The sequence below is a fragment of the Catenulispora sp. GAS73 genome (assembly GCF_041262085.1).
Lineage (GTDB): Bacteria > Actinomycetota > Actinomycetes > Streptomycetales > Catenulisporaceae > Catenulispora.
On record NZ_JBGCCM010000038.1, the window covers coordinates 1 to 111,832 of the forward strand.

General features: G+C 70.8%; 107 protein-coding genes and 1 pseudogene (1 of these 108 cut by a window edge). 43 read left to right on the forward strand and 65 right to left on the reverse strand.

Annotated features, from left to right (window positions below; translation table 11 throughout):
• Positions 1–159: 159 nt before the first annotated feature.
• Positions 160–684 carry a GNAT family N-acetyltransferase gene (locus ABH935_RS40635; RefSeq protein ID WP_370383311.1) on the forward strand — a complete coding sequence of 175 codons (525 nt, stop codon included), beginning with the start codon at positions 160–162 and terminating at the stop codon, positions 682–684.
• On the opposite strand, the gene ABH935_RS40640 is transcribed toward ABH935_RS40635, so the two are convergent.
• The 4 genes from ABH935_RS40640 to ABH935_RS40655 form a co-directional block, all read right to left on the reverse strand.
• Complete coding sequence (locus tag ABH935_RS40640; protein ID WP_370383312.1) at positions 659–1,129, reverse strand: hypothetical protein; 471 nt, start codon at positions 1,127–1,129, stop codon at positions 659–661. The genes ABH935_RS40635 and ABH935_RS40640 overlap by 26 nt on opposite strands.
• Positions 1,130–1,208: 79 nt before the next feature.
• Positions 1,209–2,396 (reverse strand): PP2C family protein-serine/threonine phosphatase, encoded by a 1,188-nt coding sequence (locus ABH935_RS40645; RefSeq protein WP_370383313.1) that lies wholly within the window; start codon positions 2,394–2,396, stop codon positions 1,209–1,211.
• Between the two features lie 229 nt (positions 2,397–2,625).
• Positions 2,626–3,405 carry an exodeoxyribonuclease III gene (locus ABH935_RS40650; protein ID WP_370383413.1) on the reverse strand — a complete coding sequence of 260 codons (780 nt, stop codon included), beginning with the start codon at positions 3,403–3,405 and terminating at the stop codon, positions 2,626–2,628.
• A 23-nt stretch (positions 3,406–3,428) separates the two neighbouring features.
• The gene (locus ABH935_RS40655; RefSeq protein WP_370383314.1) at positions 3,429–4,064 is read right to left on the reverse strand and encodes a TIGR03085 family metal-binding protein; all 636 of its coding nucleotides are present in this window, start codon (positions 4,062–4,064) and stop codon (positions 3,429–3,431) included.
• Between the two features lie 243 nt (positions 4,065–4,307).
• Between ABH935_RS40655 and ABH935_RS40660 the strand changes: the two genes are divergently transcribed.
• The gene (locus ABH935_RS40660; protein WP_370383315.1) at positions 4,308–5,621 is read left to right on the forward strand and encodes a class I SAM-dependent methyltransferase; all 1,314 of its coding nucleotides are present in this window, start codon (positions 4,308–4,310) and stop codon (positions 5,619–5,621) included.
• A gap of 52 nt (positions 5,622–5,673) precedes the next feature.
• Positions 5,674–6,207: a pyridoxamine 5'-phosphate oxidase family protein gene (locus ABH935_RS40665; RefSeq protein WP_370383316.1), complete on the forward strand. Its 534-nt coding sequence runs from the start codon at positions 5,674–5,676 to the stop codon at positions 6,205–6,207.
• A gap of 93 nt (positions 6,208–6,300) precedes the next feature.
• Here the strand turns inward: ABH935_RS40665 and ABH935_RS40670 are convergent, their stop codons facing one another.
• Together ABH935_RS40670 and ABH935_RS40675 are read right to left on the reverse strand one after the other, a co-directional pair.
• Positions 6,301–7,296 carry a pirin family protein gene (locus tag ABH935_RS40670; protein ID WP_370383317.1) on the reverse strand — a complete coding sequence of 332 codons (996 nt, stop codon included), beginning with the start codon at positions 7,294–7,296 and terminating at the stop codon, positions 6,301–6,303.
• Between the two features lie 407 nt (positions 7,297–7,703).
• Entirely contained in the window at positions 7,704–8,423 is a 720-nt protein-coding gene (locus ABH935_RS40675; RefSeq protein WP_370383318.1) for a TetR/AcrR family transcriptional regulator, read from the reverse strand.
• Between the two features lie 111 nt (positions 8,424–8,534).
• Between ABH935_RS40675 and ABH935_RS40680 the strand changes: the two genes are divergently transcribed.
• The 3 genes from ABH935_RS40680 to ABH935_RS40690 all read left to right on the forward strand — a co-directional run bounded on the left by ABH935_RS40680 (position 8,535) and on the right by ABH935_RS40690 (position 11,695).
• Entirely contained in the window at positions 8,535–9,698 is a 1,164-nt protein-coding gene (locus ABH935_RS40680; protein ID WP_370383319.1) for an FAD-dependent oxidoreductase, read from the forward strand.
• 67 nt (positions 9,699–9,765) lie between these two features.
• Complete coding sequence (locus ABH935_RS40685; RefSeq protein ID WP_370383320.1) at positions 9,766–10,689, forward strand: phosphotransferase family protein; 924 nt, start codon at positions 9,766–9,768, stop codon at positions 10,687–10,689.
• Positions 10,690–10,711: 22 nt separating this feature from the next.
• Positions 10,712–11,695, forward strand: a complete 984-nt coding sequence (locus ABH935_RS40690) for a phosphotransferase family protein (protein ID WP_370383321.1) — start codon at positions 10,712–10,714, stop codon at positions 11,693–11,695.
• A gap of 657 nt (positions 11,696–12,352) precedes the next feature.
• Here the strand turns inward: ABH935_RS40690 and ABH935_RS40695 are convergent.
• The 6 genes from ABH935_RS40695 to ABH935_RS40720 form a co-directional block, all read right to left on the reverse strand.
• Positions 12,353–13,741, reverse strand: coding sequence for a M1 family metallopeptidase (locus ABH935_RS40695; protein ID WP_370383322.1), 1,389 nt, complete (start codon positions 13,739–13,741; stop codon positions 12,353–12,355).
• Positions 13,738–17,688, reverse strand: a complete 3,951-nt coding sequence (locus ABH935_RS40700; protein ID WP_370383323.1) for a Pls/PosA family non-ribosomal peptide synthetase — start codon at positions 17,686–17,688, stop codon at positions 13,738–13,740. Before ABH935_RS40700 ends, ABH935_RS40695 begins: the two co-directional genes overlap by 4 nt.
• Positions 17,689–18,178: 490 nt before the next feature.
• Complete coding sequence (locus ABH935_RS40705) at positions 18,179–19,045, reverse strand: LLM class F420-dependent oxidoreductase (protein ID WP_370383324.1); 867 nt, start codon at positions 19,043–19,045, stop codon at positions 18,179–18,181.
• A 146-nt stretch (positions 19,046–19,191) separates the two neighbouring features.
• On the reverse strand, positions 19,192–19,422 hold the full coding sequence (locus ABH935_RS40710) for a hypothetical protein (protein WP_370383325.1): 231 nt from the start codon (positions 19,420–19,422) through the stop codon (positions 19,192–19,194).
• Between the two features lie 85 nt (positions 19,423–19,507).
• The gene (gene bioB / locus ABH935_RS40715) at positions 19,508–20,686 is read right to left on the reverse strand and encodes a biotin synthase BioB (protein ID WP_370383326.1); all 1,179 of its coding nucleotides are present in this window, start codon (positions 20,684–20,686) and stop codon (positions 19,508–19,510) included.
• A gap of 56 nt (positions 20,687–20,742) precedes the next feature.
• Positions 20,743–21,108, reverse strand: a complete 366-nt coding sequence (locus ABH935_RS40720) for a hypothetical protein (RefSeq protein ID WP_370383327.1) — start codon at positions 21,106–21,108, stop codon at positions 20,743–20,745.
• Here ABH935_RS40720 and ABH935_RS40725 point away from each other — a divergent pair.
• From ABH935_RS40725 to ABH935_RS40735, 3 genes are all read left to right on the forward strand, one after another.
• Entirely contained in the window at positions 21,107–21,514 is a 408-nt protein-coding gene (locus ABH935_RS40725) for a DUF4232 domain-containing protein (RefSeq protein ID WP_370383328.1), read from the forward strand. The genes ABH935_RS40720 and ABH935_RS40725 overlap by 2 nt on opposite strands.
• Before the next feature lie 109 nt (positions 21,515–21,623).
• Positions 21,624–22,697 (forward strand): Dyp-type peroxidase, encoded by a 1,074-nt coding sequence (locus ABH935_RS40730; protein ID WP_370383329.1) that lies wholly within the window; start codon positions 21,624–21,626, stop codon positions 22,695–22,697.
• A gap of 5 nt (positions 22,698–22,702) precedes the next feature.
• Complete coding sequence (locus ABH935_RS40735) at positions 22,703–23,542, forward strand: family 1 encapsulin nanocompartment shell protein (protein ID WP_370383330.1); 840 nt, start codon at positions 22,703–22,705, stop codon at positions 23,540–23,542.
• On the opposite strand, the gene ABH935_RS40740 is transcribed toward ABH935_RS40735, so the two are convergent.
• The 3 genes from ABH935_RS40740 to ABH935_RS40750 form a co-directional block, all read right to left on the reverse strand.
• A complete protein-coding gene (locus tag ABH935_RS40740; protein ID WP_370383331.1) occupies positions 23,539–24,339 on the reverse strand; it encodes a class I SAM-dependent methyltransferase in 801 nt (266 codons plus the stop codon). The genes ABH935_RS40735 and ABH935_RS40740 overlap by 4 nt on opposite strands.
• 106 nt (positions 24,340–24,445) lie before the next feature.
• Positions 24,446–25,222, reverse strand: coding sequence for a C40 family peptidase (locus ABH935_RS40745; protein WP_370383332.1), 777 nt, complete (start codon positions 25,220–25,222; stop codon positions 24,446–24,448).
• A gap of 724 nt (positions 25,223–25,946) precedes the next feature.
• The gene (locus ABH935_RS40750) at positions 25,947–26,069 is read right to left on the reverse strand and encodes a hypothetical protein (RefSeq protein ID WP_370383333.1); all 123 of its coding nucleotides are present in this window, start codon (positions 26,067–26,069) and stop codon (positions 25,947–25,949) included.
• Positions 26,070–26,228: 159 nt separating this feature from the next.
• Here ABH935_RS40750 and ABH935_RS40755 point away from each other — a divergent pair, with 159 nt between their 5' ends.
• Positions 26,229–27,029, forward strand: coding sequence for an FHA domain-containing protein (locus ABH935_RS40755; RefSeq protein ID WP_370383334.1), 801 nt, complete (start codon positions 26,229–26,231; stop codon positions 27,027–27,029).
• Between the two features lie 69 nt (positions 27,030–27,098).
• Here the strand turns inward: ABH935_RS40755 and ABH935_RS40760 are convergent, their stop codons facing one another.
• From ABH935_RS40760 to ABH935_RS40780, 5 genes are all read right to left on the reverse strand, one after another.
• Positions 27,099–28,169 (reverse strand): mannose-1-phosphate guanylyltransferase, encoded by a 1,071-nt coding sequence (locus ABH935_RS40760; RefSeq protein ID WP_370383414.1) that lies wholly within the window; start codon positions 28,167–28,169, stop codon positions 27,099–27,101.
• Positions 28,170–28,333: 164 nt separating this feature from the next.
• The gene (locus tag ABH935_RS40765) at positions 28,334–28,678 is read right to left on the reverse strand and encodes a DUF952 domain-containing protein (RefSeq protein ID WP_370383335.1); all 345 of its coding nucleotides are present in this window, start codon (positions 28,676–28,678) and stop codon (positions 28,334–28,336) included.
• A gap of 30 nt (positions 28,679–28,708) precedes the next feature.
• Entirely contained in the window at positions 28,709–29,533 is an 825-nt protein-coding gene (locus ABH935_RS40770; protein ID WP_370383336.1) for a hypothetical protein, read from the reverse strand.
• On the reverse strand, positions 29,530–30,372 hold the full coding sequence (locus ABH935_RS40775; protein WP_370383337.1) for a hypothetical protein: 843 nt from the start codon (positions 30,370–30,372) through the stop codon (positions 29,530–29,532). Before ABH935_RS40775 ends, ABH935_RS40770 begins: the two co-directional genes overlap by 4 nt.
• Positions 30,369–31,097, reverse strand: a complete 729-nt coding sequence (locus tag ABH935_RS40780) for an ABC transporter ATP-binding protein (RefSeq protein WP_370383338.1) — start codon at positions 31,095–31,097, stop codon at positions 30,369–30,371. Before ABH935_RS40780 ends, ABH935_RS40775 begins: the two co-directional genes overlap by 4 nt.
• A gap of 133 nt (positions 31,098–31,230) precedes the next feature.
• Between ABH935_RS40780 and ABH935_RS40785 the strand changes: the two genes are divergently transcribed.
• The 5 genes and pseudogenes from ABH935_RS40785 (at position 31,231) to ABH935_RS40805 (ending at position 36,697) form a co-directional block, all read left to right on the forward strand.
• Positions 31,231–32,418, forward strand: a complete 1,188-nt coding sequence (locus ABH935_RS40785; protein ID WP_370383339.1) for a sensor histidine kinase — start codon at positions 31,231–31,233, stop codon at positions 32,416–32,418.
• Positions 32,415–33,179: a response regulator gene (locus ABH935_RS40790; protein ID WP_370383340.1), complete on the forward strand. Its 765-nt coding sequence runs from the start codon at positions 32,415–32,417 to the stop codon at positions 33,177–33,179. The genes ABH935_RS40785 and ABH935_RS40790 overlap by 4 nt, the downstream gene beginning before the upstream one ends.
• 89 nt (positions 33,180–33,268) lie before the next feature.
• Positions 33,269–34,159 (forward strand): YwqG family protein, encoded by an 891-nt coding sequence (locus tag ABH935_RS40795; protein ID WP_370383341.1) that lies wholly within the window; start codon positions 33,269–33,271, stop codon positions 34,157–34,159.
• 488 nt (positions 34,160–34,647) lie between these two features.
• A pseudogene (locus tag ABH935_RS40800) lies at positions 34,648–35,274 on the forward strand (arabinofuranosidase catalytic domain-containing protein); the annotation flags it as partial.
• A 115-nt stretch (positions 35,275–35,389) separates the two neighbouring features.
• A complete protein-coding gene (locus ABH935_RS40805; RefSeq protein WP_370383342.1) occupies positions 35,390–36,697 on the forward strand; it encodes an arabinofuranosidase catalytic domain-containing protein in 1,308 nt (435 codons plus the stop codon).
• Positions 36,698–37,095: 398 nt separating this feature from the next.
• Here the strand turns inward: ABH935_RS40805 and ABH935_RS40810 are convergent, their stop codons facing one another.
• The gene (locus ABH935_RS40810; RefSeq protein ID WP_370383343.1) at positions 37,096–38,439 is read right to left on the reverse strand and encodes a DUF2254 domain-containing protein; all 1,344 of its coding nucleotides are present in this window, start codon (positions 38,437–38,439) and stop codon (positions 37,096–37,098) included.
• A 155-nt stretch (positions 38,440–38,594) separates the two neighbouring features.
• Here ABH935_RS40810 and ABH935_RS40815 point away from each other — a divergent pair, with 155 nt between their 5' ends.
• Together ABH935_RS40815 and ABH935_RS40820 are read left to right on the forward strand one after the other, a co-directional pair.
• Entirely contained in the window at positions 38,595–41,024 is a 2,430-nt protein-coding gene (locus ABH935_RS40815) for an FdhF/YdeP family oxidoreductase (protein WP_370383344.1), read from the forward strand.
• A 99-nt stretch (positions 41,025–41,123) separates the two neighbouring features.
• Complete coding sequence (locus tag ABH935_RS40820) at positions 41,124–42,299, forward strand: hypothetical protein (RefSeq protein ID WP_370383345.1); 1,176 nt, start codon at positions 41,124–41,126, stop codon at positions 42,297–42,299.
• A 31-nt stretch (positions 42,300–42,330) separates the two neighbouring features.
• Here ABH935_RS40820 and ABH935_RS40825 read toward each other — a convergent pair whose 3' ends face one another.
• The 3 genes from ABH935_RS40825 to ABH935_RS40835 all read right to left on the reverse strand — a co-directional run bounded on the left by ABH935_RS40825 (position 42,331) and on the right by ABH935_RS40835 (position 44,601).
• Positions 42,331–42,774 carry a pentapeptide repeat-containing protein gene (locus ABH935_RS40825; protein WP_370383346.1) on the reverse strand — a complete coding sequence of 148 codons (444 nt, stop codon included), beginning with the start codon at positions 42,772–42,774 and terminating at the stop codon, positions 42,331–42,333.
• 32 nt (positions 42,775–42,806) lie between these two features.
• Positions 42,807–43,502, reverse strand: a complete 696-nt coding sequence (locus tag ABH935_RS40830) for a type 1 glutamine amidotransferase domain-containing protein (protein WP_370351434.1) — start codon at positions 43,500–43,502, stop codon at positions 42,807–42,809.
• Between the two features lie 67 nt (positions 43,503–43,569).
• On the reverse strand, positions 43,570–44,601 hold the full coding sequence (locus tag ABH935_RS40835) for a glycosyl hydrolase family 18 protein (protein ID WP_370383347.1): 1,032 nt from the start codon (positions 44,599–44,601) through the stop codon (positions 43,570–43,572).
• A 255-nt stretch (positions 44,602–44,856) separates the two neighbouring features.
• On the opposite strand from ABH935_RS40835, the gene ABH935_RS40840 reads away from it, so the two are divergent.
• A complete protein-coding gene (locus tag ABH935_RS40840; protein WP_370351436.1) occupies positions 44,857–45,102 on the forward strand; it encodes a Smr/MutS family protein in 246 nt (81 codons plus the stop codon).
• 58 nt (positions 45,103–45,160) lie between these two features.
• Positions 45,161–45,844: a class I SAM-dependent methyltransferase gene (locus ABH935_RS40845; RefSeq protein WP_370383348.1), complete on the forward strand. Its 684-nt coding sequence runs from the start codon at positions 45,161–45,163 to the stop codon at positions 45,842–45,844.
• Here the strand turns inward: ABH935_RS40845 and ABH935_RS40850 are convergent.
• On the reverse strand, positions 45,841–46,368 hold the full coding sequence (locus ABH935_RS40850; RefSeq protein WP_370383349.1) for a hypothetical protein: 528 nt from the start codon (positions 46,366–46,368) through the stop codon (positions 45,841–45,843). The genes ABH935_RS40845 and ABH935_RS40850 overlap by 4 nt on opposite strands.
• Positions 46,369–46,728: 360 nt before the next feature.
• Between ABH935_RS40850 and ABH935_RS40855 the strand changes: the two genes are divergently transcribed.
• Positions 46,729–46,860 carry a hypothetical protein gene (locus tag ABH935_RS40855; protein WP_370383350.1) on the forward strand — a complete coding sequence of 44 codons (132 nt, stop codon included), beginning with the start codon at positions 46,729–46,731 and terminating at the stop codon, positions 46,858–46,860.
• A gap of 11 nt (positions 46,861–46,871) precedes the next feature.
• The gene (locus ABH935_RS40860) at positions 46,872–48,203 is read left to right on the forward strand and encodes an MFS transporter (RefSeq protein WP_370383351.1); all 1,332 of its coding nucleotides are present in this window, start codon (positions 46,872–46,874) and stop codon (positions 48,201–48,203) included.
• Positions 48,204–48,233: 30 nt separating this feature from the next.
• On the opposite strand, the gene ABH935_RS40865 is transcribed toward ABH935_RS40860, so the two are convergent.
• The 4 genes from ABH935_RS40865 to ABH935_RS40880 form a co-directional block, all read right to left on the reverse strand.
• A complete protein-coding gene (locus tag ABH935_RS40865) occupies positions 48,234–49,847 on the reverse strand; it encodes an MFS transporter (RefSeq protein WP_370383352.1) in 1,614 nt (537 codons plus the stop codon).
• A gap of 108 nt (positions 49,848–49,955) precedes the next feature.
• Positions 49,956–51,257: an RNA polymerase sigma factor gene (locus tag ABH935_RS40870; protein WP_370383353.1), complete on the reverse strand. Its 1,302-nt coding sequence runs from the start codon at positions 51,255–51,257 to the stop codon at positions 49,956–49,958.
• 1 nt (position 51,258) lies between these two features.
• The gene (locus ABH935_RS40875; RefSeq protein WP_370383354.1) at positions 51,259–51,600 is read right to left on the reverse strand and encodes a YciI family protein; all 342 of its coding nucleotides are present in this window, start codon (positions 51,598–51,600) and stop codon (positions 51,259–51,261) included.
• A 10-nt stretch (positions 51,601–51,610) separates the two neighbouring features.
• Positions 51,611–52,207: a dihydrofolate reductase family protein gene (locus ABH935_RS40880; protein WP_370383355.1), complete on the reverse strand. Its 597-nt coding sequence runs from the start codon at positions 52,205–52,207 to the stop codon at positions 51,611–51,613.
• Between the two features lie 110 nt (positions 52,208–52,317).
• On the opposite strand from ABH935_RS40880, the gene ABH935_RS40885 reads away from it, so the two are divergent.
• Positions 52,318–52,788: an N-acetyltransferase family protein gene (locus tag ABH935_RS40885; RefSeq protein ID WP_370383357.1), complete on the forward strand. Its 471-nt coding sequence runs from the start codon at positions 52,318–52,320 to the stop codon at positions 52,786–52,788.
• Positions 52,789–52,791: 3 nt separating this feature from the next.
• On the opposite strand, the gene ABH935_RS40890 is transcribed toward ABH935_RS40885, so the two are convergent.
• Both ABH935_RS40890 and ABH935_RS40895 read right to left on the reverse strand, forming a co-directional pair.
• Entirely contained in the window at positions 52,792–53,289 is a 498-nt protein-coding gene (locus ABH935_RS40890) for a GNAT family N-acetyltransferase (protein ID WP_370383358.1), read from the reverse strand.
• Between the two features lie 12 nt (positions 53,290–53,301).
• Complete coding sequence (locus tag ABH935_RS40895) at positions 53,302–54,276, reverse strand: helix-turn-helix domain-containing protein (protein WP_370383359.1); 975 nt, start codon at positions 54,274–54,276, stop codon at positions 53,302–53,304.
• 119 nt (positions 54,277–54,395) lie between these two features.
• On the opposite strand from ABH935_RS40895, the gene ABH935_RS40900 reads away from it, so the two are divergent.
• Positions 54,396–58,385, forward strand: coding sequence for a peptidase S8 (locus ABH935_RS40900; protein WP_370383360.1), 3,990 nt, complete (start codon positions 54,396–54,398; stop codon positions 58,383–58,385).
• Between the two features lie 130 nt (positions 58,386–58,515).
• Here the strand turns inward: ABH935_RS40900 and ABH935_RS40905 are convergent, their stop codons facing one another.
• Positions 58,516–59,448 carry an NADP-dependent oxidoreductase gene (locus tag ABH935_RS40905; RefSeq protein ID WP_370383361.1) on the reverse strand — a complete coding sequence of 311 codons (933 nt, stop codon included), beginning with the start codon at positions 59,446–59,448 and terminating at the stop codon, positions 58,516–58,518.
• An 82-nt stretch (positions 59,449–59,530) separates the two neighbouring features.
• On the opposite strand from ABH935_RS40905, the gene ABH935_RS40910 reads away from it, so the two are divergent.
• A complete protein-coding gene (locus ABH935_RS40910) occupies positions 59,531–60,142 on the forward strand; it encodes a TetR/AcrR family transcriptional regulator (RefSeq protein WP_370383362.1) in 612 nt (203 codons plus the stop codon).
• A gap of 33 nt (positions 60,143–60,175) precedes the next feature.
• On the opposite strand, the gene ABH935_RS40915 is transcribed toward ABH935_RS40910, so the two are convergent.
• Positions 60,176–60,385, reverse strand: a complete 210-nt coding sequence (locus ABH935_RS40915; RefSeq protein WP_370383363.1) for an alpha/beta fold hydrolase — start codon at positions 60,383–60,385, stop codon at positions 60,176–60,178.
• The gene (locus ABH935_RS40920) at positions 60,324–60,458 is read right to left on the reverse strand and encodes a hypothetical protein (protein WP_370383416.1); all 135 of its coding nucleotides are present in this window, start codon (positions 60,456–60,458) and stop codon (positions 60,324–60,326) included. Before ABH935_RS40920 ends, ABH935_RS40915 begins: the two co-directional genes overlap by 62 nt.
• A gap of 251 nt (positions 60,459–60,709) precedes the next feature.
• On the opposite strand from ABH935_RS40920, the gene ABH935_RS40925 reads away from it, so the two are divergent.
• Positions 60,710–61,414 carry a DUF4272 domain-containing protein gene (locus ABH935_RS40925; RefSeq protein WP_370383364.1) on the forward strand — a complete coding sequence of 235 codons (705 nt, stop codon included), beginning with the start codon at positions 60,710–60,712 and terminating at the stop codon, positions 61,412–61,414.
• A 118-nt stretch (positions 61,415–61,532) separates the two neighbouring features.
• Here the strand turns inward: ABH935_RS40925 and ABH935_RS40930 are convergent, their stop codons facing one another.
• The 9 genes from ABH935_RS40930 to ABH935_RS40970 form a co-directional block, all read right to left on the reverse strand.
• Entirely contained in the window at positions 61,533–65,831 is a 4,299-nt protein-coding gene (locus tag ABH935_RS40930) for a GH92 family glycosyl hydrolase (protein ID WP_370383365.1), read from the reverse strand.
• 335 nt (positions 65,832–66,166) lie between these two features.
• Positions 66,167–67,720, reverse strand: a complete 1,554-nt coding sequence (locus tag ABH935_RS40935) for an NAD(P)/FAD-dependent oxidoreductase (protein WP_370383366.1) — start codon at positions 67,718–67,720, stop codon at positions 66,167–66,169.
• 145 nt (positions 67,721–67,865) lie between these two features.
• A complete protein-coding gene (locus ABH935_RS40940; protein WP_370383367.1) occupies positions 67,866–68,594 on the reverse strand; it encodes a DUF1269 domain-containing protein in 729 nt (242 codons plus the stop codon).
• A gap of 78 nt (positions 68,595–68,672) precedes the next feature.
• Positions 68,673–69,530 carry an ABC transporter permease gene (locus ABH935_RS40945; protein ID WP_370383368.1) on the reverse strand — a complete coding sequence of 286 codons (858 nt, stop codon included), beginning with the start codon at positions 69,528–69,530 and terminating at the stop codon, positions 68,673–68,675.
• The gene (locus tag ABH935_RS40950) at positions 69,490–70,347 is read right to left on the reverse strand and encodes an ABC transporter ATP-binding protein (protein ID WP_370383369.1); all 858 of its coding nucleotides are present in this window, start codon (positions 70,345–70,347) and stop codon (positions 69,490–69,492) included. Before ABH935_RS40950 ends, ABH935_RS40945 begins: the two co-directional genes overlap by 41 nt.
• The gene (locus tag ABH935_RS40955; protein ID WP_370383370.1) at positions 70,344–70,844 is read right to left on the reverse strand and encodes a MarR family winged helix-turn-helix transcriptional regulator; all 501 of its coding nucleotides are present in this window, start codon (positions 70,842–70,844) and stop codon (positions 70,344–70,346) included. Before ABH935_RS40955 ends, ABH935_RS40950 begins: the two co-directional genes overlap by 4 nt.
• Before the next feature lie 110 nt (positions 70,845–70,954).
• On the reverse strand, positions 70,955–71,920 hold the full coding sequence (locus tag ABH935_RS40960) for an SDR family oxidoreductase (protein ID WP_370383415.1): 966 nt from the start codon (positions 71,918–71,920) through the stop codon (positions 70,955–70,957).
• Between the two features lie 5 nt (positions 71,921–71,925).
• Entirely contained in the window at positions 71,926–72,363 is a 438-nt protein-coding gene (locus ABH935_RS40965) for a MerR family transcriptional regulator (protein ID WP_370383371.1), read from the reverse strand.
• Positions 72,364–72,465: 102 nt separating this feature from the next.
• A complete protein-coding gene (locus ABH935_RS40970) occupies positions 72,466–72,927 on the reverse strand; it encodes a cupin domain-containing protein (protein ID WP_370383372.1) in 462 nt (153 codons plus the stop codon).
• A 76-nt stretch (positions 72,928–73,003) separates the two neighbouring features.
• Between ABH935_RS40970 and ABH935_RS40975 the strand changes: the two genes are divergently transcribed.
• Positions 73,004–73,627 (forward strand): TetR/AcrR family transcriptional regulator, encoded by a 624-nt coding sequence (locus tag ABH935_RS40975; RefSeq protein WP_370383373.1) that lies wholly within the window; start codon positions 73,004–73,006, stop codon positions 73,625–73,627.
• 73 nt (positions 73,628–73,700) lie between these two features.
• Here ABH935_RS40975 and ABH935_RS40980 read toward each other — a convergent pair whose 3' ends face one another.
• Positions 73,701–74,426, reverse strand: coding sequence for an SDR family oxidoreductase (locus tag ABH935_RS40980; RefSeq protein WP_370383374.1), 726 nt, complete (start codon positions 74,424–74,426; stop codon positions 73,701–73,703).
• A gap of 131 nt (positions 74,427–74,557) precedes the next feature.
• Between ABH935_RS40980 and ABH935_RS40985 the strand changes: the two genes are divergently transcribed.
• Entirely contained in the window at positions 74,558–75,139 is a 582-nt protein-coding gene (locus tag ABH935_RS40985; RefSeq protein WP_370383375.1) for a TetR family transcriptional regulator, read from the forward strand.
• On the opposite strand, the gene ABH935_RS40990 is transcribed toward ABH935_RS40985, so the two are convergent.
• Positions 75,127–75,459: a branched-chain amino acid transporter permease gene (locus ABH935_RS40990; protein WP_370383376.1), complete on the reverse strand. Its 333-nt coding sequence runs from the start codon at positions 75,457–75,459 to the stop codon at positions 75,127–75,129. The two genes, ABH935_RS40985 and ABH935_RS40990, sit on opposite strands and share 13 nt — an antisense overlap.
• Positions 75,452–76,219 carry an AzlC family ABC transporter permease gene (locus tag ABH935_RS40995; RefSeq protein ID WP_370383377.1) on the reverse strand — a complete coding sequence of 256 codons (768 nt, stop codon included), beginning with the start codon at positions 76,217–76,219 and terminating at the stop codon, positions 75,452–75,454. The genes ABH935_RS40990 and ABH935_RS40995 overlap by 8 nt, the downstream gene beginning before the upstream one ends.
• 62 nt (positions 76,220–76,281) lie before the next feature.
• Between ABH935_RS40995 and ABH935_RS41000 the strand changes: the two genes are divergently transcribed.
• On the forward strand, positions 76,282–76,740 hold the full coding sequence (locus ABH935_RS41000) for an Lrp/AsnC family transcriptional regulator (RefSeq protein WP_370383378.1): 459 nt from the start codon (positions 76,282–76,284) through the stop codon (positions 76,738–76,740).
• A 17-nt stretch (positions 76,741–76,757) separates the two neighbouring features.
• Here the strand turns inward: ABH935_RS41000 and ABH935_RS41005 are convergent, their stop codons facing one another.
• Positions 76,758–77,255, reverse strand: a complete 498-nt coding sequence (locus ABH935_RS41005; RefSeq protein WP_370383379.1) for a MarR family winged helix-turn-helix transcriptional regulator — start codon at positions 77,253–77,255, stop codon at positions 76,758–76,760.
• A gap of 51 nt (positions 77,256–77,306) precedes the next feature.
• The gene (locus ABH935_RS41010) at positions 77,307–79,439 is read right to left on the reverse strand and encodes a BTAD domain-containing putative transcriptional regulator (protein WP_370383380.1); all 2,133 of its coding nucleotides are present in this window, start codon (positions 79,437–79,439) and stop codon (positions 77,307–77,309) included.
• Between the two features lie 537 nt (positions 79,440–79,976).
• Between ABH935_RS41010 and ABH935_RS41015 the strand changes: the two genes are divergently transcribed.
• The 6 genes from ABH935_RS41015 (at position 79,977) to ABH935_RS41040 (ending at position 86,679) form a co-directional block, all read left to right on the forward strand.
• Positions 79,977–80,072, forward strand: coding sequence for an Ms4533A family Cys-rich leader peptide (locus ABH935_RS41015; protein WP_323747997.1), 96 nt, complete (start codon positions 79,977–79,979; stop codon positions 80,070–80,072).
• A 135-nt stretch (positions 80,073–80,207) separates the two neighbouring features.
• Positions 80,208–81,920, forward strand: a complete 1,713-nt coding sequence (locus ABH935_RS41020) for an ABC transporter substrate-binding protein (protein WP_370383381.1) — start codon at positions 80,208–80,210, stop codon at positions 81,918–81,920.
• A gap of 10 nt (positions 81,921–81,930) precedes the next feature.
• The gene (locus ABH935_RS41025) at positions 81,931–82,899 is read left to right on the forward strand and encodes an ABC transporter permease (RefSeq protein WP_370383382.1); all 969 of its coding nucleotides are present in this window, start codon (positions 81,931–81,933) and stop codon (positions 82,897–82,899) included.
• Positions 82,896–83,885: an ABC transporter permease gene (locus ABH935_RS41030; RefSeq protein ID WP_370383383.1), complete on the forward strand. Its 990-nt coding sequence runs from the start codon at positions 82,896–82,898 to the stop codon at positions 83,883–83,885. The genes ABH935_RS41025 and ABH935_RS41030 overlap by 4 nt, the downstream gene beginning before the upstream one ends.
• On the forward strand, positions 83,882–85,618 hold the full coding sequence (locus ABH935_RS41035) for an ABC transporter ATP-binding protein (protein ID WP_370383384.1): 1,737 nt from the start codon (positions 83,882–83,884) through the stop codon (positions 85,616–85,618). The genes ABH935_RS41030 and ABH935_RS41035 overlap by 4 nt, the downstream gene beginning before the upstream one ends.
• 812 nt (positions 85,619–86,430) lie before the next feature.
• Positions 86,431–86,679: an SCO4226 family nickel-binding protein gene (locus tag ABH935_RS41040; protein ID WP_370383385.1), complete on the forward strand. Its 249-nt coding sequence runs from the start codon at positions 86,431–86,433 to the stop codon at positions 86,677–86,679.
• A 24-nt stretch (positions 86,680–86,703) separates the two neighbouring features.
• On the opposite strand, the gene ABH935_RS41045 is transcribed toward ABH935_RS41040, so the two are convergent.
• A complete protein-coding gene (locus tag ABH935_RS41045) occupies positions 86,704–87,798 on the reverse strand; it encodes a YbhN family protein (RefSeq protein ID WP_370383386.1) in 1,095 nt (364 codons plus the stop codon).
• A gap of 137 nt (positions 87,799–87,935) precedes the next feature.
• Entirely contained in the window at positions 87,936–88,859 is a 924-nt protein-coding gene (locus ABH935_RS41050; RefSeq protein WP_370383387.1) for a ketopantoate reductase family protein, read from the reverse strand.
• Positions 88,860–89,015: 156 nt separating this feature from the next.
• Here ABH935_RS41050 and ABH935_RS41055 point away from each other — a divergent pair, with 156 nt between their 5' ends.
• On the forward strand, positions 89,016–89,267 hold the full coding sequence (locus tag ABH935_RS41055; protein ID WP_370383388.1) for a hypothetical protein: 252 nt from the start codon (positions 89,016–89,018) through the stop codon (positions 89,265–89,267).
• On the opposite strand, the gene ABH935_RS41060 is transcribed toward ABH935_RS41055, so the two are convergent.
• On the reverse strand, positions 89,208–90,581 hold the full coding sequence (locus ABH935_RS41060; RefSeq protein ID WP_370383389.1) for a hypothetical protein: 1,374 nt from the start codon (positions 90,579–90,581) through the stop codon (positions 89,208–89,210). The two genes, ABH935_RS41055 and ABH935_RS41060, sit on opposite strands and share 60 nt — an antisense overlap.
• A gap of 146 nt (positions 90,582–90,727) precedes the next feature.
• On the opposite strand from ABH935_RS41060, the gene ABH935_RS41065 reads away from it, so the two are divergent.
• The gene (locus ABH935_RS41065) at positions 90,728–91,504 is read left to right on the forward strand and encodes a VOC family protein (RefSeq protein ID WP_370383390.1); all 777 of its coding nucleotides are present in this window, start codon (positions 90,728–90,730) and stop codon (positions 91,502–91,504) included.
• A gap of 7 nt (positions 91,505–91,511) precedes the next feature.
• Here the strand turns inward: ABH935_RS41065 and ABH935_RS41070 are convergent, their stop codons facing one another.
• The 9 genes from ABH935_RS41070 to ABH935_RS41110 all read right to left on the reverse strand — a co-directional run bounded on the left by ABH935_RS41070 (position 91,512) and on the right by ABH935_RS41110 (position 97,446).
• Entirely contained in the window at positions 91,512–92,072 is a 561-nt protein-coding gene (locus ABH935_RS41070) for a phosphonate degradation HD-domain oxygenase (RefSeq protein ID WP_370383391.1), read from the reverse strand.
• Entirely contained in the window at positions 92,069–93,163 is a 1,095-nt protein-coding gene (locus ABH935_RS41075) for a TauD/TfdA family dioxygenase (protein WP_370383392.1), read from the reverse strand. The genes ABH935_RS41070 and ABH935_RS41075 overlap by 4 nt, the downstream gene beginning before the upstream one ends.
• Positions 93,160–93,912, reverse strand: coding sequence for a GntR family transcriptional regulator (locus ABH935_RS41080; protein WP_370383393.1), 753 nt, complete (start codon positions 93,910–93,912; stop codon positions 93,160–93,162). Before ABH935_RS41080 ends, ABH935_RS41075 begins: the two co-directional genes overlap by 4 nt.
• Positions 93,913–94,075: 163 nt before the next feature.
• Positions 94,076–94,840 (reverse strand): ABC transporter permease, encoded by a 765-nt coding sequence (locus tag ABH935_RS41085; protein ID WP_370383394.1) that lies wholly within the window; start codon positions 94,838–94,840, stop codon positions 94,076–94,078.
• A complete protein-coding gene (locus tag ABH935_RS41090) occupies positions 94,837–95,655 on the reverse strand; it encodes an ABC transporter ATP-binding protein (RefSeq protein WP_370383395.1) in 819 nt (272 codons plus the stop codon). Before ABH935_RS41090 ends, ABH935_RS41085 begins: the two co-directional genes overlap by 4 nt.
• 35 nt (positions 95,656–95,690) lie before the next feature.
• The gene (locus ABH935_RS41095; protein WP_370383396.1) at positions 95,691–95,999 is read right to left on the reverse strand and encodes a DUF1048 domain-containing protein; all 309 of its coding nucleotides are present in this window, start codon (positions 95,997–95,999) and stop codon (positions 95,691–95,693) included.
• 1 nt (position 96,000) lies between these two features.
• Positions 96,001–96,357 (reverse strand): DUF1048 domain-containing protein, encoded by a 357-nt coding sequence (locus tag ABH935_RS41100; RefSeq protein WP_370383397.1) that lies wholly within the window; start codon positions 96,355–96,357, stop codon positions 96,001–96,003.
• Positions 96,354–96,680, reverse strand: coding sequence for a PadR family transcriptional regulator (locus ABH935_RS41105; protein WP_370383398.1), 327 nt, complete (start codon positions 96,678–96,680; stop codon positions 96,354–96,356). Before ABH935_RS41105 ends, ABH935_RS41100 begins: the two co-directional genes overlap by 4 nt.
• 115 nt (positions 96,681–96,795) lie before the next feature.
• Positions 96,796–97,446: a 4'-phosphopantetheinyl transferase gene (locus ABH935_RS41110; RefSeq protein ID WP_370383399.1), complete on the reverse strand. Its 651-nt coding sequence runs from the start codon at positions 97,444–97,446 to the stop codon at positions 96,796–96,798.
• Positions 97,447–97,593: 147 nt separating this feature from the next.
• Between ABH935_RS41110 and ABH935_RS41115 the strand changes: the two genes are divergently transcribed.
• Genes ABH935_RS41115 through ABH935_RS41125 form a run of 3 tightly spaced genes read left to right on the forward strand, consistent with a single transcriptional unit; the run spans position 97,594 to position 100,821 of the window.
• On the forward strand, positions 97,594–99,102 hold the full coding sequence (locus ABH935_RS41115; RefSeq protein WP_370383400.1) for an FAD-dependent oxidoreductase: 1,509 nt from the start codon (positions 97,594–97,596) through the stop codon (positions 99,100–99,102).
• Between the two features lie 18 nt (positions 99,103–99,120).
• The gene (locus ABH935_RS41120; RefSeq protein WP_370383401.1) at positions 99,121–100,200 is read left to right on the forward strand and encodes a hypothetical protein; all 1,080 of its coding nucleotides are present in this window, start codon (positions 99,121–99,123) and stop codon (positions 100,198–100,200) included.
• 12 nt (positions 100,201–100,212) lie between these two features.
• On the forward strand, positions 100,213–100,821 hold the full coding sequence (locus tag ABH935_RS41125) for a TetR/AcrR family transcriptional regulator (protein ID WP_370383402.1): 609 nt from the start codon (positions 100,213–100,215) through the stop codon (positions 100,819–100,821).
• Positions 100,822–100,973: 152 nt separating this feature from the next.
• Here ABH935_RS41125 and ABH935_RS41130 read toward each other — a convergent pair whose 3' ends face one another.
• Positions 100,974–101,414, reverse strand: coding sequence for a hypothetical protein (locus ABH935_RS41130; protein ID WP_370383403.1), 441 nt, complete (start codon positions 101,412–101,414; stop codon positions 100,974–100,976).
• On the opposite strand from ABH935_RS41130, the gene ABH935_RS41135 reads away from it, so the two are divergent.
• Positions 101,413–102,210: a hypothetical protein gene (locus ABH935_RS41135; protein WP_370383404.1), complete on the forward strand. Its 798-nt coding sequence runs from the start codon at positions 101,413–101,415 to the stop codon at positions 102,208–102,210. The genes ABH935_RS41130 and ABH935_RS41135 overlap by 2 nt on opposite strands.
• A gap of 12 nt (positions 102,211–102,222) precedes the next feature.
• Here ABH935_RS41135 and ABH935_RS41140 read toward each other — a convergent pair whose 3' ends face one another.
• Both ABH935_RS41140 and ABH935_RS41145 read right to left on the reverse strand, forming a co-directional pair.
• On the reverse strand, positions 102,223–103,242 hold the full coding sequence (locus ABH935_RS41140; RefSeq protein ID WP_370383405.1) for a hypothetical protein: 1,020 nt from the start codon (positions 103,240–103,242) through the stop codon (positions 102,223–102,225).
• Positions 103,243–103,348: 106 nt separating this feature from the next.
• Positions 103,349–104,590: an FAD-dependent oxidoreductase gene (locus ABH935_RS41145; protein WP_370383406.1), complete on the reverse strand. Its 1,242-nt coding sequence runs from the start codon at positions 104,588–104,590 to the stop codon at positions 103,349–103,351.
• 134 nt (positions 104,591–104,724) lie between these two features.
• On the opposite strand from ABH935_RS41145, the gene ABH935_RS41150 reads away from it, so the two are divergent.
• The gene (locus ABH935_RS41150) at positions 104,725–105,642 is read left to right on the forward strand and encodes a LysR family transcriptional regulator (RefSeq protein WP_370383407.1); all 918 of its coding nucleotides are present in this window, start codon (positions 104,725–104,727) and stop codon (positions 105,640–105,642) included.
• 24 nt (positions 105,643–105,666) lie between these two features.
• On the opposite strand, the gene ABH935_RS41155 is transcribed toward ABH935_RS41150, so the two are convergent.
• A complete protein-coding gene (locus ABH935_RS41155) occupies positions 105,667–108,093 on the reverse strand; it encodes a protein kinase (RefSeq protein ID WP_370383408.1) in 2,427 nt (808 codons plus the stop codon).
• Between the two features lie 250 nt (positions 108,094–108,343).
• On the opposite strand from ABH935_RS41155, the gene ABH935_RS41160 reads away from it, so the two are divergent.
• Positions 108,344–108,829, forward strand: coding sequence for a hypothetical protein (locus ABH935_RS41160; protein ID WP_370383409.1), 486 nt, complete (start codon positions 108,344–108,346; stop codon positions 108,827–108,829).
• 41 nt (positions 108,830–108,870) lie between these two features.
• Entirely contained in the window at positions 108,871–110,763 is a 1,893-nt protein-coding gene (locus tag ABH935_RS41165) for a glycosyl hydrolase (protein ID WP_370383410.1), read from the forward strand.
• Between the two features lie 131 nt (positions 110,764–110,894).
• On the opposite strand, the gene ABH935_RS41170 is transcribed toward ABH935_RS41165, so the two are convergent.
• A protein-coding gene (locus tag ABH935_RS41170; protein ID WP_370383411.1) for an acyl-CoA dehydrogenase crosses the window boundary here: on the reverse strand, positions 110,895–111,832 show its 3' portion. It continues 229 nt past the right edge of the window; the window shows 938 of its 1,167 coding nt (coding positions 230–1,167); the start codon falls outside the window, past its right edge; the stop codon is at positions 110,895–110,897.

A 111,832-nucleotide genomic window follows, 5' to 3' on the forward strand; every position in this document is an offset into this window, starting at 1 on the left:
GCTGGGCCACCAGATTTCGCGGGGTAACACGGCGGCGGGGGCCCCCCCCGCGGGCCGGGCGGGCGGCGGCCGGGCCGGCCCGGGGGGGGGGGGCCGGGGGGCCCCCCCCCCCCCCCACACCCCCGCTTTTTCGCTTGGCGAGGTGCTTAGGCTCGGTGCGTGAACGGTTTCGCGGACGACGACTTCTCGGTGCGGGCGGCGCGCGCCGAGGATGTGGCGGCGCTGCCCGCACTGGAGGAAGCCGCTGACGCGGTGTTCGAGCAGCATGGCGTCTGGCCGCTGCCGCAGGCGCCCGATGACCCGGCCGCGGTGGTTTTCGCCGACGCCGCCGCGGTGCTGGTGGTGGGTCGGCCGCCGGTGGGGTTCGCGCGGCTGGAACTGGTCGGCGGGGTGCCGCATCTGGAGCAGTTGTCGGTGGATCCTGCGTTCGGGCGGCGCGGGTTGGGGACGGCGCTGGTGCGCGCCTGCTGTGATTGGGCGGCGCGCGCCGGGTTCGCGGAGCTCACGTTGACGACGTTCGCGCAGGTGCCGTTCAACGCGCCGTTCTACGCGCGGCTGGGCTTCACCGTCATCGACGATGCCGCGTTACCTGCGGGGTTGGCGCAGCTACGGCGGCGCGAGGCGGAGATCGGGCTGGACGCGCTGGGGCCAAGGGTCGCTATGCGCTGGGCCACTGGTTCGTGACGTACAGCCGGATCAGTGCGGCGTGCGACAGGGCGCTGGTGGTGTCGGTGACGTCGCCGTTGACGGTGTAGTCCAGCAGTAGGAAGATGCGGCGCCGCGCTTCCTCATACGGCAGCAGCTCCTCACCACCGAGTCCGGCGCGGTGGCCCAGTACGGGCCCGTACTTGCGGACGGTCCGCTTCAACCCGGTCATGGAGACCACCTCCAGTTTCCGGGTGTCGACGTCGTGGTCCCCGAACACCTTCAATGCCTGCCAGATCCCCTCCACCGACTGTGCGACCGCGTCGCCGCTGAGCGGCACGGGGATGTGGCCGTGCGGGTAGAACGGGCTCATCCGCACCCACGGCTGCGGCCCTTTCGAGGTGACGTCGATGATGCGGGCGCCCGGGTGGGCCGTGGCCAGGGATGCGGCGGAGCGGCGGCGGCTGGCGATGTGGATGGGCATGTGCCCCAGCCTCGCCGAGGCCACTGACAACCAGTCCCCCGCCGCTGGCTGCTACGGCGAGAACCGCCTCGCCGCGCCTCTACAGTTCCGCGGCCGGCCCCGGCACGTATGGCTTGCGCCGCACCACCAGCAGCGCCACGTCGTCGTCGAGGCGCGCGCCGGCGTGGGCGGCCAGGCCGGTGAGGATCTGCCGGGTCAGCTCCGCCGGGCTGGTGGCGGGGCGGCCGGTGAGGAAGGCGGGCAGGTCGAAGAAGGTGCCGTTGCGGTCGCGGGCTTCGGTGGTGCCGTCGGTGTACAGCAGCAGCGTGTCGCCGGGGGCGAAGCGGGCCCAGGCCGGCGCGGAGGCGCTGCCGGGCGGGGAGGCCAGGTCGAACAGGCCCAGGGGCGGGCCGGGTTCGGCCGGGGCCAGGGCGGCGACGTGGCCGTCGCGCATCAGCAGCGGCGGCGGGTGGCCGCAGTTCACCACTTCCACGGTGGGCCGCTCGGGGTCCACCGACAGCAGCACGGCGGTGACGAACTCCTCGGTGCCTGCGGGGCGGCGCGCCAGCATGGCGTGCATGCGGTCGGCGACCCGCGACAGGTCCGCCTCGGTGTAGGCGGCTTCGCGGAACACGCCGAGCACGTCGGCGGCGGCCTCCACGGCGGGTAGGCCTTTGCCGCGGACGTCGCCGATGAGCAGCCGGTCGCCGAAGCGGGTGGACAGCGCCTCGTACAGGTCGCCGCCGATGCGGGCCTCCGCCGCGGCGGCCCGGTAGGCCACGGCGGTGCGGACCTGCGCCAGCTCCGGCGGCACTTCCCGCAGTACGACGTGCTGCGCGGTTTCGGCGACGCTGCGCACGTTCGCCAGCATCCGCGACTGCCGGCCCACCAGGCCCAGGCTGACGCAGCTGACGACGGTCACCGCGACGATCGCGCCGCACGCGGCGACCTCGACCTCGCCGGCGACGTGCAGCGAGTACCCGTACAGCACCGCCGAGACCACGGTGGCGGTGACGGCCGCGGCGATGGTCTGCCACAGCGAGCGGGTCAGCAGCGCCGACAGCGCCGGGGCGACCGACAGCGTGGAGGAGAAGGTGACGTCTTTGGGGGTGGCGATGTCGGCCATGACGATGACGGCGATGAGCAGGTACGGCAGCAGCCGCTGCGGCCAGGTGGAGTGCGAGGGCGTGACCGTCACCGGGATGGCGTCGGCGGCCGGGTCTCCGGACAGGCTGCCCGGCGCCACGGCGATGTCACGCCGGGCAGGCGGGCGGCGGAGCCAAACCATCGTCAGGTGTCCAAGGTGGGTCGGCGGCACGGCGTCGGGCGCGGGTGCCGCGGTGGGGTCGGCGTTCGGATCGGGGGTGCGGTCGGCGGTGCAGTCGGGGGTGCGGTCGGTGCGATCAGCGGATCACGGCCCGGGCCGGCGCGGTCTGCTGAGCTGCGCCGAACGCGCGACCCGGGCAGCCGTGCCGGCCTCACGTGTCGGCCTCACGAGCCGGTCTCACAGGTCGGCCTCACAGGTCGAGGTCCACCACCACCGGCGCGTGGTCCGAGGCCCCTTTGCCTTTGCGTTCCTCCCGGTCGACGAAGGAGTCGGTGACTTTCCCGACGAACGCCGGGTTGCCGAACACCAGGTCGATGCGCATGCCGTTGTTCTTCGGGAACGCCAGCTGCCGGTAGTCCCAGTACGTGTACGGCTTGTCGTACTTCAACGCCCGCGGCAGCACCTCGGCCAGGCCCTGCGCTTCCAAGTCCGCGAGTTTCGCCCGCTCGGCGGGGGTGACGTGGGTGGACTCGGTGAACAGCGACATGTCCCACACGTCGGCATCGGTCGGGGCGATGTTGAAGTCGCCCAGGACCGCGTAGGGCTGCTCGGCGCGCGCCGGCTCGGCCACGGCGGCGGTGAGGGAGTCCAGCCAGGCGAGTTTGTAGTCGAAGTGCGGGTGGCCCAACTCGCGGCCGTTGGGCACGTAGACGCTGGTGACGCGGACACCGCCGCACGTCGCGGTCAGCGCCCGGGGCTCGATGTCGCCTTCGTAGTCCGGCAGGCCGGGCCAGCCGCGCCGCACGTCGGTGATCTCGGCCTTCGACAGGATCGCCACGCCGTTCCAGCGGCCGGTGCCCCAGGTCGCGGCGTGGTAGCCGAGTTCGGCGAGCTGCGCGGTGGGAAAGGCTTCGTCGGTGGTTTTCAGCTCCTGCAGGCACAGCACGTCCGGTTTGGCCGTGCTCAGCCAGCCGGTCAGCCGGTCCCCCCGAGCCGTCACCGAGTTCACGTTCCATGTCGCCACCCGCAGCACCATGCCGGACAGCTTATGGGTCACAGGCCGAACTTCGCGCTCCGCACTGCCGTCACGGCTTGTTCGTCGCCGTCCATCTCCACCACCGCGTGCCCCTGCCGCCCCGACATGAACATCACCAGCTCGCCGGGCTCCCCGGTGACCGTGACCACCGGCGCGCCTTTGTGCGCGACCGCGGTCTGCCCGTCGGGGCGGCGCAGCACCAGCCCGGCCGGCGCGCGCCGCCCGGACAGCCGCGCCATGCCGGCGGCACGTTTCCACAGCACTTCGGTGAGCTCCGGGCTCACCGGCCGCGGCTCCCAGCCGGGTTTGGCGCGCCGCACGTCTTCGCAGTGCACGAAGAACTCCACGACGTTCGCGGCCTCGTCGACCGGCGCCAGCCCGAACAGCGAGCGCCGCGACGGCCCTTCGGCCACCATCCGCAGCAGCTCGGTCCAGGGCCGCGCGGCGAACTCGGCCTGCACCCGCGCCAGCCGCGGCGCGAGCGCCTTGACCACGATCCCGCCGGCGGCGTCGACGCGTCGCTCCCGCACCACGACGTGCGCCGCCAGGTCCCGCGTGGTCCAGCCTTCGCACAGCGTGGGGGCGTCGGGGCCGGCTTCGGTGAGGGCTTGGGCGAGGTGGGCGCGTTCGGCACGTGCGTGGGTAGTAGCCATGAGGCCAGGGTAGGCGGGTTCGGGGTGTGGGCGGAGGGCCGCGGCGCACGGGTGGACGGTGCGGGCGCCGCGTTGACAGCTCTCGGCGCGTGCCGTTTTCTCACGCGCCGGCCGTCTGTTTCGTCACACGCCGGTCCCTCACGCCGCGCTCACAGCGCTGATGTCGGCGAGTAGTCGACGAGAATCGGCAAAGGGTGGCGCGGCTGTAGCGCTTTGCCGGGTATGACGATGCAAAATAGTTGCATGGGTACCAAGACCACTGTCGCATCCGTGTTCAGGCCCCTGTTGAGCGTCGTGTTCGGGACGGCGCCGCCGCCGGTGCGGTTCGAGTTCTGGGACGGCAGTTCGTTGGCTCCGCGTGATGGGCGCGTTGTCGGTTCTGTCCTCGTGCGGTCGAAGGACGCGCTGGGTCATCTGGTGTGGGCGCCGGGTGAGCTGGGGTTGGTGCGGGCGTTCGTGTCCGGGGAGTTGGATTTCACCGGGGATCTGTTCACGGTGCTGCGTTCGCTGCAGCAGTCGGCGCCGCATGACGCGGCCCTGGGTGCTGAGGCGGCGGCCAAGGCGCTGAGTGTGGCCGCCCGGGTGGGTGCTTTGCGGTCCCGGCCGGCGCCGCCGGAGCAGGAGGCGCACCCGCACGGCCGGCTGCACAGCAAACGTCGTGACTCCCAGGCGATCACCCACCACTACGACGTCGGCAACGAGTTCTACGAGCTGGTGCTCGGGGAGTCGATGACGTACTCCTGCGCGCGGTTCGTCTCCCCCGGCGACGACGGCCACCAGGGCCCGGACGCCACGATGGCGCTGGCCGACGCCCAGGCCGCCAAGCACGACCTGATCTGCCGCAAACTCGGCCTGGACCGGGGCCCGGGCATGCGGCTGCTGGATGTGGGCTGCGGCTGGGGTTCGATGGCGATCCACGCCGCCACCCACTACGGCGCCCGCGTCGCCGGCATCACCATCAGCTCCGCGCAGGCCGACCTGGCGCGCAAACGCGTCGCCGCGGCCGGTGTCAGCGACCAGGTGGAGATCCGGCTGCAGGACTACCGCGACCTCGGCGGCGAGCAGTTCGACGCCATCTCCTCCATCGGCATGTTCGAACACGTCGGCGGGGAGCGGACCGCGCAGTACTTCGACACGCTGCGCTCGCTGCTGGGCCCGGGCGGGCGGCTGCTGAACCACGCGATCTCCAGCCCCGGCGGCTCCCGGATCAGCAACCGCAGCTTCATCGGCCGCTACGTGTTCCCCGACGGGGAACTGCTGGACGTCGGCGTCACCGCCGCGGCGATGCAGCACGCCGGGTTCGAGCTGCGCGACGTGGAGGCGCTGCGCGAGCACTACGCGCTGACGCTGCGCGCGTGGGTGGCGAACCTGCAGGCGAGCTGGGACCGGGCCGTGGACCTGGTCGGTGTGGGGCGGGCCCGGGTGTGGCTGCTGTACATGACGGGCTCGGCGCTGGGCTTCGAGGACGGCGGCATCGGGATCCACCAGGTGCTCGGCGTGGTCCCGGACGACGCGGGCGCCTCGCGGATGCCGGCGTCGCGGCGGGCCTGGATGTGACTGGATGTGAGCGGACGCCGGTGGTGGGCACTGGTGGCTACAGTGGCGTGCCATGACGGACCCGATGGACCCGATGGATACGGCGGATACGGATCTGGCGGGCGTCGCCCGAGGGATCATCGAGGCGAACGTGTACGTGACCATTGCCTGCGTCGACGAGCACGGCTCGGCTTGGGCGAGTCCGGTGTTCTACGCCACCGACGACGCCGTCGACTTCTACTGGATGTCCTCGCCGCTGACCCGTCACTCCCGGGCGCTGGCCGTGCGGCCGGAGGTCAGTCTGCTGATCTTCGACTCGCAGGTCGCCCCGTTGACCGGTGACGCGCTCGTCATGACCGCCGATGCGGTGCAGATCGCTGATGAGGACGAGCAGGGGCTGGCGCGCGCCCTGGCCGTCTATCCCGGGGCGGCTGAGCGTGGCGGGCGGCCGGTGCGGCTGGAGCAGGTCAGCGGGGATTCGCCGTATCGGATGTATCGGGCCCGGGCGCGGGAGTGGTTCGTGCAGTGTCCGTGGGGCGATGGCGGCTGTGTGGCGCACGGCTGGGAGTACGACCACCGGATTGCCGTGGACCTGGCCGCATCGTGAGGTGATGGTCGTGACGTGACGGTCGTGGCATAGGTCTGGAAATGCTTGAGGGAGCCCGCGCCCGCGTGGCTCCCTCAAGTCTTCAGGTCCCGACTACTCAGCCGGCGGCGGGGTGTCGCCGGGCTGGATGTGCGGGATCGGGTCGGTCGGCTCCACGCCCATCTTGCCGGAGCGGAAGTCCAGCAGCGCCTGCCGGATCTCGTCCTCGGTGTTCATCACGAACGGGCCGTAGTGCACGACCGGCTCGCGGATCGGCTCGCCGCCCAGGACGATCACGTCCATGGTCGGGTGGCGGGAGTCCTGCTGCTGGTCGGCGGCGATGACGACGGAGTCGCCGGGGCCGAACACGGCGGCCTGCGCGGAGTGCACGGGGCGGTTCTCGGCGCCGACGGTGCCGCGGCCGTTGAGGACGTACACCAGGGCGTTGAAGTCCTTGCGCCACGGCAGTTCCACGCGCGCGCCGGGGGTGATGGACAGGTGCGCCAGGGTGATCGGGGTGTGGGTGACGCCGGGGCCTTCGACGCCCTCGATGCCGCCGGCGATGACCCGGACCAGCGCGCCGCCGTCGACGGAGGAGGCCAGGCCCACCTGGCCGCTGCGGATGTCCTGGTAGCGCGGCGGGGACCACTTCTTGGCCGCGGGCAGGTTCACCCACAGCTGGATGCCGTGGAACCAGCCGCCGGACTGCACCAGCTTCTCCGGCGGGGTCTCGATGTGCAGCAGGCCCGAGCCCGCGGTCATCCACTGGGTGTCGCCGTCGGTGATGACACCGCCGCCGCCGTGGCTGTCCTGGTGGATGAACGTGCCGTCGATGATGTAGGTGACGGTCTCGAAGCCGCGGTGCGGATGCCACGGCGTACCCTTCGGCTCCCCGGCGGCATACTCCACCTCGCCCATCTGGTCCATCATGATGAACGGGTCCAGGTACTCGGTGCGGATCCCGGCGAACGCCCGGTTCACCGGAAAGCCCTCGCCCTCGAAGCCGCTGGGCGCGGTCGCCACCGCCAGCACGGGGCGCGGCACGGCGTCGATGGCGGGGGCGGCGATGCGGGGCAGCGCCAGCGGGTTCTCTACGGTCACAGCAGGCACGGCAGCCTCCAGGGTTTCGGTCGGCGCGGAGTCGCGGTCACTGGTCTCCAACGTAGTTGAATGTTAAATATTCCAGCCACGCGGAGCATGCGCCCTACCTGCGAAAGCCTAGTCGGCAGGGGGCGGAGCGCACGTCGCCCGGTGGCGGGGCGGCAACGGCGCGGGACCAACGCGAGACAACGCGGAAACGTCAAAAGGCAGGAATTCAGGACAGGAAATTGTCGACGTGAAGACTCAACCGGTGCGTACCCCTTAGTCAGACACCGCCCTGGAAGGCGATGACCGGGATGGTCCCGAGTCGGCTGCTGAGACGGAATCCCTGCATGACGCCGCCACCCTGCTTCTCAGAAGCGCCGGGACGCTTCGGCGCTGACTACGAGCTGACTACGAGATCCGCGTGCGGCGCGCTAGCGGCCCGGCGCCCCGCCGCCGTGCACGGCCTGAATCCCGGCCAGGATCAGATCCACGCCGGCGGCGAACTGCTCCCGGTCGTCGTGCTCGCGCAGCTGTGTTCTGGCTCGGTGCACCGACGGGTACCTGGCCGGGTCCAGGTGGGCCCAGCGCTGCGCCACTGAGGCCAGGAACTGCTCGCGGTCCAGCTTGCTGGCCGCCAGCGCGCGGGCGTTCGCCGCGTTCTGGCCCGCGACGCCCCAGATGTAGTTCATCAGCGCGCCGGCGCAGTCCGACAGCTTGTCCTCCGGCACGCCGAGCGCCTGCAACTGCGTACTGACGCACTCGTAGACGTCCAGCAGCGCCGGGCGCCACGGCTCGCGCGTGAGCTGCGCGCCGACCCAGGGGTGGGCGTCGACCGCGTCGAACAGGCCGAGCGCGAGCGCGCGCAGCCTGTGCTGCGGCTCGGCGTCCGGCGTCGCTTCCGGGGCGGACACGGCCGTCACCGCGGCCACGACCGCGGCGAGGACGTCGTCAGTGGCCGCCGCCAGCAGGTCGTCCCGATCCGCGACGTGGTGGTAGATCGCGCCGTACCCGGTGGCCAGGCGTAGCGTCAACGCCCGCAGCGTGAGGGCGTCCTCGCCGTCGGCGTCGAGGATCTCCGTCGCGGCCTGGACGATCACGTCCCTGGTCAGCGCTTCGGTACGGCGCGGGGCACGGCGGGTCCTGGGCGGCATGACTCCATTCTGCCACCTTTGGATCGCCGCTCCAAACCTGTGCTAGCGTCAGTGCCGGCCCATTGGAGCGGCAATCCAAACGGCGCTCCAAACACTCTAGGAGAGAAACCCATGACCCCCGTCACCATCATCGGAGCCGGACTCGGCGGCCTCCTCCTCGCCCGCGTCCTCCACACTCACGGCATCCCCGCCACCATCCACGAAGCCGACCCCACCCCCACCACACGCACCCAAGGCGGCCTGCTCGACATCCACCCCTGGAACGGCCAACCGGCGCTCGCCGCAGCCGGCCTCACCGAGAAGTTCCAGCGCCTCGTCCTCCCCGGCCGCGAGTCCTACCGCGTCCTGGACCACACCGGCACCGCCCTGCTCGACCTCCCCGACGCGGGCACCGGCGAACGCCCCGAAGTCCCCCGCGCAGAACTGCGCCACATGCTCCTGGAATCACTGCCCGAACACACCGTCCACTGGGGACACAAAGCCACCGCCGCCCGAACCCTCGAAGACGGACGCCACCACATCCAGTTCACCGACGGCACCACCATCACCACCAACCTGCTGATCGGCGCCGACGGAGCATGGTCACGCATCCGACCCCTGCTCTCCCCAGCCACCCCGCGCCACGTCGGCTACACCTCCATCGAGTACTTCCTCCACGACGCCGACCACCGTCACCCCGCCACCGCCCAAGCCGTCGGCACCGGATCGATGTTCGCCCTCGCCCCCGGCAAAGGCCTGCTCGCGCATCGCGAACGCGGCGGCACCTTGCACGTTTACGTTCAGCTCAGAACGCCCGAGCATTGGCCGGCCGACACCACGACCGCCGCAGCCGCCGACACCACCGACACTGAAACCGACGCTGAAACCGGCCCCGAAGTCGTCACGGCGCGCGTCGCCGCCGCATTCGACGGCTGGGCACCGCAGCTCACCGCCCTGATCACCGCCGCCGACACCCCACCGGTCGTCCGGCCCCTGCACACCCTGCCCGCCGACCACCGCTGGCCGCGCGTCCCCGGCGTCACCCTCATCGGCGACGCCGCACACTTGGCACCCCCCAACGGTGAAGGCGCCAACACCGCCCTGCAGGACGCCGCCGAGCTCGGCCAAGCCATCGCCGCCCACCCCGACGACGTCGAAACCGCCCTGGCCCAGCACGAACACGCCATGTTCGAACGCGCCGCCGCGCACGCCGCGGCCGAAGACACCTACGACCTCATGCTCGGCGCCACCGCACCGCACAGCTGGATCGCGATGATGACCGGGGCCGGCGCGTGAGCGTGCGCCGAACACGCCGCGGGAAAGTCGGGTGCATCAACGCACTGCCACCGCCTAGCATACGCAGGTGGATCTTTCACATCTGGGCGTGCCGACCGGGCCGATGGTCCGCATCCACGGCGGCTTCGCCAACCGGATGTACCGCCTCGACACCGACCAGGGGTCGTTCGCGGTGAAGGAGCTGAACCTCGCCGACCGGCGCTGGACCTATCAGGTCCAGGACGTGTTCAGGTTCGAGCGCGCCGCCTTCGACGCCGGCATCCCGATGCCGGAACCGATCGCGGCCGACCACGACACGCTCGTTCACCGGTGGGTCGAGGGGGACGTCGTCCCGGAAGCGCCGGTGTCGGCGCAGTACGCGTTCGAGGTCGGGGAGATCCTGGCACGCATCCACGCGCTCGATGTCGCATGGCCACAGGCGCCGACCGAGGAACCGACGTCCCATGACTGGCCCGAGCTCGCCGCGCGGGCAGCAGCGACCGGACAGCCGTGGGCCGACGAACTCACCACCCAGGTCGAGACGTTCTTGGCGATCGCCGACTTCGTCGACAGTTGCGAACGGCCCGGCCCCGTCGTGCTGACCCACAGGGACATCCAGCCGTGGAACCTGCTCGCACGGCAGGGTCGGCCGGTGCTGCTCGACTGGGAACTCTCCGGGATGCTCGACCTGTCCGGCGAGCTCGGCTCGACCGCGCTGAGCTTGGCGAAGCGGCCTGGATTCGACGGCATCAAGCCCGAGATCTTCCGGACAGTGCTCGACGGATACGTCGCGGGCGGGGGAACGCTGCCGGCGGCGGGTCCCAGCTGGTTCGTGTACATGATCGGCGGCTGGCTGGGACACACGCGGTGGAACATCCTGCGATGCCTTGCGGGCGTCGAGACGAGCACCGGGCCCGAGCTCGCGCTGTCGCACCAGTCCGTGGGCAACGGGCTGCGCGGGCTGCCCGAGCTGTTCGGCCGGCTTGGGCGGCTTGAGGCTCTGCTCGTGTGAGAGGTGATGAGGTGGCACGGTGATGGACGACGATGAGGCTGGGGCGCTTAGGCGGTTGACGGTGCTTCGGCCGTTGACGCTGGCCTGGGTGCGGCGGTACCTGCCCGACGGTGAGCAGATCATCGGATCCGAGGCGCTGCACGGCGGCATCACCGCCGACGTGCGGAAGCTGACCATCGGGACGCAGGACGGAAACAGCCGCGAGCTGGTGCTGCGATCGTACGTCGACCCGTTCTACGTCGAGCGGCGCGCTCAGGACTCGCTGTCCAGGGAGGCCGGAGCGCTGACGGCGCTCGCCGGGGGCGACGTGACGGTTCCCAAGCTGGTCGCTGTCGATCCGACCGCCGCGCACTGCGAGTATCCCTCGCTGCTCATGACCTATCTGCCGGGCCGGACGGTTGTCACTGACGATGGGGTGGAGGCGCGCGTGCCGCTGCTGGCGCGGGAGTTGGTGGCGATTCACGCGGTGCGGCCGGTCGAGCGGCCGCGGGAGTACGTGGCGCTGAGCACCGCTGAGACGGTCGTGGTGCCGGAGGGTGCCGACGCGGCGGCGTGGGCCGCAGCGATCAACGTGATCCGTAAGGGCGCGCCGTCTTATGAGGGGCGATTTCTGCATCGGGACTTTCAGCCGGGCAACGTGCTGTTCGAGGTGCTGCCTTCGTCGACGCCGGCGGCTGGTCGGATCTCCGGGGTCGTTGATTGGGCCGGGACATCCTGGGGGCCAGCAGATCTCGATGTTGCGCACTGCTCGGCCAACCTCGCGCTCCTGCACGGCCCTGAATGGGGCCTGCGGTTCGCCGAGGCGTACGAGCAGGCTGGCGGGGCGCTCGCTGCGACGGCGAGTGATCGGCTGTACTGGCTGGTGCGGGATGCGCTGGCGCTGTCGGAGGAAGTGAGCGTGGTGTCGCAGCCGTGGCGCGAGGGCGGCAGGGCGGACCTGACGACACGAGTTGTGGAGGAGCGGCTGGACGCCTACGTCATCGCTCTGATGGATGCGCTGGGCTGAGGCGCATCAACGCGATCTGCGTGCCGGACTTCGACCGCGGGCGGGCCGCCGCACGCGACGCTGAAGTTTGTGGGCAGGCCGGTCGGGTCGGGTTGCTGTTCGTTTGTGGTTTAGGCGATTTTTACGGCTTCGCGCAGGGGTTGATGACCTCGCAGGGGGACGCAGTTCGGTTGTGCCCCGCAGGTTGCGCTGGCGGCCGGCGGTTGTGTGGGTGCAAGACCACGCATGAGTCCGAGTCACTGCGCACACGTCAGGCGGGCGGCCGTCTGCCGCGTTTGGTGGGCACCTTGAGGCCTCCGGCGGGCGCTCTACAGCGAGGGGGCGACCCGCGCGTCCGGCTGTTTGGCGGCGGCCCGCGACTGGTCGGCTTTCTGTCCGCTGTTGCCTGCGTCGCGTTGTCCGGTGGCGGTGCTGCTTGTGGTCACCGAGGTTCTGGGCCCCTCGCCACGTCGTCGCCTTACGGAACCAGCCCGGTCCGGTGGCGTCAAGCCGCATCGCTGTTGCTGTGGTCCGGCTCCGTCCGGCTGGACACCACCAAACCGGGCAGGTTGGCTTCGCCCGCCGACGCGGCGAGGGGCCCAGAACCAACACCCCGCATGGTCCGGTCGGACACGACGAACCACGCGGCCGGCCGCATCGGCCCGCTCGCCGCGACGCCTAGCGAGGCAGCGCCGGCAGCGCCCCGACGTACAACCAGCCGTCGAAGAACTCGCTCATGTCCCGCCCCGCCACCGACGACACCAGCTCCACGAACTCCGCCGTCGACACCGTCGAGTGCCGGAACCGGGCCGTCCACTCCCGTAGCACCCCGAAGAACAGCTCGTCGCCGAGCGTTACCCGCAGTGCGTGCAGTGTCAGCGCGCCGCGCTTGTACACCCGGTCGTCGAACAAGTCTGCGGCGCCGGGGTCCGCCAACAGCAGGTCCTGCGGCAGTCGCGCCAGGCGGCCGTGCCACATTCGCGCGTGCTCCGCTGCCGAGCGGCCGCCTGAGCCCTCCGACCACAGCCACTCCGCGTAACAGGCGAAGCCCTCGTGGAGCCAGATGTCGCGCCAGTCGCCCAACGTCAGGCTGTTGCCGAACCACTGGTGCGCCAGCTCGTGCGGGATCAGGCGCTCGCCGTCGCCTTCGCCGTCGCCCTCCATGTGGTTGCTGCCGAACATCGACACGCCCTGGGCCTCCACCGGGATCTCCAGGCGGTCCTCCGTCACCACCACCGTGTACGCGTTGAACGGATACGGGCCGAACAAGCGACCGAACAGCGCCATCATCGCGTCCTGCGCCGCCAGTGCCTCCGTCGCCGCTGCCATTCGCCGCGCCGGAGCCACCACCGCCAGCGGTACGCCGCCGGCCGTGCCCGGCAACTCCGCCCGCTGATAGTGGCCGATTTGCACCGTCGCCAGATACGTCGCCATCGGTACGTCCTGCACGAACGTCCACGTCGACGACGAGCCGCTGTGCGCCACACCCGCCAAGCGGCCGTTCGCCACCACCCGGTACTGCGACGCCGTCGTAACCTGGATCCGGTACGTCGCCTTGTCATCCGGCCGGTCGTTGCACGGGAACCACGACGGAGCCCCCGTCGGCTGCGACGCCACCAACACCCCGTCCGCCAACTGCTCCCACCCGAGGCCGCCGTACCGCGACGACGTCGGACGCGGCGCACCCCGGTACACCACCTCCACCACCACCTGCTCCCCGGCAGCCACCGCGGCCGGAAGCACCACCTTCAACTTCTCCTTGCGATGTTCGAACCGCAGCCGCCGGCCATCCTGCAATATGACCCGGTCCACCCGCAGATCCGCGAAATCGAACACCAGCGACGACAGTGCCGACGTCGCCCACACCGTCACCACCGCCACCCCCGACAACCGGTTCGACCCCACCCGGTAATCGAGCGTCAGCTCATAATGCTCGACCACATACCCCGCGTTGCCGCGCCGCGGAAAATACGGCGCCGGTGACGCCTGCCGTGCACCGTCGCCAATACCAGCGCGCGCGCCAGTACCCGCACCGGCAGGGGTCCCGGCCACCAGATCCCCGCTCATGCCCGACCCGGCCACGGCGCGATCGGATTGCCCTGCCACCGCGTATGCGCCGGCACCGACTCACCCCGCATCACCAACGACGCCGGACCCACCGTCGCCTGCGCCCCGATCTCCGCCGCCGGCAGAATCACCCCCTGCGGACCCAACGTCGCCCCCGCGTCCAACCGCACCACATCCATACTCATCACCCGGTCATGGAACAGATGCGTCTGCACCACACACCCCCGATTCACCGTCGAGGCATCCCCCAACACGATCAAATCCGCCTCCGGCAGCCAATACGTCTCACACCACACGCCACGACCCACCCGCGACCCCATCGCCCGATGCCACATGTTCAACGGGGCCGTCCCCAACCACGTCTCCGCGAACCACGGAGCCGCCACCAACTCCACGAAGTTGTCCGCCAGCTCATTGCGCCACACGAACGAACTCCACAACGGCTGATCCGATACCCGGATCCGGCCCACCAAAGCCCACTTCGCCACCACCGCGACCAAACCGGCCAGCACCCCCGCCGCCAAAAACACCACACCGCCCAAAAGCACCGCCGCGGCCACACCCCACGAACGCGCCACCTCCGTCACCACCGCCACCGACAACAACGCCACGCCGGCCGTGACCATCATCGGCACCAGACGACACAACTCCATCGCGGCGCGCGCGGCCATCAGACGGCGCGGCGGGTTGTACGTCAGCGAGTCGTCGACGTCCTGACCCGGACGCCGCAACCGCTCCGGGGGCATCCCCAGATACGACTTACCCCGCTTCGCCTTGTGCGGAGCCGCCGACAACACCCCGACCAGGCTCTCCTTCGGCAGCTTGCGGCCCGGCGCCACCATCCCGGAGTTGCCCACGAACACCCGCTTGCCGATCCGCGCGTGCCCCACTCGCAGCCAGCCGCCGGCCATCTCGTACGGTGCGATCATCGTGTCGTCGGCCAGGAACGCGCCGTCGTTGACCGTGGTCATGGCGGGGACCGCCAACACCGTCGACATCTCCACGCCGCGCCCGACACGCATGCCCAGCACGCGCAGCCACGACGGCGTCAGGATGCTCGCATACAACGGATACAGCCACACCCGGGCCATCGCCATCAGCTGCAACGTCGCCCACGTCTGCCACGCACGGCGGCTGTGCAGGGGATGATCGCCGGCGCTCATGCCCACGCTCAGCGCCCGGACACACGCCAACGTCAGCAGCGCGTAGCAGATCACGAACACCGGCGTCGCCGGCACCACGCCCACCAGCGCCCAACCGAAGCCCTGCCACACCGTCGACGTGTCGTGCACGAACGCCGCCACGATCAGCAGCGCCGGAAGCGCCGCGATCAGCGGGAACAGGGCCAGGCCGACCGCCGTCGACCCGTACACCCACGTCCACACCCGCGAACGCCGCGCCACGCCCGGAGGACGCTCAGCCTTGCGCAACCGCACCGCCGGCGACCCCGCCCACTCCTGACCGGCCGGCACCACACCGGCCACCGACGAGCCCGGCGCGATCCGCGCCCGCTCACCGATCCGCGCACCCGGCAGCAACAACGACCGCGCACCCACCGAGGCGTTCGCGCCGATCCGCAGCTCGCCCACGCGCACCCGGCCGCCGTCCACCCAGAAGCCGGTCAGGTCCACCTCGGGCTCGACCGAGGAGCTCTGATCCATCCGCAGCATGCCGGTCACCGGCGGCGGCGAATGCAGATCCACATCCGGACCCAACCGGGCCCCCAACGCTCGCGCGTACAGGGTGTTCCACGGCCCCGTCACCGTCGTCAACACCCCTATACGCCACGCCAACTGCTCCGCCGCCCACAACCGCAGGTGCACCGAGCCGCCGCGCGGATAGTCGCCCGGCCGCACACCCCGCATCAGCAGCCGCACACCTGACGCCGCCAACGCGATCCGGCCGGGAGGCGAGACGAACAGGACGAAGCCCACTGCTACGAGCCACCACGACACCCGCGGTGCCCACGGCACGTCGACCAGATTCCCCAACCCCGCCAACAACGTCAGCCAGCGCACCGCGCCCAGCGTCGCCAACGGCACCATCGCCGCCACCTGCACGGCCTGCGCGCCGCGGCTGACCGGCGCCACTTCCGCCACCGACTCCGCGACCTCGCCGTCCACGGCCTCCGGAGCCAACGCCATCAACCGCGCCGCCAACTCGCCCAACGTCGGATTGTCGTACACGTCGCGCACCGTCACGGTCGGATACCGCGACCGCAGAATCGACACGAACCGCGCCGCCACCAGCGAACTGCCGCCCACATCGAAGAAGTCGATCTCGGGCCGCACGGGGCGCTCGCCCAGCAACGTTGCCCAGCGTTCGGCCAGCCAGTCCTCGGCGACCGTCAGCTCCGCCGCCTCCACCGGCTCCTCGACGCCCGGCAACGGCCATGGCAGCGCGTTGCGATCCACCTTGCCCGACGTGCGCACCGGCAGATCGTCGACCACCGCGATCCGCGGCACCAGGGCCGCCGGCAACTGCTCGGACAGCGCGGCTCGCGCGGTCGCCGTGTCGAAGCCCGCGGCGTTGGGCACGACGTAGCCGACGAGGATCTCCGCGCCGCTGGCGGTCTTCTTCACGGCCGCCGCGGCACCGGCCACGCCGGGCAGCGCCTGCAGCGCCGCGTCCACTTCGCCCAGCTCGATCCTGCGGCCGCCGAGCTTGACCTGCTCGTCGGCCCGGCCCAGGAAAACCAGGCCCTCCGGATCGGCGCGGACCAGGTCGCCGCTGCGATACGCGCGGTCCCAGTCCATCGACTTCAGCGGCGCGTACTTCTCGGCGTCCTTCTCCGGGTCCAGATACCGCGCCAGGCCCACGCCGCCGATCACCAGCTGGCCCGAGCCGCCCATCGGCACCGGCTCTTCGAGCTCGTCGACGACCACCAGTTCCCAGCCGTCCAGCGGCAGCCCGATGCGCACCGGGCTCTGACCGGTCAGCTGCGCGGCGGTGGCCACGACCGTCGCCTCGGTCGGGCCGTAGGTGTTCCACACCTCGCGGCCCGCCACCGCCAGGCGCTCGGCAAGCTCCGGCGGGCACGCCTCGCCGCCGAAGATCAGCAGCCTGACGTCGGCCAGCGCCTCGACCGGCCACAGCGAGGCCAGGGTCGGGACCGTCGAGACCACGGTGATGCCGTTCTCCACCAGCCACGGGCCCAGGTCCACACCGCTGCGCACCAGCGCCCGCGGCGCCGGGACCAGGCAGGCGCCGTTGCGCCAGGCCAGCCACATCTCCTCGCAGGAGGCGTCGAACGCCACGGACAGGCCCGCCAGGACCCGGTCCGAGGTGCCGATCGGGGCGCCGCGCAGGAACAGGCCGGCCTCGGCGTCGACGAAGGCCGCCGCGTTGCGGTGGGTGACGGCGACGCCCTTCGGCTTGCCGGTCGAGCCGGAGGTGAAGATGATCCAGGCATCGTTGGCGACGGTGGGTGGGGCGGGCTGGGCGGGCTGGACCGTGACCTGCGACGGGTTTTCTGCGACCGGGTCCTGCGCGGAGATCTGGTTCTGCGGGGAGATCTGGTTCTGCGGGGAGATCTGGTTCTGCACCGTGATGCGCAGCCCCTCGCCGATCACCGCACGGACGTCGGCCTCGCCGAAGACCAGGCGCGCACGCTCGTCGGGATCGTCGGCGTCCACCGGCACGTAGGCGGCACCGGCCGTCAGGACACCGAGAATCCCGATGTAGAGATCGACGGTCCCAGACGGAACCCGCACCCCCACCCGATCCCCGGCCCCCACACCGGCACGCCCCAGACGCGCGGCCATCGCCGCAGCCTCCACGAGCAGAGCGGAGTAGTCCAGCGCCCGCCGGCCGTCGTCCAACGCCGTGGCGTCAGGGTGCGCACGCGCCGTGGCGTGCAGAACGTCGATGAGCGTACGGGGCGCTGGCGCCGACGCCGACGCGTCGTACACCGCGGGGGCGTCCTGACCGGACACCGGCTGATCCATTCGGGTTTCCTCGCGTCGGCGGGACGGCGCGCGTGGTTCGCGGCCTGGCCGATGTCAGGATATCAACAGAGATGATCACGCGAATTCCGGCAACGCCCCGGGGATGACAGTCGGTGGGCGGGCGAACTGTGCCAGCACAGCGAACCGAAGCGTCGGCCGTGTGGCGCGGGTGTGGTGTGGGGATGGCCGCCGGGTGTCTGGCTCGCGCGGTGTGGGGCGAGTATATCGGTGGGCGCGGCTCTCCTGACGCCGGCCGAGCTCTCGACCACTCCCCCAAGATCACGAAGGTCTCTCCTTTTAGGAGGGTGCCGCCGCAGGCGGCTCCTTAGAAGGTTGTGGACGCGTGATGGTGAGTTGAATATGGAGAGAGGATTGGGGCCCGTTATCTAGTTGTAGGGAACCGGCACCAAAGAGCCCGGTCCCGCCAGCTCGAAAGCCAGCAGAACCGGGCACGGCCCTCAGCGCTCACCAGCGCATCAAAACCCAGAGCTCAGAGCTCCGCCATAGCAGGAATCAGCTCCCGCCCGATCAGCTCCAGCCGCTCCGTCTCCCACACGTTCGGCACCGACACGTGCACCTCGCTGACGCCCAGCGCCGCGAAGCCCCGCATCTGCTCCAGCAGCGCCGGGATGTTCTCGCCCTTGTCGCCGATGTCCAGGGGCATCATCACCGTCTTCTCGATGGCGTCGTAGTCCGTCCCCTCGGTCTCGCAGTGGTCGCGCAGCACCTGCAGCTTGTGCTCCAGCTCCGGGCCCGCGAACAAGTTGCACGCCTGCGCGTACTTCGCCACCAGACGCAGGGTCTTCCTCTCGCCGCCGCCTCCGATCAGGATCCGCGGGGCGCTCAGCGGCTGCGGCGAGTTCAGGGTGCGGCCCAGGTGGTAGTGCTTGCCTTCGTAGGGGCCGTCGTTGTCGCTCCACATCTGGCGGCAGATCTGCAGAGTCTCCTCCAGGCGCTCGAAGCGCTCGGCGGTGCCGGGGAAGAACAGCCCGAGGCCTTCGGCCTCCTCGCCGTTCCAGGCCGCGCCGATGCCCAGCCAGGCGCGGCCCTTCGACAGCACGTCCAGGGTCGACACGGCCTTGGCCAGCAGGCCCGGCTCGCGGTACGTCACCGCCGTGACCCAGGCCAGCAGCTCCACCTTCTCGGTGCGCGCCGCCAGGTAGCCCAGAGTCGTGTACGCCTCCAGCATCTCCGACTCGGCGGGACCGAAATGGCTGATCTGGAACAGGTGGTCCATCACGCTCATGCGCCCGAATCCGGCCTCCTCGGCCGTCACGGCCACCTTGGTCAGGCCGTCGGCCAGCGTGGCGGGGCCGCCGGGGAAGGTGAAGTCGGTGATGTGCAGGCCGAGTTGCATGGTCAAGCTCCTCGCAAAGGACATGGGTATACCAGAAAGTGGACCGCCCGGCGGCACTCCCGCGGGCCGTCCCTCACGAAAGCTACTCCTGCGGCGCCCGGATGTCAGTCTGCGACATCAACTCGCCCCGGCATCACCGGACGCTGTCAGGCTCTTGGCACCCGTACCGGCCCCGGCGACTCGTGGTCGCCGAGCGCCCTGCCGCCGTCGCCGTCCCACGGCAGCACCACCGCCCACCCGGCGATCACGAACCCCAGCACCAACACCACGGCGAACACCGCCACCACGCCGCCGGAGTTGGCGTTGATCCCGGCGATGCCCAGCGCCAGCAGGAAGCCGCCGACGATCAACGCGGTCACGCCCCACTTGGTGTTCATACCTTTACGGTAGGCGTGCCCGGCGATCCCGCCACTCCCCCGGCCCGATCGGAGGTCCCACGCCGCCGACCGGAGATCCGTTCACTCACGTGTTCGCCGCCACCTGCGTCCCGGCCCCGCGCCGCCGCACCGCCACCTGCTCGGCGCGCGCCGCCGGCAGCGTCGTCTCCTCCCGCCCCTCGACGACGAACCCGGCGTCGGCGATCATCGCCAGGTCGTCCGAACCGGCCGCGCCCTCGCTGGTCAGGTAGTCGCCGAGGAAGATCGCGTTGGCCAGGTGCAGGGCGAGCGGCTGCATCGTCCGCAGGTGGATCTCCCGGCCGCCGGCCAGCCGCACCTCCACGTCGGGGAACACGAACCGGAACAACGCCAGGATCCGCAGGCAGCGCGCCGGCGTGAGGTCCCACCGCCCGCCAAGCGGAGTGCCCTCGAACGGGATGAGGAAGTTGACCGGCACCGAGTCCGGATCCAGCTCGCGCAGCGCGAAGGCGACGGAGACCACGTCCTCGTCGCTCTCCCCCATTCCGAAGATGGCGCCCGAGCACGGCGACAGCCCGGCGGCGGTCGCGTCCCGCAGCGTGCTGACGCGGTCGGCGAAGGTGTGCGTGGTGCAGATGTCCGCGTACTTCTCCTCGGCGGTGTTGAGGTTGTGGCTGTAGGCGTCGGCACCGGCGGCGGCCAGCCGCGCGGCCTGCCCGTCCTTGAGCAGCCCGAGGCAGACGCAGACCTCGACGTCGGGCGTGCCGTCCTTGATGGCGGCCACGGTGTCGGCCACGCGTTCGATGTCACGGTCCGAGGGCCCACGCCCGGAAGCCACCAGGCACACGCGCTTGGCCCCGGCGCCGACGGCCTTCTTGGCCAGGTCCGTCGCCTCATCGGTCTTGATCCACGAGTACTTCAGGATCTCGGCCTCGCTGCCGAGCCGCTGTGAGCAGTAGAAACAGTCCTCCGGACACAGCCCGGACTTCATGTTGACCAGGTAGTTGAGCTTCACTCGGCGCCCGAAGAAGGCCCGCCGTACGCGCCCGGCGGCCGCGACGACGTCCAGCACGTCCTCATCGGAGCTGTCCAGGAGTGCCAGCGCCTGCTCGCGCGTCGGCGGCCGGCGCTCCAGGGCGGCCGCGACCAGGTCGGGGAGCAGGTCAGGGAGCAGGTCGGGGAGCAGGTCAGGGAGCAGGTCGGGGAGCAGGTCAGGGAGCAGGTCGGGGAGCAGGTCGGGGAGCAGGGTGTCGAGGGGAGGGTGCACACCAGAGGGGTCGGTCATGGTTCCCCATCGTGGCGTGGCGCCGGCGGGCCGGGTGATCGGTGGCCAACACAGGATCACGCGGTAAACGTTGTGGGGTTCCTTCTGGCGTCCGCAGCCACACATGGCATGCTGCTCGAAATGAACACCTCTGATTCGAGCCACCTGATCGGTATACGGCTGGGCACGGCGCTGGCCGCCTGCCTCGCGGCGGTGACGCTGACAGCCGGGTGCAGCAGTTCGACGTCCTCCGGGGCGAAGAACGCCGCCGGTTCGGCGACGACAACGTCAGCGGCGTCAGCGGGCTCCCCCACGACCTCCTCCTCGTCGGGCTCCGTGGACGGCGGCGCGAGCCCGTCGACGGCCGCGCCCGGCACTTCCTCCGTCTCGTCGAAGCCGACCTCCGTCGGGGCCGGCGGGCCGCGCGACTGTTCGACAGACATGCTGCACTTCTCGATCGACGCGGTCCGCGAGCCGATCAACCACGTGCTGATCTCGGCGACGAACACCTCGCAGGTCCCGTGCCACCTGAACAAGTACCCGCTGCTGCGCACGTTCCAGGCGGACAAGTCGGCGATCGGCGTGGCCCAGATGGACAAGCCGGCCGCCCCGGTCCTGCTGGCCCCGGGCGCCGTCGCCTATTCGGGCGTGATGACCAACGCCGCGGACGGGTCGGGCACGAACCGCAAGACCATCCCGGCGCTGTTCCTGCAGTTGCAGCCGGGCGACGCCGGCGCCGGCGGGACGGGCCGGCCGGTGTCGGTGGCGATGCCGCCGAGCGCGCAGTACATCGACAGCTCCGCGTATGTCTCCTATTGGGAGAGCGACACGCAGAGCGCGCTCTACTAGCCGCTAGCGACCCCTGAGGATCATCAGCGACCTCCCGACGGGCGGGGGCCCCGGGCGCCTGTTACGGTCGGGAGGGTTGCGACGCCCGAGCCGCGAGGAGACCCGCCCGATGACCGACCTTTCCCCCGCCGACGCCGCCCAGCCGGTGGTCAGTCCCCTGACCTCGGCGGCGATGTTCCTGGTGCTGACCGTCGAGGACGGCGGCGAGGACGCGGTCCGGGAGGTCGTCCCGGATCTGAGCGCGTACGCGCGCGCCGTGGGCTTCGGGCATCCGGAGGCGGAGCTGGCGTGCGTCACCGGGTTCGGCTCGGCGGTGTGGGACCGGCTGTTCGGCGGCCCCCGGCCGGCCGAGCTGCACCCGTTCGTCGCACTGGACGGCCCGCAGCACAAGGCGCCGTCCACGCCGGGCGACATCCTGCTGCACCTGCGGGGACAGCACCTGGACGTCTGCTACGACTTCGCGGCGAACATCCTGACGCGTCTGGGCGGTGCGGTGAAGGTCGTGGACGAGGTGCACGGCTTCCGCTACTACGACCGCCGCGACCTGCTGGGTTTCGTGGACGGCACGGAGAACCCGGAGGGCTCGGAGGCCCTGAACGCGGCGCTGGTGGACGCCGAGCGGGATCCGGAGTTCGTCGGCGGGAGCTACGTGATCGTGCAGAAGTACCTGCACGACATGTCCTCGTGGAACACGCTGTCGGACCAGGAGCAGGCGCTGGTGATCGGCCGCACCAAGGCCGGCAACGTGCAGCTGCCGGACGCGGCGCTGCCGAAGACCTCGCACGTCGCGCTCAACACGATCGTCGGGCCGGACGGCCGGGAGCAGGACATCCTGCGGGCGAACATGCCGTTCGGCTCGTTCCGCGAGGGCGAGGTCGGCACGTACTTCATCGGGTACTGCGCGACGCCGACGACCACCGAGCAGATGCTGCGGAACATGTTCCTCGGCGACGCCGAGGGCAACCGGGACCGGATCCTGGACTTCTCCACGGCGGTGACCGGCGGGCTGTTCTTCGTGCCGCCGACCTCGTTCCTGGACGACCCGCCGCCTGCCCCCGGCCAGGACGCGCCCGCGGCGGACCCCGCACCCGCCGAATCACCGCGACCCACTGATTCACCCCGTCCCGCCGCACCACCCCGTCCCGCCGATGGATCGCTGGGCATCGGAAGCCTTAGGAGCTGACTGACATGAACAACCTGCACCGCGACCTCGCCCCGGTCAGCGACGCCGCCTGGGAGCAGATCGAGGAGGAGGCCCGCCGCACGGTGCTGCGGTACCTGGCCTTCCGGCGCGTCGTGGACGTCTCCGGCCCGGACGGGCTGGAACTGGGCGCGGTCGGCAACGGCCACACCGCGGCGATCGCCGCGCCGCACGACGGCGTGCAGGCCCGGCTGCGCAGCGCCCAGCCGCTGGTGGAGGTGCGGATCCCGTTCGAGCTGGACCGCACGGCCATCGACGACGTCGAGCGCGGCGCGCAGGACAGCGACTGGCAGCCGGTGAAGGACGCGGCGAAGATCGCGGCGTTCACCGAGGACCGGGCCATCGCCGACGGCTACGCGGCGGCCGGCATCACCGGCCTGCGGCCGTTCGCCAGCAACGCGGCGATGGCGCTGCCGGAGGACCCCGTCGACTTCCCGACGACCGTGGCGCGGATGGCCACGCAGCTGAAGCTGGCCGGCGTCGAAGGGCCCTACCACCTGGTGCTGGGCGCCGACGCCTACCAGGCGCTCTCGGACGCGGTGGACCACGGCTACCCGGTCGCCGAGCACGTCGCGCGGCTGATCGACGGCGAGGTGATCTGGGCGCCGGCGATCACCGGCGGCGTGCTGCTGTCCAGCCGCGGCGGGGACTACCGGCTGCAGCTGGGGCAGGACCTGTCGATCGGATATGAGTCGCACACCGCGGAGAAAGTGCGGTTCTACTTCACGCAGTCGTTCACGTTCCTGCCTTACACGGCTGAGGCGGCGGTGCCGTTGAGCGCGAAGATTGTGGAGGAGAAGGCGGGCAAGCTCGCCAAGCGGCGCTAAGCGGTCGCGGTGACGACCACGTAGCCCTTCGGCTCGCGCCAGATCCCATCCGGCAGGGTGCGGAATCTGGCGCGAGCCGCTTCGTCGAGGTCGGCGGTGACGGCCCGGTGCAGGTCGGGGTCGTCGGGCACGCCTTGCAGCGTCAGGATCGAGGCCAGGTAGGCCACGACCGGCTCGGGGCCGGGCAGGAGCAGGGCGTTTTCGCGTCGCAGGACGCGGACGGTGTCCGGGGCGAAGGCTGCGGCGACGAGGGCGGGCAGGTTGCCGCCGTGAACGTGCTCGTCGGGCGAGCGCCGCCGGGTGATGCCGTGGCCGGCCAGGACCTCGCGCAGCAGGGCCATGAAGTGCGGGTAGGGCTCTTCGCGGTTGACGACGGCGGCGAAGCGTCCGCCTTCCCGGAGGACGCGGCGGGCTTCGCGGACGGCTTCGGCGGGGTCGTCGACGTGGTAGAGCATGTGGCGGGCGGTGACGACGTCGAAGCCCGCGTCCGGGAAGGGCAGGTGCCGGGCGTCGCCGCGCACAGCACGGACGCCGGGGATACGCGCACAGGTGGCGACGGATTCGGCCGAGAAGTCCAGGGCGGCCAGCGGCGCGGTGTGTCCGGAGGCGGACAGGCGGGCCAGGAAGGTGCCGGTGCCGGGGCCCACGTCGAGGAGGGTGTCCTCGGCGGTGATGGCCGCCGCGGTGAGGACGTCGGCTTCGACGTCGTCGGCTGCTTCGCTGTAGCGGCGGTGGGTCTGGATCCTGACGTCCAGGGGGCTCAGGTCGCGGTAGGCACGGTCCACGGCTGTAGTCATGCGACCCATTGTGGCGGCGGGGCTTTCTCGGCGGCTATGACCGCCGCCGAGAACGGCCCCGTGCGCCGCCGTCCGCGTCCGTATGCGCGTCCGTATCCCCGTCCGCTCAGGCGTGGACCCGTACCACGACCGAGACCGGCATGGAGCGCACCGGGTCGGGCCGGACCCGGGAGCCGGAGTGCGGGGAGTCGAGCACCAGGCCGTTGCCGACGTAGATGCCGACGTGGTGCTGCGTCGGGTAGAAGACCACGAGGTCGCCCGGCTCGACCTTACTCAGCGAGATCTGCGTGCCGGCGCGCGCCTGGGCGCGCACGGTGCGCGGGATCTTGACGCCGGCCACCGCCCAGACGTGCTGGGTGAAGCCGGAGCAGTCGAAGCCGCCGGCGCGCGTGGTGCCGCCCCAGCGGTAGGGGACGCCGAGCAGGGACAGCGCCTCGTGGACCGCGGCCGCCGCCGTCTTGCTCTTCGCCGGGGGCAGGTGCGCCAGCATGGAGGAGCTGGAGTGCCGGTCCGGCGCCGGGCGGCGCGCGGCCGGGCGGGCCGTCGACGCGCTCTGATGCCGGGCGGGGGCCTTGGCGGCGCGGCGCGCGGGACGCGACGGCTGCCAGCCCCGGGCCACGGGCTGCGGTGCTGCCGCGGCCGTCGGCGCCTGCGGATCAGACTCCGCCGGGGCCGGCCGCACCGGGGAACCCGCGGCGTTCGGCGCGGCGAGCAGCGGCGCCGGACTCGGCACCGAGGGCACGTCGAACGCGGCCGTCCGGATCGCGGGCCGCTCCACGGTGCCCCCGAGGTGGTCGGCGACGGCAGCCAGCAGCGCACCGGCGGCCAGCAGTGCGGAAACGCACCGTGCGGAGGCACGGTGCCCGGGTTTATGACATTGCATCCCGTTCACTTCCCTCGGTCGGGAGCAGGACAGATTCCTGCGATGATCCGAAGATCGTCCTACCGCCACGAATCAGGCTCCATGCCAGGTCACCCCCGGACGGCGCAGCGGCGAACGGCGCCACCTGGCCGGGGCGGCGAAGCAAGGGTGACCAAAGTCGAGGGCTGTCGAACCGGACAAAGATGCGAATCGCCGCCGCCGACGCGCACCTCGCCGACGAACCACCCGCGCCCGCGCCCGCACGCGATCAACAGCGATGCCCGGGCCCCGACACGCGACAACGCCGCCCCGCCGGACGGCCCCGTGACCGTCGGAGAGGCGGCGTGTCTCGCTGCCCTGGTTCAGGCCGACCCCCCGGTCGGCCGGTCCATCGCGCTTCGCCGACCGGCCCCGTGACCGGCGGTGAAGCACCCCCTGCCCTGCTGTGCTGCTGTCCTGCCGTCCTGCCGCAATGCCATGGACCGACCCCCCGGCCCCCGCCGGCCGAGCGGCCGGCCCCGCCTCGCCGACCGGCCCCGTGACCGACGGCGAGGCAGTCCCCCAGCCCCCATCCCCCTCGCCGTCACCTGCGGCGTCGCCGCCGGTTCCGGCCCGACTGCCCCGCCGGCCCCCGCCGCGGGGCAGTCGCCCCTTCCGTCACGCCGGCCGGCCCCGTGACCGGCGGTGTGGCGGAAATTCGTGTGCTTGTTCGGTTGCGGGGCTCCTCACTCCCCGCGGCACCGCGTCATCGGTGCTCTCGGCGGATGCTCACGCCGGCTCGCGGCCGGCTGCTGTGGCCCAGTCCGAAGGTCCGGTAGGGCGCCTCGTTGTCGACGTCGTCGTCCTGGAAGTAGTCCGTGTTCACCATGGGCAATATCGGACCACGCAGCAGGCGGGACCCCTCCCCGGCGATCCGAAGTACGCTGCTGCTCGGGCTTCATCCACGCCCTGCGACCGCTACCGTCCGACCGAACAGCCGTCGCCGCCCAGCCGTCCGGGCCGGGCCGCGCCGAGGAAATGGGCCACGATGCAGATACGGGACTTCATCCCGCAGGTCCTGCCGCAGAACCTGCCGAGCCTGGCCGGCGGGGTGCCGCCCGCGCCGGCCGGCACGATCTTCGTCAAGGCCGGACCCAGCGGCTTCGCGGTCCCGCCGCGCAAGTTCACGCTGCACTTCGGGCGCGCCGAGCTCGACGTGCACGTCGTCATCGGCGGCGACGACGAGTTCGTCAGCCGCCTGGCCGGCGTCTTCACCTGCGACGGCGACGAGTGGTGGCTGCGCAACGAGGGCCGCCGCCCGATCCTGGTGCCCGGCGTCGAGCCGGTCCTGCGCCACCACGAGGTCTCCGTCGGCCCCGGCTACACCCCGCTGACCATCGAGACCCCGAACCGCCGCACCCACCTGCTGGAGGTGCACATCGTCGGCAGCCCCAGCCACCAGCACCGCGACGTCGGCCAGGCCCGCACCCTGACCTCCGACGTCACCGACCTGTCACCGGTCGAGCGCATGATGCTGATCGCCCTGGGCCAGCGCTACCTGCGCCGCGAGCCCTACCCGGCCCCGGTGACGTGGAAGCAGGCCGCCGACGACCTGAACGAGGCCCAGCCCAACCCGGCTCATCCCTGGACCGCCAAGGCCGTCGAGCGCCGCATCTCCGAACTGCGCGCGCGCCTGTCGACCGGCGCCGGCGCGATCCGCGGCATCGTGAAGGAGCCCGGCATGGTCGAGCCGCTCGGCAACACGCTGAACGACAACCTGATCCGGGCCCTGCTGCGCAACGCCACGCTGGTGCCGGAGGACCTGTACGTACTCGGCGAGAACGTCTGAGGGAGAACGGGAGAAACCGGGGCCTCGCCGGGGCCTCACTCGGGCGAGAAGATCCGGGCGTACCCGCACTCACACGTGCGCCGCGTACCCGTCCGCCTTGAGCCCGTCCACGACCTGCTTCACCTCGTGCGCCCGATCCCGAGGACACACCAGCAGGGCGTCCTCGGTGTCCACGACCACGACGTCGCGCAACCCCACCACCGCGACCACGCGGCCGGTCGTGGACACCACCACCGAGTCCTCGACCCCGCGCAGCGTCGCGAACGCGTCGTCGGTCAGCACCACGTTCCCGTCGGCGTCCCCGTCCAGCGACTCCCCGAGCGAGTGGAAGTCCCCGATGTCGCTCCAGGGGAAGTCGGCTGGAACGGTCACCACCTTCCCGGCCGCCGCGGCGCCCTCCATCACGCCGTAGTCCACCGAGATCCGCTCCAGCCCGTCCCAGACGGCGCCGAACACGGTCTCGTGATCCAGCCCGTCCCAGGCCTCGATGATGGCGGCGATCCCGGCGTGCAGCTGCGGACGCTGCCGCGCCAGCTCCCCCAGGAAGGCCCGGACCTGGAACACGAACATGCCCGCGTTCCACAGATACTCATTCGAAGCCAGATATGTCGCGGCGATGTCCGCCGAGGGCTTCTCCCGGAACTCCGCGATCCGGTGCACGCCGGGCGATATCTCCTCAGCGCGATGCAGATACCCGAACCCGGTCTCGGCCCGCGTCGGCCGGATCCCGACGGTCACCAGCGCCCCGGTCCCGGCCGCGTCGGCGGCCAGCCGGATCAGCTCCTCGAACCGCTCCTGCCGCCCTATCAAATGGTCCGCGGAGTACACCGCGACCACCGCCTCCAGGTCCCGGCGCGCGATCACCGCCGCGGCCAGCGCGATGGCCGCCAGCGAATCCCGGGGTGCCGGTTCGACCAGGATGTTCTCCTCGGGCACCTGCGGCAGCTGACGCGCCACGGCCGCGGCGTGCGCGACGCCAGTCACCACGTACACCTGGTCCGGATGCGACAGCGCGGAAAGCCGGGCCGCCGTGGCCTGCAGCAGCGTGTGGTCGGTACCGCCGAGACGGTGTAGAAACTTCGGGTTCGCGGCCCGCGACAGGGGCCACAAACGGGTTCCGCTACCGCCGGCCAGGATCATCGAGTACACGCGGTGACACCTTCCTGGGAGAGGGACGGACCGAGTCCTCACCCGGTCCTTTCCCTCATCTGCCGATCGCCGCACCCCGCACGGCACATGCCGCCGTCGGCATGGCTGGATCAGGTTGCTGAAACCGCACGTCCCGCAGCCGGGCGCCCGGCATCTCAGCCCTCGAACACGTACCGTCCGTCGGTGTCCCGCCGCAGCTCAGCCGTACCGGTGACGGCGTCGACGTTCAGCGGCCCGTAGATGTGCGGGAACGGCGCGTCAGCCCCGGGCACCGGGTCGTACCGCAGCGGCGCGGTCAGCTTCTCCGGGTCGATGACCAGCACCAGGAGGTCCTCGGCGTCGGCGTAGAACGCGTTCGACACGCCGGCGACCTGGACCGCCGTGGAGGCGTGGATGAAGCCCTCCTCCTCGACCGTCTTGCCGCGCGTGGAGACGTGGTATTCCCCCGTCGCGACAGCGTCGGCCCAGTCGGTCCGGAGGGCGATGTGGTAGATCGTCATGCCCCAGTCTCGCCCTTCGACCCGGCGCCATCACAAATCCCGCCTGTGCAGCGCCAGCATCGCCACGCCGACCGCCGCCAGCGGCCACACGGCCAGCCACACCCAGGACTGCGCGACCGTCGGCGGTTGCAGTGGCTGGAAACCGTTGTCCGGCATCTGTCCGATCAGCGTGCCCCACGCGTGGGACGGCATCGCGTTGCTGACATCGGCCTGCACCCCCCGGCCCTGCGTCCGCAGCAGATCCGGCAGCCCCGCGAGGAACGCGACCACCGCCAGACAGGCTCCGGCCGGGTGCCGGACCACCGCGCCGAATGCCAGCCCGATCACCGCCGCGACCGGCAGCGCGAACACCGCGGCCAGCACGGTCCGGATCAGCGTCGAGGCCGGCAGCGAGGCGCGCACGCCGGAACCGGACAGCTCGACGTACCCGATGCCGTAGGTCACGGCCGTGACTACCGCGCCGACGACCCCGGCCGCCACGACGAGCGCCGCCGCCTTCGCCGCCACGACGCGCCGGCGATCCGGGACCGCGACGAGCGTGGTACGGATCAGGCCGCTGCCGTACTCGCCGGTCATCGCCACGGCGCCGACGCAGGCCGCGCCGAGCATCAGCGCGCTCCACACGCCGCAGTTGAACTCGATGTTGCTCGGGTCGAAGGTGGCCTTGCCCAGCGGCGTCAGGAACACGTGCCCGGCCAGGAACACCGTGCTGGACGCCGCGACGAACAGCGCGCCGAGCACCATGACGGCCGTGGAGCGCAGCGACCACAGTTTGATCCACTCGGCGGCGGCCACGTCCCGCAGGCGTGCCGGATGGAATCGGGTATCGGTGCGGATATCGGTGACGGTGCTCATACATCCCTCCGGTTCAGTACGACGGCGACGACCGCCGCCGAGACAAGCGGCCACAGCACGAACGCGGCCAGGGCCCCCGCATAGGTCTCGCCGCCGACGACCTTGCCGTGCCCGAGGAAGCCCAGGCGGGCCCAGGCATAGCAGGGCAGCGCGTTGCCGACGTCGATCGCCCAGCGCGTGGTCGGGCTCTTGAACAGCTGCGGCACCATGAGGAAGAACACGCACACCGCGACCATCGACGCCGCGACGTTGCGGATCAGCGTGCCGAACGCCATTCCGATCAGCGCGCACAGCGGCATCAGGACGACCGTCGAGACGAACAGCGAGGGCACGCCGGGATCGGTCGGGGCGAACGAGAGATGGTGACCGGCCAGCACCGCGCGGTCGAAGACATAGACCTCGGCGGTCACCGCGATTCCGAGCCCTGACGTCACCGCCGTCAGCACCGCCACCTTGGCCGCGACCACACGTAGCCGGTCCGGCACGGCGGTGAACGTGGTGCGGATCAGACCGCTGGCGTGCTCGGAGACCACGATCAGGGCGCCGAACGCGCCGGTCGCCACCATGATCGGGAGCCATTCGACGCCGGAGCCGAACAGGCCGCTGTCGGTGAAGCCCGCACGCTGCGCCGGGGAGAAGGCCAGGTACCGGCTGGAGGTGTCGTGCGCACCCTGCCAGCCGCGGTAGCCGTACCAAGCGGTCAGCCCGAACAGCACCAGCGGCGTCGAGCGCAGCGACCAGAACTTGATCCACTCGGCGGCGGCCAGGTCCCGGAGGCGCGCGGGCCGTACGGCGGTCGGCGTCGGGACCCTCGGCGGCGCCAACCCTGCCGGGTTCATCGCGCGCCCCCGGCCCGGTACTCGACGCTGTCCGAGGTCAGTGCCATGAACGCGTCCTCCAACGTGCCGGTGGAGCGCGCCGAGAACTCCGCGAGCGTCTCGTCGGCGATCAGCCGGCCGTTCCCGATCACCACCACGCGCTCGGCGGTGTGCTCCATCTCGCTCATCATGTGGCTGCTGACGAACACCGTGCGCCCCTCGGCCGCCAGCCCCCGGAACAGCCCGCGCACCCAGCGCACGCCCTCCGGGTCCAGGCCGTTCAACGGTTCGTCGAAGATCAGCACCGGCGGGTCCCCGAGCAGCGCCGCCGCGATGCCGAGCCGCTGTTTCATGCCGAGGGAGAACCCGCCGACCCGGCGCCGCGCGGCCTCGGCCAGCCCCACCTCCTCCAGCACCTCCTCGACCCGGCGGCGCGGCAGCCCGTTGCTGCGTGCCAGGGCTCGCAGATGCGCCGAGGCGCTACGGCCCTTGTGCACGTCGTCGGCCGACAGCAGCGCGCCGACGTGCCGCAGCCCGGTGCCGAACTCGCGGAAGCGGCGGCCCTCGACCGTGGCCGTGCCGGAGGTCGGCGTGTTCAGGCCGAGCAGCAGGCGCAGCGTCGTGGTCTTCCCGGCGCCGTTCGGGCCCAGGAACCCGGTGACCACGCCGGGCCGCACGGTGAAGGTCAGGTCTTCGACGGCTGTCACGCCGCCGAACCTCTTGGTGAGGTGGTTGACGTCGATCATGATGACAACGGTGCCGTTCGGCCCCGGCGCGGCGGATCGGGCTGCCGACCGGTCTTGGCGCCGGCGGACCGGCCGCGCGAACTAGTTCTGGCGACCGATGTGTCGCCGGGCCGGTGATCGCTAGCCTGCTGCTGTGGACGCTCCTCTTCGGCCGGTGGACCGGCTCCGACGTCTGGCCCAGCGGCGCACGCCGACCGGGTGGTTCGACGCGTTCGCGGTCGGCGGGATGCTGGTGCTCGCCTGGCTGGTGTTCGACACGATGCCGTCCGGCCCGCATCAGCTGGTGGTCGGTCCCGGCACCGTGGACTTCCAGGGCGCCCAGCGGCTGGAGCTCGCGCTGGTGTCGGCCGCGCCGGTGGTGATGTGCCGGCGCCGTCCGGTGACCGCGCTGGCCGGGCTGCTGATCGGGGCGGCGTGGCTGACGGCGCTGGGCGAGGGCAGCGCGCTGTCCCTGGTCGGGGCCGGCGCGCTGGTCACGGTGGTCGCCGCCAGCCGGCCGCGGTGGATCGGGCTGGCCGCGGCGATCACGACGTTCGCGGCCTGGACGATGCTGGAATTCCTCACCAAGCCCGGCGAACCGACCCCGTACGGCCGGCTCAGCAACGCCGTCCTGCTGCTGGCCGTGGCGTTCATCGGCGGCGTGCTGATCGGCGAGCGGCGCGAGCACGGCCGGGCGCTGCGCGAGCAGGTCGCGGCCGGCGCGGTGACCGCCGAGCGGCTGCGGATAGCCCGGGAGCTGCACGACATGGTGGCGCACAGCATCGGGATCGTCGCGATCCAGGCCGGGGCGGCCAAGCGCTGCATCAGCACGCAGCCGGTGCTGGCCGCCGAGGCCCTGGACGTCATCGAGACCACCAGCCGGGAGACACTGACCGGGCTGCGGCACATGCTGGTCGCGCTGCGCAAGGCCGAGAACGACCGGGACAGCGTCGCGCCGACGCCGGGGTTGGACAGCCTGCCGGCGCTGGCCGACAACGCGGCGAGGGCCGGGGTCGCGGTGCGGGTGCGGTTCGACGGCGAGCGCCGGGAACTGCCGGCGGAGGTGGACCTGTCGGCGTATCGGATCGTGCAGGAGTCGGTGACGAACGTGGTGCGGCACGCGGGCACCCGGCAGTGCTCGGTGGCGATAGCGTTCCGGCCCCGGGAGCTGGTGATCGAAGTGCTCGACGACGGTCGCGGCGGGCTCGCCGACGCCCCGCGCGCCGGCGACGGGTTCGGGCTGGCCGGGATGCGGGAGCGGGTGTCGCTGCTGGACGGCTCGTTCGACGCCGGGCCTCGCCCGGAGGGCGGGTTCCGGGTGAAAGCGCGGATCCCGGCATGAGCGGCGTGAGTGGCGTGACCGGAATAAGCGGCACGCCGCCCATCAGGGTCCTGCTGGCGGACGACCAGCCGCTGATCCGGGCCGGTCTGGTGATGGTGATCACCGACGCCCCGGACATCGAGGTGGCCGGGCAGGCCGGCACCGGTGCAGAGGCCCTGCGGCAGGTCCACGACCTGCACCCGGACGTGGTGGTGATGGACATCCGGATGCCGGGCCTGGACGGGATCGAGGCCACCCGCCGGATCAAGGCCGAGGCGCCGGCGACCAAGGTGCTGATGCTGACCACGTTCGACGACGACGAGAACGTCTACGGCTCGCTGCGGGCCGGCGCGAGCGGGTTCCTGCTCAAGGACATGGCGCTGGACGACATCCTGGCCGCGGTGCGGGTGGTCGCGGCCGGGGACGCGCTGATCGCGCCGAGCGTCACGCGCAGGCTCATCGCCGACTTCACCGATCAGGGCTTCGCCGCCGACCGGACTCAGCGCGCCGAGCGCGACCGGCGGGAGACCGCGGGCGGCGACGCTCGTGGCAGCACCAGCACCAGCACCAGCGCGCGTGGCCGGCTGGCCGGCGTCACAGAGCGCGAACACGAGGTGCTGACCCTGGTCGCGCGCGGCCTGGCCAACAGCGAGATCGCCGCCGAGCTGGTGATCAGCCTGGCGACGGCGAAGACCCACGTGGCGAACCTGCTGACCAAGCTGGACGCCCGGGACCGGATCCAGCTGGTGATCCTCGCCTACGAGACCGGGATCATGAGCTGAGTGTGGCCGGGGACAGAACTCTTAGGCGCCCTGCACAAACATGCCGCAACGGCTTGTCGCGCGAGCGGACACCTGAAAGCATTCCGCGCATGGAGATCAGTGAGTCACCGCTGGCCGAGGCCGGCCGGCGTTTCTTCAGCCCGGAGAACGCCAAGAAGTGGATCGAGCTGCTGCGCCCGGGCTTCCACCTGCGCGAGCAGAACGAGGGCGAGCCGCTGGTCGGCTACCTCGGCGGGGAGCCCCTGCTGCCGGCGGACGTGCCGTGGCCGGAGTGGGAGGGGCACGGGCCGCTGTCGTTCATCGCGGCGGTGGACTGCGGTGAGATCCCGGTGCAGGAGCTGGACATCCCGGTGCCGAGCGACGGGATGCTGTTGTTCTTCTACTTCAACGGCGTCGGCGACGACGCGGTGCAGTACCTGGACCCCGACACCATCACCGGCGGCACGCGGGTCGTCTACGTACCCGAAGGCACCGAGAACGTGGCCCAGCGGCCCGCGCCGGAGGGCCTGGAGGCGTTCCCGCGGATCATGCTGACCGGCGAGCTGATAGCGACCGCCCCGGACAACGAGAACGCGGCGCTCGTCGCGGCGTTCGGCGAGGCGGGCGACGACCCGGCCGCCGACGACGACTACACCGAGTACCCGACGGTCGGCGACGCCGACGGCGACGGCTTCTACGACGCCCTCACCTCGTTCCGCCGCGACCACTCCCCGCACCACCGGGTCGGCGGCTACGCGCTGCCCAAGGCCGGCTCGGTCACCAAGGAGGCCGCGCACGCGGTGGCCCCCGGCGACGACGACGCGGCCAAGACCCGGCGCCGCGAGCTGCTCGACGAGCTGGTGATGCTGCTGCAGGTCGACAGCGACGGCCGCGCGGCGATGGAGTGGGGCGACACCGGGCGCCTGTACTGGCTCATCCGGCGCGAGGACCTGGCTGCCGGCGACTTCGCCAAGGCCACGTTCACCTGGCAAAGCGAGTAGCGACCGGAGGCGGACCTTCGCAGCCCTCGTCGGTCGTCGACGCGCCGGAGCTGCGGCGGTCCGTCGCCGAGAACCTGCGGTTCCTGATCGCCGGGCAACGACTTTCCAACGGATCCAGTCGGCTCCGATCCGACTGTTTTGAATCCCTTTGAATCCGTTGGAAAGTCGTTGCCCGGTGATCCACGACCGTGGCACTCTCCCGATGCGAACAAGCGTTTCGGGGGCGAACCGCTGCGAAGCCGGCCCGGAATATTCGGGCTCTTCGTCAGGGCGGCTGGTGGCGTGTCGACCTCTGCGGTCCAGCACCAGTCCCGCGAAAGGTGACGCCCTTGATCATCGCGTCAAGACATCCTGCCCGGCTAAGGCTGCTTCCGGCCCTCATAGGCGCCTTCATCATCGCTCTCACGGCCCTCCTCACCACGCCCGGCGTGTCACGGGCCGACACGTCGCTGCCCTGCGACATCTACGCGGCCGCCGGAACGCCGTGCGTGGCCGCGCACAGCAGCGTCCGGGCCCTGATCTCCGGCTACGACGGCCCGCTGTATCAGCTCACGCGCACCACGGACGGCGCGACGCACGACGTCGGCGTGCTGTCCCCCGGCGGCTACGCGAACGCGGCCGACCACGACGCCTTCTGCGGCACGGTGAGCTGCACGATCACGAAGATCTACGACCAGACGCCGCGCCACAACGACCTGACGCTCGCCCCGGCCGGGCGGCAGGGCTCGGGTGCCAGCCACGGCGCCGACGCCAGCACGCTGGCCGTCACCGCCGGCGGGCACAAGGCGTACGGGGTCTGGATCACGCAGCGCTCGGGGTACCGGTACACCGACGCCGCGTCCGGGGTGGCCACCAACGGGCAGCCCGAAGGCGTCTACATGGTCGCGAGCGGGACCCACACCAACGCGGGCTGCTGCTTCGACTACGGCAACGCCGAGGCGCAGCCGGTCGACAACGGCGCGGCGCACATGGACGCCGTCAGCCTGGAAACCAAGTGCTACTTCCCGCCCTGCACGGGCCAGGGCCCATGGGTCGAGGCCGACATGGAGGACGGGCTGTTCCAGGGCGGCAACGGCAGCGACACGGCGAACACCGGCAATTCCAGTTCCTTCGTCACGGCGATGCTGAAGAACGACGGACGGTCCACCTACGCGCTGAAGGGCGGAGACGCCCGGAACCGGCACGCTGAACACCTGGTTCAGCGGGCCGCTCCCGAGCGGCTACGCGCCCATGCACCAGGAAGGCGGCATCATCCTGGGCATCGGCGGCGACAACAGCGACTACGACGTGGGGACGTTCTTCGAGGGCGTGATGACCGCCGGCTACCCGTCGGACGCGGCGGACAACGCGGTCCAGGCGAACATCGCCTCGGTCGGCTACTCGGGCCAGACCGCCGTGCCGAACAGCCCGCACAGCATCCAGGCCGGCGCGACCGCGACGATCCTCGACAACAACAAGGCGACCGTGGTCTACGCCCTGGGTTCCGACGGCTGGATCTACGAGGACTACCAGACGATCCCCGGTGGCGGCGGCTGGTCTGGGTGGGAGCTGAACCTCGGGACCGCCAACGGGCCGTTCGTCAGCGCACCGAGCGTGTTCGTGGATTCGGCCGGCAAGACTGTCGTGACCGCTGTCGACACGTCGGGCAACGTTGAAGAGAACTATCAGAAAGCTCCTGCCGCAGGACCGTGGTCCGGCTGGCATCTCTACAACAACTCACCGCTGCCGGCCGGGGTCCGGTTCATCGGGACGCCGTACGCGACGCACGACCTCCACGGTGTGAACGTCACCTACGCCACCGGCACCGACGGCAACGTCTACGAGAACTACTTCACGGCGGCCACCGGCCTGTGGTCGGGATGGGAGCTCAACCTCGGAGTCATCCCGAACATCAACCTGGTCAGTCCCCCGAGCGTCTTCTCGGACTCGACCGGGCATCTGGTGGTGACGGCGGTCGACAGCTCGGGGAACGTCATGGAGAACTACCAAAAGATACCGGGCCAGGCGCCCTGGAGCGGCTGGCATCCCTACAACAACTCGCCGCTGCCGGCTGGCGTCCGGTTCATCGGGACACCCTTCGCGACGCATGACGCCAACGGCGTGAACGTCACCTACGCCACCGGCACCGACGGCAACGTCTACGAGGACTACTTCACCCGGGCCACCGGCCTGTGGTCGGGCTGGGAACTGAACCTCGGCACCGGCGGCCCCTTCGTCAGCTCGCCGAGCGTCTTCTCCGACTCGACCGGGCACCTGGTCGTGACGGCGCTCGACAGCAGCGGCAACCTCCAGGAGGACTACCAGAAGGTCGCCGGCGGCTCGCCCTGGTCGGGCTGGCACACCTACAGCAACTCGCCGCTGCCCGCCGGAGTCACATTCGCGGGGATGCCGAACTCCCTGAAGGACAAGAACGGCACGAACATCACCTACGTGCTGGGCTCGGACGGCAAGGTGTACGAGAACTACCTGCTGCCGCAGGGCTGGTACGGCTGGGAGCTGGCGCTCGGGTCGGCACCAGTGAGCTTCGGGGCGCTGTGAGGGGCTCCCGGTAGAGAGGCATGCCCTGGCGACCCGCAGCGGGACACAGGGCATGCCCGCCCGGAAAGCCAGATGGCTGAGCGGCCGGCACATCAGCGGCTGGCCATCGGGCACGACCGCGCCCGAGCACCCGCTCCCCGCCGCGCTACCTGCCGCACGGCCCGGCGCCGCTCCCGACTCGCTTCCCGGTGCACAGCCACTCGCTTCGCTGCCGACTCGTCGTCTTATCCGCTGCGGCCGATCGCGGCCGTGCCAGAGGCTTGTATGACAGCCAACCGCACCATGCTGAACTGCCACCGCGTTCGCCGCCTCGTCGTGGTCGGCGAGCGCCTGCTGCTCCATAGGGCCAGTTATCTCCATCACCGCCCCGCCTCCGCCAAAACGAAACCGCGAAAGCGCTAGTCCCCCGCCTCCCGCACCAACCGCTCATGCAGCGCCACCAGCGCGTCGTACACGCCCACGACGTCCGCCAGATCCCGCGCCTCCGGAATCGACGCCTCGGCCGAGACCTTGATCATGTCCGCCTGCTCCATGAGCACCGCGTACTGCTCCGCCCGCGGCGCTTGCGCCATGATCTCCTTCAGCGCCTGCAACTCCCGAATCATCACCGACGGCATCCCCCGGCTGTTCTGCCGCACCTTCTCGAACCCGCGCCGCACCAGCCGGTCGTACGAGGCCTGCGTCCGGATCAGCCGGACATACCCCGCCCGGTCTCGGTGCACCACCTGCGGATGCCACCGCAGCGCCACCTGACGCAGGCAGTCGCCGATCCAGTCGATGCAGCTCAGGGCCGTGAACGGATCGTTCACCGCCGTGGACAGCGCCCGGACCGCGATCTCCACCAGCTGGTCGATCCCGAACGAGATGTCCTGCGACAGCGACCGGTGCGGCCCGGACAGGTGCGCCATCCGCAGCGCCGCCTTCACCCGCGGGGCGGCCTCCGGCGGCGTGACCGTCGCCAGGAGCCGGCCGGCGACGATGAAGTGCCCCGGCCGGTACAGCAGGTGGATCACGGCGTCGGCCTCGGTGGCGATGCGGACCAGCTTGGCGTGCGAGACGTACTGCAGGTACCCGCTCTCCGAGGCGGTGACCACGCCGTGCTCGGCGTCCATCGCCGCCAGGATCTGCTGCGGCGAGGGCCCCAGCCGCGGACCGCCCGGCGGCGGCGCGGCCTCCTCGTCGATGGCCTTCACCACGTCGGCGGCGATGGAGGCGATGACGTACGGCAGCTGGATCTGCACCGCGATGTGGTGGATGAAGTAGATCAGGACCCCGACGTCCAGCAGCGAGAGCACCAGCACGGTGCTGATCGAGGCGTGCGGCACGAAGTCGCCGTGCTTGCCCGGCCCGATCGAGATCAGCACCAGGATCGCGAAAGTGAACGTCCCGACGAACGTCCCCAGCGTCCACTGCGTCCCGCGGTCCCGCAGGAAGTTCCGCAGCATCCGCGGCCCGAGCTGGGTGGAGGCCAGCGTCAGCGCCACCAGGATCACCGAGAACACCACGCCGACCACGGTGATGTACGCGGCGGCCAGCGCGGTCAGGATCTGCCGCGAGGCGTCGGCCGTCCCGCTGATCACCCACGACGGCAGCTTGATCGACCCGTTGTACGCCGCCCGGTCCAGCAGGTAGCCGGCCCCGAACAGCAGCACCGCCGCCCCGACCTCCAGCGTCGGCACCCACCACAAGCTGGTGCGCAGCGCCTCCCGGCGCCAGCCGGGCCGCAGCTGGACGTGCGTCATGCTGAGGATGTCCCCGGAGCGCCGATCCGGACGCGCGCAATGGGCCGTCCGGGTGGCCGAGCGCCAGCCGGTTCCGGCATGCGACCCGCGCGCTGCGGCCCTAGGGTGGCTGACGATCCCGCATGCGCGCTGCCGACCGGTGGAAGGTGGTCACCGTGAACCCCTCCGAAGACGCCGACAAGCTGCCGGAACCGCCCGAGCCGCCCGCGCAGCCTGAGCAGCCGCTGGAACCGTCGGTCGGCGCCACCCCGGAGGCACCACCAAGCTCGCACCCCTACCACCACCCCTCCGCCGGCTGGGGCGCCGCCAAAAGCGTCACGCACGTGCTGCTGGAGCAGGGCGAGCTGCGCGAGGGCACGCGCGCCATCTTGAAGATGAACCACGAGAACGGCGGCTTCGACTGCCCCGGCTGCGCGTGGCCGGACTCCCTCAAGGGCATCCACCTGGACATCTGCGAGAACGGCATCAAGCACGTCACCTGGGAGATGACCCGCAAGCGCGCCGGCCGCGAGTTCTTTGCCGCGCACACCGTCTCCGAGCTCGAACAGTGGACCGACTTCGCCCTCGAAGACCAGGGCCGCCTCACCGAGCCCATGGTCTACGACCCCGAGACCGACCACTACGTCCCGATCGGCTGGAAGGACGCCTTCGAGCTGATCGGCAGCACCCTGCGAACCCTGGACGACCCGAACCAGGCCGCGTTCTACACCTCCGGCCGCCTCGGCAACGAGGCCACGTTCCTGTACCAGCTGCTGGCCCGCGAGCTGGGCACCAACAACCTCCCGGACTGCTCCAACATGTGCCACGAGGCCAGCGGCCGGGCACTGACCGCGGCGCTGGGCACCGGCAAGGGCACCTGCGACCTCAAGGACTGGGAGAGCACTGACGCGCTGTTTATCCTGGGCGTCAACGCCGCCTCCAATGCCCCGCGCATGCTCACCTCGCTGGCCGAGGCCTACCGCCGCGGCGCGCAGATCGTGCACATCAACCCGCTGGTCGAGGCGGCGGCGACGCGCACGATCGTGCCGCACGAGTTCGTGCAGATGGCGCTGAACAAGGCCACGAAGACCAGCACCCTGAACATCCAGCCGCGCATCGGCGGCGACATGGCCCTGATCCGCGGCATGGCCAAGGCCGTCCTGGAGTGGTCGGAGGCCGACCCGAAGGCGCTGGACGAGGAGTTCGTCGCCCGGCACACGCAGGGCTTCGAGGAGTACCGCGCCCTGGTCCAGGACACCTCCTGGGACGAGATCGAACGGCAGTCGGCGGTCAGCCGCCAGGACATCCGCAAGGCCGCGCAGGTCTACCGCACGGCCGACCGGAGCGTCATCAGCTGGTGCCTGGGCATCACGCAGCACGAACACGGCGTCGACACCATCCGCGAGATCGTCAACCTCCTGCTGCTGCGCGGCAACATCGGCCGCGAGGGCGCCGGGCCGTCCCCGGTGCGCGGGCACAGCAACGTGCAGGGCAACCGCACCTGCGGCATCGACCACCGGCCCAAGCCGGAGTTCCTGGACCGGCTCGCCGAGGTGTGCCAGATCGATCCGCCCCGGGAGTTCGGCAAGGACACGGTCACCACGATCGAGGCCATGCACCGCGGCGAGGTGAAGGTGTTCTGCGGCATGGGAGGCAACTTCGCCCTCGCCGCCCCGGACACCCGCTACACCTACGACGCGCTGCGCGAGTGCGAGCTGACGTTCCACGTCAGCACCAAGCTGAACCGCAGCCACCTGGTGCACGGCCGCAAGGCGCTGATCCTGCCGTGCCTGGGGCGCACCGAGAAGGACCACCAGCGCGGCGGCGTGCAGCACCTGTCGGTCGAGGACTCGATGAGCATGGTGCACCTCTCGGTCGGGATGAAGAAGCCGGCCTCGCCGTACCTGCTGTCGGAGCCGGCCATCATCGCCGGCATCGCCAAGGCCGCGCTGCCGAAGACCAAGACGCCGTGGGACTGGTACGTCGAGGACTACGACCGCATCCGCGACACCATGGCGAAGGTGCTGGACGGCTTCGAGGACTTCAACCGGCGCGTCCGGCTCCCGCTCGGCTTCCGGATCAAGCAGCCGGCGCGCGAGCTGGTGTTCCTGACGCCGTCGGGCAAGGCCGAGTTCTCCGCCGCCCCGCTGCCCGACGCCGTCCCGGCCCCCGGCACCCTCCTGCTGGGCACGATGCGCTCGCACGACCAGTGGAACACCACCATCTACAGCGACGACGACCGCTATCGCGGGATCAAGAACCTGCGGACGCTGGTGTTCATGAACAAGGAGGACATGCGGGAGCGGGGCGTCGCGCAGTTCGAGCCCGTGGACATCACGGCGACGTCGAAGGACGGCTCGAAGCGCACGCTGCGCGGATTCCTGGCCGTCGAGTACGCGATTCCGCGGGGGTGCGCGGCCGGGTACATGCCGGAGATGAACGTGCTGGTCGGTATCAAGGACTACAGCACGCAGAGCGACCAGCCGCTGATGAAGAACCTGAAGGTACGGATCGAGCGGTCACCGCGTGGCGACGCGGCCGCGTCCGGAGCGTCTTCGAACACGGTGACGACACGCACACCGGGGGCTACGGTCGCGGCACAATAGGGAATGTGCGGCGACCGGACTGTGAGGCTGGTCGCCGCATGACCACACGAATGGGTTCGACCGCAGGTCATCAACGTCGACCAGCGCGACAGTGGCCAGGTGGACATCTCCGAACTGACGCCCGAAACCCTGGTCGCGCTGCGCGCCTCGCGTCCCTATCCGGCGGTCACCATGGTCATGCCGGTCGACCCGAAGGCCCCCTTCAGCGAGAAGGACCGCATCCTGCTGCGCGGCCTGTGCACCGAGGCGCAGCGGCAGCTGGCCGAGGACCAGGACGTCGAGCGGGACGTGCGGCTGGTGCTGCGCGACGGCAAGCTGTCGCCGGACGCCATCGCCGAGCTCGTCGATCCCGGTGTTCCCGCCGGTGAGCTGGTCGTCTACCTCAGCGCGGCGGAGCCGACGCAGGTCTGGCAGGTGCCGACGGACGCCGAGGTGCGGCCGCGGGTGGAGTTCGCCGACCGGTACCTGACGCGCTATCTGGCCGCGGCCGAGCAACGCTCGTGGCCGTACCTGGTGCTGGTGCTGGACCAGGAGATGTGCCGCCTCTACCGGGGCGCGGCCTCGCGGCTGCGGGAGGTGAAGGAACACGGCTTCCCGGACGCGCCGGCGATCCCGTCGCCGGAGGACGCGGTACCGGGGCCGATCCCCCGCGCGCAGCCGTACGAGGCGCACGAGGAGTACGTCAAGCAGTACTTGCGCACCGTCGACAAGAACCTCGGCCAGGCGCTCAAGGCGCACAACGGCCTGCCGCTGTTCGTCATCGGCGGCGACAAGACCCTCGCGACCTTCCTGGATCTCACCATCTACCGCGACCTGGTCGCCGGCACCCTCCCGCTGACCGGCATGGACAAGGACACCCCGGCCGACCTGGCCAAGCGCATCGCACCGACGATCGAGGCGTACCGCACCGAGCAGGTCGAGCGCGCGGTGAACGAGCTCGGCGACGCACGATCGCAGAACAAGTACGTCGGCGGCCCGGCGGAGGTGTGGACGGCCGTCGCCGACAAGCGCGTCTACCGCCTGCTGGTCGAGGAAGGCCTGCTGATCGCCGGCAAGACCAGCGGCGACGGCCGCGAGCTGACGACCGTGCCCTTCCCGGAGCCGGTCACCCTGCCGCAGCCGAAGGAGGACTTCGAGCCGCCGGAGCCCGGCGTGGCCACCGACATCGTCGAGCTGCTGGTCGAGAACGCCGTGGAGGGCGGCGCGCTGGTGGTGTTCGTACCGGACGGGACGCTGGCCGACGCGGCGGGGGTGGCGGCGGTGCTGCGGTACTGAAGCCGACCAGCGGCCGGTTCAGGCTGCGCGGTCAGTCGGCGGCGGGCCAACCGATCACCTGGTCCAGACGGAGATCGCGAACGACGGCATGGTCGAGTCGAACGCCTGTGGCGTCGGTCAGCCCGTGTGGCGGCGCGCCGGTCAGGACCAGTCCGAGCCGCGCGCCGGTCAGGTCGGTGTCGCGCAGGTCGGCGGCCGTGAGATCGCAACCCGCGAACGTCGCGCCTCGCAAGGAAGCACCCCTGATGTCGGCACCGTGGAAGTCGCACATTTTGAAGTGACAGCCATCCAGTGTGGCGTGGCGCAGATCCGCTCCGCGAAAGGAGCATCGGGTAAGCCGCAAGCGCGGCAACCGCGCCGAGATGAGGTCCTCACCAGCGAAGGATCGTCGCTGGACAGTCGCGGCGCGGTGAAATGAGGCGAGGAGCTCCTTGGCTGACACAGGTGGAGCCATGGCGATCATCGTGCCATTCACGCGGCCGCTTGTCGTCGCAGTTTCGTGACGGCCTACTTCCCCAGCGCCTCCAGCATGTCCGCGGCGATCTGCGCCGAAGACTGCGGGTTCTGCCCCGTGTGCAGGTTCCGGTCGGTCTCGGTGTGCGGCTGGTACGCCGGCCCCTCGACGAAGTCGGCGCCGCGCTCGACCAGCTCGTCCTCCAGCAGGTAGCGCATGTTGTCGGCGAGGCCGCCCTGGCGCTCCTCCTCGTCGGTGAAGCCGGTGAGGCGGTAGCCGGCGATCGTCGGGGTGCCGTCGTCGCGGCGGGCGGCGAGTAGTGCGGCCGCGCCGTGGCAGACCGTGCCGACCGGGATGCCCGCCGCCAGTGCCTCGGTGAGCAGGCGGCCGGAGACCTCGTCGGTGGCCAGGTCCTCCATCGGGGCGTGGCCGCCGGGGACGTAGACCGCCTCGTAGCCGTCGAGTTCGACGTCGTCCAGGACCAGCGGGGTGCGCAGGTCCGGGAGGTGGTCCAGCTCGGCGCCGTCCTGGGCGTTCAGGCTGCGCGGGTCCGGCTGCGGGACCAGGCCGGCCGGGGTGGTGAACTTGACGTCGAATCCGGCCTCGGTGAACGCCTTGTACGGCACGAGCAGTTCCTCAGCCCAGAAGCCGGTGGTGCGCAGGGTGGCGTCCTTCATCGTCAGCTGGTGCGCGGCGCTGACGATGAACAGGACCCGGGGGCGGCCCGCGGCCGGAGGTTGTTCAGACATATGCCCAGGCTCGCAGGCGCGGCGCCGCAGGCAATCCCACGGCGCCGTCCGCGTGACCCGCGACGCGCTACCGCTTCGTGAAGGCCTCGAACGTGTTGCTGAACTGCCATGTATTCTGCGCGACGCCCGAGCAGCTGTCGCTGCCGGCGGTCCCGACGCAGCCGCCGTTGTCCCGCTCCAGCGCCCAGAACGAGAGCTCCGCGAGCCCCTTCTTCGCGGCCCACTTCTCGATGGCGACGGCGTCGGCGGGGGTGGTAACCTCCGGCGGCCCGAAGTCGTCGATGCCGATCATCTCGGTGACGCCGAGGTGGTGGTAGAGCTCGGAGTCGGACTCGTGCGGGTACACCGCGCGCAGCTGCTGCACCACCGCGGCGGCGGCCGTGGCGGTGTCGGCGGCCATCTCGTGCGGCTGGTTATCGTAGTAGTCGAACGTCATGATGTTGACGATGTCGATCCGCGCGTGGTTCGCGACCGCGTTCTGGATCACGTTCACGCCGGTCGGCACATTCAACCCGGTCATGTTCGTGCCTACGGTGTAGACGAACTGCACCCGCCGCCCGGTCCGCTCGGCCCAGTCCTCGACGATCTTGATCGCCTTGTTCCGCCGGTCCACGCCGGCCGCGTTGGACTCGGAGAAGTCCTCGACGTCGAAGTCCAGCCGCGTGACGCCGTAGGTGGTGACGACGGACTCGTAGTCCTGCGCGATCTTGTTCACGTCGGTGCAGCTGTCGGCGATCTCCTGCTGCCCGTGGTCGGCGGCGTACCCGCCGAATGAGGGCACGACGTCGCCCCCGGCCGCCCGGATCTTCGCGATGTCCGCGCCGTAGTGTGACCAGGCGATCGGCGCGGCCGGGTTCCCGTTCCAGTCGATGTCGCAGGAGCCCGGCGCCGGGGTCTGGATGAACGCCAGCGTCAGGTACTTGTTGCCGGAGGCGGCGGCCAGCGCCGCCGGGCTGTCGGTCGTGTAGCCCTCGAAGTAGGGAGCGAAGATGTGCTTCGGCAGCTGCCGGCAGTCGGCCGACGCCGTGGCGCCGGACAGCGACGCGGCGGTCGCCAGCGCGACCACGGCGGTCACGAGGGTGGTTCGGGTGCGCTTCACGGGCTCTCCCGGGCTTTTGTCCGTACCGGCTTCTTGTCAGTAAGGATTACTAACTGATGCCGGACAGTAGGGCGCGGGAGCGCGCAGGTCAAGGCCCTGGTTCAAGATCGGGTTCAGGGTTGAGCCACCCCGACCTTCAACCTCAGGTCGAGGGTTCGACGTTCAAGCTCAGGCGCAGCCTCAGGACGTCTCGGCCGCCGTCAGTCATATGGTGGGACCGCGCGCCAGCGCACCGACACCCGGGAGGCCACCGCGATGGAGACCCTGGACCTGCACGGCGTCTTCCGCGACGACCGCGCCATTTACCGCACCGTCCAGCAAGCTCTGTTCCGCTGCTCCGCGACCGGCGTCGACGTCCTGGAGATCATCCCGGGTCGCGGCGCGGGCACGCTGAAGCGGCGGGTCATGGCGTTCCTCGGACAGCAGCAACTGCGGCGGCTCTATGCGCGGGTCGAGGAGGACCCGAACAACGCGGGGCGGATTCTGGTGCACTTCCGGTAACCGCGGTTGTTACACGACAACCCGAACCGTTCCTCGATCAAAAGTCGTCTGACCTGATGTGACGTACTCCCGGAACCACGACTACTGGAACCACAACGTCGCGCACCACGCCCGCATCGTGCGCGCGATGCCGCCATACTGCCGCTCGGCCCTGGACGTCGGCTGCGGCGACGGCCTGCTCGCGCAGAAGCTGGCCGCGCACGCCACGTGGGTCGTGGCCCTGGACGCCTCACCGGAGATGGCCGAACAGGCCCGCCGCCGCACCGCGGGCCTGGACGTCGAGGTCGTCGAGGCCGACTTCCTGGCCGCGGTCCGCGACGGCGTGCTCCCCCGCCACTCGTTCAGCTTCGTCGCCTCAGTCGCCGCGCTGCACCACATGGACCCCGAACCGGCCCTGCAGGCCATGGCCTCACTCCTGGAACCCGGCGGCCGGCTGGTAGTGGCCGGCCTGGCAATGAGCCGGTCGGCGGTGGACTGGCTGATCGCGGCGGCGCAGGTCCCGCTGATGCACACCATCCGCCTCGCCCACGGCGGCAAGTCGGGCCCGGACGGCATGCCGGTGAGCTTCGACGCCATCCCGTCGTGGGCCCAGTCGAAGAAGACCGCCCTGGACGCGCTGCCCGGGGCGCGCTGGCACCGGACGTTGCAGCTGCGGTACATGATCGAGTGGACGGCGCCGGGGCGCGCGCCGATGGGGTTGCGGCAGGCGCCTGCTGTCAGATCGAACCAATCATGCGGTTAGTGCCAGTGGTACGCGCCTGATTCGAGGACGCAGGTCAGGACATTGCCGCTGGCATCGACGGTCGTGAGGCCGGCATCGGCGTCCGGGCAGAACTCGCCGCGGCTGTAGAAACCGCCGTGCGGGTCCGTGATGACCCCCTGCGGCGGAGAGGTCGGCGCGACGACCGTGGTGCTCTGGCTCAGCTGCCCCTTGATGATCTGGCCGTTGCTGACCTGGTAGGAGCCGTCGTAGACCTTGGTCGAGCCGTCGGCCTGCAAGGCTTCGAGATGCACGTCGACCGTGTTGCCCGCCTCGCCGGTGATGGTCAGTGTGTCGTGGGCCGTGCCGGCGAAGCCTGCCGCGAACGCGCTGTACGTGAAGCCGAGGTTGTCGCCTCCGAGCTTCCACGCCGTGGCATAGTCCTGCGCGTTGATGGCCGCATAGAACGCCGAGACCACGGCCGCCGGGTCCTGTGCTGTCGGCGTCGGCGTTACCACCGGGGCTGCGGGAGTCGGCGTGGCCGAGGGCGTCGGGGGCGGTGTCACCGTAACCGTGGTCGTCGAGGTCGACGGAGGTGCGGGCGTCGAGGTTCGCGAGGCGGTCGAAGTCGGCGATGGGGAGGCACTCGGCTGAGCCGCCGCCGAAGCACACCCTCCGGCAGCGCACCCCACCGCCACCACCAGTGCGATGGCCCGGGCTCGCATAGCGTCGCCACCTCTTATCGTCTCTCTCCATCCTCCGCCTGCGAGCGGTCGTTCGCACCCCGGCGTTGTTACTTGTTCGTGACTAGTAACATGCCTGCATGGCACGCTCATCGCCGCCGAGGAGTTCGCGGTCGGGGTGGGGCGATCAGCGTTCGAACAGCTCACCGGTGCCATGCGTGACGCGGCGAGAGCTTCGCCGGCATGTGGCAGTTGGTCGCCGACACGACCGGGCTGGATCCGGTGACGGTCAAGACGTTCCTGGCGCCGGCCCGCCGAAGCCGGGCCTCGGCGAACCGTCCCGCGCCGCCCCGCTCCCCCGCGCCCTGCTGCTGATCGGCGTGGTCATGGCCGTCGTCGGCAGCGTCGGCGGCCCGCTGATCACCAGCGTCGCGACCACGCTGCACGTCTCGCTCGCGGCGGCGCAGTGGACGCTCACCGTCTCCCTCCTCACCGGCGCCGTGGCGACCCCCGTCCTGGGCCGCCTCGGCTCCGGCTCGCGCCGCCGCGCCGTCGTCCTGGCGACGCTCGGCGTGATCGTGGCCGGCAGTGTCCTGACGGTGCTGCCGCTCCCCCTCGGGCCGCTGCTCGTGGGACGCGCGGCGCAGGGCTGCGGGCTGGCCCTGGGTCCGCTGATGATGGCCTCGGCGCGCGAGCACCTCGACAAGGCCGGAGCCGCCTCGACCATCGCGATGATCTCGGTCGCCTCCACCGCCGGAGTCGGCTTCGGCTATCCGCTGGCGGGCTACCTCACCGACGTCGGCGGCATCCGCCTCGCCTACGCGGCCGCGCTGGGTCTCTCAGCGGTGGCGCTGCTCGTCGCGTTCCGCTTCTTCCCCGCCTCGCAGCAGCCTGTCGCCCCGGCGCCGGACCCAACTGCCAGCGGCCTGCTCACCGCCGGGGTGCTGGTGCTGCTGCTGGTCCTCGGCGAGGCGAGTCTGTGGCAGCACCATCTGCCGCTGGCGATCGGCGGCGTCGTCGCGGCCCTGCTCCTGCTCGCGGCCTGGACGCTGCGCGAACGCGCGCTCACCGCGCCGCTGGTGGACCTGCGGCTGCTGCGCCACCGCGCGGTGGCCGGGGCGAACGCCGCGATGCTGGTGGCCGGGGTGGGGATGTATCTGCTGCTGTCCTGCATCACGCGCTACGTGCAGACTCCGCGCGTCGCAGGGTACGGCTTCGGCCTGAGCACGTTCGCCGCGGGCCTGTTCCTCGTCCCGTTCTCGGTCGTCGGCTTCGTCGCCGGCCGTCTCAGCCCCCAGGTGCGCAAGCGCCTGTCGGCGCCGGCGCTGGTCACCGCCGCGACCGGCGTCGTGATCGCCGCGTTCGCGCTGTTCGCCGTGGCCCGCGGCACGATCGCCGGACCGCTGGTGTCGATGATGCTCCTCGGTCTCGGGGTCGGCGCCTTCTCGGCGGCCATGCCCGCGGTGATCCTGGAGGTGACCCCGGCGCAGGAGACGGCGAGCGCCATGGGTGTCAACCAGGTGGTCCGCAGCATCGGCTTCTCGCTCGGCAGCACCCTGAGCGCCCTGCTGCTGGCCGCGCACACCCCGGCCGGTGCGCTGTTCCCCACCGACAGCGGCTTCACCACGACGGCATGGATCGGCGCCGCCGTCACCGCGCTCGCGCTGGGCATCAGCTTCACGCTGCGCCCACGAGCCGCGGCGACGACGGCGCCGTAGACAAGTACAACCGACCGAAAAGCGAGCTGCTTAAGCAGTCGCCTCCGCAGCCCCCTGCGTCGGCCCGCCGTCCGGAGCCTCGACAGCGTCAGCCGCCGCGACAGCCTCCGGCGCGACACCGCGCTTGAGCCCGACGAAAGCCACGATCGCGGCCGCCGCCATGATCCCGGCCATCGCGTAGAAGATCGTCGCGGTCGACTGCGCGAAGGCCACCTTGTAGAAGTGTGGGATCTGCGACAGGTCCGGAGCCCCGCTGCTCGAAGACCCGCTGGAGGAGCTGCTGCTCTGCATCTGCGCCAGCCCGGCCGCCAGGTGGTCGGCGACGCCGCGCGGCGCACCCTGGGCGACCAGCTGGTTGGCGACGTTGGTCCGCATCCGCGACACCAGCGTCGTCCCCAGCACCGCCAACCCCAGGCTCGCCGCATAGTTCCGGATCGTCTGCGTGATGCCGGTGGCCTCGCCGTAGGAGTACCGCCCGGCCTGGTTCACCGCGTCGGTGCTGGCCGGGGAGAGCATGAAGCCGATGCCGGCGCCGGCCAGGACGATGAACCACTGCTGCTTGCCGAAGTCGAGCGTGGTGACCTTCTGGGCCCACAGGAAGAAACCCACGGCGGCCAGCACGCAGCCCATGGTGACCGGCCGCTTGGCGCCGACCCGGTCGAGCATGCGGCCGCCGATCTGGGTGGCGACGGCGAAGCCGATGAAGAAGTAGAGCAGGAACACGCCAGCGTCCTTGGCCTGCTTGCCGAGCGAGATCTGCGCGTACTCGCTGGAGAACAGGAACAGCGGCACGAACACCAGCATCGCGATGCCCAGGACCAGGTTCTCGACCAGGAACGTCCGGTTGCGGAAGATGTCCATATCGATCAGCGGCGAGTCGGTGCCGCGCTGGACCCGGTAGAAGACGAGCAGCAGGACCAGGCCGGCGGCGATGCAGATCCCGATCGCCGGGTTGCTCCAGCCCCACAGCGGGGCCTGCTGGAAGCCGAAGACGCCCAGCACGATGCCGCCGGTGATCAGCGCCAGCCCGCGGTAGTCCATCTTGGCCGGGCGGAAGTCGGTGACCGGCTTGGACAGCGCGATCAGCAGGATCGCCACGGCCGCGACCGGCAGGTTGACCCAGAAGATCGCGCGCCAGGTCCACTGCGTCAGGAAGCCGCCCATGATCGGGCCGATCGCGGTCAGCGCGCCGGAGATGCCGAAGAAGGTGGCCAGGGCCTTGCCGCGCTCGCGCACCTCGTAGGTCTGCACGACGATGGCCAGCGCCGCCGGGAACATGATCGCGCCGCCCAGCCCCTGCAGCGCGCGGAAGGTGATGAGCCAGGCCTCGGCCAGCGAACCCTTGGGCGTGGCGCCGCACATCGCCGAGGCGGCGGCGAAGATGATGACGCCGACCGTCACCATCCGGCGGTGGCCCAGCGTGTCGGCCAGCCGGCCGCCGAAGGCGAACAGCGAGGCCAGGGCGAGCAGGTAGGCGTTGACCGCCCACTGCACGCCGGTCGCGGACAGCCCCAGCTTCGTCTGGATCTCCGGCACCGCGATGGACACGATCGTCTGATCGATGAACGTCATGGAGACCGCGAAGATCATCGCCGCCAGGACCAGATTCTTCGATCTTCCGTCGACTGGTACGGCTTCGGACATAATCCCCTCCCCTGTGAACCACTGATGACATGCCCGAACGTCGATTTCCGCCACTGATATGTCCCCCCGGCGGGCAACCGCGACGCCATCATGGTGCATAGCCGCCGATCACGCCAAGAGCGCGTCCCGCCGGGACAGCAGGAAAGCCCGTTCGCTGGCGTTGCCGGCCCGATCGGCGGCGAGCTCGTATTCGGCGACAGCCTCCGCGGTGCGGCCGGCCCGGCGCAGCAGGTCGGCGCGGACCGCGTGGTAGGGCCCGTATTCGGCCAGCGGCTCGGCGAGGTCGTCGACGACGTCCAGAGCTGCGGCGACGCTGTCGGCCTCGGCCAGCGCGACGGCCCGGTTGAGGGCGACGACCGGGGTCGGCTCGACAGCCAGGAGGGTGCCGTAGAGGGCGAGGATCTGGCCCCAGTCGGTGTGTTCGGCGTCGGGGGCGTCGCTGTGCACTGCGTTGATCGCGGCCTGGAGCTGGTAGGGGCCGGGCTGTCCGCGGCGCAGGCAGGCCCGGACCAGGTCCTGGCCCTCGACGATCAGGTCCCGGTCCCAGAGTGCGCGGTCCTGGTCGGCGAGCAGCACCAGTTCGCCGTCGGGGCCGACCCGCGCCGGGCGGCGGGCCTCGGTGAGCAGCAGCAACGCGAGCAGGCCGGCGGCCTCGGGCTCGTCCGGCATCAGCTCGGTGAGCAACCGGGCCAGGCGGATCGCCTCGGCGCACAGGTCGGCGCGGACCAGGTTCTCGCCGGAGGTCGCGGAGTGACCCTCGGTGAAGATCAGGTAGACGACGGAGAGGACGGCGCGCAGCCGGTCCGGCAGCTCGGCTTCCGACGGGATCCGGTACGGGATGTGCGCGGCGCGGATCTTGCCCTTGGCGCGGACCAGGCGCTGGGACATGGTCTGCTCGCTGACCAGAAAGGCGCGGGCGATCTCGGCGGTGGTCAGGCCGCCGAGCAGGCGCAGGGTCAGGGCCACCCGGGCCGGGGCGGACAGGGCCGGGTGGCAGCAGGTGAAGATGAGGCGAAGGCGGTCGTCGCGCACCGGGTCCTCCGGTTCGGCGTCGGTTTCGCGGTGGGGTTCGAGATCGGTGGTGCCGGTATTGGCGGTGGCGGCAGCACCGGCGGAGTGCAGGAGGGCCGCCTGGGCGTAGTGGTCGGCGCGGCGGGCCTCGCGGCGCAGGCGGTCGATGGCGCGGTTGCGGGCGGTGGTGATGATCCAGCCGACCGGGGACGCCGGCCGGCCGTCCTCGGGCCAGCGTTGCAGGGCGGTGGTGAAGGCTTCCTGGACCGCTTCCTCGGCGAGGTCGATGTCGCCGAGGGAGCGGACCAGGACGGCCACCGCGCGGCCGTATTCGGCGCGGAAGACGGCTTCGATGTCGGCCTTGTCGGTGTTGTTCACGCTGTCCGTGCCCCGTGTCACGTCAGCCCAGGAACGGCCGGACTTCGACCGGCAGCCCGACCGCGCGCGTCAGCTTCGCCGCCCAGCCGAGCGCGGCGTCCAGGTCCGGAGCATCGATGATCTTGATGCCGCCGAGGTGCTCCTTGCTGTCCACGAACGGCCCGTCGGTGATCATGACCTCGCCGGCGCCGGGCCGGAGCACGGTCGCCGTGCTCGCCGGATGCAGTCCCCCGTCGAACACCCACGAGCCGACCGCCCGCAGCTCGACGTTCAGCGTTTCGAGGTCACGGTTGATCTCGGCGAGCCGCTCGTCGGTGGGCAGCGGGCCGTCGGGCTGGTAGATGGAGAGCAGGTAGCGGGTCACGGTCGCCTCCTCAGGCTTCGTGGGTCGGTTCGTAGGTCGCGATGATCACGCCGGTTCCGGTGCGGACCGAGTCGACCAGCCGCATCCGGCCCAGCTCCGCGCCCTCGAACAGGCGCAGGCCGGTGCCCAGGACCAGCGGGTGGATCAGCAGGACGTACCGGTCGACCAGGCCCGCAGCAGCCAGGGTGCGGACCAGCTGGCCGCTGCCGAGGACCGCGATGGCGCCCTCGACGGTGTCGCGCAGCTCGGCGACCGCCTTCGGGACGTCGCCGTCGCCGGGCACCACGGTCGAGTTCACCCACGGCAGGGGTTCGGTGAGCGTGCGCGACACCACGTACTTCTGCACCTTGTTCAGCTTCTCGGTGTACGGGTTGCCGTCGGTCTGCTTGGGCCAGTGCGCGGCCAGGGACTCGTAGGTGCGGCGCCCGAACAGCATCACTCCCGGCCGCGCCATGCCCTTGGCCATCTCCGCACCCATGATCTCGTCAGCGTAGGGGGCGGCCCAGCCTCCGTGCGGGAAGCCGCCGCGCAGGTCTTCGTCGGCGCCGGCTGGGGCCTGCATGACACCGTCCAGGGTGAGGCTCTCGGTGACCACGATCTCGGCCATGACGTTCTCCTTCGTGCTTCGGGTGGATCGTTCTCACCCTCTACACGAACGGGGATGCCCGAAACAGACACGCCGCCGTGAGGACATCGTGTCCCGGTTAGGCTGACTCCATGATCCGCCCCGCCGCCCCCGCCGACGTCCCGACCATCCGCGCGCTGATCGCCGCCCTCGCCGACTACGAGCGCGAGCCGGACGCCGCCAAGGCGACCGAGGAGCAGCTGCACGCGGCCCTGTTCGCCGAGCACCCGGCGGTCTTCGCGCTGATCGCCGAGGACGACGCCGGGAGCCCGGTCGGCTTCGCGCTGTACTTCCTGAACTTCTCCACGTGGAACGGCACGCACGGCATCTACCTGGAGGACCTGTTCGTGCGTCCCGAAGCGCGCGGCGGCGGGTACGGGAGCGCGCTGCTGCGCGAGCTGGCGCGGATCGCGGTCGAGCGCGGGTACAGCCGGGTGGAGTGGAGCGTGCTGGATTGGAACGAGCCGTCGATCGGGTTCTACAAGTCGCTCGGGGCGGTGGCGATGGACGAGTGGACCACGATGCGGTTGACCGGGGACGCGTTGGTGGCGTTCGGGTCCTGAGCGCTAGCCCCGCAAGTCTTTGGCCATGATCGCGCACACTGTCTCGTAGCGGCGGATTGCGCCGTCCGGCGCCTCCTCGTCCCAGGAGTCGGGGCGGACGTCGAACACGACGTAGCCCAGCCGCTCGTACAACGCCCGCGCCCGCGGATTCTCCTGCTCGACGCCGAGCTCGGCACGGACCAGGCCACGCCGGCGGATGCGCTCCTCGGCAGCCTCGATCAGGGCGGTGCCCAGGCCGCAGGACTGGAGCGCGGGCATCGTCGCGAGCTGATGGATCGAACCGGCGCCGGGGGCGAGCTCGTAATCGATACCGCCGATCGCCAGCGGGAGGTCCGACTTGGCGGCGCACACCGCGAGGTAGTCCGCCACTCCGGCCGCGGCACGATCCAGCTCGTTCTCCACGACGAGCAGATGCAGCGCGGAGCCGGACCAAGCAATGTGCGGGAGATCCGCGTGCGTCAGGTCCCGGACATGGATGGGGAGCTCAATTTCGGCAGACATCTGGGCAGTTCATCACACCCACCCCCGCCCCCGCGCCTCCATTCCCGCCTGAAACCGCGTCGTCGCGTCCAGGCTCCGCATCAAGGCCTGCACTCGCCGCTGCGTGGTCCGGAAGCTCCAGCCCAGCGCCCGGGCGATCGCCTCGTCAGTCTGGCCGGAGGCCAGCAGCAGGAGCAGGGTGCGGGTGGTCTCGTCCGGGCCGGCGCCGGTGGTGCCCGGTATCGGCAGCGCCAGGCGCCATTCGGCCTCGAACAGCGCGATCAGTGCGTCCAGCAGCGATGACGGGTGGATCACGTAGGCCGTGGTCAGTGCCTCCTCCGGGTCGCGGATCGGGATCAGGGCCTGGCGGTCGTCACTGATCACCATCTTGATCGGCAGCGTCGGGCGGGTGCGGGCGTGCTCACCGAAGGTCTGCGACGGCTTGATGTCCTCGGTGAGGCGGCCGGGCCAGGCCAGGGCGGCGCGGGTGTAGATCACGCGGTAGCTCAGGCCGGAGCGGGCCCGGCGCGCCGCGTTGTCGTGGTTGGTGCCGGGGGCGTCGAGGTAGGGCGGCCGGTCGAAGCCGCGGATCTGGTGGCGGGCCTCGGTCTGCAGGTGGTCGAAGCGGCGGCTGATCTCCTCGTGGCCGCGGACCACCTCCACCGACAGGGAGGGGTCGGTGTAGCGAGCGGCCTCGCGGTAACTGTCCATGAGCTCGTTCATCAAGGACCTGACGCGCACCAGTTCCTGCTCCGCGCGTCCCACCAGGGAGCCGATGGCGATGTCCGGGGCTGAGGCGAACCACACCGCCGCGCGCCCAGCGGCGCGGCTGGCCAGTCCCTCGGCGGTCAACCGGTCCAGCGCGGCGCGGACTTTGGCCGGCGGCAGCCCGGTCAGCTCCGCCAGCCGCGCCGCACCAGACTCCGGATGCTCAACGAGCGCTGAGTAGACGGTGCCGCACGGTTCTGGGAGGCCCACCGATTCCAGCACGTCAGCCCCCTTGTCCACGGCTCTGGCGTAATCACGCCGGGTGGCGAGAATACGCCCCGCTGGCCTTCTTGTGCCATCACCCCGCACGCTGCCAGGTTGTTCCCACCGTTCATTCACTGAAGCGTGTGAGGAACCGAATGCACAATCCCCGTTCACCCCGGCCCACCGCCGCAAGAAGTCGAATACGCCTGATCACGGCCCTGATCGCGGGCACCACGCTGGCCGCCGGCACGCTCGGCACCATCGGCGCGGCGAGCGCCGACTCGTCCGCCCCGACCGTCCCGGGCCGCACCCCCGCCGCCTTCGGCCCGCAGGGCTCCGTCACCACCGCCGGGGCCTCAGCGTTCGGCGAAACCTGGAAGGCCTCGGACCATCCGGCGCCGGCCGGGAGCTCGGCCACCGCCGGCGGCCACGCCGTCAGCAGCATGATCAGCTCCAGCACACCGATCCCGGCCTCGCTGGTCGCCGCCGCCAAGACCGACGCCACCGCGACCGGGCCCAAGCGGCTGGCCCTGGCGAACACCTCGGGCCTGCCGTCGAACTACGGCATCTCCTCCTCGCTGGAGAGCTGGATCAACTCCGGCGGCGTGGACGCCCTCGGCGCCTACAGCGACCTGCAGACCCGCTACGGCAAGCTGCCCGGCCAGGGCGAGATCATCACCAACGTCTGCGTCGGCGACCTCACCGACGCCTCGATGGCCGCCGCCGGCGACGGCTACGTCCAGCAGTTCGGCCCGACCACCGTCGTCTCCGGCGGCCAGCGCTACCTGGACCTGCCGTCCATGCCGCTGATTCCCACCTACGTCGCCGACACCGCCGGGCACCTGGACCCGCTGGGCTCCACCGAGAACCAGGACCCGACCAACGGCGAGATCATGCTGGACTTCAGCGTGATGGCCCCGCTGCCGCACCAGGATCAGCGTCCGGAGAACGCCGGCAGCGGCTTCACCGACCTGCTCGGTGTGGCGCCCGGTGCGAAGTACCGCCTGGTGGTGCCCTCCAGCCCGACCCCGGACCAGATCCGGGTGGCGCTGCTGGCCGCCGCGCGCCAGACCCCGCGGCCGAACGTGATCAACGCCAGCCTCGGCTTCGGCACCGACAGCCAGGGCTTCCCCGGCCGGTACCTGGAGGACGATCCGTCGATCCAGGCCACGATCACGCAGATCGTGCACCAGTACGGCATCACGGTCTCCATCGCCGCCAACGACGGCACCCGCCTGTTCACCCCGACCGCGGTCGGCCCGGACGGCGGCAGCACCCCCACCGACGTGGCGCACTCCGCGCATCAGGCCACGACCATCGACGACGACTCGATGTCCACCACCCCGAGCGAGGTGCCGGACAGCGGCGCCATCGCGGCCGGCGGCAGCACCACCGACGACACGCTGGCGGCCGGCACCGCGGGTCCGGCGACCGTCGCCGAGACCCGGATCACCGGCAGCGGCAACTTCTCCTCCGGCTTCGGCTCGCGCATCGACCTGTCGGCGCCCAGCGACAACATCCCGGCGTTCTCACACGCCCAGGGCCACTCGGCGCAGAGCGTCGACGTGAGCCTGACCGGCGGCACCTCCGCCTCGGCCCCGGAGATCGCGGCCGCCGCGGCCGTGGTCGACGGCGCCGCGAAGCTGACCGGCCGGACCCTGACGCCGCAGCAGATCAGGGACCTGCTGGTGGACACCGGACGCAAGGTGGCCACGCCGGACCAGATCGACCGGAGCCTGAACGTCGGCCCGCAGGTGGACGTCACCGCCGCGGTCGAGCACCTGCTACCGGGCTCGCACCGGGACGACGCCGGCACCACCGCCAGTGCCCCCGGCAACGGCAACACCGACGCCGTCGACGCCAAGCACGGCGCCACCCAGATCGTCCGCCTCGGCGTCCAGCACCACGTGCTGCTGGGCCAGGAGGGCGGCGAGTTCCTGGAGAGCACCGACCCCGGCTCGATCGACCTGGCCGGGCCGAGCGACATCCACAACCAGAAGACCGGCGAGGGCCTGGTCGGCCCGCTCACGTTCGCCGCGGACGTGGTGAACGCCGGAAGCAGCAGCCGCTACCGCCTGACCGTCGGCTCGCAGCACTTCGACTCCGACACCCCGGCGATCCGGATCACCCCGACCCAGCTGCTGACCGCCGCCGGGCTGCCGGTGGTCTCCACGACGCCGCGCACCGTCTCGGTCCGCTTCGACGTGCTCTCCCACGGCCGGACGACCGCGACGATCACGCAGTCCCTCACCCTCAGCGCGACCGACGGCACCTACCTGGAGGCGCCGGCGCCGACCGCCCCGGCGACCGTCGCGGCGGGCCAGGACGTGACAGTGCACTACGACCTCACCGGCGTGCGCACCGTCAACAACCCGACCCTGGCGGTCTCGACCGTCGGCCACTGGAGCCCGGTGCTCGCGCCGCTCTACAACAACGCGTGGACCACGCCGCTCACCGGCACCTCCGGCGATGTGAAAATCCCCGCCTCGGCGTTCGCCTCCGGCGGCGGCATCTACGGCGTCACGATCATCCAGGACTACTCGAACGCGAGCTACCCGATCTACGGCGAGTCCGCGCCGATCCGGGTCGCGGGCTTCACCGCCGACCGCCGTCCGGACGCGCCGACCCTGACCGCCGGCGGCCGCCACGGTGCCGCAGACGCCTCCGAGGCCACCGACGGTTCCGACGCCAAGGCCGTCTTCGGCCACCAGGCGGAGGTCTCCCGCAAGGCCCCGACGTTCAGCGTGCGGTACTCGGTGGACTCGGTGCCCGGCGCGGCCGGCGCGATGCTGGAGATCTCCTCCGGCGCGCCGACGCTGTGGAACTCGCTCAACACCTTCACCGCGATGAACGGCACCGCCCGCGACGGCGACGGCTTCGACGCCGGCTCGCTGGTCTACCAGCGGCTCCCCGGACGCTCCGGGACCGTGACGCTGGACGCACTCAAGCTCGGCCTGCCCACGGCCTCGCAGTACAACGTGCGCGTGGTGCCGGTCGGCTGGGACGGCAAGGCGGCCGGGCAGGCCTCGCCGTCCTCGACCCTGGCCGTGGACGACGGGCTGCCGCCGGCCGGCGGGCAGGTCGTGGACTTCGCGACCAAGGGCGCGGACTCGGTCGCGCTGGTGACCGACGCCTCCGACGCCGGTGAGTCGGTGCGGCACTACGACCCGGCGACCGGGACGTACGGATCGGTCATCACCTCCGACACCACCCAGGCCGGGCCCTACGCGATCATCGGCGTGGACGACTCGGCGCATCGCGTGGTCCTGATGCACGTCGTGAGCCAGGACTCGTATCAGCTGGAAGTGCGGAACCTGGCCGACGGCTCGCTGGTCGGCACGCCGCAGGTCGTGCAGAACACGCCCGGCCTGGTCATCGGCGGCCGGGTGGACGCCACGCGGCACCAGGCCTGGGTGCTGCAGTGGGCGAAGTCGGACTACCACGACGAGCTGCTGACCGTGAACGTCGGCACCGGCGCGGCGGGCACGCCGATCGAGCCGGACGCCGCGGTCAAGGCGACCCGTGCGTACTACAACGGCATCGACGTCGACGCGAGCACTGGCACCGTCCAGCTCGCGCACCTCGCCGACAGCGCGCTGTGCTTCGGCGGCGCGTCGAACGCGGTGATCAACGTCAGCGAGGCCACCGGGGTGGTCACGGCCGGCACCGGCTTCACCCCGAAGTGCGGGACCAGCTTCGCCTCGGCGCAGGACGGTTCCAAGGCCACGCTGCTGAATTACGCCAGCTTCAGCGTCAACTTCCTGAGCCACACCACGCTGAACCAGGTCGACGAGAAGACCCTGACCACGACCGGCGGCGGCACGCTGCGGCAGCAGATGGCCGGCCCGGTGGCCGTGGACAGCGCGCACCACGTGGCGCTGATCACCTACGCCAGCCCGCAGCCGCTGTCGATCTTCGGGCACCCGGGCGGCGTCCTGACCGACAGCAACTCCCGCAGCCAGATCGACGTGGTGGACACCGACACGGGCAAGGTGCTGAAGACCCTGTCCTCGTTCCAGTTCACCCACGGCTTCGGCGGCCCGCTGGCGTTCACGGCCGAGCCGGACGTCCAGATCGACCCGGCGACCCGGACCGGGTTCACGTACGGGCCGGGATGGAGCCAGATCGAGCAGTTCAGCTACTGAGTAGATGCTGATCGGACGCTGATCGGCGCCTGACCGAAGATCGGCAACCCACCGCCGCCTCGTCGGACTGCTCCCCAGAGCAGCTCGGCGGGGCGGCGGCCCTTTCCCCAGATCCTGCAAAGGGCTGAATTCAGACCGTCAGCACGATCTTGCCCTGGGTGCGCCCGGACTCGATGAGCTCGTGGGCCTTGGCGGCGTCGTCCAGCGGCACGTCGTGCTCGACGTACGGCCGCAACTTCCCGGCGTCCACGAGCGCGGCGAGCTGTTCGAGGCCCACGTGGTCGGGCTCGACGGTCACGCCCGCGAACCGACGTCCGGCGTCGATCGTCGCGGCGCGCAGCTCCATGTCGGTGCGGTCCACGATCGTCACCAGCAGGCCGCCGGGCCGCAGCACCTCGATCGACCGGCGCCCGACCGGCCCGCCGACGGTGTCCAGCACGACGTCCACGTCGCGCACCGCCTCGGCGACGTCGACCGCGCGGTAGTCCACGACCTCGTCGGCCCCGAGGCCGAGCACGAAGTCGCGCTTGGCGGCGCTGGCGGTGGCGAGCACGCGCGCGCCGCGGGCCTTGGCGATCTGCACCGCCAGGTGCCCGACCCCGCCGCCGCCGGCGTGGATCAGGACCCGGTCGCCGGCGGCCACCGCGGCGGTGTCGACGAGCGCCTGCCACGCGGTGAGGCCGGCCAGCGGGAGCGCGGCGGCGTGGGCGTGGTCGAGCGCGGCGGGCTTGCGGGCCAGCTGCCGGGAGGGGACGGCGACGTACTCGGCGTAGCCGTTGCCGGCGCGCGGGAAGAACGGCATGCCGTAGACCTCGTCGCCGACCGCGAAGCGGGTGACGCCGGGGACGGCCTCTTCCACGACGCCTGAGATGTCCCAGCCCAGGACGAACGGCGGCTGCCCGAGCATCGGGAACGCCCCCGAGCGGACCATGGCGTCGACGGGGTTGATGCCGGAGGCGTGCACGCGCACCAGTACTTCGGAGGGCAGCGGGGTGGGCTTGGGCAGGTCAACAGCGTGCAGGACGCTCGGGTCGCCGAAGGAGTCCTGGGTGACAGCGCGCATGGGAAGTCCTTCCACACTTTCTGTAGTGGTCGTTACAGAATGACCGTACCACATTCTCTAGCGATCGCTATAGAATGAGTCCGTGAGTACAGCGACGAGCACAGCGACCGCCAAGGGACGCCCCCGGGGCTTCGACCGCGACCAGGCACTGGAAGCGGCGCTCATGGAGTTCTGGCGCCACGGCTACGAAGCGACCTCCATCTCCACCCTGACCAAGGCGATGGGAATCAACCCGCCAAGCCTCTACGCGGCGTTCGGCGACAAGCGGAAGCTGTTCAGCGCCGCGGTCCAGCGCTACGCCGAGACCCACGGCGACTACGGCGCCCGCGCACTGGGACAGCCGACGGCGCGCGGGGTCGTGGAGACGATGCTGCGCCTGGCGGCCACCGAGTACACCGCCGCCGACCACCCGCCGGGCTGCCTGGTGATCGACGCCGCGACCAACACCTCCGACGCCTCCCAGGACGTCGCCGAGGAACTGCGCGGCTACCGCGAGGACACGAAGCAGGCCATCGCCAACCGCATCGCGGCCGACGTGGCGGCCGGCACGCTGCCGCCGACGACGGACGCGCCGGCGCTGGCGACGTTCTACGCGGCGGTGATTCAGGGCATGTCGACACAGGCCCGCGACGGCGCCAGCGAGGCGGACTTGCAGCGCGTGGCGGATGTGGCGCTGGCGGCTTGGCCGGCTTGAGAGGGCTACACCGCCGGCTTGGCTGTTTGAGGGCTATACATCGCGTGCCGCGGCCCGGATCACGTCCAGCACGAAATCAGGGTGCGACAGCATCGGCACGTGGCTGCTGACCACCTCGTGCGTCGAGGCGCCCATGCGCTTGGCGACGAAGCGCTCCAGGTCGGGGTTCACGGTCTGGTCCTCAGCGGCCACGATGCGTACCCGGCACCTTCTCGGTGACCAGCTCGGCCGGCGGGGCGGCATGCGTCGCCCACACCACCTTCTGCTCCGCCTCCGGCAGGTCGCCGGCACAGACTCTGCGACGTCTCGTCCTCATCGGGGGCCAGCGCGGCGGGGCGGGCGCTCACCTATTCTCATGTGAGGCCGCCATCCGTGCGAGGCAGCTGCGCGCGCGGCTGCCGCGCGTGGGCGGCGACGTTCCACGGTGAGTGGAGTGTGGCCGTCGCGCCGAATCTGCGGCCGGCGGCCGGCGTGCCGTTCGGCGAGTACGTGTCGCCCGGCAGTAGTAGAGTCCAGCCGCCCTCGTTGAAACGTTCCCACAGACCGACATCGACAGGTGGTCTCGCGATGACCGTGAACAGCGGGGCGGAACCCTCCTCCCCCACCGAAACCGAAGCCGAAGCCGAATCCCGCGCACGCAGAGCGCGAACCGAAGCACGCCTGGCCGCCGCCGGCATCTCCGTGCCCGCACACCTCCCCTGGATCGAATCCGCGGACACCGTCACACTCCGCACCCCGACCGAAGTCGCCCGACGCACCTACGCGCTCTTCCTCACCGCCATGCGCGCCGACTCACTCCTGAGCGACGCTGAGATCCCGGTCGAGGAGATGCGCGAGCGCTTCCCCCAGGGCTTCGCGGCGTTCAGCCCGATCGAGGCAGCGTTCTTCGCCGCCGCCGAGCCGGAGAAGCAGACACTCATCAACTCCCTGTGGCGCTACGAGTCGCTGGCGACACTCCAGTGGGCGCTCGGCTGGGCGGAGGAACTGCCGTGGCCCACCACGATCTGCGACCTGGACACCGTCATCGCGACGATGATGGACGCCGACCCCGACGAGCGCGTCGCCACCGCCGCCCTGCGCCCGGCCGCCGAGATCGTGGACGCGCTGGACCTGCACTTCCGCCTGCACTGGGCCACCCGGCACGCCGGGCTGGAAGGCCGCCCCAACCCGGCCGACCTGGACGGCGGCGTGATCATGGAACGGCACCACGCGCTGAACTGGCTGATCACGTTCATGGGCGAGGACTGGGACGACGTCCCGACCCACACCTGACGCGGAAGGCGTGAGAGCGCCGCAAAAACCGCTGGTCCCGACCCAGAACTCCCGGGTCGGGACCAGCGGCCTGTACAGCCCAGGCGGCCTATAAGGCCGTCGAGCTACGAGCTACCCGCTATCCCTCAGCCACCGCGAACACGTGCATCGCCGTGGTGTTGCTGCTGACGCCCGAGGCCACGTTCGGGAACGTGATCGAGGCCAGCGTCTTCGTCGAGTCCACCGGCACCGTCGTGGAGAACACGAACATCTGGATCGACTGCGAGCTCCCGGAATCGCTGTTCCGGTAGGGCATCGTCGCGATCGCGGTGTCCGTGGTGTCCCCGCCGCTGGCCCAGTCGTTGAACGTCAGCGTCTGGGTGGTGGAGGTGCCGTCGGTGTAGGTCAGGGTGATCGGTCCGGAGGACCCGCCGTTGGTGGACGAGCCGAGCAGCCCGAGCTTGGTGGCCCCGGCCTTTCCGGTCACCAGCATGGTCTGCCCGTCGGGCAGGATGTTGTCCGCGCCGCACGCCGCGACGTTCGGCCAGGTGTAGGTCACGCCGTTCGACGTCACCGTGCCGCCGGGCTTGATGCCGTTGGCGGCCAGGGCTTCGGCCGAGTAGCTGTAGCCGTCGCCGTCGAAGTCGGCGCACTTCTGGTTCGCGTCCGGCGAGGTGCCGATGTTGCTGTAGTAGTCGGCCGGGTTCGCGGTCGGGGTCATCGGCAGCACCTGGCCGTCGGAGACCTGACCGGCGGCGTTGACCACGCTCACCGAGGCGTTCGTGCCGGCGAAGACGTGGAACATGCCGTTGGCGCCACTCGGGGTCGGCACGGTGAAGGTCACCGCCGTGTCGCTCCAGGAGTCGACCGTGAACGTCGCGCTGTTGCCCGGCGCTCCCCAGTTGATGCCGTGATCGCTGAACACCACGTAGCCGGTGCCCTGCGTGGCCCCGAAGCCGGAGCCGTGCACGGTCACCTGCTGGCCGGCCGCGGCCGGCGACGGGGCGACCGAGGTGGCCACCGCGCCGGTCGGCGCGGCGGTCGAGGTGCCGACCGCGAACACGTGCAGCCGGCCCTGGTCGGTCCCGTTCGGCAGGACGACCGAGGTCAGCGTCTTGGTCGGGTCGACCGGGAACACCGTGGAGAACACGTGCGTCGCGGTGTTGTCCCTGCCGTTCGCGCAGCTGGAGCAGTCGCGGTAGGGCAGGGTCGCGGCGTCGCCGTTGCCGAAGGACGGCTTGGCCTGGCCCGCGCCCAGCGTCCAGTCGGACAGCCCGAGCCAGTACTGGGTGGTGCTGCCGTCGGAGTAGTCCAGCGTCATCACACCCTGACTCGGTCCGCCGTCGGCCGAGCCCAGCAGACCGAGCTGCTGCGTCCCGGCGGCCGCGGACACGGTCACCTTCTGGCCGGCGGCCACGGTGTTGTCCGGGAAGCCCGGGGCCGGCAGCGGCCAGGTGTAGGTGACGCCGCCGACGGTCACCGGCTTGCCGGGGGTCAGCCCGGCGGCGGCCAGTGCCTGCTGGGAGTAGCTGTTGCCGACACCGTCGTAGTTCGTGACGGTGATCTGGTTGTCGTCGGCGATGCCGTTGTTGTTGAACGAGGACAGCAGGCTGCCGGGCGTGGCGACCAGGACGGTCAGCTTCAGCGGAGGCAGGGCCTTGCCGTTCTCGGACAGCTGGATCGGGACGGTGTAGAACGTCTGCGCCGTCGTGGCCGGAGCCTTGACGGTCAGCGTCAACGAGCCGTGCCCGTTCGAGGTGAGGTGCAGGTCCCGGTCCGACTGCTTCAGGGTCAGGCCGGAGCCGGCCGGAGCCGTGGAGCTCACCGCGATGTCCTGGTGCTGCCCGAGGACGTCCTGCGCGGACACCGTCACCTTGGCGCTGCCGCCGGGGGCGACCTGGAGCTGCTGGTCGGACAGGTAGCCGATGGCCGGCTGCTGGCCGTCACCGTGCGACGGCGGGACGTCCTTCTTGCTCGCGCCCCAGCTCTTGTTCGGGGTGGAGCCGACCTTGACGTCGAGCGTCGCGCCGTCGGTGAACGCCGAGGCCGGCAGGTACGGCGAGTGCCACTGCGAGCCGTTGAGCCGCATGCTCTGGACGTAGAAGTTCTTCACCGAGTCCGCGCCGGGCGCGTTGACGGTGATGGACTTGCCGTTGCCCAGGTGGACGACTTCCAGCGGGAACTCAGGGCTGTTCAGCGCCATGTCGGCGCTGCCCGCGGCCTCCGGGAACATGCCGAGCATCGAGAAGACGCCCTGCGCCGAGGTGGTGCCCAGGTCGTCGTTGCCGCCCAGGCTGGTCTTCGGGTCGTCGGTGAAGATCTGGGTGCGGACGTCGTTCACGATCTTCTGCGCCTTCCACGGCGCGCCGGCCCAGTCGTACAGCCACGGCACACCCATGTCGGGCTCGTTGCCGAGGAACGCGTACGGCGAGGGCGGACCCTGGTCGAGCTGGGTGAAGAAGGTGTCCAGCTGCTTCTGCACCGCCGCGCCGCCGCCCATCGCCGACACCAGGCCGGAGAGGTTCCAGCCGATCTGCCAGCGGTACTGCGAGGCGTCGCCTTCCACGTAGTTGTCGGACGAGGTCAGCGTGGTCGGCAGGTACGAGCCGCTCATGGTGCGCGGCTCCAGCAGGCCGGTGGCCGGGCTGAACAGGTTCTGCCAGTCCTGCGACCGGGTCTGCAGCGCGGCGGCGTCGGTCTTGTCGCCGAGCGCGCCGGCCAGCTGGCCGAGGGCGAAGTCGGCGGCGCCGTACTCCTCGGTCGTCGACACCGGCCCGTAGAAGTTGCAGCAGGTGTTGGCGGCGTCGGAGGGGACGTAGCCGTACTTCTCGAAGTCCGCCAGATCGGGGCGGATGTTGTTCGGGGTGTTCGCCTCGGCCAACGCGTACTTCAGCGCGGAGGCGGTGTCGAAGTCCCGGGCGCCGAAGGCGTAGTAGTCGGCGAGCTCGCCGTCGGCCGGGTCGCCGACCATGACGTAGCTCTCGCCGTTGTTCATCGCCCACTTCGGCATCATGCCGTTGTTCTGCGCGGCGTCGTTGACGATCGACTGCGCGGCGTTGCTGGCCATCGCCGGGTCGACGATCGCCTCCAGCTGCGCCTGCGTCCGGTAGATGTCCCAGCCGGAGTAGTTCGCGACCTGGACGTGCCCGGGCTGCACGGTGTGCACCTGGTTGTCGAACCCGACGTACTGCCCGTTGGTGTCGGAGAACGTGTTCGGGTGCAGCAGCGCGTGGTACATGCCGGTGTAGAACACCTGCTGGCGCGCCGCGGTGCCGCCGCCGATCTGGATCTTGCCCAGCTCGTCGTTCCACGCCTTGACGCCGGCGTTGTGCACGGTGTCGAAGGCGAAGCCGGTCTGCTCGGCGGCCAGGTTCGCCGTCGCGTTGGCCCCGGAGGTGAACGATATGCCGACCTTGGCCTGAACCACCTGGTTGGCGGTGGTGTCGAAGGTCAGGTACAGACCGTCGGGGCCCGTGGCCGCCGCCTTGGCCGTCGTCTTCTGCGTGGCCGGCAGCTTGCCGTGGATGGTCGGCGCGGGCAACGCGCCCGGCTTGGCCTTCGGGGTGGTGGACGTCGTGCCCCCGGGAGCCGGGCTGGGGCTCGGCGACGCGCTGGAACTCGGGCTCGGACTCGCCGAGGGCGCGGCCGGGCTCGGGCTGGCCGCCGACGTCGGGGCCTGGGTCTTCGTGCTCTGGGTGTTCGTGGTCTGCGACTGCTGCGTCGTCTTGGCCGCCGGCGCCGAACCCGGGGTGACCGTGGTGCCGGTCCAGGTGCCGTGCGCGGTGATCGGCTGGTCGAAGACGATGTCGAAGTTCAGCGTGTAGGTGTTGCCCGCACCGCAGAAGTGGCCGCTGGTGACCGAGCCCTGGACCTCGTTGGGCCCCACGACCGTCGCGCTGGTGGCCGAGTCGCCGTTCTGCGAGCCGGTCAGCTTGAACAGCAGGTTGGACTGCGCGCCGGCCGGGAAGGTGAAGCGGCCGATGCCCGAACGCGCGGTCTCGGTGAGCTCGGTCTTCACCGACGACGCCCCGGCGCCGGTGCTGACCGAGTAGTAGTCGGCCGAGGCGGACTCGGCGGAGTGGCTGAACGGTGCCGAGGCGTTCGACGGGTCGCTCGGCAGCGCGCCGGCCGTCGGCAGGATCGGCACGTCCCCGAACGCCCCGCAGCCCGGACCCGACATGTGGGTCAGGCTGAAGCCGGAGATGTTCGAGTCGTTGTAGTAGTAGCCGCCGCCCTCCGGGCGGTCGGGGGTGGTGTCCGGGCCCCACTGCATCATGCCGAAGGGCACGTCCGGACCCGGGAAGTCGTCGGCCTGGCCGCCGGCCCCGCCGTCGCCGGTGGCCAGGAACGGGTTCACCGCCGCCGCGGGGTTCGCGACCGGGGTGACCCCGCCGGACCCGCCGGACGCGGCGAACGCCGTCCCGGCCGCGCCGGACAAGGCTGCTGTAACGCTTAAGGCCCCTGTCAAAACGGCGGCTCCAGCCGCCCTCGCCATCTTTCGTCGGACACTTACACGGCGCGCCATGGGCACCGTCCCTCCACGAGTGGTCAGTTCTCGAACGGGTTCGAAGGTGACGGCGGTAACGTTAGCAAGGCTTCTGAGTTGCGACTATGGGTCCTGCGGGGCCGGTTTTCCTGTTAACGTTCCCATGCTGGTCAGGCCGATCGGAGGCGCAAAACAAAGTGGCCGGAGCCGACGTCGGCTCCGACCACACTTCCCGCTGCGGGTTCGCTACATCGCTGTATCTGACCTCTTCAGCGACATTTTGAGCATCAGCCCCGGTATGTCTCCAAGAGTCGCAACCAGACCTCGCCGATGGTCGGGTAGGCGGGCACGACGTGCCACAGCCGGCTCATCGGGATCTCGGCCGCCACCGCCATCGCCGCGGAGTGCACGAGCTCTGCGACCCCGGGCCCGACGAACGTGACCCCGACCAGCACCTCCCGGTCCAGATCCACGACGGCGCGCGCCTGGCCCCGGTAGTCGTCGGCGTAGAGCGCGGCCCCGGCGACCTGCCCCAGGTCGTAGTCGACGGCGCGCACCCGCAGCCCCTGGTCCTGGGCCTGCCGCAAGGTGATGCCGACGGCGGCGGCCTCCGGGTCGGAGAACACGACCTGGGTCACGGCGTGCAGGTCCGCGGTCGCGACGCTGCGGCCCCAGGGCTCGGTGTCCAGGGCGCGGCCGAAGGCCCGGTCGCAGATCGCGCCGCCGAAGATCCGGCCCTGATACTTGCCCTGGTGGGTGAGCAGCGCGCGGTGGTTGAGGTCGCCGGCCGCGTACAGCCAATTGCCGTCGACACCCTTCACCAAGCCCGTGTCGTCGACCTCCAGCCAGCCGCCTGGCTTGAGGCCGACGGTGTCCAGGCCGAGGTCGCCGGTCGCGGGGCGGCGGCCGGTGGCGAACAGGACCTCGCCGGCGGTGAGGGTGCCGCCGCCGGCGAGGGTGAGCTCGACCGTGCCGTCGTCGCGGCGGTGCACGGCCGTGGCGGACTCGCCGAAGCGCACGTCCACTCCGTCAGCACCCATATTCTCCGCGACGAGCTCGCCGACGAACGGCTCCATCGCGCCCAGCAACCGGTCGTCGCGGACCAGCATCGTGACCTCGCTGCCCAGGGCCCGCCACGCGGTCGCCATCTCCACGGCCACCACGCCGCCGCCGATCACGGCCAGCCGCCCCGGCACGTGCTTGGCGCTGGTCGCCTCGCGGCTGGTCCACACCCCGGCCTCGGCCACACCCGGCAGATCCGGGACAGAGGCCTGGGTTCCAGTGCACAGCGCCACGGCGTGCCGCGCGGTCAGGACGCGCTCGGCGCCCTCGGGGGTGCGGACCACGACCCGCTTCTCGCCGTCGAGCCGGGCGTGCCCGCGCACCAGGCACAGGCCGGCCTTGGCGAGCCAGTCGACCTGGCCGTCGTCCTTCCAGTTCGAGGTGAACTCGTCGCGCCGGGCCAGCACCGCCGCGACGTCCAGCGCACCGCCGACCGCCTCGCGCGCACCGGCCACGCGGCGCGCGTCGGCCACCGCCGCGACCGGCCGCAGCAGCGCCTTGCTCGGCATGCAGGCCCAGTACGAGCACTCGCCGCCGACCAGTTCGTGCTCGACGACGGCCACGCTCAGCCCGCCGGCGTGGGCCCGGTCGGCCAGGTTCTCCCCGGTCGGCCCGCCGCCCACGACGATGACGTCGAACACGTCGCCGTCGGCCGGGTCGATGGTGTCGACCACGCCGTCGTCGCCGACGGACGGCGCCGCACCGTGCGGAAATACCGGGGCGCCTTCGGCCACCATGTCCTCGGCGGCCTGCACGACGTTCTCGTCCGGGGCTTCCATGTCACTCCTCACGCTGCGGGCTGTGGGCTACGAGCTATGGGCTGACGAGGCGAAAGCTCATTCAGATCACGGTATACGGCCCCGCATACGAAGGTCCGGCCCGGTGCGCTCACGGAGCGACCGGACCGGACCACGCACGACGACCTCAGCGGCTCTTCGCCGCCGATCCCGACCCTGAACCCTTCGTACCGCCGGCGCCCGAGTCGGCGCCCGAACCGCTGCCGGCCTCGCGCGCCGCAGCCTCACCGGCGGCCCGCGCCGGCGAGGGCGGACCGGGCTTCGGGACCGGGCCCGGCTTGGGCGGACCGGGCTTCGGGGCCGGGGTCGGGGTGGGCTGCGCCGCCCCGGCCGCCCCCGCCGTGGCCGCTCCCGGCTTCGCCTGCGCCTCCTCCTCGGCGAACGCCTCGCGCAGCTGCGCCTCCTGCTCCGCCGACAGGTTCGTCTTGATCAGCTCGGCGCCGGCCCGCTCGAAGGTCGGCAGGACCCGGTCCTCGACCTCGTCGGTGGACAGCACGAACAGTGCCGAGGTCCCCGGCGTGACCTTCGCCTTCACCTGCTCGATGAAGTCCTTGTCGATGCCGACGTTCGCCATCGAGCCGCCGAGCGCGCCGGCCGCCGCGCCGACCGCCAGGCCCAGCAGCGGGACGAAGAACAGCAGCCCGAACAGGAAGCCCCAGAAGGCCTCGCCGAGCGCCCCGCGGCCGGTCATGTCGGCCAGCTGGGACGTGCGCGGCCGCCTGGCCTCGGCCGGCCAGCTGACCACGGCCCCGTCGAGCACCTTGAGCAGGGCTTGTTTCTGCAGGCCCTCCAGTTCGGCCAGCACCTTCTCGGCGCCGTCGGGGTCGTCGAACTTCCACACGGTCAGGGTCGCCACGGGTCCTCCTTCGGAAATGGCATCCCGACCAGTCTGCGACGGTGATCGCGGACCCGCCTGTCGGCGGGCTCGACGAGGCTACTTGGCCAGCCGTCCCAGCAGCGCGGAGGCCGCGGCGATGCCGGCCACGGCCGCGCCGGCCAGCACCGCGAAGTCCAGCGGCAGGTGCGAGGCGGTGCCGATCAGCAGCCCGCGCAGCGCGTCCACCTCATAGCTCAGCGGGTTGCCCTTGCTGACCACCCGCAGCCAGCCCGGCATGAGCGAGACCGGGTACAGCGCGTTCGAGCCGAAGAACAGCGGCATGGTGATGGCCTGGCCGATGCCCATCAGCCGGTCGCGGGTCAGCACGATCCCGGCGATGCAGATCGACAGGCAGGAGAAGAACGCCGAGGCGAGCACCACGGCCGCGGCCACGCCGAGCAGCTTCAGCGGGTTCCAGGTCAGCGACACCCCGAGCAGCGCGGCCAGCACCACCACCACGACCGCCTGGATCACCGACTTCACCCCGGCGGCGAACGCCTTGCCGGCCACCAGCGCGGCCCGCGGTGTCGGGGTGACCAGGAGCTTGGTCAGCACCCCGGAGTCCCGCTCCCAGATGATCATGATGCCGTAGAAGATCGCGATGAACATCGCGGACTGCGCGATGATGCCCGGCGCCAGATAGTCCAGGTAGGGCAGGCCACCGGTGGGGATCGCGTGCAGCCGGGTGAAAGTCTCGCCGAAGATCAGCAGCCACAGAGCCGGCTGGACCGCGCGCGTGTAGAGCTCGGTGCGGTCGTGCCGCAGCTTCTGGATCTCCACCGCGCACATCGCCGCGATCCGCGTGGGCAGCACGCGCCACCCGGTGCGGACCTCCGCGGGCTGGTAGAGCAGGCGGGGCCGGGCCGGCGCGGCGTCAGCCGACACGGGAGGCGGTGTTACGGGAACGGCGGACATCGCGGAAACTCCCTCCGTCTTGGTCGCCGAGCAGCTCGCTGTCGGCGAAGTGGCGGAACACGTCTTCGAGCGTCGGTTCGCCGTCGCGGCCCGCGTCGCGCCAGGCCTCGGCCAGGCCCTGCTTGAGGCTCTCCGGCGTACCGGTGGCCCGGATCCGGCCCTGGTGCATCAGGGCCAGGTGGTCGCAGTACTGGTCGGCCTCGTCCATGTAGTGCGTGGTGACCAGCACGGTCATCCCGGTCACGGCCCGCACGTCGTCGATGCGCTCCCAGACGCTGGTCCGCGCGATCGGGTCCAGGCCGATCGTCGGCTCGTCCAAAATCAGCAGCCGCGGCGCGCTCACCAGCGCCTGCGCCAGCTCCAAGCGCCGCACCATGCCGCCGGAGTAAGTGCCCGCCATCCGGTCGGCGACCTCGGCGAGCCCGACGATGTCCAGCGCCTCGGCGACCCGCTCGGCCCGCTCCCGGCGGGCGATGTCGAAGACCCGCGCGAACAGTGCGACGTTCTCCCGGCCGGTCAGTCCGCTGTCGGCGGACAGCTGCTGCGGAACGTAGCCGAGCAGCCGACGCACTCCCATCCGGTTGCGCGCCACGTCGTGCCCGAACACGCTGATCATCCCCGGCGGCACCTTGAGCAAGGTGGTCATGGCACGGATCGCGGTGGTCTTGCCGGCGCCGTTCGGGCCGAGCAGCCCGAACACCTTCCCGGCCGGGACCGTCAGGTCGATGCCGTCCACGGCGCGGGTCTGGCCGAAGGCGTAGACCAGGCCGGTGACGGCGATCGCCGGGACGACAGAGTCAGAGTCGGGGGCAGTCATATGCCTTCCTCTGCACTCTCGGCGAGCTCGTGACTCTCAGCGGACCCGTTCTCGGCCTCCTCGTGCAGCGACGCGGAAAGCGCGCGCAACGCCGGCAGCGCGGCGTCGAGCGCCTCCCGGTGGGCGTCCGACAGCCGCTCGATGTGTGCCCGGACCAGCGCCGACCGGCGGTCCTGCCACTCCTGCAGGCGGTGCGCAGCCTCGGGAGTGATGTGCAGCAGGGTGGCCCGGCCGTCGGCGGGATCGCCGGAACGCTCCAGCATGCCGAGCTCCACCAACCCCTTGACCAGCGTGGACACCGAGTTCCCGGCCAGCCCGAGCTCCTTGGCGGCCTCGGACACGCGCAAGCCCGGCTGACCGCGCACCAGCCGCAGCAGCTCGACCTCGGCGCCGCGCAACCGCGGGGTCCGGAGCCCGGCACGCAACCGGCGGCGGATCAGCCGGTTGAGGCCGGCCAGGACGTTTTCAAGCTCCGATGGTTCGGTGGTACCGCTCATGATTCGATTTTAGCTCTGATACAGAGCTAAATGAAGAGGGATGCGCCGATCCGCATCCCTCTTCACCTCATCACCCCATGGTCAGCACATCACCGACCATGGTCAGCACATCACCGGTCCAGCAGCCCGAGAGCGCGCAGGCTCTCGGCGGACTCCACGATCGTGGTCTCGACCGGCCGCGGACGCCAGCCCAGCTCCTCGCGCGCCCGCTCGTTGTGGATCACCGGTCGCGGCAACTCAGGACCGTCGGCCTCGGTGGTCGGGGCGAGCGCCGCCGCGTCGCCGAGGCGGTCGCGCAGGATCTCGGCCAGTTCCACGAAGCTGCGCGTCGGGCCGTCGGCCACCGCCAGGTACCGCTTGCCGGCGGCCTGCGGCGCGGCCATCGCGCGCAGGTGCAGGTCGGCGACGTCGCGCACGTCGACGACGCCGAACCGCATGCGCGGCGCGACGCTCATCGTGCCGTCCAGCAGGCCCTTGATGAAGGACATCGACGAGCCCAGGGCCGGGACGAGCGTGGGCCCGAAGATCGCCGTCGGGTTGACCGTCACCAGCTCGGTGTCGCCGTCGGCCATCAGGTCCCACGCCGCGCGCTCGGCGATCGTCTTCGACCGCGGATACGGCGCGAGGCCGGACATGTCGGGGTCGGTCCAGTCGGCCTCGGTGTACTCCGCTCCCGGCTTGGGTGTGTAGCCGACGGCCGCGAACGACGAAGTCAGCACCACGCGCCGGACGCCGGCCTCGCGAGCCGCGCGCAGCACCCGCAACGTGCCCTCGCGGGCCGGGACGATCAGCTCGTCCGGGTCGTCGGGCTGCGCCACCGGGATCGGGGAGGCGACGTGGTGGACCTCCTCGACGCCGGCCACCGCCTCCTTCCAGCCCTCGTCGGCCAGCAACTCGGCGGCGACCACTTCGAGCCCGGCGTCGTCGGCGCCGCCGCGCCGCACCGCTTCGCGCAGGCCGGCCTCACGGCTCAGCGAGCGCACCGTGGCACGCACCTCCCGGCCGTCGCGCAACAACGCGGCGACGACCTGACTCCCCAGATAGCCGGACCCGCCGGTCACCAGAACACGCTTCATCGCACTCATCGCACTGCCTCCAGACTTTTCTTCACGGCCACCAGTCGCTCGGTGGACGCGGCTTCGGCGACGGCGTCACCCCGGTCGCGGGCGTCCCACAACTCGGCCTTCTCGCGGAGGTAGTCCAGCCGCGCGTGCTGCGCGGCGATCTCGGCCTCGATGCGCTCGGCGTGGCGCAGCAGCAGGTCGCGCTGCTCGCCCGCGCGGGATCGTCCGACGCGGCGGTTGGCCAGGTAGGCGCGCATGTCGTCGATGCCCATGCCGACCGCGCGCAGGCAGGACAGGACCTCGATGGTGTCCACGTCGCCCTCGCCGTAGCGGCGGTGGCCGCTGCTGTCGTCCCGGTCGATCGGGCCCACCAGGCCGACTTCCTCGTAGTAGCGGAGGGTCGGCTCGGTCAGGCCGCTTTGCCGGGATACCTCCAGAATGGTGAAAGCCGTCATGAAGGTAGCTGACCATACTTCAAGCGCTTGAAGTCAACCGGTGGCCGGGGAGGCACGGCCTTCGGTTGACTTCAAGGGTGACTGTCGGTGCTGCGTCGAGCCTCAGCGCGGCGGCCCGACGATGGTGCTGCCGTACTGCTCGGAGACCGCCGGGTCCGGCTTGATCTCGAAGCCCTCGGGGCGCGGCGTGCTCAGGTCGCGGCCGACGGCGCGGAACATCCCCTCGATCCCGGCCGGCGTGTTGATCATCAGCAGGTCGGCGTGCTTGGACGTGACGCGGTAGCCGTGCGGGTGGTTCCGCGGCAGGTAGACGATGCCGCCCTCGGACAGCTCGTACTCCTGGTCGTCGCACCACACCAGCGCGGTCCCCTTGATCAGCAGGAAGACCTCGTCCTCGCGGGTGTGCACGTGGTACGGCGGGGCCTCCCCCTCGGCGACGTCGAAGCGGCCGATCATCAGGTTGCCGTCGGTGGCCTGGCCGTCCAGGAGCATCGCCAGGGTGCCGCCGTCGAGCCATTCGAGCTTCTGCTGCTGGTCAGGTTGTGCGATATAGGCCATGCTCATGTAAACGGACGATATCGTCCGCTTAAGCGCACGTCAAGGTGATCCCCGACCCCGGAGTCGATGGCATCATCGGGAGATGGCCGAGGCGCAGACCAGAGGGAAAGTGATGGAGCCGGCAGAGAAAGTCAGACAGCGCGCCCCGCGTCGCGACGCGGCGGACAACCGCGACAAGGTGCTCGCCGCGGCGGCGGCCGCGGTCCTCCGCGAGGGCACGGCCACCCCGATGGCCACCATCGCCGCCGACGCCGGAGTCGGCGTCGGGACGCTGTACCGCCACTTCCCCTCGCGCGAGGCGCTGCTCAGCGCCCTGACCCGCCGCTCCTTCGAGCTGGTCCTGGACACCGCGACGCGCGCCGCCGCGAGCGACGGGCCGGGCATCGAGGCCGTGCGCGCCTTCCTGGACCAGACCGTCCAGCACGGCCCGGACCTCATCCTGCCCCTGCACGGCGGCCCGACGGCCCTGGACGAGCAGACGCTCGCCGTGCAGGCCGCGGTCCACCAGCAGATCAGCGCCCTGCTGCGCACCGGCGTCCAGGACGGCACCATCCGCCCCGACGTCACGGCTCGCGACCTGGTGATCTTCGGCGCCCTGCTGGCCGAGCGGCTGCCGCACGTCGCCGACTGGGAGGGCGCCGCGCGGCGCGCCGTCGACATCTACCTCGCCGGGTTGGCACCGACGGCCGCGCCGCTGCGAGGCTGAGCCGCCGGGCACCTGCGCCGCGTCGCCGGCCGGCCGCCGGTCAGGTCCCGGTCAGGCACCTGTCAGGTCCCGGTCAGCTGGCGGTCAGCAGCAAGCCGCCGTCGACCGTGATCACCGTCCCGGTCACGAACCCGTTCTCCATCAGGTACAGATGCGTCGCAGCGATCTGCTCCGCCTCCCCGATCGCGCCGGTCAGCGTCCGCTGCGCCATCGACGCGAACAGCGCCTGACGCTGCGCCTCCGGCACGGCCTCCCACATCGGCGTGCGGACAGCGCCGGCGCGGACCACGTTCACGCGGATCGGCGCCAGTTCCACCGCCAAGCCGCGGGCCAGGCCCTCGGTGGCGCCGACGCCGGCCGCGCCGAGCGCGAAGCCCGGCACCGGACGGACGCCGACCGTGCCGGTGGTCAGGGAGATCGAGCCGTGCGGGCTCATGCGCGGCACCGCGTGCTTGACCGCCGCGACCGCGCCCCAGAAGCGCACGTCGAGCTTGCGGCGGGCCTCGTCGAGCGACTGGTCGACCAGCGGGCGCGGGGCCACGGAGTCGCCCGCGGTGTAGGCGAGGTGGTCCAGCTCGCCGACGTGCTCGAACAGCGCCGCGATGGTGTCCTCGTCGGTGGTGTCGACCACCACCGCGTCGGCGCCCTCCGGCAGCGTGGCGAGCGCCGCGTCCAGGCGCCCCTTGTCGCTCGACGCGATGGTCACGCTCGCGCCGGCAAGCGCCGCTGCTCGTGCCGTCGCCAGTCCCATGCCCGAACTGCCGCCGATGACGACGACCTTCTGCCCGGTCAGTGTCATGATCCGTCCTCCGTTGAACGCAGCTGCATGCAGCTGGATGCGGCCGCCGCTCGGGCAGCCGAGTGATGTCTCACTGAGACATCACCATAGCGCGTGATGTCTCACTGTGTCATCACTGCTAGAATCGCCGCATGCCGCGCTGGGAGCCGAGTGCCGAGGACCGCCTCCGTGAGTCCGCGCTCGCGCTGTTCCTGGAGCGCGGGTACGAGAACGTCACCGTCACGGACATCACCGACCACGCCGGCCTGACCCGCCGCACGTTCTCCCGCTACTTCGCCGACAAGCGCGACGTGCTGTTCGCCGGCTCCGAGCGGCTGCCGGCGGTCATCTCGCAGGCGGTCCGCGACGCCGACCCGGCGCTCGGCCCGGCTGAGGCGCTGCTCGCCGGACTGGCCGGCACCGCCGCCATCCTGGCCAAGCAGGTTCCCCGCTCCCCCGAGCGCCGCCGTGTCGTGGCCGGCAGCACCGAGCTGCGGGAGCGCGAGCTCGGCAAGTTCGTCGCCGTCACCGACGCCCTCGCCGAGACCCTGCGGGCCCGAGGCGCGACCGACGTCGGCGCGCGCCTGCTGGCCGAGGTCGGCGTCGCGGTGTTCCGGGCGGCGTTCGCGCGCTGGACCGAGGAGCCGGACGGAGCCGATTTCCCCGTCTACATCACCGAGGCCGCGGCCGAGCTGACCGGGGCGTTGGCGCCGATCGCCGATCAGCGCAAGTGAACGGCGTTGACCAGTACCACGTACACGACGGTCCCGCCGACGATGCTCAGCAGCGCACTGCGACGCCACAGGTGCACCGCCACCGTCACAGCCAGCGCGACCAGCGGCGCCAGCAGCCGCGCGGGATGCGTCACCGGCAGGTCGCGCAGGCAGTAGCACAGCAGGATCACCATGACGCCGGCCGGCGTCCGCGCGCTCAAGTCGCGCACGATCGCGCTGGAGCGCAGTGCGTTCAGCGCGGCGAACGGCAGCGCGCGCAGCGCCCACGTCACCGCGGCGGCGACTCCGGCCGCAGCGAAGAGGTATCCGGCGTCAGGCATCTGCGCTCCCCCGCGCCGCGACGCCAGCGACCAGCCGGCGGACCATCAGCCCGGCGGTGAACACCACGAACGCGGCCAGCAGGAACTGCCCCGGGAACAGCCATCGGGCGATCAGGGCACTGAGCACCGCCAGCACCGGCGTCGGCAGGTCGCCGCGGCGGTCGCGCAGCGCGTCCAGCGCCAGGACCGTGAACAGCGCGGTCATCGCAAAGTCCAGGCCGTTGAGGCCGCCCGGAATCAGGGTGCTGAGCAGCGCTCCGACCGTGGCACCGAGGACCCAGTACAGCTGCAGCAGCACCTGGAGCCACACGATCCGGCGGCCGGGCCAGTCACGGGCGCTGTCGGCGGTGCTCAGGGCGTAGGCCTCGTCGGTCATCGCGAAAGTGCTGTAGGCCTTGGCGAGGCGGCCGTTCACGCGGTGCAGCGGGAAGGACAGCGAGTAGAAGACGTGCCGGACGTTGACCAGGAAGGCGGTGAGCGCCACGGTCGCCAGCGGGACCGCCGCCACGACGAGCGGGACCAGCAGGAATTCCAGCGAGCCGGCGTAGATCAGGCTGGTGAACAGGACGGCGCACCACCACGGCAGGCCCGCATGCGTGGCGACCACGCCGAACGCCAGGCCGAGCGGCACCAGCCCGAGCCCGACCGACGCCGAGTCGCGGAGCGCGGCGGCGATGTCGGCGCGGCGGCCCGGTGCGGACGCCGGTGCCTGCACCGGTATCACCGAGGCGTCGGCCACTGCTGCGGCAACAGTTCCCATGGCGAAATTCTAGAAAGAAACGCGCCTAATATGGTTTCCGATTGTGACGCTAGACTGCCTCTGTGAGCAACGAACTGCTACTCGATGCCATCGACCGTGAAATTCTGTTCCACCTCCGCACCGACGGCCGCCTGACCAACGTCGAGCTCGCCAAGCGCGTCGGCCTGACACCGCCCCCGTGCCTGCGCCGCGTCAAGCGCCTGGAGGACGCCGGCGTCATCAGCGGCTACCGCGCGGTCATCGACCCCGTGGCGCTGGGCCGCGCCCTGGAGGTACTGGTCGACGTCGAGGTCAGCGCCACCGACCGCAAGACCTTCGAAGAGTTCGAACGCATCGTGAGCTCCTACGAGGAGGTCACCGAACTGCGGCGGCTGTTCGGGCGGCCGGACTACTTCATCCGCGTCGCCGTCGCCGACCACGCCGCGTACGAGGAGTTCCTGACCACGAAGCTCAGCGGGCTGCCCGGAGTACTGCGGCTGACCTCGCACCTGACGATGAAGGAGATCAAGACCGGGGCATGACCAGGTTCTACCGCGTTCTAGCGCGCCGGCGAGTCGATCCGCTGCAGGATCCGCTCGGCGTCCTGGCCGAGGCGGCGCAGGCGCTCGGGTGACAGGTTGTCGATCACCGCGTGCCTGACGAACGCCACGTGCGCCGGTGCCGACTCCTCCATCTTGCGGCGGCCGGCCGGGAGCAGGATCGCGTTCGTGAAGCGGCCGTCGGCCGGGTCGGGTTCGCGGCGAACGTAGCCGCGCGCCTCCAGGCGCTTGACCATGTGGGACAGGCGCGACAGTGAGACGCTGGCCTCCTCGGCCAGCGTGCTCATGCGCATCGTCCACTCCGGCGCCTCGCCGAGCATGGCCATCGTCATGTACTCGACCATGCTCAGGTCCGAGTCGCGCTGGAGCTGCCCCTCGATGGCCCACGGCAGCCGCGTCATCAGCCGCACCACCGACAACCACGAGTCCAGCTCGCCGGAGGAGAGCCACCGGGCTTCGGGTTCGTCGGCACCTGGTGACTGTTCGGTGGCGGCCATCCCCATACTGTAGACCGCCGGGACGGCAGCGCACCGTCAGGCCGCGCAGCCTCAGGCCGCCTCGACGTCGAGCAGCTCGCGCAAGCCCGGGATCCACGCGGACACCAGCGACCACGCTCCGGTGTCGACCCCGTCCTCGACGGCCCGCTCGACCGTCGCCGCCAACTCCGCCGCCTCGGCACGCAGCCAGGCTGCCGCAGCCGCCCGCGACTCGAAGCACTCGGGCACGACACCGGGACGCGGATCAGGCAGCTTCGCCTCACCACCGCACGGATCCAGCCACCGCGCCGCGGCAACAGCCGAGTACAGATAGTGCTCCATCAGCCGCAGCACAGCTTCGGCCCGCACCACCTGCGGGTCGAACGCCATCGACTCCTGATACGCAAACCGGCACAGCAGATCATGCGCCCCGTACCGCCCGGGCGCGTACTGCGTCAGCAACGCTGTGCCGGTCAACTCGGCGACGAGCTCCGCCGCCCGCCCGCGCGAGGCCGCGACCAGACTGGCGGCGGCCGGAACGCTGATCCCGGGCCCCGGCCGCAGGCTCTGGAACCGAAGCAAACGCGCCGCCTCGTCGGACAGCGCGCGATACGACCACGAGAACACCGCGCGCAGATCAGTCCGGTGGTCACCGCCGTCCAGGGCCTCGAACGTCGTGGCGATCTTCGCGAGATCGACCGCGTACTCGGCGATCGACAGCCGCGGATGCGTGGCGGCCCAGGCGCCGGCGAGGCTGATCGCCAGCGGCAGGCCTTCGCAGCTCTCGACGACGCCGCGGAACGGCCCCGGCTCGGCGGCCAGCCGCTCCGGCCCCAGCCGTCGTTCCAGCAACGCGTACGCGTCCCGCGGAGCCAGCAAGTCCAGCGGAATCGCCGTCGCACCCTCGCACGCCACCAGCGAAGCCAGCGGACTCCTACTCGTGACCAGCACCAGACAGCCGGGCGCACCCGGCAGCAGCGGCCGGATCTGCTCGGCGTCGCGCACGTTGTCCAGCACGATGAGCACCCGCCGGTCGGCCGACACGCTGCGGAACAGAGCAGCGCGCGCCGCGGGATCCGAAGGGATCCGCTCCTTCGGCACCCCCAGCGCGACGAGGAACGCCCGCAGCGTCTGGCCGATGTCGACCGCGGTCTCGCCGAGGCCGGAGCCGTGCAGGTCCACGTGCAACTGGCCGTCCGGGAAGGCCCCGGCGACGCGCCGGGCCCAGTGCACGGCGAGCGCCGTCTTGCCGATCCCGGCCGTTCCGGTGATCGCGGCGATCGCCGCCGGGCTCGACGGATCGGCGTCCGCGACCCGCTCGGCCAGCGCGTCCAGAGTGCGGATCTGCGGATCCCGGCCGACGATGTACACCGAGCCGGGCAGCTGAGCCGGGGCCGGCGACAACTCCCGTTCAGGCTCCCGCTCCTGCTCAGGCGACGGTTCGGGCGGCGGCTCCAGCGCCGACTGGCGCCGCAGCACACCAGCGTCCTGCCGCAGGATCGCGGCCTCCAGCTCACGCAGCGCCGCGCCGGGGTCCAGGCCGAGCTCCTCCCGCAGCGCGCTGCTGATCTCCCGATACACAGCCAGCGCGTCGACCTGCCGTCCGGCCTGGTAAAGCGCTCGCATCAGCAGGCCGGCGGACTCCTCGTCCAGCCGGTAGTCGTACCAGAGTTCCTGGGCGTCCTGGACCGCCTGGTTCACCCGGCCCAGCGTCAGCAGGCAGTCGATGAGCAGTCGCCGGGCCCTGACCCGGAGTTCGTCCAGCCGCTGGGCCCAACCGTGGAACGCCGCCAGATCCGCCACATCCGCCAGCGCCGGTCCGCGCCACAACGCGACCGCCTCTTGCGCGCGAGCCGTGCGGCGCGCCGGATCTTCTTCCTGCGCGGCCTCCTGAATCAGCCGCCCGGCCGCTTCGGCGTCGGTCGCCTCGACACCGAGCCGCAGCAGGTATCCCGGCGACACCGCCCGGATGACGTCCGGATCGCCGAAGGCCCGCCGCAGGTAGGAGATGTGCGCCTGAAGCGTGTTACGGACCGTGGTCGGCGCCTGCCCGTCCCACACCGCCGCGGCCAGCCGTTCGGTGCTGACGACCCGGCCGGGTTCCACCGCGAGAGCTGCCAGCACCGCCTTGCGACGCAGCCCCGCAACCTCCCACGAACCCTCCGGACCGGCGATCTCGATGGGTCCCAGAATCCTTACTTGCATGCTCAACCCAGCTCCCCCGTGGCAGTGAATCCGTCTTCAGTGAATCTGCCTTCTGCGACCCAAACGGATGCGGACACGATCGGGTTCGCCAGGGGTTTCAGCGGCATATCAGTGCCGGATCAGCGGCCCGATCCATCCTTGAGAACAAGGCCCGGCGACCGGGTGCGGCGACTTCGGGGGCGCCGCAGGCACCGCCGGTCCCGGGCACCAGCTCCGCGGTCACGCACGTCGAGAGCCCCACGCTCACGCGCTGATCACGGTATGAAGGGGGGACAGTGCGCCCGGCTCGGAATCCGAGCCGGGCGCACTGCTATGTGCCGCTTGTGCGCCACTATATCCCGTTATGCACCATGCCGGTTCCAGTCCGGGCTTCATCGCATGATCCTGACTTGTCATGGGAATAACCGCGCCATGCCTTGTGGCCACCCCGGCTCGATGATCTCGGCTCGGGCACCCCCCGGTAACGATCGCATCAAGGTCTTGTCCATATACCGGGCTGGTTTGACCCTCGCCGGAATCCCGACCTACCTTCTAGACATGTCCTCGATCATCACGGCCCGCATGGCGTTCCTCGAACGCGCGCTGCTCGCCGTGACGAACCACTGCGTCGCGGACATCCTCTGTAGCCGTTAGCCGGCCTTGTAGCCGTTGACCGGCCCGCTGTCCACGTTCGTTCGCGGGCCTTCGCTAAAGCGCTTTCTCGTCAGTGCGCACCTTCCCGGGCACGCACCGCTTTCCCACGTCTCCCCTCGTCCGAGAGGTCTTCCCATGCGGAGAATATCCGTCCTTTCGGCTGCCCTGGCGCTGGTCGCCGCCGGTGCGGCCGCGTGCTCGTCGTCGGCGGGCCACTCCTCGTCCGGCGCCGCGGGCTCGGCCGCCTTCGACCCCAAGACGTGCCAGGGCGGCACGCTGGAGGTCCTGAACCAGGACAGCATCAGCAAGCTGGACCCGGCGCGCATCTACACCTCCGGCGGCGGCAACATCCCCTCGCTGCTGTTCCGCACACTCACCACGCGCAACCGGCAGCCCGGCCAGGACGGTGCCAAGCCGGCCCCGGACCTGGCCACCGACCTCGGCACGCCGAGCGACGGCGCGCAGACGTGGACGTACCACCTGAAGGACAACATCTTCTTCGAGGACGGCACGCCGATCACCTCGGCCGACATCAAGTACGGCATCGAGCGCTCGTTCGCGCCGGAGCTGCCCGGCGGCGCCCCGTACCTGCGCGACTGGCTGGTGAACGCGGCGAACTACCAGGGCCCTTACAAGGACCCGGACGGCATCGCGGCCATCGAGACCCCGGATGCGAAGACCATCATCTTCAAGCTGCGCAAGCCCGAGGGCGACTTCCCGCTGCTGGCCACCGCCACGCAGTTCGCCCCGGTGCCCAAGGCCAAGGACACCGGCGTCGACTACGAGAAGCACCCGATCTCCTCCGGCCCCTACATGGTCGCCAGCTACGACAAGAGCAAGACCCTGGACCTGGTGCGCAACCCGCACTGGTCCTCGGCCAGCGACACCCTGCGCTACGCCTGCCCGGACAAGATCGACGTCACCTCCGGCCTGAACCCGGCGGTCATCAACCAGCGCATCGCCACCGGCACCGGCCAGGACGCGAACGCGGTCACCACCGACACCACCATCGGCCCGGACCAGCTGGCGCAGCTGAACAGCAACCCCGCGCTGGCCAAGCGCGTGGCGCACGGCGAGTTCCCGGCGACCACCTACATCGCCTTCAACACGAAGGTGAAGCCGTTCGACGACATCCGGGTGCGCGAGGCGATCTCCTACGCGATCAACCGCACCACCGCCGTGAACGCCGCCGGCGGCACCGCCGTCGCCGGCGCCTCGACCACCTTCCTGCCGCCGCAGAAGGCGCTGGGCTACCAGCAGTACGACGACTTCCCGGCCGGCGACACCGGGAACCCGACCAAGGCCAAGGACCTGCTGGCGCAGGCCGGCTACCCCAACGGCCTGACGGTCACGCTGTTCCACGAGGCCGACGACGCCAACGGCTTCGGCCCGAAGCTGGCCACCGCGGTCCAGGACGCGCTCAAGGCGGCCGGCATCACGGTGAACCTGAACCCGGTCGACGACAACAGCTACTCGGACGTGACGAACAAGCCCAGCAGCGAGCCCGGCATGTCGCTGCAGTACTGGGGCGCCGACTGGCCCTCCGGAGCGCCGTTCCTCATCCCGATCTTCGACGGCCGGCAGATCGTCGCCAGCGGCGGCAACTTCAACCTGGCGCAGCTGAACGACCCGAGCGTGAACGCCGAGATCGACGCGATCAACGCCATCACCGACCCGCAGCAGGCACAGGCCCGCTGGGGCGCACTGGACGCCAAGCTCGGGCAGCAGGCGCTGACCGTGCCGCTGTTCTACGAGAAGGACGTCGCCCTGTTCGGCAAGAACGTGAAGAACGCCGTCCCCGACGGCTGGCGAGGCCAGTACGACCTCGCCCGCATCTCGATCAAGTAAGGCCCCCGCGTTGACCACCACCATCGAGGCGGCGGCGGGCTCCGGCCCGTCGTCGCCCCCGCCGCTCCCGTCCCCGCCGCGTCCGCGCGGCGCGATCTGGCGGCGCCTGCGCAAGGACAAGGCCGCCGCGGCCGGCATGGTCATCATCACGGTGATGGTGCTGGTCGCGGTGTTCGCGCCGGTCCTGACCGCCCTGGAGGGCCAGAACACCACCTCCCTGCACCCGGAGCTGGTCGACTCGGCCACCGGCGGCACGCCCCTGGGCTCCCTCGGGGGCATCAGCGCCAGCCACTGGCTCGGTGTAGAACCGCAAACCGGCCGCGACCTGTTCGCCCGGCTCGTCTACGGCGCCCGGATCTCGCTGGGCGTCGCGATCGGCGCCACCGCGCTGCAGGTGCTCTTCGGCTTGTCCGTGGGCATCGCCGCCGGGCTCGGCGGCCGGGCCACCGACGCCGTCCTGAGCCGGCTGACCGACCTGTCGCTGGCCTTCCCCTCGGTGCTGTTCGCGATCGGGCTGATGGCGATCGTCCCGGCCTCGATCCCGCGGCCGCTGATCCTCGCCGTGGTCATCGCACTGGTCGGCTGGGGCAGCACGGCCCGACTGGCCCGCGGCCAGGCGCTGTCGCTGCGCACCCGTGACTACGTGGCCGCCGCCAAGCTGTCCGGCGCGCCACCGCTGCGCGTGGCCCGCCGGGAGATCCTGCCCGGGCTGGTGACCCCGATCCTGACCTACGCCGCGCTGCTCGTTCCGACCAACATGGTCTCCGAGGCCGGGCTGTCGTTCCTGGGCGTCGGCGTTCGGCCGCCGACACCGTCGTGGGGCCAGATGCTCTCCGGCGGCACCACCTGGTTCCGGCCCGACGTGATGTACGTGCTCGTCCCCGGCGGCGCGCTGTTCCTGACACTGCTGGCGTTCACGCTGCTGGCCGACGGCGTCCGCCGGGTCCTGGACCCGCGCAACACGGAGGTGGCGGCATGATCGGCTACCTGATCCGCCGGGTCGTCGGCGCCGTGGTCGTGCTGCTGGCGCTGTCGGCGATCGTCTACGCGCTCTTCTACGCCGGCCCCTCCGACCCGGCCCTGCTGGCCTGCGGCAAGGGCTGCACCCCGGACCGGCTGGCGGTCGTGAAGTCCTCGATGGGCCTGGACAAGCCGCTGGTCGACCAGTACCTGTCGTTCCTCCACGGGATCTTCTTCGGCCGCGACTACTCCTCCGGACCGAGCGTCCAGCACTGCCCCGCGCCATGCCTGGGCTACTCCTTCGAGACCGAGCAGCCGGTGACCACGATCCTGGGCAGCGCGCTACCGGTGTCGGCCTCGCTGGCGTTCGGCGCCCTGGCGCTGTCGCTGCTGGTGGGCATCGGCGCAGGCCTGGTGACGGTGCTCAGCCGGCGCCACTGGCTGGACCGCGCACTGAACGCGGTCGTCCTGGTCGGCTACGCCACGCCGGTATTCCTGGTCGCGCTGGTACTGCTCATCGTGTTCTGCTCCGACCTCCAGTGGCTGCCGTTCCCGACGTACGTGCCGCTGACCCAGGACCCGGCCGCCTGGGCCCAGAACCTACTGCTGCCCTGGATCGCGCTGGCCTTGATCGCCGCCGCCGCCTACGCCCGCATGACCCGGGCGCAGACCCTGGAGATCCTCAGCGAGGACCACGTGCGCACCGCGCGCGCCTACGGCCTGCCCGAGCGCCGGGTCATCACCGGGCACGTGCTGCGCGGCGCCCTGACCCCGCTGGTCACGATGGCCGCGATCGACCTGGCCAACATCATGACCTCGGCGGTGCTCACCGAGACCATGTTCGGCCTGCCGGGCATCGGCCAGGCGCTGGTCAGCGCCGTCGGCAGCACCGACCTGCCGGTGATCGTCGGCGTGACGCTCACCGCCGGCGCGGTCTACGTCGTGGCCAACGCCCTGGCCGACGTCCTGTACGCGGCGATCGACCCCCGAGTGGAGCTGACATGACCGCGACGAACCCGGTGCTGGAGGTCAAGGGCCTCAGCATCGACTTCCCCATCCGAGGCGGCGAGGTCGTGCACGCCGTCAAGGACCTGAGCTTCTCGGTCCGGGCAGGCTCGGCACTGGGCATCGTCGGCCAGTCCGGCTCGGGCAAGAGCGCCACCGCGCTGTCCCTGCTGGGCCTGCACCGCGGCACCCCGGCCCGAGTCTCCGGACAGGTCCTGGTCGACGGCGTGGACCTGGTCTCAGCCACCGACACCGAGGTACGCAAGCTGCGCGCCTCGAAGATCGCGATGGTGTTCCAGGACCCCCTGACCGCACTGGACCCCTTCCACACCATCGGCGACCAGATCTCCGAGGTCTACCGCCTGCACACCAAGGCCTCCCGCGCCGAGGCGCGGGCCCGCACGATCGAGGTCCTGGAGCAGGTGCGCATCCCGGACGCCGCCCGACGCTACCGCGCGCACCCGCACGAGTTCTCCGGCGGCATGCGACAGCGTGCACTGATCGCGATGGCCCTGGCCTGCCGACCGGCGGTACTGGTCGCAGACGAGCCGACGACGGCCCTGGACGTGACGGTGCAGGCACAGATCCTGGACCTCCTGGCCGAGGTGCAGAGCGAGACCGGAATGGCGCTGGTGCTGATCAGCCACGACCTCGGCGTGGTCGCCGGAACCGCCGACGAGGTGGTGGTGATGCATCAGGGCGTCGCGGTGGAGAACGGCTCGGCAGAGCAGGTACTGCTGGATCCGCAGCATGCTTATACGCAGGGGCTGCTGGCGGCGATGCCTCGGCTGGATTCACCGCTGCCAGAGCGGGCGCGTGGTGCCTCAGACGCCTCAGCGGACGAGCCCGACGCCGCCGACGCTGGCGCTGGCGACCGCACCGACGCCGAGCCGGACATCCTGGTGCGCATCGAAGGCGTAGCCAAGCAGTACCGGCGCGGCGGCGCACTACTCGGCCGCCGTACCGAGCCGGTACGCGCGGTAGACGGCGTCAGCCTGGAGCTGCGAGCCGGCGAAACCCTCGGCCTGGTCGGCGAAAGCGGCAGCGGCAAGACCACGTTGGCGCGCATGCTCGTGCGCCTCCTGGAGCCCTCGGCCGGCAGCGTGGTATTCAGCGGCACCGACATCTCCGCGATCCCGGAACGCCAGCTCCGGCCACTACGCCGCGACCTACAGATGGTCTTCCAGGACCCGCTGTCCTCGCTGAACCCACGCCGCTCCGTCGGCGAAACCATCGCCGACCCGCTACGCATAGCGGGACAGTCCTCAGACACCGAGATCCGCACCGCAGTACGCGAACTCATGACCAACGTCGGCCTCGACCCCGAGTCCTACGACCGCTTCCCCCACGAGTTCTCCGGCGGCATGCGCCAACGCGTCGGCATAGCCCGCGCCCTGGCCCTACGCCCAAAGCTCCTGGTCTGCGACGAGCCGGTAGCCTCCCTGGACGTCTCAACACAGGCGGTGATCCTGGACCTACTCCGCAACGTCCAGCACGAATACGGCCTCACCGTGGTATTCGTCGCCCACGACCTAGCCGTAGTCCGCCAGATCGCCGACCGCGTAGCAGTAATGCGCCACGGCCGCATCGTCGAACTCGCGGACGCCACAACCCTCTTCGACGCCCCCCAACACGACTACACGCGCACCCTACTGAACGCGGTACCAATCCTCGACCCAGCAGCCGCCCGGGCCCAGCGCGCACGCCGCCGCGAGGCACTGGCGGCGGCCTGACCAAGACACGCTCGGGAAGCCGCGCCACCCGCCGCACGGCTTCCCGAGCAGTTTCGGGCCGCGAGCGGCGACGGGCCAGCGCGACCGGCCATATCGTGAGGGGGTCCGAAGGACCATGCGGGGTGTTGGTTCTGGGTCCCTCGCCGCGTCGGCGGGCTCTGCCAACCTGCCCGGTTTGGCGGTGTCAAGCCGGACGAGGGGCGACCACAGCAGCAGGGGTGCGGCTTGATTCCGCCAAACCGGGCTGGTTCCGTTTACGGCGACGACGCGGCGAGGGACCCAGAACCCGGCGACCACAAGCAACACCGCCGGTAAGCAGCGCAACGCAGGCAACAGCGGATAGAAAGCCGACCAGTCGCGGGCCGCCGCCCCCGAGCAGGTCGCGCGGGTCGCCCCCTCGCTGTAGAGCGCCCGCCGGAGGCCTCAAGGTGCCCACCACGCACGACGATTGCCGCCTACGACATGCGCAGTGACTCGGACCGCCGCGCGATCGTGCCCACGAAAACCGCCAGCCGCCAACGCACCGCCGCCGACACCTGAACCGCCGCGCAGTCTTGCTCACGAAAACCGCCAGCCGCCAACGTGACCCAGTGTCCGAGTCGAGCATGCCGGCATTTTGTTAGGGAATTATCGCCCCTTATACACAGATATAGCACGCGCCACCGACACCAACACCGACACCAACACCACCCCCGCCACCACCACCCACACCCCAACCAAACCCACCGGAATTTCGCCGATCAGGCACATCCGCCCAGAACCAGCAATGCTGGAAGAACCCAGCACCGCAGAACGAAAGGAAGGTGGTCTGCATGGCGACCTTCATGGACGTACACAAAGGATTCGTCGGGGTGACCGGCGACCAGTTGCAGGAGGCGCACGCGGCCGACCTCGCCATCGAGGCGAGCGAGGGCGTGCACTTCGAGAAGGCCTGGCTCGATCCCGAATCCGGGATGGTCTTCTGCCTGTCCACCGGGCCGAACAAGGAAGCCGTGAAGCGGGTCCACGAGCGCGCCGGCCATCCAGCCGACGAGGTCTACGAGGTGCCGATCACGGTGTGAGAGCACCCAGCGGACCCAGAGCGCCTAGCTCTCCGCACCCGCACCCTCAGCGACAGTCATCTCGCTTCGCGCGCCCGCCCGCCGCAACCGCCACCCCGCATACGCCACAGCCCCCAAAGGAATCGGCAGCACATACGTCAACGCCCTAGCCAACAACACCGCCGCCGTAACCCGCGCAGCCCCGGCCGGATCCAAACCCACGGCCAAGTACGCCGTCAGCCCCAACTCAATCACCCCGACCCCGCCCGGCGTCACCGGCACCGCCGACAGCACCCGCGCGAGCGCGAAGCCGGCCAGGCACCGGCTCCACGGGACCTGCGACTGCGGCACCCCGCACGCCAGCAGGCAGGTCTGGAACACCAACAACCAGCCCAGATCGTTCCCGATACTGGCCAATGTCAGCCGCCCGCTACGCGCCCTGAGCAGCTCCACCGAGTCGTCACGAAACCGCACCACCACCGCCGCGATCGTCGTCGGCGCCGTCCGGCGCGCCAGCCGAAACACGCGATCGGCCCAGCGCTGTGCGCCGCGCCCGACCGCGTGGGCCGTGTGCTCGTCGCGCAGCGACCGGCGCACCACGGCCACGCCGGCGATGAAGGCCCCCGCACAGATCGCCGCGCCCAGACACAGCGTCGCAACAGCACCGTTGCCCGACGTCAGCCGCCCGGTACCGGCCAGCACCAGCACGACCACGGCCGGCGTCGCCAGCTTGGCCAGCGTGCTCCACACACCGGTGACCCCGGTGTAGACCGCGAACGAGCGCCGGCTCAAGCCCCAGCTGGACAGCATCCGCCAGCTCACCCCGACCGACACAGCACCCCCAGCCGGCACCGTGTTCGCCACAGCCGTCGACGCCAGGTTCACCGCGGCCGCGCGCCGCAACGGCAGCCCCGGGATCGCGGCGGCGATGAACACCCAGTTCGCGAGCAGATTCACCGCAGCAGCCGCCAGCACCACCACCGCCCAGCCCGAGGTCAGCGCCCGGAAGGTGCCCAGCACCCCGTGGTACGACGCGAGCTTGGGCAGCCCGTAACCGAAGGCTGCGACGCACACCACCGCCGGCACCAGCACCGCGACCGCGCGCCGTGCCCGGGCACCAGCCCTCCCCACGTCAGCCACGACAGCCCCCTCCGGCCTCTGACAAGAGCACCACCAAGAGCACTGACAAGAGCACCCTGATATCGAAGGAGGTTAACGGACCGGGCATAACTATGCATTGTTGTTAGGCCCGGCCCCACCGAAGGAACACGAAGGCGTTACGCCCCGGCCACCCGCGCGTTGTGCACGCGAAGCCGAACCGTCACCGCCGCCAGCAGCGGCACCGCGACGCCCAGCGCCTCGGCGCGCGCCACCAGGTCCCCGAAGATCTGCTCGGCCTCGACCGGAAGGCCGACCGACAGGTCGCGGAACAACGACGAGGTATCGTCGCTACCCTGCGCGGTGAGCATGCCCCGGTAGACGTCCAGCTCCTTATCCGAGACCGGATATCCGGCCGCCGCCGCAACCGACGCGCCCTCGCCCAGCACCGTCTCGGCCAGCGCCACACCGCCAGGCACCGCCGCGACCTCGCCGACAGTGCCGCTCCCAAGCACGCAAACCGCCCCCAGCGCGGAGATGAACGTCCACTTCGACCACATCCCCGACAAAATCCGCTCAGACAGCGCCGTGTCGAACCCGGCGTCGGACAACTCGGCGTGCACGGCCTGAATCCGCTCGTCGAGCCCCCCATCGCGACGGCCGTAGGCAAGTCGGTGCATCGGCGCCAGCCGCAGGATGTCGCCATCAGCATCGAGCGTGGTCATGACGTAGGCGATGCCACCAAGCACCGCGTCCTCCCCGAACCGCTCGACCAGCACGTCGATCTGCCGCATCCCATTAAGCACCGGCAGGATCAGCGTGTCCGGACCGACCGCAGGCGCCAAGTCGGCCACCGCCCCGAGCAGGCCGGACTCCTTCACAGTGAGCAGCACCAGGTCATACGGCCCCTCGACCGTGTCAGCGGTGACCAGCTTCGGCTCCAGCACCGTCTCCTCGCCAAGCCCGACGATCCGCAGGCCGCGCTCCCGCAGCACCCGGGCCCGACCCTCGCGGACCAGAAACGTCACGTCCCGCCCAGCCTGCACCAACCGCCCACCGAAGTACCCGCCGGTCGCCCCGGCTCCGACGACGAGAATCCGCATTCCGCACCCCTCCTGGGAAACAACAGTGGTCCTCAGCGCGCAACCACTCCACCCACGTGATCATTCCCACGGCCCGGCGCCCCAGGCACGCCGACGGCCATCCGTTCGGAGCAACGGATGCAGCATCCAGCCCGGCGGATGGCGAGTCTGGAGGGCATGAAGTCTCTCATCAACCCCCGAACCATCGCGCGCCTAGCCGCCGCCTGCGTCGCCATCACCGCGCTCGCGCCGGTCACCGCCGCCGCCTCGACCCACGACCTCTGCGACGGCCACAAGTGGTCGCTGTTCGGCTGCCGCCACGACCTGGGGCAGCACCGGGTCCACCTGCCTGAGGAGGCGCTGCCCGGATCAGGCCTCGCGGTCGGTACGGCGGCGCGCGGCCCGGACGGTACCGATGCCCGCGAGTAGTGCGGTCAGCGCGGTGACCGCGCCGAGGGCTGCTGACATGGGGACTCCGGTGTCGGGGAGGCTGTGGGCCTTCTTGCCGGTCTTGTGGAAGGGCAGGCTCGGGTAGTGCTTCTTGGACGTCGCGTGCTTGGGCGCGGGGGGTGCCGTCGCAGCGTGCTGAGGCGCGGCGGAGGGCACGGCGGCCGGGGCCAGGGCCGCCGGAGCCTCGACCAGACCCCGCTGTTGCGGTGCCGGTGCCGTCCCCGGCTCCGGGTGGACCGGGAAGCCGACGGTCCCGGCCTCCAGGTCGAAGCGGATCGGGCCCTGCGCGAACGCCGGGAACCCGATCAGAGTCCCCGACGTCGCAGTCGAAGGCGCATCGGCCACACTCACGCCGGTCCCGGACCCAGTGCTGTAAGCGGCCGACCACCCCGCCTCCGGAACCCCGACGACCAGCGAGCGCCCCGCCAGCCAGGTCCCCGCCGGTCCGCCGGGCACGTTGAGCGCGAACTCCGGCGTGCCAGTGTCGAACATCGCCGGACCGCAGTGCTTCGCCAGCGCGCCGCCCTCGACGCAGGTCTGCACGGCGCGCGGGTTCCACGACGGCGGTGCCGCCGGCAGCAGCGCCGACCGCACGTGCCGGTGGCTGCCCGCCGGGGTCCTCGGCAGCTGTGCCAGGCCGTAGCCGGCCGCCGGGACGTTCAGCTGGATCTCACCGCTGACCTGCGAGGGGTCGTAGCTCACCGCGAACTGCCGCCCGATGGGGCCGCCTGCGGCGTCGTGCAGCGCCCACAGCGGGTTCACCAGCCCGGAGATCTCCTCGGGGCTGACCCCCATGATGCCGTCGAGCACGCCGCCGAACATCGCGGGCTTGGCGCCGTGCGCGGCCGGGCAGTCGGGCTTGTCCGCGAAGCAGTCGGTCCAGCGGACCAGCTCGATCGGCAGCGGACCGGTGTGGTAGCCGTTCATGACCACGTCGGCGTCGGCCTGGTCGCCGTGCAGCTGGATGCCGCTGCCGTAGCCGTAGGCCGCCGCCGGGCCGGTGACGGTGACCGCGCCGGAGGGGATCTTGTCGGCCGCGACGCGGATCCCGGTCGAGCCGGTGTCCAGCAGCATCAGCAGCTGCACGCCGCCGATCTCGACCGTGACCACCGGCCGGGGCGCGGTGTCCGGGTCGGCGACCGAATAGGGGATGGAGCCCGACCCCGCCGCGGGTCCTGAGGGCACCGGACGTGCCGCCGCCGTCGCCGCACCGCCCGACGAGGCGGCGAGCAGCCCGCCGACCAGCCCGATCAGCCCGATCGCCGCCGCCGTTGCCGAGAACCGTGTGGCCAAGGTCCGAATCCGTCCGCCCGAGGTTGCCGAAGACGCGCCTACTCTGGGCGATCAGGACCCGGAGACACGAATCGCTTGCGCTGAACGGATGAAGGCATCCCCGATTCCGCTCGCGCACCCCTGGACGACGTGGAAACCTGGCCCCCATGAAGCCGACCGAAGCAGCCATCGGCGCACCGTGCTGGGCCGAACTCGGCACCGCCGACGTCCCGAAGTCGGGCGAGTTCTACACCGCCCTGTTCGGCTGGACCGTCACCACGGACCCGCGCGCCGAAGCCGGCGGCTACACCATGGCGACGCTGGAAGAAGTCCCCGTCGCGGCCATGTCCCCGCTCTACGCCCCGGGCCAGCCGGTCGCCTGGACGGTCTCCTTCGCGGTCCTGGACGCCGACGCCACGGCCGCCCGGGCCGCCGAGGAGGGCGGCGAGGTCCTGATGGCCCCGATGGACGTCTTCGACAACGGCCGCTTCGCCGTCCTGCGCGACCCCACCGGCGCGATGTTCACCATCTGGCAGCCCCGCTCCTTCCACGGCTTCGGCCTGTGGGACGAGCCGGGCGCGCCGTGCTGGGCGGAGCTGGCGACCCGCGACGTGCCCGCCGCGAACGCCTTCTACCAGGCCCTGTTCGGCTGGTCGATCAGCGACGACGCCTATGCGCACCTGAGCGCCGGCGACCGCCAGTTCGGCGGCGTGCAGGACATGAGCTCCTCGGGCGTCCCGGACGCCGTGCCGCCGCACTGGCTGCTCTACTTCCGGACGGACAACGCCGCGGCGGCCGCGGAACAGGCGGCAGAACTGGGTGCACGCACCCTGACGCAGACGTTCCACCTGCCGGGCACCGGCTACTTCGCGACGCTGCGGGACCCGCAGGGCGCCGTGTTCGCGCTCTACGAAGCCGAGCGCGAGGACGCCACCGCCGCCTGAGCCGGCCTCAGCGGACCAGCTCTTCCAGCAGCGGCCGGTAGTGCTCGAACCCCGGGACGACGGCGTCGGGATCCTTCGCCTCCTCGTCCCAGCGACGCAGCGCCACCGCCCGCACCGCGTACTCGCCGGCGGCGAACCGCTCGGCCTCCTCGGCGCTCATCGGACCGCCCTGCACCTGGAGGGTGTAGACGGACGCCTCCGACAACTTCTCGAAGTACCCGGGCTCGGTGGCGCACAGGTACCGCTTCGCGGCGACGTGCAGCCGCACCGGCTCGGTGACCGACTCCGGGAACCACGTGCCGAGCCAGTCCGCGCCGACGTGGCTGTGCCGGTTGTCCGTGCCGGACATCAACTCGTCGCCGCTCACCGGGCCGGTGAAGTGGCCGACGTCGTGCAGGAGGGCGGCGGCCACCAGCGACGGCGGGGCGCCCGCGGCCTCGGCGAGCGCAGCGGCCTGGAGCATGTGCGCGGACTGGGTCACGGCCTCGCCGAGGTAGTCGTTCGCGCCCTGCTCGGCGAACAGGGTCGCGATCGTGTCGACGGGATCCGCTGCGTTCGCTGCCTTCATCGTGCCGCTCCGTTCGTTTCGATGGATCCGCGGCGCAGGACCGCGAGTTCGCTGTACGCGCCGTCCAGATCGGCGTAGCAGCCTTGCAGGTGACGCGGTCCGCCGGCGCGGAAGCCGGTGCGCGCATGCAGGACGCGGGTATTGTCGAACACGACGCAGTCGCCGGGCTCCAGCCTGAAGGTGAGCTGCGCTTCGGCGCTGTAGAGGATTTCGGCGAACCGCCGGTAGGCGGCGTAGAAGGCGTCGATCTGATCGGCCGGCAGCGCGATCGGCCGCATCGAGCGGTTGTTGAAGCGGATCTCGCGGATCCGGCCGACCGGGTCCACGCCGATGAGGGGCCGGGTCGCGGACAGCTCCGTTGCGGCGTCGGCGTAGCGGAAGGTCACCGGCGTCCGGGCGAGCAGGTCGAAGGCGGCGGGATCCGCTGCTCGAAGCAGCGCTGCCGCAGCGAAGCCGTCCACGAGGCCTGAGTCCCCGCCGTCGGCAGCGTTCACCAGGCAGTGCAACAGCTGGATGGTCGGGACGGGATCGCGGTACGGGTTGTCGGTGTGCGGCGTGATCGGCAGGCTGCTGAAGGCCAGGTTCGTGGGCTGGTCCTCGACCCGGACCTCGAAGACTTCACCGTAGTTGGTGCGGCGTACAAAGCCGAAGGACTCGGCCACCGTCAGGACCGCACGGTCGGTCACCGGGACGCCTCGTAGCAGGAGGAAACCCTGGCGCTGCAACGCCTCCAGGCCTGCGGCCCGCTCGACCGGATCCTGGTGGAACGCCGACCACGAGCCGGTGGGGATCGCACCGGCGAGGTCAGCAGCCTGCCACAGCTGTTTGGCATCCTCGGAGCGGTCGTCGGCCAAGGCACCGTCGAGCCGGTGCGCCGCCAGCCAGGCGTGCGTGAAGCGGCTGCGGTGATCGTCCGGTGCGAAGACGACGACCACGGCGTCCGCGTCCTCTTCGACCCGGGCTATGCGTGTGTCCGGCGCCAGATCGGTGATGCCATGGAGCTTCTGCTCGGTACCCGGTGCCACGCAGTCGGCGCAGGAGCAGTTGTCACGCAGCCACAGCGCGGGATAGTCGGAGACGGGAAGCGTCATGAGCGGTCCTTCTTGACGTGATCGCGCGCCAGCGGTGCGGCGCCGAGGGAGTTGCGGATGGAGAAGGCGACGGCGTCGCCGCGATAGACGTCCTCGGACCATTCCAGGGGCCGGCCGTCGTGGTCGGTGGTGCGGCGGTGCTCGCGCAGCAGGGCGGCGCCGGGCTCGGCCTCCAGTAGTGCGGCGTCTTCAGCGGAGGCGTTGACGGCCTCGATGGTGTGCTGCGCGTGCGCGAAGAAGATCCCGTACTCCTCCAGCCGCTCACAGACCGACTCCCGCTCCAGATCGACGAACCCGAGCAGGGACCCGGCCCGGTCGGCGTACGCGGTCCGCTCGATCATCGCCGGCCGTCCTGAGAGCAAGCGCAGGCGGACCAGGTACACCACCTGCTCCCCCGCCGTCAGAGCCAACTGCCGTGCCTCGACCTCGGTGGCGGCCCGCCGCTCCAGCAGCACCACCCGGCCGGAGGGCACCTCGCCGATGGAGCGCGCCCACCGCGAGAACGATCGCAGCTCGCTGAAACTCTGCACGCGGGGCTCGGCCAGCACGATGCGGCGCGCGCCCTGGTGCGAGGAGATCAGGCCGTCCTGGCTCAGCGCGGCGAAGGCCCGGCGGACGGTGTTGCGGGAGGCGCCGTAGCGCTCGGAGACCTCGTGCTCGGAGGGCAGGCGGGAGCCCGGCGGGAAGCTGCCGTCGGCGATCGCGTCGCGCAGGGTCGCTGCCAGGTCCTGGTACATGGCTGCCGGCATGGCGTCTGCTCTCCTCGGGGTGGGTCACTGGCCCGCTGGCTTGTAGGACCAAGTTCTGTCTTGGTGGAACAAGCTACGCGGCGACGCCGGCCCGGCGGGTGAATGGCGGGTGAAGACTAGAGCAGCAACGGCTGGACGCTCCCGCTCGGGCTACTCGTGCTGCTCAGGCGATCTGGCGGCGGTAGGCCACCATCGACAGCAGGTAGGCAACCACGAGGACTCCGACGCACCAAGCCGCCGCCAGCCACGCCTGACCGCCGACCGACCGGTCGTCGATCAGAGCACGGATCGAGTTCACGACAGGGGTCACCGGCTGGTTGTTGGCGAAGGCCCGCAGCGGTCCGGGCATGGTCTTGGTGGGCACCATCGCCGAGCTGAGGAACGGCAGGAAGATGAGCGGGTAGGCGAAGGCGCCCGCGCCCTCCGCCGTCTTCGCCGCCAGCGCGGCCAGGACGGCGATCCAGCTCAACGCCACGGTGAACAGCGCCAGGATGCCGGCGACGCCGACCCAGGAGACCACTCCGGCGCCGGACCGGAACCCCACCAGCAGCGCGACCAGCACGACGAGCACGAGCGAGATCGCGTTGGCGACCAACGCGGTCAGCACGTGAGCCCACAACACGCTGGACCGTGCGATCGGCATGGAGTGGAAGCGTTCGAAGATGCCGCTGCGCCGGTCGGTGAACAGCCGGAGGTTGGTGTACGAGATGCCCGAGGCGATCGTGATCAGCAGGATGCCGGGGAGGATGTACTTCACGTACGCTGCCCGGCCGCCCGGGTCGACCGCGCCGCCGAGCACATAGAGGAACAGCAGCATCATCGCGATCGGAGTGACGGCGGTGGTGATGATGGTGTCCGGGCTGCGCACGATGTGGCGCATCGCGCGGCCCATCATGGCGGAGCTGTCGCGCAGGAAACGGCTCATCATCGCTCCTTGGCCATCGGGTCGGCGCTCGCCGGGCCGGCGTCCGGACCGGTCTTCCCGGCCCCGCCGACGACGGCGAAGTAGACGTCTTCCAGAGTCGGCTTCTTCTCGACGTACTCGATCTTCGGGGGCCCGAGCAGCTCCTGGAGCTCGGCCAGGGTGCCGTTCACGATGATGCGGCCCTCGTGCAGGATGGCGATCCGGTCGGCGAGCTGCTCGGCCTCGTCCAGATACTGCGTGGTGAGCAGGACCGTGGTGCCGCGTCCGGCGAGTTCCCTGACGGTCTCCCAGACCTCCTGGCGCCCCTCGGGGTCCAGCCCGGTCGTCGGCTCGTCGAGGAAGATCACCGCCGGGCTGCCGACCAGGCTCATGGCGACGTCCAGCCGGCGGCGCATGCCGCCCGAGTAGGTCGCCGCCCGCCGGGCACCGGCCTCGGCCAGCCCGAACCGCTCCAGCATCCGGCCGGCGACCTCGTGCGGGTTCGGCAGGTGCCGCAGCTTTGCCATCAGGACCAGGTTCTCCCGGCCGGTGAGGATGTCGTCGACGGCCGTGAACTGGCCGGTCAGGCTGATCGACTCGCGCACGTCCCCGGCCTGGGTCGCGATGTCGAAGCCGTTGACGCCGGCGCTGCCGGCGTCGGCCCGCAGCAGCGTGGCCAGGATCTTCACCAGCGTGGTCTTGCCGGCGCCGTTCGCGCCCAGCAGGGCGAAGATACTGCCCGGCTGCACCTCGAAGTCCACGCCGCGCAGGACCTTCAGATTCTTGTACGACTTCTCCAGGCCCTGAACGCGGATCGGCAGGACTTGTTGTGCGGTCAACGGACGGCCCCTCTGCGCTGTCACCGGTTTCGCCGTCACTGTCCGCCCAAGGATTCGCGATAGACGTCAGCGTTGGTCTGCGAACCCTCGATCAGGTTGTCGGTGAAGGCGGCGATGTCCGGGCCGGTGAGGTCCAGGACTCCCTTGCCCTCCGCGACGCCCTCTTCGAAGAAGTCGACGATGCTGGAGAGCAGGTTCCCGTCCTCCAGATCGACCGGCCCCACCTTGAAGAGGTACTTCTGCATCTCCTTGTAGACGATGCGGTAGTCCGGCGGCAGCGCGTTCACCCGCGCGACGTGGGCCCGCCACTGCTTCTTGCCCTCGACGATGTCGTGAATACCCATGTCAGCCCCCCAACCGGCCGAGCTTCTCGGCGACGTTCCAGTTCAACTGCTCACGCCACTTGTCGCGATAGCTCCGGGCTCCTTCCCCGCCCGCCACCGCCGCGGCGAAGCCGTCGATGTCGTCGCCGAGCACGGCCCGGATGCCCAGGCCTTCCGCCGCCGACTCCTCCAGCAGGCCCAGCACGCCGTCGAAGATCGGCGTCAGGTTGCGGCCCGAGAAGTCCGCCCGGGGCAGCAGGTCCGTCTGGATCTGCTCCCACGCCGACTGATACTCGGCCGGCAGCGCCTTGGCGCGGGCTTCGAAGGCCTTCCATTCCTCGGTCAGGTCGCTGCCTGTGACTTTCTCCCAGAACTTCATCGGCTGCCCTCCTTCAGTGCGTTGATGCGCGACGAGAGGTACTCCCATTTCGCCCAGAACTTCGCCAGCTCCGCGCGCCCGGCGTCGTTGAGCGCGAAGAACTTCCGCGGCGGGCCCTGTGCCGACGGCCGCTTGGTCACCTCGACGAGGCCGCTCTTCTCCAGGCGGACCAGGATCGTGTAGGTCGTCCCTTCGACGACATCGGGGAAGCCGAGTTCGTTCAGCCGACGGGTGATGGCGTAGCCGTACGTCTCCTCGGTGCCGATGATCTGGAGAACACAGCCCTCCAGCGTGCCCTTCAGCATCTCTGTCAGATCGTCCATCGCGAGCCCTCCTCCCAGTACTGAGTAGTGCTGAGTACCACTACACAGTATCACGGAGTAGTGGGCCGAGGAAGCGGCCGCCGACGCGCCGCCCGGCTCGACCCATCCAGGCCGCTCACCCCTCCACGACCACCGCCGTCACCACGAAGCCGCCCTCCACCGCGAACCGCCCGCTCATCCGCGTCAGCGCCACTCCCCCGACGTCCGGCCCGACCTGCTCCAGCTCCGCCACGAACGTCCGCGCCTCCGGCTCGAAGCGCACCGTCGCCTCCTGGAAGTCCAGCCACCGGCGTGCCAGCGGGAACCAGGCCTTGTACACCGACTCCTTCGCGCTGAACATCACCTTGTCCCAGTGCGTCGCCGGATACCGCGAGCGCAACTCCGCCAGCACCGGGATCTCCTCGGGCCGCGCCACGGCCTCCAGCACCCCCTCCGGCAGCTCCAGGTGCGGCTCCGCGTCGATCCCGACCGCCGCCAGGCGTCCGGCGCGCGCCACCGCCGCAGCGCGGTAGCCGTCGCAGTGCGTCAGGCTGCCGATGACACCCTCGGGCCACACCGGCTCCTTCTTCGGCCCGGCGAGGATCGGCCCGGCCGCGCACCCCAACTCGGCCAGCGCCTTACGAGCGCACCAACGCGCCGTCGCGAACTCCCGACGCCGCTTCTCGACGGCCCGGGCGACCAGCGCGGCCTCCTCCGGAAACAGGTCGTCGGCGTCGGTGTACGACTCCACTGCCACCACGTCGGCCGGCAAAATCGCGTCAATCACAGTCGTCCCCCAGCTCTGCATGAATACGGCCACTGACATCGTCGGCCAGACGCTCGACGGACAACAACTCTCCCCTCGCGGAGCCCCTTGACTCCTCACACCCTCATTCATACATTCACTCATCATCTGTATGAATGGATGGCAGCGATGGGCAGAGGCACAGCGGTCGTGTCGGGCGGCAGCATCGCAGGGCTGTGCGCCGCGGGCGTACTCGCCCGCCACTTCGAGAAGGTGATCGTCCTGGAGCGGGACCAGTTGCCGCCCGGCGCGGAGCACCGACGGGGCGTCCCGCAGAGCAAGCACCCGCACTTCCTGCTGAACTCGGGGCGTCGGGCGATCGGGGAGATCTTCCCAGGCTTCGAAGACGCGCTGATCGCGGCGGGCGGGATGCTGCTGATGCCGTCGATGGACGCCGCGTACTGCGAGAACGACGGCTGGGCCCCGCGCAGACGCGGCTCCATGACGATGGTCTACAGCTCCCGGGTGTTGATCGAACGCGTCCTGCGCGACCTGGTTCGCCGACTGCCTGTCGTCGAACTGCGCGAAGGCGCGACGGTCACCGGGTTGATCTCCCTCGGCGGCGGCACTCCGGCCGGACGTGTCGTCGGGGTCGAGTACCGGACCTCCGTCGGCAACGACGACAACGACGGCGACGACGTCGCGCACGTGCCGGCCGACCTGGTCGTCGACGCGCTGGGACGCGGCTCGTCGACCGTCGACTGGCTCGCCGCCGCCGGCTGGCCCACGCCGCCGGAGAAGACCCTCGACGCCAAGGTCACCTACACCTCGCGCTGGTACGACCTGCCGCCGACCGCGCGACGACCGGCCTCCTGGTGGTGGAAGCACCTGATCATCACTCCGACCCAGGACACCGGCAGCCATCCCGCCGAGCACGAGTTCCTGAGCAACTTCTTCCCGATCGAAGGCGATCGCGCCATCGTCTGCCTGGGGTCGTGGGGCATCCCCATGCCGCGCGACGCCGAGTCCTTCGAAACGGCGGCGGACCGGGTGCGGGCCGCGGCTTTCGGCGCGGCGGCCAGGGCCTGCACCCCGACCTCGCCGGTGCACCTGACGCGCTCGACCGGCAACAAGTGGCGCCGGTTCGACCTGCTCGACCGGCCGCCGACCGGCCTCGTGTGCGTCGGGGACTCGATCTGCGCGTTCAACCCGTTCTACGCCCAGGGCATGAGCTCCGCGGCGCGCTCGGCGTTGATCCTCGGCGACATGCTGCGCGAGCGCGACGTCTGCGACGCGGCGTTCTTCCGAGAGTTCCTCGCCCGCCAGAAGAAGTCGCTGGCCGTGCCGTGGATGCTGGCCATGGCACGCGACCAGGCGTACGACTTCGCCACCGGAACGGAGATCCCCCCGCGCTGGCGCCGGCGGCTGGCCGCACGTCTGAGCTGGCCGGTCTTCAACGCCATCAATGCCGCCAGCCGCGAGGACGCTTACGTCGAGCGGACGTTCGCGGAGGTCTTCAACCTCGACAAGTCGCTGCGGCAGCTCGTCGCGGATCCGCGCTTCTGGTGCGGTGTCGCCTGGTACAAGCTGCGGCAACGGCTCGGGCGCACGGTCGTGCCCGGCGGGTTCGACCAGCGGCGGGATCCGCCGGCTACGGACTACACGGACTACACAGAACAAACGGACTACGCGACCTGAGTAGCGGAGGCACCTGCGTTGGACCAGACCTGCGATCCGACCGCCGAGCGCATCGCCGAAGGGCTCGGCTTCTCCTGCCGTCACGCCGACCCGATCGTGACCTTCCGCAACCCGTTCAGCCTCAGCAACGGCACCATGCCGGTCCTGGAGCTGCTCATCGTCGGCGGCGCTGTGTTCGCCTTCTGGCACGCGTGGCGTCGGTGGCGGCGCGACGGCGACCCGGCCAACCTCACGCTGTGGTTCGCCTCGGTGGTCTACCTGGCCGTCATCGAACCGCCGTTGTACTTCCCCGGCTGGTTCGGCCTGGACAAGCAGGTCGGGTTCATCTTTTCGCACAACGTGTTCACGGTGCAGTTCATGGACGACCGGTTGCCGCTCTACATCGTGGCCTTCTATCCGGCGCTGTCGCAGCTCGCCTACGAACTGGTCCGGACGCTGGGTGTCTTCGCACGGCGCGGCGCCCTCGCCGGCGCGCTGGCCGTCGCGTTCGTCTGCCAAGTCTTCTACGAGATCTTCGACCAGCTCGGTCCGCAACTGCGGTGGTGGGCTTGGAATCCCGGGGATACCAAGGTCAACCAGCCCGCGCTGGCTTCGGTGCCGATGAACAGCATGTTCTTGTTCGCTTCAGTGTCCTTCGCGGGGCTGACATACCTGGTCGTCCGTCTGACTGGCACCGGTGCCGGGACCGGCCCGGGCATCACCTGGCGATCCGTCGTCGCAGGAGCCCTCGCTCCCCTGGCCATGCTCATCGCCGGCGCACCCGCCGGCGCCTTCCAAGGCCACGGCCACCTCACCGTCCAGACCACGATCATCGGCGTCGAACTCGCCATCGTCTGGATCATCGGCCTGGCCCTGATCGCCGACTCCTGGCGCGCGCCCCGCACCCACCCAGCGCCCGCGACACTGTTCGCCCGTACCTATCCCCCGATCTACCTCGCCGTCCTGACAGCCCTGTGGCTGGTCGCGCTGCCCGCCTACTTCGCCGCCACCGACGGCGTCACCTCGGCGGGAACACCGATCGGCAGCCTGTGGTACGCCACGCTCTGCGCTGCCGCAGCGGCAGGCGTCATCCTCGCTGCACGTCGTACGACCAGGTAAGGTCCTGGGATCGTGGCGAAGCACGGATGGGGCGGCCGACCCCCGGCGTCGGAAGCCGAGGCCCGGCAACGGATCGTCGACGCGACCGCGCGCTGCGTCGACAGGTACGGCGTCGCCAAGACCACGCTGTCGGATGTCGCCACCGAGCTGGGCGTCACGCGCCAGACCGTCTACCGCCACTTCGCCCGCGTCAGCGACATCATCGCCGAGGTCGCGGCCCAGGGCGCCGACGCCTTCGTCGACCAGCTCGTCGCACACCTGGCGGGCATCACCGATCCGGCCGAAGCCGTGATCGAAGGCATGGTCTTCTGCATCCGCACGATCCCCACGGAGCCGCGCGTCAGCCTCCTGCTACGCCTCGACGACTCCACCGCCTTCGCCCGCGGCGCCACCACTGATACCACCATCGCCTACGGCGCCCGCATGCTCCGCCGCTTCGCCGTCGACTGGACCGCGGCCGGCTTCGCCGACGCCGACCTGCACGGCCTGGCCGAAGTGATCATGCGACTGCTCACCTCGTTCCTGCAGCACCCCGGCACGCTTCAGGACGAGGACCGGCTGCGGGAGCTGCTCAACCGCTGGCTGGCGCCGGCCCTCCGCGAGGGTGCGGGGAGCCGGTGAGCAGGGGTAGGGCCGCGGTCGGTCTGTGGCTTACAGGCGCGGCTGGCGAGTTGGGTCCTCGAACCGTAGCCTTTCGCGAATCAGCCGACTGCGAACCCCACACCGGTCTAGTCTCTGCTGGTGTCCTCCACGCGAGCACCCTTCCGAGCCTCTTACGCGCTGGCCGCCATCGCCATCGCCGTGTCGATAGGCACCGCGGCCTGTAGCTCCTCGGCCTCCACCTCGGCGCAGGCCGCGAACTCGGCGACAGCTGCGTCGCCCACCCCCACGACTGGCGCCGCCGCCACGACCCCCCGCGTGTCGCCGTCCTCGGCTTCCTCCGCGCCGTCGAAGACGAGCGCCAAGTCCTCCGGTCCGTCCTCCGCTCCGTCCACCGCCGCCACTTCCGTCGTCGCCGCGCCGGCAGCGTTCGGCAACCCCGACGGCCACGCTCCCGTCCCGGCGGCGGCGCAGGCAGTCGACACGTCGCACCCGACCACCGTCGTCGGCGACGGCAGCCCGGCGAGCTGTACCTCGGCGGCCGTGGTCGCGGCCGTCGCCAAGGGTGGGGTCATCACCTTCTCGTGCGGAGCCGCGCCGGTAGTGATCGCCATGTCGGCGACGGCCAAGGTGGTCAACACCTCGCAGCGCGTGGTCCTCGACGGCGGCGGCAAGGTCACGCTCAGCGGCGGCGGTCAGCGCCGCATCCTCTACCTGAACACCTGCGACCAGGCGCTGACCTGGACGACGTCGCATTGCGAGAACCAGTCCACCCCGCAGCTGACCCTGCAGAACATCACCTTCGCCGACGGCAACTCCACCGGCCAGCAGGCCTACGGCGGCGGAGGCGGGGCGGTGTTCGCCAACGGCGGCCGGCTGGCGATCGTCAACGCCCGCTTCGTCAACAACCGCTGCGACTCCACCGGCCCCGACCTCGGCGGCGCCGCGGTACGCGCCCTGGAGCAGTGGCAGAACCTGCCGGTGTACGTCGTCGACAGCACCTTCGGCGGCAGCCCGGGCCAAGGCGGCGTGTGCTCCAACGGCGGCGCCCTGAGCAGCATCGGCGTCTCCTGGGACGTCATCAACTGCGTCATGTCCTACAACAAGGCCGTCGGCGACGGCGCCAACCCCGCAGCCCCGGGCACCCCCGGCGGCGGCAGCGGCGGCGCCATTTACACCGACGGCGACAACTACACCGTCACCGTCGCCGGCACCCGCATCGACCACAACACCGCCACCGAAGGCGGCGGCGCCCTGTTCTACGTCAGCAACAACCGCACCGGCACCCTGACCATCCGCGACTCCATCTTGAGCGCCAACATCAACGACAAGTTCTCCACCGACGGCTACCCCGGCGTGTTCTTCCTCGGATCCGGTCAGCCGGTGGTCAGCGGATCAACACTCAAATAGTGAGCAGGACCCCTAACTAGGCGCCTGCGTCCCGATCAGCACTCCCACCGCACCGATATCAGCAGCCTGGAACAGCACGTCAGCGTGCGCCGGATCCGAGGCCTTCGCGGTGAGCCGCACCAGGTGGTTCGCGCCGCCCACCACCGTGGCGGCAGGTGCGGTCAGGGCCTTCGACCAGGGCTCGTGGTTCGACAGCGGTCGAATACCGGTGGCGATCGTCGAGGTCATCGTGGTCGCATAGGTCTGCGCGGTCGCGTCGTCCCGGGCGGCGACGCAGAGCACTTCGGTGATGTCCGTGGCCGATGCGATTCGGACGCCGACTGCGAACCCGTTTGTCGCCACGGAGCCCGCCCCGGTGAATATCTCCGCAGCCGTGGCGTCTCCGAGACAGTCGGCCAGCCCGGAGACCAGCGGATCAGCCGCCAAAGACACCGACCGCACCGGCAGCGCGGCTTGGAGGTCGGCATCGTCCCAGCCGTAGACGATCCGCGTCGCGGACACGCGCAGCACAGAAAGCGCCCCGTCAACGCCCTCCTTGGAAAGCTGCTGAGCAAACGCCGACCCGGCGGGCACGTCCCACTCCGTCTGACCGCCGCCGAGGTCCTTCCCGGACAGCCCGGCCGCCGCCAGCTTCGCCCCGATCGCCGCCGGATCGAACGTCCCGTCCAGCACCCCGACGGTATGCGGCGGCCTGCCGACATCAACGGCCCGATTGACGCCGAACGGATCGAATCCGACCAACGCCGCCAGCGGGGCCGGGCCCGCCGCCGCGAGCACGCTCGAACCCCGAACTCTGATGTCCTGAAGAGCATGGGCGGCACCAGGCGCTCCGCTCATGAGCGCGGTGATCGGCGCAGGCTGACCGAAATCAACCCACCCTCCCGTGACCGCCGTGTCATGGAACTGCTTCAGCTCGTCGGTCAGCGCCCCGCCACCCGACGACTCCTGCCCGACCACCCCGCTGCTGGAACACCCGGCAACAGCAGCCAGCAGAACCGCCGCCGACATCGCCGCCCACCCGATCCTGCGCATGGTCAGCTCTCTCGCATTTCGTCGACACGAGCCATGCGTTCAGCGTGTCAGACGGCTGAGAGGACCGGTCCTCGACCGCTGCCGGCCAGGAGCCGCGCAGCTCTGGTCAGTCAGGCAGCCACGCACCCTGGCGCTCAAGTTCCCGACGAACGACCGTGGTTTCGACGTCGGCACCGCCGGCCGTGAAAGCCGCCGCCACGCCTGCCGCCTGTCCGGTCGCGAACGCAGTCCCCATCACCCGCAGCGACGCGCCCGCGCCGCGATCGCCGTCCACGGTGCGGCCCGCCGCGAAGAGGTTCGGCGTGTTGCGGCTGCACAGCACGTCCAACGGAATGCCGTAGTAGCCCGGCTCGCCGAGATAGATCCATTCCACCGGCGTCCCGGGACCGGGGTGGGACTCCATCGGCCAGGCTCCCAGCGCGACGGCGTCACCCGTCGGCCCGGGTTCCAACAACTCCTTCTCAGTGAGCTGGGATAGTCCGATCACATGGCGCGACTCACGCGTGCCCAGCTCAGGTCCGGTACTCACTATGTAGGCCGAAGCTCCCCCGGGCATCGCCCGGATGACCTGGAGGCAGGCCTGGGCCTGGCCCCGCCCGCTGCGCTCGGCGCGGCTGGTGTCCGCGGCGCTGCGCGCGTCGTACTCCTCGTCGGCGAGGTAGGTGACCAAGTCCCCTGACACAGGCATCCGCGTGATGAGCCCGGTGGTCCCGGTCAGTCCGGGCGTCCCGGCCGCCTTGGCCGTGCGGAGCGCCGCCGACAGCGATGCGCGGGTGATCGGCGCATCGGCCGGGATACCCCCGTACCTGACGCTGAGGGTGCCGTTGAGCACCTTGCCGTCATTGCCGTACCGGACATCGGCACCGCCCAGATGAGCCAGGTCGGCCTCGCCGGTGGCGTCGACGAACGTGTCGGCGCTGTACTCGTGGATACCGGAGTGGTCGGTGACCTGCACGCCGGTGATCCGATCCCCCTCGCGCGCGGCGGCACAGATGTGGCTGTGTAAGAGCACGTCCACTCCGGCGCGCTCGCAGAGCTCGTCCGCGACGCGCTTGACCGCCTCGGGATCGAAGACGACGGCCACCGCCATCAGCTTGCGCGGCTCGGTCACCGCGCCGAGTTCGCGCAGCCCGGCCAACATCTCCTCCGCGACGCCGAACACGACCTGCTTCAGGTCCTGGGTGTAGAGGCCGCAGTAGGTCACCACATTGCGCAGGGTCGCCGCGCCACCCAGGCAGGGCCCACGCTCGATCAGCAGGACGCGAGCACCCGCTCGTCTGGCCCCGATCGCCGCCGCTATACCCGCGGATCCCCCGCCCGCGACGATGACGTCATAGTGATCAACCACTGACAACTTCTTCCCCGAGCGACAGACTGTCGGCCAATGTCCGCCCAGTAGATCGACTTTGACAGGGGCCGTCCAATGCCAACAGATCAGAGCCCATATGCTCTACAGGCATATCGAGGCGAAAAGAGAGCCCCGTGGAACTGCGTCATCTGAGGTATTTCGCGGCCGTCGTGGACGAGGGTTCGTTCTCCCGTGCGGCCGATGTGCTGCACATCACACAGCCGGCGCTGAGTCGGCAGATCCGGTACCTCGAACGGGAAGTCGGCGCGCGGCTGTTCGAGCGCAGCGCCAGCGGAACGAAGGTCACCGACGCCGGAGTCGCGCTGCACCACCACGCGCTCGTGCTGCTGCGGCTCGCCGACGCCACCAAGGAGATGGTCCACACCGCGACCGGCGCGGCGAGCGAGGCAGTACACGTGGGAATCCCTCAGGGGCTCACCGCCGAATGGCTGCTCCGCCTGCTCGCCGCGCTGAGGATCGACGTCCCGCACGCGGCGATCGCCTTCACCGAGACCGGCAGCGCCGACCAGTTGGACATGCTCCGCGAAGGCCGCCTCGATCTGGGCATCGTGCGGGAACAGCCCAGCGCCGAACTCAACGGCAGGCACCTGTTCGACGTGCCGTTCGGCGTCGCGGTCCGCCCCGGCCACCGCCTCGCCGACAAACCGGCCTGCCGCCTGAGCGACCTCGACGGCATCCGCACCCTCGCCCACGGCCGAAGCCAGGTCCCGACCGTCGACGACCGGCTGGTCCTGGCCGCCCACGACGCGGGAGCCGCCCCGCTCTGGCAGTTCGCCCAGTTCTCCGAGCACGCCCTGGCCTGCGCCGAGGCCGTCAACGCCGACGCGGTCCTGCTCATCGAACACTCCGCGCGCCGGCTGCTCCCCGGCTGGCCATGGCTCCCCCTGACCGATCCGGGGATCGCCCTGTCCACCTGGCTCGCCTGGCCGCCGGACGCCCGCCCGGTCGTGAGCGAGGTCGCGCAGGTGACCATCGCTTGCAGCGCCGAAGGTGAAGCAGGGTTCTCACATGGTCGCCAGGCGTCCGTCTAGGCGGCAGGTGTCGGGCCGGGACGGTCAGCCGTTCGCCCTGGCACTGGCGCCACAGTCGCCGGCCAAGGCCTTGTCCAACTCGCTCCACTGCGTGCGAGACAGCGGGCTGCTGTCCTGGAGCTGCAGAACGCCGTCGCCGCCGTCTGCGCACAGGTCGGAGATGAAGCCGGCCAGGCTCTCGTATCCGGGGCCGTCCAGCGGCGCGAGATCGGTCTCTGCGATGAAGATCGGCAGCTTGGTCAGGGCGTGGATCTCGGTGAACACCGGGCCGAAGACACCGGCGAAGGTCCCGAGCTGGGATCCCCATCGGGTGTCGGGGTAGCCCTCGACGCCGACCATGTCGACCTGTGGGGCGCCGGGCCAGTACGGCGTCGGGTCGATGGTCGTGCCGCCGGTGTCGGCGCCGGGTGCCCACATGAAGGAGGCGAGGCCTGCGGCGGTGGTGTTGATGTCGGTGCGTACGGTGTCCCAGGCTTGGATCCATTGGGCGGGGGTGGTGTTTTCGCAGTCGCCTTGGGCCCAGGGGTATTGGCCGGAGATGTTGAATTCGTGGGCGAAGGTGATGATGACCGGGTGTCCGAAGGAGGCGATCTGCGACCCGAGGGTGTGCAGGTAGCTGCTGATCGCCGAGCCGTTCGCACCGATCGTGGTCATCGCCGGGAAGTGGGGGGCGTAGCTGCAATCGCCGGCTCCCCCGCCCTGCCAGGGCTCGATCTCCACGAAGGGTGTCGCACCGGCGGACTCGGCCTGGTCGGCGAACGCGGTGGGAAAGCTGTTGCCCCAGAACAGATACGTGTTGGCGACGTTCGGGCGTTGGCCCGCGACCGTGGAGTAGCGGCCGTCGCCCTCCGCGCTGGTCCAGATCCCCAGCATGACGGCCGACGACACCGGCCGCACCGGGACCTGGCCGGCGGATGACTTGCTCGGGCTGCTCGCACTGCTCGCGCCGGGCGCGTGCCGGTCGGTTCCGGACGACTTGGTGGCGGACGACTTCGTGGCGGTGAGCGTCACGACGACGGCGAGCATCGCCAGCACGAGCAGCACCGGGACCAGCCCGAACTGCACCCGCCGGGCAGCGCTCCGACGTGCGACGCGCGCCAACTCCCGCGCGACCTCGTCGCCATACGCCGCGGCCTGCGCGGCCAGCGGAACCGGCAGCCAGGACCCGCCGGGCGCCGAGGCACCACCGCAGGCCTCGATGACGGCTTTCGCGGTGGGGCGCGCCTCGGGGCCCTTCTCCAGGCAGGCCTCGATCACCGCCCGCAAGGTCTGGTCCCGGCAGGCCAGCGCCCGCGGGTCCGGCGGCTCGTGCACGACCCGGTAGAGCACCTGCGCGTCCGTGCCCTCGCCGAACGGCGTGACGCCGGTGGCGGCGTAGGCGAGCACGCAGCCGAGCGCGAACACGTCCCCGGCGGGGAGCGTCTGCCGGTGCGCGGCCAGTTCGGGGGCGGTGTATCCGGCGGTACCGACCCGCGTCCCGGTGGCGGTGAGCGCCGTGCCGTCCAGCGCGCGGGAGATCCCGAAGTCGATGACCTTCGGGCCGTCGGGGTCCAGCAGGATGTTCGAGGGCTTCAGGTCCCGGTGCACGATGCCCGCGGCGTGGATCTCCGCCAGAGCCTCGGCGATCCCGCCGCCCAGCGCGAGTACCAGCGGCTCTGGCAGCGCACCGTTCGCATCCACCGCCTGCGCCAGCGAAGGGCCGGGGACGTACGCGGTGGCGATCCACGGACGCTCGGCCTCGGTGTCCGCGTCGATCAGCGCGGGGGTGTGGCCGCCGGGCACGGCTCGCACCGCGGCCACCTCCTTGGCGAACCGGGTACGGAACACGGCGTCGCGCGCGTACTCGGCCCGCACGCGCTTGACCGCCACCGGCTGCCCGGCGCGGCTCGCGGCCAGGAACACCTCGCCCATCGCCCCGCCGCCGAGCCGCGAGACCAGCCGGAAGGGGCCGATGCGGGACGGATCGCCGTGGGCGAGCGGCGCGAGCGCCACGGCTTCCCGCGGCCCGGGCGTCGGATCGGCGCTTTGGTGGGTCGACGGCGAGGCGGGCTCGGCGCGCTCAAGCGGCTCGGACTGCTCGAACCGCTCGAACTGCTCGGGATACTCCGTCGGCGCTGCGGCTTCGAGGCGAGCCGGCTCGGTGTCGTCGGCCACGCCGGCGTGGGTCGTCGTGGGCACGGCGTGCGGCCGCGAGCGCGCTTGCGCTGAGGCACCGCGGGCTTGAGCGGAACGCAGTCGGGTCGCCCACTCGGCACCGGCACTTTCCGGCAGTCCCAACGCGACCGCCAGCAGTTCCAGGGACCGGGGATGAGGTCGAGTGGTGCGGCCACGTTCGAGATTGCTGATCGCCCGCACGCTCAGTCCCGACTTGCCCGCCAACTCCTCCTGAGTCATTCCCGCGGCCAGCCGATGACTTTTGACCCACGCGCCCGCAGCCCGCGCCTCGTTCACGCGTCTCCCTCAGCTCTGAATCAGAACTCTGAATGGCGATTCTGGTGGGCCCGGCCGGAACTGACAACCCCGCGGAGTCCGGATTGTGCCGGTTGCTTTTCCGGTCCGACGACAGGGTCCCTGGCCAGCGGCTGTCCGATTGTGCCGGTGACTTTTCCGGTCACCCGGCATGGCCTCCGGCCGACTGGAAGCGGACGCTGATGGCCGTCGGCGCCGACCCCGCAAAGATCTGCACAACATTGGAGGATCGATGATCAGTTCAAGAATGACCGCGATGGCGACCGCGACCGCGGCAGTCCTCATTCTCGCCCTCGGCACGCTCGCCGCCCCGGCCTCGGCTGCCACCCGGCACAGCACTTCCGGCGCACACGCCACCTTCTTCAAGGTGACCGCCCCAGGCGGCGTCGCCGCGCCGGCCGCTGCCTCGGCCTTCACAGCCTGCCCCGTCTCCGCGTTCGGATACGGCGGCGAGGCGATCTGCGACACCTTCGGGTTCAGCGACTACAACCCGAACAGCGGCACAGACGAGGCGTTCGTCATCGGCCTCGACTGGTCGATCTGGCACGCCTGGCCGGGCAGCAACGGCTGGCACAGCCTCGGCGGCCAGGCACTGCACGAGACCGGCAACGGGGTCGGCGAGTTCAGCAGCAACCCGTTCACCATCGACACCCTCGGCACGGACGGCCTCCGGTACTGCCGCGTCTGGCCCTGGACCCGCGGCTGGGGACGCTGCTAGCTCGACGACAGTGCTCTGACATCACCGGAAAAGGAGGTCGCATGCAGCGACCACAGCTAAGGACCTGGAAGATCTGGGCCACCGCCGCGACCGTGCTGGCCGCGCTCGGACTCGTCACCGGCGCCTCCACGGGCCACGCCCGGGCCCAGACGGCGCCCCCGGCCACCACGCTGGGGATCTGGCTCCAGGCCGAGGGCGGCGGCACGTACTCCACCATCCAGGGGCAAAGCCCGAACGTCGCCAACACGTACCTGTACTGGGGCCACGACTTCCCCGCCGCCTTCGCCGGCGAGGCGCACAACGCCGGCGCGACGCCGTTCGTCGAGATCGAGCCCTGGCAGGGCGTGACGCCCGGCAATGCCGGCGAGTGCGACTACTCGCAGTTTCCGGCGATGACCACGATCGGTGCGAACGGCTCGGCGATCAGCAGCTACCTGCACACCCTCGGGTCGCAGATCGCCTCCTTCGGCCACCCGGTCATCATCACCTTCGCCCACGAATTCAACATCTCCGGCCAATACCCCTGGGCCCAAGGCGACTGCGAAAACACCACCCCCGCCCAATGGATCCAAGCCTGGGACACCGTACGCACCGACATCAACACCACCGCCGCAGGCTTCGCCTCCTTCATGTGGGCACCCGGCGCCGACACCGGCGGCACGAACCAGGACCCGACCGCCTACTGGCCCGGCGCGTCCGAGGTCGACATGGTCGGCGTGGACGGCTACCCGAACACCCGCTGGGGCCAGTTCACCAGCTTCTCAGCCCTCTTCGGCCCGGTCTTCTCCGAGATCCACGCGCTGACCAGCCTGCCGATCTTCATCGCCGAGACCGACCTGGCCCCGCTGGACGGCACCGGATACGAGAGCCTGGCCGGGTTCGTCTCCGACCTGTGCTCCAACGGCGGCGACGGCCTCCTGCAATACCAGGACGACACGCCCGACATGACCGCCACGCAGTGGACCGAGCTCGACAACGCCCTGTCGAGCGACTGCTCCGGCAGCACAACTCCCCCGGGCCAGGCACCTGCCGTGGTGACCGGCTCCGCATCCAGCATCACCACGACCAGCGCCACCCTCGCCGGCACGGTGAATCCCGAGGGCGCCGCCACCACCTACCAGTTCCAGTACGGCACCAGCACCAGCTACGGTTCGTTGGCGCCAGCGCCCCCGGCCAGCGCAGGCTCCGGCGGCAGCGCGACCAGCGTGTCGGCCGAGGTGTCCGGCCTGACCGCCGGCACCACGTACGACTACCGGCTGGTGGCGACCAACGCGACAGGCACGACCGAGGGCAGCAATCAGACGTTCACCACGCCCGCCACACCTCCACCCGGAGGCGGGCTCACCCCCGTCGGCGACTTCATCTACGGCGCGTCGCTCACGCCGTCGGTGACCACGCATGCCGCCGGCGACGTGATCCTCCTACACGTCACCACCGAGGGCAACGCCCCACCGACCACCGTCACCGGCGGCGACGCCACCTGGAAGCAGGTCGGGAGCACACTGACGGGCAACGTCAACTCCGGCCTCTCGGCAGCCGTCTTCGAGGGCACAGTCACAACGGCCGGAACCGCACAGGCCACCGTGACAACCTCGGGCACCGCCTCAGCCGTCCGCATCGCCGGCCAGGAGTACAACCCCGGCTCCGGCCAAACCGCCGCACTGATTTCGCAAGCGACCCTCGACAATTCCGGAACGAATACGGGCCCGTCGATCACACCGACAGGCACCAACGAGCTCTACTCCTTCTACGGATTCGACACCGACATAGGCACAGCCGGCTCCACGCCGGGCTACACGTACGACTACGACGACTACGGCAACGTATACGCGTTCGATCCGGCCAGCCCCGCGCAGCCGCCCACATTCGGGGACTCGAACGTCGCATTCGGCATCGCGGTTCTCATGGAATCGGCCCCTGCCGGCAGCAGCTGACCCGCAACGCCGGCGTCGTTCTCACGAAACGCCGCCGGCGGAAAAGCCACTGGTCGCCGCACCCTTCCAGGTACGGCGACCAGTGTCGTTCTCAGCCGTTCTCAGTCGTTCTCAGCCAATAGGACCAGCGACTAAATGCGCACGCCGCCCAGCACCTGCCGCGCCATCACAATCCGCTGCACCTGGTTCGTGCCCTCATAAATCTGCGTGATCTTCGCGTCCCGCATCATCCGCTCCAGCGGATAGTCCTTCGTGTAGCCGTACCCGCCGAGCAGCTGCACCGCGTCCGTCGTGACCTCCATCGCCACGTCCGACGCGAAGCACTTCGCCGCCGCGCCGAAGTAGGTCAGGTCGCCGTCCCCGCGCTCGGACTTCGCCGCCGCGGTGTAGGTCAGCTGGCGGGCCGCGGTCAGCTTCATCGCCATGTCCGCCAGCATGAACTGGATGCCCTGGAAGTCGGCGATCGGCTTGCCGAACTGCTTGCGCTCCTTCACGTAGTTCGACGCGTAGTCCAGCGCTCCCTGCGCGATGCCCAGTGCCTGCGCGGCGATCGTCACGCGGGTGTGGTCCAGGGTGCGCATCGCCGTGGCGAAGCCCGTGCCCTCGGCGCCGATCATGCGGTCGGCGGGGATCCGGACGTTGTCGAAGTACACCTCGCGGGTCGGGGAGCCCTTGATGCCCAGCTTCTTCTCCGGGGCGCCGAAGGTCACGCCCTCGTCGCCCTTCTCGACCACGAACGCCGAGATGCCCTTGGAGCGGGCTGCGGGGTCGGTGACGGCCATGACCGTGTAGAACTCCGAGACGCCGGCGTTCGTGATCCAGCGCTTCACGCCGTTGAGGATGTAGTGATCTCCGTCACGCTCCGCGCGGGTCTTCATTCCGGCGGCGTCGGAGCCCGCGTCCGGCTCGGACAGGCAGTACGAGAACATCGCGCTGCCGGCCGCCAGCGGGGTCAGGTACTTCTGCTTCAGCTCCTCCGAGCCGGACAGGATCACCGGCATCGAGCCCAGCTTGTTCACCGCCGGGATCAGCGAGGAGCTGGCGCACACCCGTGCGACCTCCTCGATCA

What these genes read in the sequence shown, in the direction of transcription:
- ABH935_RS40955 (WP_370383370.1), bottom strand. Translation starts at nt 70,844, where the DNA reads ATGAGCGGTACCACCGAACCATCGGAGCTTGAAAACGTCCTGGCCGGC.
- ABH935_RS40730 (WP_370383329.1), top strand. Translation starts at nt 21,624, where the DNA reads ATGACCGACCTTTCCCCCGCCGACGCCGCCCAGCCGGTGGTCAGTCCC.
- ABH935_RS41055 (WP_370383388.1), top strand. Translation starts at nt 89,016, where the DNA reads ATGAAGTCTCTCATCAACCCCCGAACCATCGCGCGCCTAGCCGCCGCC.
- ABH935_RS40945 (WP_370383368.1), bottom strand. Translation starts at nt 69,530, where the DNA reads ATGTCCGCCGTTCCCGTAACACCGCCTCCCGTGTCGGCTGACGCCGCG.
- ABH935_RS40740 (WP_370383331.1), bottom strand. Translation starts at nt 24,339, where the DNA reads ATGACTACAGCCGTGGACCGTGCCTACCGCGACCTGAGCCCCCTGGAC.
- ABH935_RS40965 (WP_370383371.1), bottom strand. Translation starts at nt 72,363, where the DNA reads ATGACGGCTTTCACCATTCTGGAGGTATCCCGGCAAAGCGGCCTGACC.
- ABH935_RS40975 (WP_370383373.1), top strand. Translation starts at nt 73,004, where the DNA reads ATGGCCGAGGCGCAGACCAGAGGGAAAGTGATGGAGCCGGCAGAGAAA.
- ABH935_RS41005 (WP_370383379.1), bottom strand. Translation starts at nt 77,255, where the DNA reads ATGGCCGCCACCGAACAGTCACCAGGTGCCGACGAACCCGAAGCCCGG.
- ABH935_RS41050 (WP_370383387.1), bottom strand. Translation starts at nt 88,859, where the DNA reads ATGCGGATTCTCGTCGTCGGAGCCGGGGCGACCGGCGGGTACTTCGGT.
- ABH935_RS40900 (WP_370383360.1), top strand. Translation starts at nt 54,396, where the DNA reads ATGCACAATCCCCGTTCACCCCGGCCCACCGCCGCAAGAAGTCGAATA.
- ABH935_RS40710 (WP_370383325.1), bottom strand. Translation starts at nt 19,422, where the DNA reads ATGAACACCAAGTGGGGCGTGACCGCGTTGATCGTCGGCGGCTTCCTG.
- ABH935_RS40855 (WP_370383350.1), top strand. Translation starts at nt 46,729, where the DNA reads ATGTGGCAGTTGGTCGCCGACACGACCGGGCTGGATCCGGTGACGGTC.
- ABH935_RS41105 (WP_370383398.1), bottom strand. Translation starts at nt 96,680, where the DNA reads ATGGACGATCTGACAGAGATGCTGAAGGGCACGCTGGAGGGCTGTGTT.
- ABH935_RS41075 (WP_370383392.1), bottom strand. Translation starts at nt 93,163, where the DNA reads ATGACGCTTCCCGTCTCCGACTATCCCGCGCTGTGGCTGCGTGACAAC.
- ABH935_RS40770 (WP_370383336.1), bottom strand. Translation starts at nt 29,533, where the DNA reads ATGAGCACCGTCACCGATATCCGCACCGATACCCGATTCCATCCGGCA.
- ABH935_RS40805 (WP_370383342.1), top strand. Translation starts at nt 35,390, where the DNA reads ATGCACCAGGAAGGCGGCATCATCCTGGGCATCGGCGGCGACAACAGC.
- ABH935_RS40860 (WP_370383351.1), top strand. Translation starts at nt 46,872, where the DNA reads ATGGCCGTCGTCGGCAGCGTCGGCGGCCCGCTGATCACCAGCGTCGCG.
- ABH935_RS41070 (WP_370383391.1), bottom strand. Translation starts at nt 92,072, where the DNA reads ATGAAGGCAGCGAACGCAGCGGATCCCGTCGACACGATCGCGACCCTG.
- ABH935_RS40890 (WP_370383358.1), bottom strand. Translation starts at nt 53,289, where the DNA reads ATGTCTGCCGAAATTGAGCTCCCCATCCATGTCCGGGACCTGACGCAC.
- ABH935_RS40905 (WP_370383361.1), bottom strand. Translation starts at nt 59,448, where the DNA reads ATGCGCGCTGTCACCCAGGACTCCTTCGGCGACCCGAGCGTCCTGCAC.
- ABH935_RS40645 (WP_370383313.1), bottom strand. Translation starts at nt 2,396, where the DNA reads ATGGTTTGGCTCCGCCGCCCGCCTGCCCGGCGTGACATCGCCGTGGCG.
- ABH935_RS40780 (WP_370383338.1), bottom strand. Translation starts at nt 31,097, where the DNA reads ATGATCGACGTCAACCACCTCACCAAGAGGTTCGGCGGCGTGACAGCC.
- ABH935_RS40830 (WP_370351434.1), bottom strand. Translation starts at nt 43,502, where the DNA reads ATGTCTGAACAACCTCCGGCCGCGGGCCGCCCCCGGGTCCTGTTCATC.
- ABH935_RS40915 (WP_370383363.1), bottom strand. Translation starts at nt 60,385, where the DNA reads ATGCCGCCCCGCCGGCCGAGCTGGTCACCGAGAAGGTGCCGGGTACGC.
- ABH935_RS40655 (WP_370383314.1), bottom strand. Translation starts at nt 4,064, where the DNA reads ATGGCTACTACCCACGCACGTGCCGAACGCGCCCACCTCGCCCAAGCC.
- ABH935_RS40705 (WP_370383324.1), bottom strand. Translation starts at nt 19,045, where the DNA reads ATGCAACTCGGCCTGCACATCACCGACTTCACCTTCCCCGGCGGCCCC.
- ABH935_RS41135 (WP_370383404.1), top strand. Translation starts at nt 101,413, where the DNA reads ATGTCGGCGACGGCCAAGGTGGTCAACACCTCGCAGCGCGTGGTCCTC.
- ABH935_RS40810 (WP_370383343.1), bottom strand. Translation starts at nt 38,439, where the DNA reads ATGACGCACGTCCAGCTGCGGCCCGGCTGGCGCCGGGAGGCGCTGCGC.
- ABH935_RS40675 (WP_370383318.1), bottom strand. Translation starts at nt 8,423, where the DNA reads ATGCCGCCCAGGACCCGCCGTGCCCCGCGCCGTACCGAAGCGCTGACC.
- ABH935_RS40840 (WP_370351436.1), top strand. Translation starts at nt 44,857, where the DNA reads ATGGAGACCCTGGACCTGCACGGCGTCTTCCGCGACGACCGCGCCATT.
- ABH935_RS41030 (WP_370383383.1), top strand. Translation starts at nt 82,896, where the DNA reads ATGATCGGCTACCTGATCCGCCGGGTCGTCGGCGCCGTGGTCGTGCTG.
- ABH935_RS41100 (WP_370383397.1), bottom strand. Translation starts at nt 96,357, where the DNA reads ATGAAGTTCTGGGAGAAAGTCACAGGCAGCGACCTGACCGAGGAATGG.
- ABH935_RS40760 (WP_370383414.1), bottom strand. Translation starts at nt 28,169, where the DNA reads ATGATCCTGGCCGGCGGTAGCGGAACCCGTTTGTGGCCCCTGTCGCGG.
- ABH935_RS40725 (WP_370383328.1), top strand. Translation starts at nt 21,107, where the DNA reads ATGCTGCACTTCTCGATCGACGCGGTCCGCGAGCCGATCAACCACGTG.
- ABH935_RS40935 (WP_370383366.1), bottom strand. Translation starts at nt 67,720, where the DNA reads ATGGAAGCCCCGGACGAGAACGTCGTGCAGGCCGCCGAGGACATGGTG.
- ABH935_RS41085 (WP_370383394.1), bottom strand. Translation starts at nt 94,840, where the DNA reads ATGATGAGCCGTTTCCTGCGCGACAGCTCCGCCATGATGGGCCGCGCG.
- ABH935_RS41035 (WP_370383384.1), top strand. Translation starts at nt 83,882, where the DNA reads ATGACCGCGACGAACCCGGTGCTGGAGGTCAAGGGCCTCAGCATCGAC.
- ABH935_RS40865 (WP_370383352.1), bottom strand. Translation starts at nt 49,847, where the DNA reads ATGTCCGAAGCCGTACCAGTCGACGGAAGATCGAAGAATCTGGTCCTG.
- ABH935_RS41095 (WP_370383396.1), bottom strand. Translation starts at nt 95,999, where the DNA reads ATGGGTATTCACGACATCGTCGAGGGCAAGAAGCAGTGGCGGGCCCAC.
- ABH935_RS41040 (WP_370383385.1), top strand. Translation starts at nt 86,431, where the DNA reads ATGGCGACCTTCATGGACGTACACAAAGGATTCGTCGGGGTGACCGGC.
- ABH935_RS40680 (WP_370383319.1), top strand. Translation starts at nt 8,535, where the DNA reads ATGACCCCCGTCACCATCATCGGAGCCGGACTCGGCGGCCTCCTCCTC.
- ABH935_RS40775 (WP_370383337.1), bottom strand. Translation starts at nt 30,372, where the DNA reads ATGAACCCGGCAGGGTTGGCGCCGCCGAGGGTCCCGACGCCGACCGCC.
- ABH935_RS40790 (WP_370383340.1), top strand. Translation starts at nt 32,415, where the DNA reads ATGAGCGGCGTGAGTGGCGTGACCGGAATAAGCGGCACGCCGCCCATC.
- ABH935_RS40950 (WP_370383369.1), bottom strand. Translation starts at nt 70,347, where the DNA reads ATGACTGCCCCCGACTCTGACTCTGTCGTCCCGGCGATCGCCGTCACC.
- ABH935_RS40755 (WP_370383334.1), top strand. Translation starts at nt 26,229, where the DNA reads ATGCAGATACGGGACTTCATCCCGCAGGTCCTGCCGCAGAACCTGCCG.
- ABH935_RS41140 (WP_370383405.1), bottom strand. Translation starts at nt 103,242, where the DNA reads ATGCGCAGGATCGGGTGGGCGGCGATGTCGGCGGCGGTTCTGCTGGCT.
- ABH935_RS41165 (WP_370383410.1), top strand. Translation starts at nt 108,871, where the DNA reads ATGCAGCGACCACAGCTAAGGACCTGGAAGATCTGGGCCACCGCCGCG.
- ABH935_RS41010 (WP_370383380.1), bottom strand. Translation starts at nt 79,439, where the DNA reads ATGCAAGTAAGGATTCTGGGACCCATCGAGATCGCCGGTCCGGAGGGT.
- ABH935_RS41160 (WP_370383409.1), top strand. Translation starts at nt 108,344, where the DNA reads ATGATCAGTTCAAGAATGACCGCGATGGCGACCGCGACCGCGGCAGTC.
- ABH935_RS41130 (WP_370383403.1), bottom strand. Translation starts at nt 101,414, where the DNA reads ATGGCGATCACTACCGGCGCGGCTCCGCACGAGAAGGTGATGACCCCA.
- ABH935_RS40995 (WP_370383377.1), bottom strand. Translation starts at nt 76,219, where the DNA reads ATGGGAACTGTTGCCGCAGCAGTGGCCGACGCCTCGGTGATACCGGTG.
- ABH935_RS41015 (WP_323747997.1), top strand. Translation starts at nt 79,977, where the DNA reads ATGTCCTCGATCATCACGGCCCGCATGGCGTTCCTCGAACGCGCGCTG.
- ABH935_RS40665 (WP_370383316.1), top strand. Translation starts at nt 5,674, where the DNA reads ATGACGGACCCGATGGACCCGATGGATACGGCGGATACGGATCTGGCG.
- ABH935_RS40700 (WP_370383323.1), bottom strand. Translation starts at nt 17,688, where the DNA reads ATGGATCAGCCGGTGTCCGGTCAGGACGCCCCCGCGGTGTACGACGCG.
- ABH935_RS40745 (WP_370383332.1), bottom strand. Translation starts at nt 25,222, where the DNA reads ATGCAATGTCATAAACCCGGGCACCGTGCCTCCGCACGGTGCGTTTCC.
- ABH935_RS40880 (WP_370383355.1), bottom strand. Translation starts at nt 52,207, where the DNA reads ATGGCCGAGATCGTGGTCACCGAGAGCCTCACCCTGGACGGTGTCATG.
- ABH935_RS40925 (WP_370383364.1), top strand. Translation starts at nt 60,710, where the DNA reads ATGACCGTGAACAGCGGGGCGGAACCCTCCTCCCCCACCGAAACCGAA.
- ABH935_RS40750 (WP_370383333.1), bottom strand. Translation starts at nt 26,069, where the DNA reads ATGGTGAACACGGACTACTTCCAGGACGACGACGTCGACAACGAGGCG.
- ABH935_RS40970 (WP_370383372.1), bottom strand. Translation starts at nt 72,927, where the DNA reads ATGAGCATGGCCTATATCGCACAACCTGACCAGCAGCAGAAGCTCGAA.
- ABH935_RS40695 (WP_370383322.1), bottom strand. Translation starts at nt 13,741, where the DNA reads ATGAGCGGGGATCTGGTGGCCGGGACCCCTGCCGGTGCGGGTACTGGC.
- ABH935_RS40920 (WP_370383416.1), bottom strand. Translation starts at nt 60,458, where the DNA reads ATGAGGACGAGACGTCGCAGAGTCTGTGCCGGCGACCTGCCGGAGGCG.
- ABH935_RS40885 (WP_370383357.1), top strand. Translation starts at nt 52,318, where the DNA reads ATGATCCGCCCCGCCGCCCCCGCCGACGTCCCGACCATCCGCGCGCTG.
- ABH935_RS40960 (WP_370383415.1), bottom strand. Translation starts at nt 71,920, where the DNA reads ATGAAGCGTGTTCTGGTGACCGGCGGGTCCGGCTATCTGGGGAGTCAG.
- ABH935_RS40690 (WP_370383321.1), top strand. Translation starts at nt 10,712, where the DNA reads ATGGACGACGATGAGGCTGGGGCGCTTAGGCGGTTGACGGTGCTTCGG.
- ABH935_RS40990 (WP_370383376.1), bottom strand. Translation starts at nt 75,459, where the DNA reads ATGCCTGACGCCGGATACCTCTTCGCTGCGGCCGGAGTCGCCGCCGCG.
- ABH935_RS41080 (WP_370383393.1), bottom strand. Translation starts at nt 93,912, where the DNA reads ATGCCGGCAGCCATGTACCAGGACCTGGCAGCGACCCTGCGCGACGCG.
- ABH935_RS40765 (WP_370383335.1), bottom strand. Translation starts at nt 28,678, where the DNA reads ATGACGATCTACCACATCGCCCTCCGGACCGACTGGGCCGACGCTGTC.
- ABH935_RS40660 (WP_370383315.1), top strand. Translation starts at nt 4,308, where the DNA reads ATGGGTACCAAGACCACTGTCGCATCCGTGTTCAGGCCCCTGTTGAGC.
- ABH935_RS41065 (WP_370383390.1), top strand. Translation starts at nt 90,728, where the DNA reads ATGAAGCCGACCGAAGCAGCCATCGGCGCACCGTGCTGGGCCGAACTC.
- ABH935_RS41020 (WP_370383381.1), top strand. Translation starts at nt 80,208, where the DNA reads ATGCGGAGAATATCCGTCCTTTCGGCTGCCCTGGCGCTGGTCGCCGCC.
- ABH935_RS40735 (WP_370383330.1), top strand. Translation starts at nt 22,703, where the DNA reads ATGAACAACCTGCACCGCGACCTCGCCCCGGTCAGCGACGCCGCCTGG.
- ABH935_RS40795 (WP_370383341.1), top strand. Translation starts at nt 33,269, where the DNA reads ATGGAGATCAGTGAGTCACCGCTGGCCGAGGCCGGCCGGCGTTTCTTC.
- ABH935_RS40720 (WP_370383327.1), bottom strand. Translation starts at nt 21,108, where the DNA reads ATGTCTGTCGAACAGTCGCGCGGCCCGCCGGCCCCGACGGAGGTCGGC.
- ABH935_RS40985 (WP_370383375.1), top strand. Translation starts at nt 74,558, where the DNA reads ATGCCGCGCTGGGAGCCGAGTGCCGAGGACCGCCTCCGTGAGTCCGCG.
- ABH935_RS40980 (WP_370383374.1), bottom strand. Translation starts at nt 74,426, where the DNA reads ATGACACTGACCGGGCAGAAGGTCGTCGTCATCGGCGGCAGTTCGGGC.
- ABH935_RS40640 (WP_370383312.1), bottom strand. Translation starts at nt 1,129, where the DNA reads ATGCCCATCCACATCGCCAGCCGCCGCCGCTCCGCCGCATCCCTGGCC.
- ABH935_RS41115 (WP_370383400.1), top strand. Translation starts at nt 97,594, where the DNA reads ATGGGCAGAGGCACAGCGGTCGTGTCGGGCGGCAGCATCGCAGGGCTG.
- bioB (WP_370383326.1), bottom strand. Translation starts at nt 20,686, where the DNA reads ATGACCGACCCCTCTGGTGTGCACCCTCCCCTCGACACCCTGCTCCCC.